Consider the following 115343-nt stretch of genomic DNA (forward strand, 5'->3'; position numbering starts at 1 on the left):
GCTAAGCGATAGCCAACTTGTTGATCTTCGAATTTGGGCCATAAAATACCTGGTGTGTCTAGCAATTCAAAATCCTTCTTTACTTTAATCCATTGCTGACTTGTTGTGACTCCGGGTCTATCACCAGTTTTCGCTATTTTTTTGTTAGCAAGTCGATTTATTAATGTGGATTTACCGACATTAGGAATTCCGATAATCATTGCTCTAGCAGGCCTTGGACGAATTCCCTTTTTTATTAATCTTTCTAATTTTGCTTTCCCCATCTCTTTTGCTAAGGCAATAACTTGTTGGATATCTTGTTTTTGTTGAACATCTACCGCAAGCGATGGGATATCTTGTTTTTTGTACGCAGAAATCCATTTGTCTGTCAAAATAGGATCTGCTAAATCCCTTTTCATTAAAACAACCATTTTGGGTTTGTCATTTAAAACTTGATGCAACATTGGATTCTGAGATGATTCTGGAGCTCGAGCATCTACTAATTCTATGACAAAGTCCACAAGTTTTAATTTTTCTTGAACTTCTCGCTTGGCTTTTGCCATATGTCCTGGAAACCATTGAATGGTCATTTTATCACCTTATTCCTTCATCACGATCACGAATATAAAAATATCGTTATCAATTTACTATTCCTATCTGATTTAGCGGCCAATATCTCAGCCCCGTTTTACCAACTATTTGATCATAGGAAATTAATCCTAAGCTTTGACTTCGGCTATCAGTAGAATTGCCGCGGTTATCACCAAGAACCAAGACATGATCTTCAGGGATCCTTTGATTATCCCCTGGGATATCTTCCATTGTAAAGTCAAAAGTGTATCTTTGATTCTCTACCAGTTGTTGTTTTTTTTCATTTAAAAATGGTTCATCAATCGGTTTATCATTAATATATAAAGTATCGTTTTTAACCGCTACTGTTTCCCCTGGTAATCCTATTACCCGCTTAATGTAATCTTTGTTAGCTGTTGCATGAAAAACGACAATATCAAACCGCTCTGGTTCCCCTATAGTATAACTAAATTTGTTAACAATCATGTGATCCTCGTCTAATAAAGTTGGCATCATCGATGGACCGTCTACAACAATAGGAGCGAAAAAGAACATGCGCACAATAAAAGCGAGTAGACCAGCAATAATGAGTGCTTTTATCCAATCTAACCATTCATTCTTTTGTCTGGCCATTATCAACTATCCTTCCACTTTTGCTGTAAAATTTATGCGTTAATATTTTTTACTCTATCAGAAATATTATGTAGTGTTTTTAATCTATAAATAGTAGAAAAAGGAGCCTGACTAAGCAAGCTCCTTTCACATTTCTGTTTAGCGAATTTCTTTAATACGAGCAGCCTTACCACGAAGGTTACGTAGATAATAAAGCTTAGCACGACGAACTTTACCACGACGGCTTACTTCAATTTTATCAACACGTGGAGAATGTACTGGGAAAGTACGTTCAACGCCTACACCGTAAGAAATCTTACGTACAGTGAATGTTTCACTGATTCCGCCGTTTTGACGTTTAATTACAACGCCTTCGAAAACCTGGATACGTTCGCGGTTACCTTCGACAACCTTAACGTGAACTTTTACAGTATCTCCAGGACGGAAATCAGGATGATCAGCACGAAGCTGTTCTTTTGTAATTTCTTCAATTATGTTTTGCATCCTGTTACACTCCTTCCAAACCAATATTCTTATCCTCGGACTTATAATCCTTCTACCAGACAGCGGAACATCGTTTATACGACTCAAGCAATCTACTTAAGCACAACAAATAATATATCATATTTCCATTTCTAATTCAACTAGAAACAGACAAATTATCATCTAATTAATGTGATTTCAACAGAACTCACTTCTTTAAGTCATTCCATTCATCAATCCATTGTTTTTCTTCTTCAGAGAGAGGGTATTCTTGTAACATATCTTTTCGACGTTCAAAGGTTCTTTTCAATGATTGTTGTTTACGCCATTCATCAATTTTTGCATGGTTACCAGATAGAAGAACTTCAGGTACCTTCATACCACGAAAGTCAGCTGGCCTTGTATAATGGGGATGTTCTAGTAAACCACTTGAGAATGAGTCTTCAGGTGCAGAAGATTCGTTCCCTAACACTCCTGGCAGTAATCGCACAACACTATCAATTACGACCATTGCACCTAATTCCCCACCAGTTAGTACATAATCCCCAATTGAAATTTCATCCGTAACTAAGTGCTCTCGGATCCTTTCATCATACCCTTCATAATGACCACATATAAAAACAAGATGGTCTTCTCGAGATAGCTCTTCAGCTTTCTTCTGTGAATGGGTTTCACCCTGTGGACACATTAAGATAATCCGAGGCCTTTTGTCACTACGCTTTTTAACATCTTCTATAGCATCAAAGATCGGCTGTGGCTTTAAAACCATCCCAGCCCCTCCACCATAAGGATAATCATCTACTTTATTATGTTTGTTTTCTGTATAATCTCGAAAGTTTACATAATTATATTCAAATGTACCTGATTCTTGTGCTTTTTTTAATATAGAAGAGTTAAAAACACCCTCAAACATTTCAGGAAACAAAGATAATATATCTATCCGCATTAATCTAATAGTCCTTCCATCGGTTCAATAATTATAGACTTATTTGTAACATCCACTTCTTTTACGACATCGTCAATGTAAGGGATAAGAACATCCTTATCTCCATTTTGCTTAATAACCCATACATCATTTGCACCAGGTGAAAGTATTTCTTTAACAGTCCCAATTTTGTCACCAGAAACGGTAGCTACTTCACAGCCAATAATTTCATGGTAGTAATAGGAACCATCATCCAATGGCTCTAACTGATCTTCCTTGACCTTAAGCATTCCTTCTTTAAGCTTTTCCGCATCATTTATGGAATCATATTGTTTAAAATGCAATAAATCGAAATTCTTGTGAAGACGGTGTCCATCAACTACTAATTTTATCGGAGTACCATTTTCTTTTCCAACAAAATATAGCTCTTGTCCAACCTGAAATCGTTCTTCAAAATCTGTAATTCGTACAACTTTCACTTCACCTTTTATTCCGTGCGTGTTAACAATTTTTCCAACATTAAATAACCTGTCTGCCATATAAACTCTCCTGCTATTTTATTTGAATAACAATACCATCTCTTATAATAATCGCTTTTTCATTAAATAATTCATTCCAATTAGATCCTTCTTTTACCTCAACAAGAGTTTCAACTTCGCCTTCCACTATTTCACTACCAATCGGTAAAATTTCAAGTTGTTCTATTTGAAATTCTATCCACTTCATTTTGTCTGTTCGTTTGGTAATCTCTGGTTGGAATCGTTTCATAATATCTTGCTTGGAGACTCCTTTTTTATTTTGAAGTTTTTTTTGTTCAAATATAAGTTGTTGACACTCTTGTTCAAGTTGCTGTTTATGTTTGTAAAAATTATCTCTTAGTTGCTTTTTACTATTCTCTGTTAGTATTTGCTTAACAGGTATTTTTTGAATAATTTCCACTAACTCTCAGCCTTTCTGTTGAAGGATTTGGTGACACTACCCGCACATACTTCATAGGGAGTGAGCCAGTCAACCAGATTCTTTCATGAATTGTCCGAGTAGTCTTTTATTTATTTATAAAATAATCAAGTCTTATTTTTAAACTATCAAGATTTAACGAACATATAGACTATTACTAAAATTATACCATGTACTACCACTATCTAGAAAAATATTATAAGTAGTGAAAAGTACCCCATAGTTAGAATAATCCATTGTTCTTAAAGACTTGTATGTATGAGAAAAGGGAAGGTTTCCCCTCCCCTTTACAACATCACATAATATCAAGAAAAATACGTTTCTTAGAATCCGTACCCGCTGCATAAACAACAGTTCGAATCGCTTTAGCAATTCTACCATTCTTGCCAATTACTTTCCCAACATCGTTAGGGTTTACCGTCAAATGATAGACGATTTTATGTTCCTCTTCATTTACCGTTATCTCTATGTCATCAGGGTAATCGACTAAAGGCGTTACTATTGTTTCGATTAAGGCTTTCATGACATCACACTACTTTACTTTTGGTTTTTAAGTTCGTGGAATTTCTTCATGATGCCTTCATTTGAAAATAAGTTACGTACAGTATCGCTTGGTTTTGCTCCTTTAGCCATCCAGTCAAGTGCCTTTTCTTCATCTAATTTCACTTCAACCGGGTTAGCAACCGGATTGTATGTGCCAATTTGCTCGATTAAACGTCCATCACGCGGAGAACGTGAATCTGCAACTACTACACGATAAAAAGGATTTCTTTTTGATCCCATTCTTTTTAGGCGAATTTTTACTGCCATGTTTCGCACCTCCATATAAATGTTTTACACAAGTTTAGATTGTATCAGAAGTTTTTTTGTCTGTAAAGTGTTTTTCCATTACATGAATGGAAAATTAAATCCTTTACCCTTTTTCCCTTTTTTACCCTTCTGCATATTCGTCATCTGTTTCATCATTTTTTTCATCTCTTCAAACTGCTTTAACAGACGATTAACCTCAGAAACAGTTCTTCCAGATCCTTTAGCAATTCTTTTTTTGCGACCAGCATTCATTACACTAGGATCCTGTCTTTCATGTTTCGTCATCGATTGAATGATTGCCTCTACGTGGGATATCTGCTTCTCGTCAAATTGGACGTTCTTTAAGCCCTTCATCTTATTTGCGCCTGGAAGCATCCCAATAAGGTCTTCTAGCGGCCCCATATTACGAACCTGAGACATTTGTTCAAGGAAATCATCAAATGTAAAAGAAGCGGAGCGCATTTTTTCTTCTAGCTCTTTCGCTTTCTTTTCATCCACATTTTCCTGTGCCTTTTCAATAAGTGATAACACATCACCCATACCTAGGATTCTCGAAGCCATTCGTTCAGGGTGAAACGCTTCTATTTCATCCAGCTTTTCACCCATACCTGCAAACTTAATAGGCTTTTGCGTGACCGCTTTAATAGACAGTGCAGCACCACCACGCGTATCACCATCAAGTTTAGTAAGGACAACACCACTTATATCTAATTGCTCATTAAAACTTTCAGCAACATTTACTGCATCTTGACCCGTCATCGCATCAACGACAAGGAAAATTTCATTAGGATTAACATCAGACCTAATTTGCTTTAATTCATCCATAAGATCCGTATCAACATGAAGTCGACCAGCTGTATCAATAATAACGTAATCTAAATGCTCTTCTTTTGCTTTCTCAATAGCCTGATTGGCAATATCGACCGGATTTGCTTCCGTACCCAAAGAAAACACAGGCATATCTAACTGCTTACCCAATGTTTGTAACTGATTAATAGCCGCAGGCCGGTATACATCGGCTGCTACTAGTAATGGTTTACGGTTGTATTTTTTCCTCAAAAGATTTGCAAGTTTACCAGTCGTTGTTGTTTTACCAGCACCTTGTAGTCCTACCATCATAATAACTGTTGGCGGTCGATCAGCAACTGCAATCTTACTTTGTTCCCCACCCATTAGGGCCGTCAGTTCTTCTTTCACCACTTTAATAACCTGCTGCCCTGGTGTTAAGCTTTCCATTACTTCCTGACCGACAGCACGCTCTTTCACTTTTTTTATAAAATCTTTAACTACCTTGAAATTAACGTCTGCTTCTAATAATGCCAGACGAACCTCTCTTGTCATTTCTTTTACATCTTGTTCGGTTACTTTACCTTTGCCTTTGATTTTCTGGATTGTATTCTGTAGGCGGTCGGCTAAACCTTCAAATGCCATACAACTCGCCTCCTAATCTAGTTCTTTTAGAGATTCAATTAACTTAAATAATTCTTCATCATTCTGATTAGTAAATTGTACTTTTATTAATTCTAATAGTTCCTTACGCTTCTCAAACTTCTCATAAAGCTTAAGCTTGGATTCATAATCCTCTAACATAGCTTCCGTTCGTTTAATATTGTCGTAGACCGCTTGTCTTGACACTTCAAACGACTCCGAAATTTCCCCTAAAGATAAGTCCTCTAGATAATACATTTCCATATAATTTTGCTGTTTAGGGGTTAATAGTTCCTGGTAAAAATCGAACAGAAAATTAATTCGAGTTGTTTTTTCTAACAACGCAAGCACCCCTCGTTAAGTAAAATACCTTTACACCAAAAAATATTAACGAACTCAAAGCTATATGTCAAGGATTTACTCTTTATTTTCTTCTATCAAGTCAGCAAACAGGCCATAAACAAACGCACTAGCGTCAAAGGCTTGTAAGTCTGTAACCTTCTCGCCAAGACCAACAAACTTAACTGGTATTTGTAATTCATTTCTTATTGCAAGTACAATACCACCTTTAGCGGTACCATCCAGTTTGGTTAATACAATTCCAGATACATCTGTAGACTCGGAGAATGTTTTAGCTTGACTCATTGCATTTTGACCTGTAGTTGCATCTAAGACAAGTAATACTTCATGAGGTGCTCCAGGGACTTCTCGCTCAATAACCCGTTTTACTTTTGATAATTCGTTCATCAGGTTGACTTTATTTTGAAGACGTCCAGCTGTATCACAAAGTAAAACATCTGCATTTCGTGACTTTGCAGCTTGTACACCATCATAGATAACAGCAGCCGGATCACTTCCCGCACTATGCTTTACTACCTCAACACCAACCCTTTCTCCCCATACCTCTAATTGCTCAATAGCACCAGCACGGAAAGTATCACCTGCAGCAAGTACTACATTTTTGCCTTCAGATTTTAGCTTATGAGCCAATTTCCCAATCGTTGTTGTTTTACCAACGCCATTAACACCAACAAATAATACAATTGATAACTCTCCATCGTTTAATTGTAGTTCCTCAACAGAACTGTCTTCATCACCATAATAGATATCCACTAATTTTTCTGAGATTACTTCTTTAACCTTCGCTGAATCTTTAATGTTTTGTCGCTTAACTTCCATTTTTAATTCATCGATAAGGTCCATAACTGTTGAGACACCAACATCGGCTGAGATTAGGATTTCCTCCAAATCTTCAAAAAAATCTTCATCTACTTTACGGTATTTTGCTACAAGGTCGTTAATTTTACTTGAGAAGGAGCCTCTTGTTTTCGAGAGTCCTTCTTTATACTTATCAGAAACTTCTTCTGTTTCAGTATTACCGGTAAATTTTTCCTTCAACTTTTTAAAAAAGCTCATCTAATCTTCCTCTCTGTCTATGACTTAACTAATTCAGGTGTATCTTCTAGCTTAACTGATACCAGACGTGATACCCCAGATTCTTGCATGGTGACACCATACAGAACATCAGCCTCTTCCATCGTTCCTTTTCTGTGTGTAATAACTATAAATTGGGTATTTTCACTGTATTCTTTCAAATACTTAGCAAAGCGACTAACGTTGGCCTCATCTAAAGCAGCCTCTACTTCATCCAAAATACAGAAAGGTACAGGTCTTATCCGTAAAATAGCGAATAACAAAGCGATGGCTGTTAATGCCCTCTCTCCACCTGACAGTAAGCCTAAATGTTGCAGTTTCTTTCCTGGAGGCTGGGCAATAATATCTACACCTGTTTCCAAAATATTAGTTGGGTCAGTAAGTTTTAGTTCTGCACGGCCTCCCCCAAATAATTGTTGGAATACAATGGTAAACTCTTCTTTGATTTGATGAAAAGTTGATTCGAATCTTCTTTTCATTTCTTCATCCATTTCAGATATAACACCATAGAGGGTATCTTTTGCCTGTACTAAATCTGTTTGTTGTTCTGTTAAGAATTGATATCTCTCTTCTATTCGATCATATTCATCAATTGCCCCAATATTTACTGTACCGAGTTCATCGATCGACCGTTTAATTAACTTCACATCACGCTTAGCCTCTTCGATATTTGAAGCTTTTTCGTAATCCTGCTGCGCTTTCTCGAACGTGATCAAATACTCCATTTGCAAATGATTCAACCGATTCTCTAAATCAACATCTAATCGATTGGCTTTTACTTCTTTATCTTGGAGGGCTTGAATTAATGACTGATATTGACGATTTCTCTCTTTAAGCTCCCTTTCCGCATCATTAATTAACTGGGTACGATTAGCTCTATCTTGTCTTCTTGATTGAATAAGGGTTGTTGTTTTGTTCTTTTGTACTTCTTTTTCTTTTAGTTTCTCCTCAATCTCTTCTTCAGTCTCTCCACTTTTATGGAAGTCTAAAAGCTGCTTTAATTGCTGTGCGTTCTCTTCTGAAGCTTGTCTTGCCTCTACTAACTGCATGTTAATTTGTTGTGTTTTTTCCTTTTGATTCCGAACTTGAGCTTCTTGCTCAGCTAATGTTACTTGTAAACGATGATAGTCATCTTGAAGTTCCTCTTGATTCTGTTTCCATTCTGACTGTTGCAAACTCAAATTGTCTATTGTGGACTGTATTTCAGACAATCTTGTTGTTAATTGACTAAGTTCGACACTGAGTTCCTTGTCACGATCCTGTAAACTTGCAACATCCGCTTCATATTGTGATTTATCTTGATCATATAGCTTTAAATTATCATTCAAATGATTAATACGAATTTCTTTCTCAGATAACTTAGATTGAAGTTGTTGTGTTTTTTGTTGTTGCGTACTTATCGTAACTCGTAAACTCTCTATGTTTGTTTCCTGTTGATCAATTAATTGTTTATGCTGTTTAACCGTTTTTTCGAATTCAAGTGCTCGTTCCTCATATTGAGCAAGCTTCTCTGTGATTTCCTGTAAATCTTTATCCCGTGTAAATAAAGATTGGTTTGTTTTCTTTTGAGCTCCACCAGTCATAGAACCACCAGGATTAACTACATCACCATCTAGTGTTACTATTCGAAAACGCCGCGCGAGGCGATTAGCAATTTCGTTTGCATCTTTTAGTGTTTTTGCAAAAACAACATTACCCAACAAAGACTTAATTATATTTTCGTAGGCATTGTTATAGGTTACTAAATCTGCTCCAACTCCAACAAATCCAGGATGATTGGCAACAGATGACAGTAAATCATTAGGGATAAACTTCGCTTTAATTGCAGTCATAGGTAAAAATGTAGCTCTTCCCTTTTTCATTTGTTTCAACCAATTAATAGCATGTCTTGCAGCAGGTTCATCTTTGACTACAATATGCTGTGCTTGGCCACCTAGAGCCGTTTCGACTGCTGTGATATAGTCAGTTGGAACATTTACAAGTTCAATTACTGCACCATGAATATCTTTAATTTGGTTTTCTTCTCGGGCTTTAAGTATTTCCTTAACCCCTTGGAAAAAGCCTTGAAAGTCCTCTTTCATTTCTTCTAACATTTCTTTTTTAGACTTTAGCTTTTCGATATATTGATAACCCTGATATAACTTTGTTTGAAGTTCCTGATATTTATGTTTATTTTGATCTATTGACTTCTTAAGATCCATTAATTCAGTCTCTGACTTCCTAGTTTCCCCTTGACGCTCATTAAGTCCAACTTTTAATTCTGATATTTCTTGTTCAATTGTATTTCTCTCGTCAATTAAACCTTGAAATTTACCATCTTGAGAGCTCTTTTTGGTTCCTATTTGGTTTACTTGCTTTTCTATTGATTGTCTTTCATTACGCTTTGCTGCTTGTTCATTAAGCAGTTCGATGTACTCACTTTTCATTTCCTCAATTTGTTCTTCAATATTTTCCTTGCTAGTGCTCAGCTGATCAGATAGTTGCTGAACTCGCTTTTTTGTGGAATTTCTAAGATCAACGTACTTCGTCAAATTTTCGATTTCAACCTGATATTCATTATCAAACTTATTAACCTTTGCGTCTAATGTATTACTTTCCATTTCTAGCTTCTCTTTATTGGACTCAAAGTGTGAAAATCGCTCGTTAATAAGTTTTTTATTACCTTCTAGATTTTCTAGTTCTTTTGTTAAAACAAGTAAAGTTTCTTGTAGATCCTCAATTGACTCGTCTATTGCCTGAATCTCGGAACGTTCGTTTTCCAAACTTGCTTCCTTTTGTTGCATTTTTGTTTTTAGCTGCATCTCTTGCTGTTTTTCAACATCTATTTCTTGTAATAGATTATTCCATTGTCCATGTAATTGCTCAATTTCAGCAATTAATAAAGAGATTTCTTTTTCTTTTAATTGATCCTTTTTCACCAAAAATTCTTTAGCAACGGTTGCTTGTTCTTTTAGAGGCTCTAATTGATTCTCAATCTCGTAGATAATATCCTCTACACGGTTCAAGTTTTCTTGTGTTTCGGCCAATTTATATTCAGCTTTTTTCTTACGGTTTTTATATTTCAATACACCTGCAGCTTCCTCAAAAATCGTCCTTCGTTCTTCGGATTTTGAGCTAAGTATTTCTTCAACTTTACCTTGACTAATAATGGAGAAGGCCTCTCTTCCTAAGCCTGAATCCATAAATAATTCTATAATATCTTTTAGTCTGCATGTCTGTTTATTGATTAAGAACTCACTTTCACCTGATCTATATACACGTCTAGTGACACTTACTTCATCGTAATCGATTGGTAATCTATGGTCGGCATTGTCAAGTGTTAAAGTTACTTCTGCGACATTCAAAGCCTTCCTTGAGTCACTTCCTTGAAAGATAATATCCTCCATTTTGGATCCTCTTAAGGATTTAGCTGATTGTTCACCCAACACCCAACGAATCGCATCTGTAATGTTACTCTTCCCACTACCATTTGGTCCAACAACTGCAGTCACACCGGGTACGAACTCCACTGAAATCCGTTCCGCAAACGACTTAAAACCAACTGTATCTATCCTCTTTAGGAACATACTCATTTCTCCTATATATATAGTAAAATACAAAAACCCTTAGTTTCTTGTCCATTAATTACTTACTAACTGGCTTATGTACGCTATAATTAAATTAATTCATTAATAATTTCAACAATATAATTTTGCTTTTCAACTTATTTATTTTATCATAAAGGAAAGGGACATAGAAGGTTTCCTTTACTATAAATTACTGGGAGTGTTAATACATATGAATTTAAACGAACCCTCTAAAGAAAATCTTGCTTTTATAATTAACGAAATGGCAAGCTTGCTTCAAGTAGTTAACAGATCTATTTTAGATCCAGAAGATTATAATATAGAAAAATATGAAGAACTAAAGTCCTTATATGATTTGTTAAAACAAAAAGGACAATTGAGTGTCGCTGAAATTCAAGCATTTGTACAAGAACTAGCTGCCTATCGAATTAAAAAGAATTAACTGGAAGTACTATTTCAGTGAAATTCCAGTTAAGGGATAGGATAAAGGAACCGGGCTGATTAGATTAGTTGTTAACGCATGGAAGACAAAAAAACACCATAGATGTGGTGTTTTTTTCGATCAATCCATTATTTCTTCTCAATATCATCTAAGGCTTTCTTCGCAGCACGTTGCTCAGCTTCCTTTTTAGTTCGTCCGCTGCCAATCCCAACAATTGTTCCATTGATCAATACATGTGCAACAAATTCACGGTTATGCGCCGGCCCTTTTTCTTCTGCAATATGGTAATCCACCATATTATTTTTGTCGCGTTGCACTACTTCTTGCAATTGACTCTTATAATCCATCGCATGGGAAAAAGCACCTACATTAATTTTTGGATAAACATGCTGTTCTAGAAAAGTAATAACCTCTTTATACCCTCTGTCTAAATACAGAGCACCAATAAAGGATTCGAATACATCTGCTAAAAGAGCAGGTCTATTTCTTCCACCAGTCATCTCCTCACCTTTGCCCAAAAGGATATATTCGCTAAATTTTAAATCGTTAGCAAAGTTTACTAAGGAAGGTTCACATACGATTGCTGCTCGAAGCTTCGTTAACTCTCCTTCTGCCATTTTAGGATATTCACGATACAAGTACTGAGAAATGCCTAATTCCAAAACTGCATCCCCTAAAAATTCTAGCCGTTCGTTGTCCTCAAATTCTTTTTTTCGATGCTCATTCACATAAGATGAATGGGTGAATGCTTGCATTAATAACTGCTGATCATTGAAATGGATATTTAATTTTTCTTGTAACAATTGAAAATTCATTGTTTTTCCACCTACTTAATATACAAACTCTAATATATGGAGAAAGTCTCGCAGCTAAGCGAGACTTTCCTCTAATTATACTATTCATTTTGCTTGGTTCATAGTATAAGTCAACTAGGATTTATAAGCAAACATCTAAAAACCCTAGTTATCAAGTAAATTACATGTTTATGAATAATCTATAATTAAAAAATTATTTACTACCTTCTATGTAATTTACCGCATCACCAACAGTTGCAATTTTTTCAGCATCTTCGTCAGCAATTTCCATATCAAACTCATCCTCAAGCTCCATAACAAGCTCTACTACATCTAGTGAGTCTGCTTCTAAATCATCTTTAAAAGAAGCTTCCATCGTTACTTTAGATTCTTCTACATCAAGACGATCAACAACAATCTTCTTTACGCGATCAAAAGTTTCAGCCATGCAATTCACCCCCTTTCAAAGTTTGAGTAATACACCACTCTACTATCTTACCTTAATTAACTTAAGCAATTATCCAGACATTATGCCTGTCAAATATACTAACTTACGAATAGCTATAAGTTACATTACCATTCCACCATCGACATGAATGGTCTGTCCGGTAACATAATTAGCATCTTCAGAAGCAAGGAATCTTACTACTTTAGCTACATCCTCAGCTTTTCCTAGTTTAGCGAGTGGAATCAGGTTTAGCATACCTGCTTTCTGTTCATCTGTTAACTCATCCGTCATATCTGTCTCAATAAACCCAGGAGCAATAGCATTTACTAATATATTTCTAGTCGCAAGTTCCTTTGCTGTCGTTTTGGTTAATCCAATCACACCTGCTTTTGCAGCCACATAGTTAGCTTGACCAGGATTACCACTAACACCCACAACAGAAGCAATATTAATGATTCGACCATTTTTTTGTTTCATCATTTGTCTAGTAACAGCTTTCGTACATAAAAAGACACCTTTTAAATTCGTTTGAATTACTTCATCAAACTCTTCCACTTTCATCCTCATCAATAAGTTATCTCTCGTAATTCCAGCATTATTTACTAAAATATCAAGACTTCCAAACTCTTCGATAACAGATTTCGTCATTTCTTTTACTTCTGACTCCTGTGAGACATTGGCTTTTATTTTAATAGCCTCTGCTCCAAGTCCTTTAATTTCTTCTACTACCTCTTGCGCTTTAGCTTCACTTCCTGAATAGTTAACAGCAACTTTAGCTCCTTGTTTAGCTAACTCTAGCGCAATAGCCTTCCCTATTCCTCGTGAAGCACCTGTAACAAGCGCCACTTTTCCTGCCAACATTAGGATTCCTCCTTATACCACTCTAAAAACGTTTGTAATGACTCTGGGTCCTGGATATTAAAAGTTTTCATTCTACGATTTACTTTCTTTATCAGACCAGCTAATACTTTCCCATTTCCAACTTCCACAATCGCATCTAATTCATGCTCTAGTAGTTGATTAATTGTTTCCTCGAATCGAACCGGAGAATATAACTGTTTAACTAATAAATCTCTAATCTCTTCTTTGGCAATCGCCTGTTCTGCTGTTACGTTTGCATATACAGGTATTGTAGCATCGTCAATAGATATTTCTTGTAACGCTTGTGCAAAATTATCAGCAGCTGGCTTCATCAGTCTAGAATGAAAGGGCCCACTGACGTTCAATGGAATAACACGCTTTGCACCAGCCTCTTTTAATTGTTCAACAGATTGTTCAATCCCACTTTTTGTTCCAGAAATAACTACTTGTCCAGGACAATTCAAATTTGCCACATCAACAACTTGCTCAGCGCTCTCTTCAATTTTAGTTAGTACTTCAGAAATTGTATCACTTGCTAGCCCCAAAACAGCAGCCATTGCCCCTTGCCCTTTCGGGTATGCTTGTTCCATTAATTGTCCTCTTGTTCGAACAAGTGGTAAAGCTTGATCAATTGTCAAGGCTCCCGCTGCTACCAATGCACTATACTCTCCTAAACTATGGCCAGCTGTCATAACAGGATTAATTCCATTGTCTTTTAACAGCTTAGAAAGCGCAGAACTAGAAAGTAGCAATGCTGGTTGGGCATTTTCGGTATTGGTCAGTTCTTCTTCTGGCCCTTCAAACATTAACGTTGACAAAGAATAACCTAGTTGTTGGTCAGCATCATCATACATTTTTTGGACTTCTGGAAATTGATCATATAGTTCTTTCCCCATTCCCACTGACTGAGAACCTTGTCCAGGGAAGACAAAAGCAACTCTCTTCATTTTATTCCTCCTCTGTCTCTAACTCAATTGCTGTCATTGTTTCTTGGATCGTACTAGTCACTTGGTTTTCAACCATATGACATGCTTGTTTTATCGCACTGTATATTGCACGTGAATTAGATGATCCGTGTGCTTTTATAACTGGTGCAGCCAATCCAAATAAACCTGCACCACCATATTCAGAATAGTCTAGTTGATTTTTCAACCCTCTAAGCTCCGTTTTCACAAGGCTTGCAGCAAGCTTTGTTTTAAGATTGGACATAAAAGCGTCTTTCATCATAGAAAACATCGTTAGAGCAGTGCCCTCAATTGTTTTTAACGCAATATTCCCACTAAAACCATCAGTGACAACAACATCCGCGACTCCATCCAATAAATCTCGTGCTTCTACGTTGCCTATAAAGTTGATAGGTGCCTGTTGTAACAGGTTAAAGGCTTTTTTCGTTAAATCATTACCTTTTCCGTCCTCTGTTCCAACGTTCAATAATCCTACTTTTGGAGACGCAACACCACGTACTTTTTCGGTATAAATTGATCCCATAATTCCGTATTGTAATAAGTGTTGTGGTTTTGCATCCACATTTGCTCCTACATCTAATAGTAAGAAACCTTTTCCGTCCTGTGTTGGTAGCGTGGGACTTAATGCGGGACGGTCTATCCCTTTAATTCTCCCTATAATAAAGAGACCAGCACTCATCAAGGCACCTGTGTTTCCAGCTGAAATACAGGCGTCTGCTCGCTGTTCTTTTACTTCGTTTGCCATTAGTACAAGGGATGCATCTTTTTTTCTTCTAACCGCTTTTACTGGCTCATCATTTCCTGTAATAACTTCTGTAGTATGTAAAACCTTAATATTACTTTGATCAGATAAGTATGGCACTATTTTATCTTTATCTCCAATTAAGGTAATTTCTATATTAGGTATATTTTTCGCTGCTTCCACTGCACCAAGCACTATTTCTTTCGGAGCATGATCCCCACCCATAGCATCAATAGCTATTCTCATCAGAAAATCTCCTTTATTTATCATTTGAACGATACATTGTAAATGTACCAGAAAAAACCATTTCATTTTCAACAAAACTATCAACGTGGACAGTTGTTGTACCCTTTATTTCAGCATTATCTACCTTTGCCTTGGCAATTACTCGCTCACCTTGATTGACCTGTCTAGTAAATTTAATTTCTGCTCTTTTAGTTAAAGCAAGCTCTTCATCAATTACTGCGACAGCCAATGAGTTAGCCTGCGCAAATAAATGGTGTCCTCGCGCAATATTATTTCTAGAAAAAACATGTTCTCTTTTAATGTCCAATATCGAAATAGCACGATTATCTAATTCTAAATCAATTATTTCCCCTATTACCTCATCAATTGGCAATGCTTTTACAGTCTCATTCCATTGTGAAGTTGCAACGTACTTTATTCTTTCCCTCAATTCGGGAATAGACATTTCCATACGATCTAAACGAATGGTTTGAATACTTACTTCAAACCTTTTAGCAAGCTCTTCATCCGTTATAAAAGGCATTTTTTCAATTGTTTCTTTTAAAAGTTGTTGCCTATCCTTTTTATTTCTTCTCATTTTTTACACCTTCTACTAAGAACTATCACATTCATTACAACTTATTAAGACTAGGTACTAATAGTAATATATAATACCAATAATAATTATGCAAGTAATTCTAATCTAATGTGTCCGGATTATCAATAACTTCTTCTTTTAAAACTTTATATAAGAATTGATAAGACGGATCTGCCTCTAATGAGTTTGAATAAATAATAGTTTGCGCATCATTTCTAGCTGTTTCCAGTGCACGGTAGTCATGAACCATATCCCCGACTTTAAATTCAGGTAGCCCGCTTTGCTTTTTACCAAAAAAGTCACCTGGACCTCTTAGTTGAAGGTCTTGTTCTGATAGTTCAAAGCCATTTGTAGTTTCAGTCATAATCCGCATTCGCTCTTTTCCTACCTCACCCTTAGGATCTGCTACTAGAATACAATAGCTCTGGGCCTCACCTCTACCTACTCGTCCCCTTAGCTGGTGTAGTTGTGATAAGCCGAAACGTTCCGCATCATATATAACCATAACGGTGGCATTAGGTACATTTACTCCTACTTCCACAACAGTTGTAGACACTAGCACTTGAATTTCATTATCAGAGAATTTCTTCATTACCTCATCTTTTTCAGTTGTATGAAGCCTTCCATGCATAAGTCCAACATGCATTTTATTTTGAAAATGGAATTGAAGTTGGTTGAATAAATCTACTGCATTTTGAATATCTAACTTATCAGATTCTTCGATCAATGGACAAATAACATAAGCTTGATAGCCTGCTTTTACTTCTTTTTCAATAAAGCTAAGTACACGATCGAACATATTATCTTTAACCCAATATGTTTCAATCGCTTTTCTACCCACTGGCATTTCGTCAATCTGTGAAACATCCATATCTCCAAAAGATGTTATTGCTAGTGTTCTTGGAATAGGTGTTGCTGTCATAAAAAGGACATCTGGGTAAATCCCTTTATCTCTTAATGTTTTTCTTTGCTCTACCCCGAAACGGTGTTGTTCGTCGACAATAACTAGTCCAAGGGCACGAAAAACAACTTCATCTTGGATTAATGCATGAGTACCTACAACAATATCAGCTTGTCCAGATTCAATAGTAGCTAATACTTCTTTTCTTTTCTTGCCCTTTATTGACCCAGTCAACAAAACTACATCAAGAGACTCTCCAAACAACTCCGTTAAAGATTGATAATGTTGTTCAGCAAGTATTTCTGTAGGAACCATTAATGCACCTTGTTTGTGAGCAGTTGTAGAGGCTAATAAACTTATGGCAGCAACAGCAGTTTTCCCCGAACCAACATCTCCTTGGAGTAACCGGTTCATACGATACGGGGATTTCATATCCTTTAAAATTTCCGCTAAACTTCTTTGTTGGGCATTAGTCAATTCAAAAGACAGACCCTTTATAAAACTTTCCAAGCGCCCACTATCATAATCTTGACTGTTTCCCATTGTAGATTCCCTGTTCCTTTTTCTTAACAGTTGCATTTTTAACTGAAACAGTAAAAATTCTTCGTAGGTAAACCTTCTTTTTGCATGTTTTAATTGTTTAAAGCTACTCGGGTAATGCATTTGTTTAAGAGCTTCTTTCCGACTAGGTAATTTGTAATTTTGTAAATAGGACTTCGGTAATATTTCCTCTACTTTAGAGCCGAATTCGTTTACTGCATTTAACATCACTTTTTTTAATTGTTTACTAGTTACGTTTCCTTTGGTTGGATAAACTGGTTGAATTGGATCCTCCGACTTGGCACGACCTTTTTTATAATTACTTACTGTAATTTGCAAGCGATGTTGGTCCCACTTTCCAGTTACAGTGATAACGTCCCCACCATGCATTTGTTTTTTAGCAAACGCCCGATTAAACATCACAGCTTTAACCACCATATGTTCTACCTGTAAATTAATGACTAGCCGTGATTTTTTTCGTCCAAAAAAAGTTAAAGAGGGATCTCCAATTACTTCTCCTTCTATGGTGACTTTCTCATCATGTACAAGTTCGCTAAGTGGTTTGATCTCGTAATTGTCATAACGATTTGGGAAATAAAACAGTAAATCGTTGATGGTCTTTATTCCCAAGCCTGTCAAGTCTTCATAGAGCTTATCTCCAACACCCTTCACATTTTTAACCGACTCATTTAACACGTTACTCACTCTTTCTCTACTGGAATTCCATAGATCTTATTAGCTAGCGCCTTACCTGTAGGTGTTGCTGCAAGTCCTCCTTCAGCAGTTTCTCTTAACGCAGAAGGCATTGTTTTCCCTATTCGGTACATGGCACCAATGACCTCATCACATGGTATTCTGCTCGTAACTCCTGCTAAAGCCATATCCGCAGATACAATTGCATTAGAAACCCCCGCAGCATTTCGCTTTACACATGGAACTTCTACTAACCCTGCTACTGGGTCACAAACAAGACCAAGCATATTTTTCAATGTTATAGCGAAAGCTTCCGCACTCTGTTTTGGCGTTCCACCAGCCATCTCAACAACAGCTGCAGATGCCATAGCCGCAGCAGAACCAACTTCCGCTTGACACCCACCTTGAGCTCCAGAAATAAACGCGTTATTTGCAACAACAAAACCAAATGCTCCTGATGTGAACAAGAATCTAACCATCTCTTCTCTCGTAGGGTTCAACTTATTTTTCACTGCAAATAAAGCACCTGGAACACACCCAGCACTTCCTGCTGTTGGTGTAGCACATATGGTACCCATTGCAGCATTTACTTCGTTGGTTGCTACAGCTTTGCTAACTGCGTCGAGTAACAATGTGCCAGAAAGCGATTCTTTTTCTGCTATATATTTTTGAATTAATACGGCATCACCACCAGTTAAACCAGAATGGGACTTTACCCCCTTTAAACCTCGGTCGATAGCTTCCTCCATAACTAGTAGATTCTTTTCCATTTGTTCCATAATTTGTTCTCTAGTTTTGTCATACACTTCCATTTCTTGTCTTATCATCACTTCTGATATAGGTAACTCTAATTCTTCTGTTAAAGAAATTAATTCAGCCACATTTCTAAACATGCTGACTCCCCCTCTAGTTGTATGTTAATCGACAATCTTTGCTATTTGTAAGATATTTTCGGCACGCTCTAATTCCCGTTCAATATAACTATCGATATTCTCATCAAGTTCAATTATCATTATGGCTTCTTTACCAATGTCTTTTCTAGATACTTCCATTCTACCAATATTAATTTCATGCTTAGCCAAAATCTGTGCAACAGACGCAATTGCACCGAAGCGGTCATTGTGCATAACTAAAATAGCAGGATGGTTTCCAGACAGGTGTAATTCGAATCCGTTTAGTTCCGTGATTTCGACCTTCCCACCACCTATTGATATACCTACTAGTTCAAGTTGGTCATTCCCATCTCCCAATTTAATTCTAACTGTATTAGGATGTTCAACAGCGGCTTCGTCTTGGTGAAAATTTATTTTTATTCCCTTGCTTTCTGCAATTTCCAACGAGTCGGGTATTCGCTGGTCATCCGTATTAAAATCTAAAATCCCCCCAACAAGAGCTACGTCGGTTCCATGTCCCCTATATGTCTTGGCGAAAGAACCATACAAAAAAATTTCAATCCAGTTTGGTTCTTTTCCAAATAAAGTTCTAGCAGCCTTCCCAATTTTAGCTGCACCTGCTGTATGAGAACTAGAGGGCCCAATCATAATTGGGCCCATTATATCAAAAACTGATTTATACTTCATCGTTAATCACCCTTAGTTATCGTTTTAGCTTCTCTTGTATTAATTATATCCCTAAAGCGGAGAAAGTGAAACTTACAGATTGTACTTCTCTTCCTATAAAAAGGCGGGTCAAAACAAAAGCTCTATCCATTTGGATAGAGCTTTTCACCTTTTATTCTACAGAAAAGATAAAGGAGTAGATTGGTTGGTTCCCTTTATGTTTTTCTATTTCAAGATCCTCATAATTTTCTTCTAGATACTCCACTAGTGCGTTGACATCTTCATCACTAGCATCTTCTCCTTGAAGGATTGTGATAATTTCATCATCTTCATCAATTAATTCAGCAAGTAAAAGCTTGATTGTTTCAAACCTATCTTTGTCAGTAGCTTTAATTTGACCTTCTGCTAAACCCATAAAGTTACCATTCTCTATAGTCATACCATCAATTTGCGTATCTCTAACGGCATAAGTAACTTGACCAGTTTTTACTTCTTTACTTGCTCCCAACATATTCTGCTTATTTTCTTCCAAATCAACTTCTGGATGGAAAGCCAAAAGTGCACTCATCCCTTGTGGTATAGTTTTAGTTGGAACAACAACCGTGTTAGCTTCAGCTAATTCAGCGGCTTGGTCAGCTGCCATAATAATATTTTTATTATTAGGTAAGATAATTATATTTTTAGCATTAGCCTCTTTTATAGCATTCGTAATATCCTGTGTACTTGGGTTCATGGTTTGTCCGCCCTGAATGACGACTGTAGCTCCTAAACTCTCTAAAAGCTCTTTTAGCCCCTCTCCCATTGCAACAGAAACAATACCATACTCTGATAAAGCTTTCGGCTTCTTATTCACTTTCTTGTCACCAACAATTGACGTATGCTGTTGTCTCATATTCTCAACCTTGAGACTAACAAAACTCCCAAATCGTTGTCCTAAATTTAAAACATCCCCTGGATATTCAGCATGAATATGTACCTTTACAATCTCATCATCAGATACAACAAGTAAGGAATCTCCATACTCACTTAATTCATTTCTGAACGTGTCCTCATCAAATGGATTATCCACTATCTTATCTTCTTCAAATTTAACCATAAATTCTGTACAGTAACCAAATTCAATATCTTCTGTATTCATAAAATCCTGTGCTAGTTTATGGTGTTCTGCATTAACCATGTCACTAATATCAACGGATTGATCACTTGACGGAAGTTCTTCTCCCTTTAATGACGCAAGAAATCCTTCATAGATAGTTACTAAGCCTTGCCCACCACTATCCACTACTCCTACTTCCTTCAATACAGGTAACAATTCAGGTGTATTTTTTAATGAAAGCTTAGCAGCCTTTAAAACATCTTCTAAAAATGTTTCTAGATCCTCATTTGTTTCAGCCAGTTCTACAGCTTTGTTAGCTGTATCCTTTGCTACAGTAAGGATTGTACCCTCAACAGGTTTTATTACTGCTTTATATGCTGTTTTCACTCCAACATCTAACCCGTTCGCAAAGTCCTTTGTAGTAAGTGTATCCTTGCCTTCTACCCCTCTGGCAAAACCACGGAATAACTGAGAAAGGATTACACCCGAGTTACCTCTAGCTCCCATTAACAGTCCTTTAGCTAAGGCCTGTGCGACATTCGTCACCCTTGAGGGATCCGTATTTTTCACTTCACTTGCTCCTGAAGTCATGGATAGGTTCATATTTGTTCCTGTATCACCATCGGGAACAGGGAAAACATTTAACGCATCAATCATCTTGGCGTTATTCGTTAAATGGTTTGCTCCTAAGAGAACCATTTGTGCGAAAGTAGTTCCATCTAACGTACGTAACGTCACTTCCAACTTCCTCCTTCTACTGGTCTTCTAGACCCTGCTATCACTTGTTGTCAAGGAAAGCCTTTTTTCTTTATGTTTTTACAAATGCTTTTATAGTTATTCAGGTAGTACTCTAACACCTTGAATATAAATATTTACGGAACGAATGGACAAGCCCAACGTTTTATCTAATGTATATTTCACTTGGGATTGAACATTATTTGCTACTTCAGAAATTTTCGTACCATAGCTAACAATGATGTACATATCGATATGGATATTCTCGCCTTCTTGACGAACAACAACACCTTTAGAAAAATTTTCTTTACGAAGAATTTCAGCAATTCCATCTCTTAATTGGTTTTTAGATGCCATACCGACAATTCCGTAACATTCAATTGCAGCACCACCCGCAACAGTAGATATTACTTCATTTGTAATGGTTACATGACCATCTTTTGTTTTCAGTTCAATGGACATACAAATCCTCCTTGGCTTCTATCTTTAATTTAAAGTCATTTTACTATAACATTGTCAATTTTGAAAACAGTTTCATTCTAATTATAACGTAAAATGATTTGATTAGAATAATACATTGTCTATATTATCATTATTTCCTAGTCTGCACGTAATTCAAACCCCTTTATACAATGTACGAAAACTTATAATCTGTCAAGTAAGATTTCTTTATATCACTTTTCTGCCATAAAAAACTGAATTTTATTATAACAGCTAAAGATATATTGCAATATAACTCTTCCTATGATAAATTATATTAGTATGTAAAGAGATACATGCTAGGTAGGAGGGAATTTATTATGGGACGCAAATGTGTTGTAACTGGACGTAAAACTACTTCTGGTAACAATCGTTCTCACGCGATGAATGCTAATAAACGTACATTTAAATCAAACGTACAAAAAGTACGTATTATGGTTGATGGTAAACCTAAGCGCGTTTATGTATCAGCTCGTGCATTGAAATCAGGTAAAGTAGAACGAGTATAATAGTACAAAAAAAGCACCCGACATTAGGGTGCTTTTTTTGTGTTTGTTAATCCTTTTTAAAAGATCCCATTATTGCACGAACAAAGCCACCAATGAACCTTGGGAGTTTAAAGGTATAAAATTTCATGAGAACCCCTCCTCTTTTCAAATAACAAAAGATCCTACAACACTATCCTATGATAATAACCTCAAATAAGTACATCTCGGCTCTTTATTACTAATAGTATGCCTTCCTTGAATGAAAAAGTACCTGTTTCTGCATTTAATTGATTTGATATACACCTTGTTGAGCCCCAATAAATATTCTTATTACTTAATTTATAGTAGAAACCTTCGAGAGATATGCCAATAACTTCTTTAGAAAATGGGATAAAAGATATGTATGGGTATTTTTTATCCTTTTCAACACGATGCTCACCCGAAAAAAACAACTCAATAGAGTTGTTTCTATCTACTATGGTTGCCTTTATCGATTTTTTTCTGAGGGTATATAATAATTGGACACTAGCCATTTGATGGTCTAATCTTCCGCCAGTAACACCAAATAGGAAAAGCTGTTTTGGAAAAAGTTCTATTGCTTGTAATAGAGCAAGTTCTAGGTCAGTCTCATCTTTTTCTACGGGAAATGACAAAAATAAATCCGAGTTATTTTTTACTTCTTCTTTTTCTGCTGTTGATAAAGAGTCAAAATCTCCAATTGCAATATCCAAGTGTATTCCCGATCTAATAATGGTAAGAGCGCCTCGATCAGCTCCGATCCATCTGTCAATTTCTTGTTTATAATTATCGAGTGAAGGAATTTGATCTTCTGGACCTGCTGCTACTACTGCTACTTTTTTCATGACACAATATCCCCTTCAAAATTAATTTGTTTATTGTTCACAAGTCTATCTTTATTTGTAAAACAAGATTCATAATAGTAAAAAGGTTGCCGTTAGTATAGGCAACCTTTTTTACTATTACATAACTCAATCAATCACTATCTTAGCATCTATATTACTAGAGTTTGTCTATTAGTTTTTATTTAGAACTATTTTCCGCGAAAAGAACCCTTTTAATCCTTGGCAATCCTATTTAGCATTACGAATTTCTTCTATCGCTTTTTGTCGATCCTCTTTATCATAGATAGCACTTCCGGCAACTAAAACATCTACTCCTGCGTTTATGCATAATGGAGCTGTAGTAGTGTTAACACCACCATCAACCTCGATCTCAAAGTTTAGTTGCTCCTCTTTACGCCAGCCATCTGCAACTTTTACTTTTCTTAATACATCGTGTATAAAGGATTGTCCCCCAAACCCTGGATTAACCGTCATAAATAAAACTAAATCTACCTCATGTAAGATAGGCTTTATCATTTCGACTGGAGTCGCCGGATTTAATACAACACCAGCTTTAACCCCCAACGCTTTAATAGCATGAATCGTACGATGCAAATGTCTGCATGCCTCAACATGCACAGTAATATAATCTGCACCCGCGTCAGCAAAATCCTTTATATATTTATCAGGATCTTCAATCATTAAATGAACATCTAATGGTAGTGTTGTGGTCGGTCTTATAGCTTTTACTACTAAGGGTCCTATCGTAATGTTCGGCACGAAATGCCCATCCATGACATCTACATGAATATAATCAGCTCCACCCTTTTCCACGTCCATTATTTCCTCTTTAAGACGTGAAAAGTCTGCAGATAGAATAGAAGGTGCTATTTTTGTCATATTAATACCTCGGCTTTCTACTTTGTATCTCCTCAAAAAATTGTAGGTAGTGTTCATATCGAAAAGATGGAATTGTTTTATCTTCAACTGCAGCCTTTACTGCACAGTGCGGTTCTTTATTATGCATACAACCTCTAAACTTACAATTTTGTCTTAACGCTTGCATCTCTGGAAAACAATCTGGCAATTCCTCTAACTCGATCTCCGAAAATTCGAGTGAACTAAATCCTGGCGTGTCGGCTACAAGCCCACCATTTATTTCAATTAGCTCCACATGTCTAGTTGTATGCTTCCCCCTCCCTAAGCTTGCTGAGATCTCATTTGTTTCCAAGCTCAGAACAGGATTAATGGCATTTAACATAGAAGATTTTCCAACTCCAGACTGACCCGCAATTACAGATATTTTATCTTTGAAATATTTTTTTGCCTCTGATAATCCTCCTGATTGTTTCGTCGAAAGCATTTGCACAGGATAACCAATTTGTTCATAATCCGTTTTATACTTTTCTATTGCCAGTTCCTGTTGCTCAGGTATAATATCAATTTTTGAAATAAATATCACTGGATCAATCTGCTTGGATTCAATTAATACTAAGAATCTGTCTAACAACAAAGAACTAAAATCTGGTTGTGTCGCAGATACAACAATAATAGCCTGATCAATATTTGCTATCGGGGGCCTTACCAGTTCATTTTTTCTTGGTTTTACATCAAGAATATATCCCTCTCCAGGGTTACTTTCCTCAAATACAACCTCATCTCCGACGAGAGGGTTTACTTTATTTTTCCTAAAAACTCCTCTTCCTCGACATTGGAAAAGGTTTTTATCTGATTGTACATAGTAAAATCCACTTAAAGCTTTTACAATTTTACCTTCAGGCATTCATTCACTCACCCTCCAGATCTTTATAAGATACTGATTTATTTATTATTACTGTATCATCACGCATTACCTTATAGTGTGCTGTTTCTCCAGGAGCTATAGTTAACCGAATTGTAAATTCTTTATCCTTAGCTATCGACTCCACTGGCTGAAACAGCTCTTCTATATCATGATCCTTATCACCAACATAAATTCTAATTTCTTGAGGTTTATGTGTGTCTGTCGCATTGTCATCAGAACCTTCTTCATTCTGTTCCTCCGCTTTATTTCCTGTGTATGGTACATTAAAGGATATCAACTGTGATAAGGGTGGCTTTTCTTTTGGTCCAAGTGAAACTACAATTTGAACATATGACTTTTCTTCGATTTCTGAATTCGCTTTTGGACTTTGACTAATGACTAACCCTTTTTCTACATCCTCCGAATTCGCTTCTGTTTTATCTACTAAAAGATTATTCTCCCTTAAATAGCTCCTCGCATCTTCCTCAGTCATACCAACCAAGTCTTTTATGTTAACTTTTGCCGGTCCAACACTTATTTCAAAAATAACTGTTGTTTGCTTAGGCACAACTTTATCTCCAGGCTGTGGTTGATATTGAGTAATAATTTCCCCAACAGGCTTGTCAGAATGTGTTTCCCTAAATTGAATGTCTTCATATCCTGTCTGCTCTAATAAACGTTCAATTTGGTTATAGTCTCTACCAACATAATCTTCAAATGTAACCTTTTCCTGCCCTTGACTAGTAAAAACAGTAACCGTTCTACCTTCTTTGATTGTATCGTTTGCTTCCGGATTTGTTTTCACAACATACCCTTCAGGAATATCATCTGAATAGATTGGTTCCTCTTCTACTTCTAATTCTAACGCTGTTAATTGTTCCACAGCCTCCTCATACTCCACACCCTCAAGTTCAGGGATAATTACATCCTTTGGCTGAAGCATATTTGGAATAATGAACAAAGCTGCAAATAACGCCATTATTACCATGATAGAAATAATTGAAACCCACATAAATATTTTTCTACCTTTTTTCTTCTTTTTCTTATTTTTTTTCTTGTCTTTTAACTCTTCAGAATTACTGTTATTTTCCTGTATCTTTTGCATATTATTAGTATTATGGATAATTGTATCCTGTGTTGATTTGTTTGCTTTAAACGTCTCATCCGTAATAATTGGAATTGCCTTCGTTTCTTCCCCACTATCTTCAGGAGGTAAAAATAACTCTTCATCGATATTAGCTGGATGTAACGACACTTCTAATGCATCTTCCATTTCATAGACAGCATCATACCGATGAAAGGGGTCTTTTGTTGTTGCTTTTAACACAATATTTTCAAGTGATTGTGGAATTGCTGGGTTCCATCTTCTAATTGACGGGGTATTACTCTGCAAATGTTTTAATGCAATAGACACGGCGGACTGACCTGAAAAGGGTAAACGACCTGTCAGTAATTCAAACAGTACAATCCCTAAAGAATAGATATCCGATTTTTTATTAGCCATTCCGCCACGTGCCTGCTCAGGAGATAAATAGTGAACAGAACCTAACACTGAATTTGTCTGTGTTAAGGAAGTAGCACTTAATGCCACCGCAATCCCAAAATCAGTTACTTTTACACTTCCATAGGGATCAATCAATATATTTTGTGGTTTAATATCACGGTGTACGATATCATTTTCGTGTGCATGAGTAATAGCAGATGTAATCTGCTTCATAATATCTATGGCTTCTTGTACTTCTACAGGACCATACGTTTGTATGTATTTTTTTAATGTCATGCCATCTACATATTCCATTACCATGAAATAAATATTGTCTTCTTCTCCAACATCGTAAATATTAACAATATTCGGATGAGCCAGACTTGTTGCCGCTTGCGCTTCTCGATGAAAACGCGCTATAAACTCATCATCATTGGCATATTCTAATCGTAAAACCTTAATGGCAACGTCTCGATCAAGAATAATATCTCTGGCAAGGTAAACATTGGCCATGCCACCTCCACCTATCATCTTCTTAATCTTATATCTTTCGTTCAACAACCGGCCTTCTAGCACTCAGTTTCACCTTCCTTCGGTGAGTCATAAAACTTAACCAAGGCTACAGAAATATTGTCTTCACCACCACGCTCATTCGCTAAATCAATCAACCGTTGAGCGATATCTTTTAGTTCCATATCTTCTTTTATGTACTCCTCTAACTCATTATCCAATACTTTATTTGTAAGTCCATCGGAACATATTAATATACTATTTCGTACATCCCACCCGATTGTTTGAATATCTGGTTTCGCTCCTACTTCTGTACCCAATGCTCTTAAAAGAACATTTTTCCTAGGATGATACTCTGCATCCTCTTTTGAGATTTGACCTGTTTTAACTAATTCATTAACAAGTGAATGATCTTCCGTTACCTGCTTATACCCTTGATCATTGTACAAATAACATCTACTATCCCCAATGTGAGCAATAGAGATAAAATCAGAAGTACAAATAACAGCCACAACAGTTGTTCCCATTCCACTGCATTCTTCATTTTCTTGCGCATAAGCATATACTTTATTGTTTGTTTCCAGAATGGAATCGGACAGCCATTGTTCTGCATCTCCAGGTGTGGAAAAGGGCTTATCTTCGTCCCATCTTTCACCTAACGACGAAATAACCATCTGGCTGGCTACATCTCCAGCTTTGTGTCCCCCCATACCATCTGCAACTATTGCTAATAATTGGTTATTCGAGTTTACAAAAATGGCGCCAGAATCCTCATTATGCTCCCTAACTTTTCCTGTATCTGTCAAAAAATAACCGTTCATTTTTACACCCCGTCTCCTCAATACTACAAGTGTCTTCAACTAGAATAGTTAAATAATACTAAACTATAAGTACATGGTTTCTATATAGGAAATAAGAGATTGAATCAAGCTTTTCTTTTTAGTCTTGTTAAAAAGAAACCATCTGTATTAAATTCATGTGGAAACAATTGAATTCCCCACTTTGTTTTACCTGATGACTGTTGAAGTTCTGATGGTAACTCATCGAAAAAATCCATATCCACTTCAAATTCTTCATGTATAGATAGAAAGCTTTGGACAACTTTTTCATTTTCTGTCTCGTCTACCGTACATGTACTATACAATAGTTTACCATCTTTTTTTAATAGAGTAGAAACACTTTCCATAAGTTCTAGCTGAATTGTTGATAACTTATGAATATCTGACTCAGTTTTTTGATACTTTATGTCAGGTTTCCCTCTTAGAACACCAAGACCTGAGCATGGAGCGTCTAATAAGATTCGATCAAATGTTTCCTTTGCATGCACGTCAACCAATTTACGTGAATCTGCCTGTTCGGCATTTATAATCGTAAGATCTAAATCTAACGCTTTTCTCTCTACCAGTTTTGCTTTTTTCTGATGCAAATCATACGCGTAAATTTGACCCTCATCTTTCATTTTTTCAGCAATATGGGTTGTTTTCCCACCCGGGGCACTACATGCATCGAGAACTGTTAATCCTTTTTCAAGTTGTAGCATCTCCGCCACAAGCATTGAACTTTGGTCTTGAACCGTAACGAAGTTTTTCTGAAACAAAGAACTTCGCAAAACATTACCACTTTGTACAATAATCCCTTGTTCTGAAAAAGTCGAAGGTACTACTTTGTACCCTTCTTGCTCTAATTGTTCCATTGCATCCTTGCGCGAAATTTTCATCGGTTGGATTCTGATATTCATCGGCTTATGTGTTAAGTTTATTTGACACATTGACTCAGTCTGTTCAAAGCCATACATATCAATCCATCGTTTCACCAACCATTCTGGATGACTAGTAGCAATACTTAACCTTTCAACTGGATCAGATATCGTTTCTATTTCAGGTAGACCATTTCTTTGAACATTTCGTAAAACACCATTTACAAGAGATGCTATTCCTTTGTGGCCTCGTTGTTTAGAAATCTCTACTGATTCGTGGATAATGGCATGATCAGGTACTTTATCTAAAAATTTCATTTGATAAAGTGACATATAGAATAACCACTTAACCCAAGGTTCTATCTTCTTATTACCCTGAAGAAAATGCTGTAAATAAAAGGCTAACGTTAGCTTTCTTTGAATGGTACCATAAACAATCTCCGTTAAGAGACCTTCATCTCGATCATTTAACCCTTTTTTCTTTATCGCCTGATTAATTAATAAGTGACTAAATCCACCACTCTCTCCTACTCTAACTAAAATATCTAATGCTGTGTTACGTAGTAAGTATTTAGCCATAAATTATTCTCCTAACTTTTCTCCAACTTGAAGCTCACTACCGGTACCTCTTAAGTAGTCTCCTGCCGTCATTTTTTTCTTCCCAGATGGTTGGAGGCTAGTAATACGTATCCCTTTTCCATCACCGCAACATACGATAAACCCTTCCTCTTCTATTCTTGTAACTTCTCCTGGTTTTGTTGAAAAGGTTTCCTCTACTTTTTCCCCCCACCAAACTTTTACAGTCTTGCCATGTAATGTCGTGTACGCAACTGGCCAGGGATGAAGTCCTCTTATGTGATTGTAGATCTCAATGTTTGATTTATTCCAATCAATTACTTCTTGTTCCCTTTTTATATTAGAGGCAAATGTTGCTTCATTATCCTCCTGTTCAATCCGCTCTATATCATTCTTGAACAGCTTTGGTAATGTATCATGTAATAGACTGGAGCCAACTCTAGCTAGTTTATCATGTAAAGAACCCACATGATCCTTTTCTTCTATTATTACCTCTTTCTGGGAAATAATATCACCAGCGTCTAATTTTTCTGCCATATACATAATTGTGATACCAGTTTTCGGTTTACCTTGAAGAATAGCGTAGTGTATTGGCGCACCACCTCTTAATTCTGGTAATAATGAAGCGTGAACGTTAATACAACCATATTTTGGTGCTTCTAACAACGCTTTCGGTAGAATTTGACCGAATGCAGCTGTTACAATCAAATCCGGCTCATATTTCAATACCTGTTCATACTCATCCTTAATCTTCTCGGGCTGGAAAACTTCGATATTATGTTTCTCTGCTTCTACCTTTACTGGAGAGGGTGTCAATACCTTTTTTCTACCCTTAGGTCGGTCAGGTTGTGTAACAACAAGAACAACCTCATATTTATCTTCTATTATCTGTTGTAAAACCGGTACAGCAAAATCCGGTGTTCCCATAAAAACTATTTTTTTCATCAAATTCCCCTTTCTACATTAACTGATATGGTTCTAAATCAACTTGTATTAGCAACTCTTTCTTTTGAATTTCCTTTTCATAAAAAGATAAAATTTTTCGAATAACGTCCCTTTGATTTGGCTCGTTTTTGTATTTTATCATGCATTGGAATCGATATCTATCTTTAATCCTAGTAAGTGGTGAGGGAGTAGGACCTAAGATTCTAGCCTGTTCAGATAGGTGTTTATTCAGCAATTGGGCTATTACTTTTGTCACTTCCATAACCTTCGCCTGATTAGGATGGGATACTGTTATTAACGTTAGGAAGTAATACGGTGGATATTGAAATGTCTTTCGCATATCCATCTCTTTTTTAAAAAATTGTTCATAATCATATTGACTTGCAAGTTGCACACTATAATGTTCTGGCGTATAAGTTTGGATAATCACTTCTCCAGGTAAAGTATGTCGTCCTGCGCGCCCACTGACTTGTGTCAAAAGCTGAAATGTTTTTTCTGCAGCACGAAAGTCAGGTAGATTGAGTAAGGAATCAGCAGTTAATACTCCGACTAACGTAACGTTAGCAAAATCTAGACCCTTGGCTATCATTTGTGTTCCAAGTAGAATATCAGCTTCCTGATTCCCAAACTGATTAAGCAGTTTCTCATGAGAACCTTTCCGCCTAGTTGTATCCACATCCATCCTTACTACTCTTGCTTCAGGTATCAATTCCGCCAAGGCTTCTTCTACTTTCTGCGTTCCCGTACCAAAATATCTAATTGTATCACTCTCACACTCTGGACAAAGACTAGGTAATTGCTCTTCATAAGCACAATAATGACACTTCAACTGGTTATTTTTTTTGTGGTAGGTTAGTGCAATATCACAGTGAGGACAGTTCATCACATGTCCACAGTCTCGACACATTACAAAAGTTGAATACCCTCTTCTATTTAAAAACAACACGATTTGCTCACGTCTACTCAGCCTTGCTTCTATTTCCTCTTTTAAGACCGTTGAAAACATTGTCCGGTTGCCAGCATGAAGCTCATCTCTCATATCGACAATATTTACCTTAGGCATTGCGGAATTATTCATCCGATTGGCTAGTGTTAATAGCGTATAAACACCTTTTTTAGCTCTTGCATATGATTCTAACGTAGGTGTCGCACTCCCCAACACTACTGGGCAGTTGTGTTTTACGCCTCGATAAATTGCTACGTCCTTAGCATGGTATCTTGGATGTTCATCCTGTTTATAACTTGACTCATGCTCCTCATCAATTATAATAATCCCGAGATTCTCAAAAGGAGCAAAAATCGCTGAACGTGCACCAACCACTACTTTCACTTGTTTCCGTTGGATTTTACGCCACTCATCAAATTTTTCACCAGCAGATAAGGCACTATGTAATACAGCAACTTCTGAACCGAACCTACCTTTAAATCTTCGTACCATTTGAGGAGTTAGTGCAATTTCTGGAACCAATACAACGGCTTCCTTACCTTGATTAAGCACTTCTTGAATGGATTGTAAGTAAACCTCAGTTTTTCCACTACCAGTAACACCGTGCAACAAAAATACTTCATGAGCTGATTCCACAATAGTTTTTAGTATCGGTTCAATAGCTTGCCTTTGTTGCGCTGTTAAATCCAAGGGTGTTGTCCGAGGATATCTTTCCTCTTTATAGGGGTTTCGGTACACTTCTTGTTTGTATTCCTTTAAAAAACCTTCATCTAATAAAGGCTTAAGGCTTGCTCTTGTTGTTTTTAATTTTCCTAATAACTTGCTTTGACTTATGGCTTCTGGATGTTCAATAAAGTAATTAAGTAACAATTTTTGTTTCTTAGCTTGTTTAGGTAGATTGATTAAGTCTTCTTCCAATCTAAAAGGTTCACGATTAGGTGCAATCATCGTCTCCGTCTTAAAAGTCTCACGTGAAGCAACATGATAATTAATTTCCACCAAATCATTGTGTATCGCCTTTTGTAATAGATTATAAGGACCATTCCGCTCTACAAACTCGTCATAATCCATATAGTCCCTACTAGCAAAAATATTCTCTAGTTGTTCAGGAAGGCTCTCTTCCGTGACTCTCCTTATTTCCTTATGGTATTTAGCCTTTAATACCTGAGGCAACATGGCCTGAAACGACGAAATATAAAAACTTAATGTTTTATCAGACAACCATTTGCCTAATTCAAGTAATTCTTCTGTTAAAACAGGAGTAACATCTAATAAGTCACTTATTTTTTTGAGTCGCCCAAATTCAGAGTGATCAGTTAATTCCAAAACAAACCCCATAATTTTTCTTGGACCAAAAGGAACAATTACCCTCATTCCCTTATGTATTGAGCCTACAAACTTATCTGGTATTTCATAATCAAATACTCGATTCGTTTGACTTGCAGGTACATCAACTACCACTTTAGCAATATTCACACGTCATCAACCCTTAACTCTGCATCAATTAATTCAAGTATTTGCCTCGCTATATCTTTTTTAGTAGCACGCCTCAGATGCTTTTCATTCCCTGTTCTATTTAAGTATATAACTTCATTTGTGTCTGATTGAAATCCAGCACCCTTAGTTTGAATATCGTTGACAACAATTGCATCTAGGTTCTTTTTTTCTATTTTTTTCTTTGCATTATTTAACACATCATTCGTTTCAGCAGCAAATCCAACTAGAAATTGTTTTGCTTTTCGTGCACCTAACTCATACAATACATCCTTTGTTCTTTCTAACTCTATTTGGAGATTTCCATCCTTTTTTTTCATTTTTTCATCATAAGTTAGTACTGGTCGATAATCAGCTACAGCTGCAGCCTTAATAACTACATCTTGTAAAGGGAAAAAAGATAACATTTGCTCATACATTTCAGATGCTGTAGTGACATGAATGACTTTAATGCCAACTGGAGTATTTAATGCAGTTGGACCAGATACCAACGTTACCTCAGCACCAAGATCTGCAGCTGCTTCTGCTAGCGCATAACCCATTTTACCTGATGAATGATTGGTGAAAAAGCGAACAGGATCTATCTTCTCCTTAGTCGGTCCAGCTGAAATTAAAACTTTTTTCCCCTTCCATTTCATATTGAAGTTATCATCACTTTTAATTACCTCAACTATAGTTTCAGGCTCCTCTAAACGACCCTTCCCAACATATCCACACGCTAAATAGCCATCACCTGGTTCAATAAAGCGATAGCCCCAACTTGATAGTGTAGTCATATTTTTTACTACAGCTGGATGTTTGTACATATGAACGTTCATTGCTGGTGCGACATATACTTTTGCTTCTGTTGCTAAGATTGTAGTTGTGAGCATGTCATCCGCAATACCGTTAGCTATTTTCCCAATCACATTAGCTGTCGCAGGTGCAATTAGGATCATATCAGCCCAATCAGCAAGATCAATATGTGCAATTTTTTCAGGATCCTTCTCATCAAAGGTATCTAGATAAACATTATTTCTAGATAACGCCTGAAAAGTCAAAGGCGAGACAAAATTAACGGCACTTTTAGTCATGATGACTTTTACTATAGCACCTTGTTGCGTCAATTTACTTGTCAACGCACAAGCTTTATATGCTGCAATACCGCCCGAAACTCCTAATACTATCCGTTTACCCTCTAACATTTTTTAGCCCCCAATTCGACATATGTATCTAGCAATTTACAAGTTAACATTTACTATAGAAGAAACCCCCGTCTGCATATTACAGACGAGGGGACCTTTTTGAAAGTGTGACTTAACCACATTAACTTTTCAGCAAAAACACTGGGTTTTAAATGTTTTGTTTATTCTTCCTCTGCAGCAATATAAGTTAACTTATCAGCTTGAATCTCTTCTAAGGCGATACCAACAAATTTCGCAGATTTAGGTTTATCTAATTGGTGGTGCTTAGTTTGTTGAATCTGACGAGCACGTCTAGCAGACAAAGTAACTAGCGTGTATTTAGAGTTTATTTTCATTTGTAATTTATCAATAGATGGTTCTAACATCATCCAAGATCCGCCTCCAATATCTTTTTGTACTGTTTTGCAACTCTTTGACGTTTACAATGTTCGCTTTGAACGATAGCTTGCACTTTCTTTACGGCAGTTTCAATTTTATCATTAACCACGACATAATCATAGGCATCCATCATTTCGATTTCTTCCCTAGCAGCTAATAACCTGTTTTTCACTAGTTCTTCTGTTTCAGTCCCACGGTTCACAATCCGGTTCTTAAGTTCGTCTAAGCTCGGTGGGAATAGGAAAATAAATACACCTTCAGGGAAATTTTTCTTTACTTGCAAAGCGCCCTGTACTTCTATTTCAAGAAATACATCCTTACCTGACTCTAACGTTTCCTCGACATAATCACGAGGTGTTCCGTAGTAATTCCCCACATATTGGGCGAATTCAAGTAATTGATTGTTCTCAATCATTGACTCAAATTCGTCTTTCGATCTATAAAAGTAATCGATACCTTCTTGTTCTCCTTGCCTCATTTGACGAGTGGTCATAGATATTGAATATTTAAGTTCAGTATCTTTTTCAAATAGAGCTTTTCGAACAGTACCTTTTCCAACCCCCGATGGACCTGATAATATAAACAAAATACCCTTTTCTTTGATCAACATATATCCTCCTAAAGCCTATTCATCTGAAATCTCATCATGACTAATCACACGTTGTCCAACCGTTTCTGGTTGAACAGCTGATAGCACAACATGATCACTATCTGTAATAATGACCGCCCTCGTACGGCGACCATATGTAGCATCTACTAATTTATTATTGTCTCTGGCAACGGTAATAATTCGTTTTATAGGTGCAGATTCAGGTGAAACAATCGAAATTATTCTATTTGCAGAAACGACATTACCGAATCCTATGTTTATTAACCGTAAACTCAAAATGGTTCCCCCTCTTTATGACAAACTAAAATTCTAATGTTCAGCAATACTAATATAGAAACTATTTTTAAGTACTAATTGTAACTATATTATATGAAATTGTACAAAGGAACAAAATATTCATTCTACATTTTGAATCTGTTCTTTTATCTTCTCAATTTCACTCTTTAAAACAACTACTAATTCACTTATCTTTACGTCGTTTGACTTTGAACCAATAGTGTTTGTTTCCCGGTGCATTTCCTGTAGGATAAAATCTAGCTTCCTTCCTATTGCACCTTTTTGACTTATTGTTTTTAAGAATTGATTAACATGGCTACGAAGACGTGTTACTTCCTCTGTAATGTCACCTTTTTCAGCTAAGATAGCTATGTCTTGGTAAACGTTCGTCTGGAAGCCATCAAGTTGATTTATGTATTCCTCTATTCGAGCCTTGATCCTATCCCGATATTCTATTATAACAATATCTCGCCGTTCACCCAACTTATTTACTGTGTTTTCTACTAATTTCACTCTATCAACCAAATCGTCGATCAGTTTCTTTCCTTCTTTTTGGCGCATTTCTTGTACTTTTTGACAAGCTTCGGTTAACGCCTCCATTATGCCTTCTTTCAGTTCATCTGGTTGCTGTTCGAGTTCCTTAACCGAAAATACATCTTCAAATTTAGCTAACATCTCAAGTGTTATTTCTCCTCCTAGCTGGAAGCGGTCCTTTACCTCTTGAAGTTTACTGATATACTGGTTGGCTAAATCCCAGTTGAGATCAACTGTATGTTCGATAAAGCCTGATCCCTCGATCGTAATGTATATGTCGACCCTTCCCCGGTGAAAAAAGGTCTGTACAATTCTTTTCAGTTTGTCCTCTAATACTAATAAGGATCTAGGTATTTTAGTCGAAATGTCCAAAAAACGATGATTGACACTTCTAACTTCCACTACGATATTTGTTCCTTTTACAGTTATGGCAGTATTGCCAAAACCAGTCATACTACTTACCATTTCATCACATCCAGTTACATTAGTTCATTTTAACACAATGAATACATGTATAATCATCATATCAAAAAAAATATAGTCTGAACACTTTGAACCAAAACAAAAATGGAAAGATGATATTTTTTTGCTAAAAAATAAGAATGATCATCCAATATAATAAATTGTGAATGAATATATGAATGCAGACTTATACCCAATAGTGCTATAATTGCTTGACGAGGTGATTTTAAAATGGCATTCGATGGAATAGTCACACGAGCAGTAGTATACGAGTTAAGCCAAGAATTAGTTTCTGGACGGCTCATGAAAGTTTATCAACCAACAGAGACAGAATTACTTTTTACTATAAGGAGTTTTGGCAAGAATAAAAATCTACTTTTATCTGCCCACCCTAGCTATGCAAGGTTTCATCTAACTAATGATACCTTCGAAAACCCAAAGGAACCTCCAATGTTATGTATGTTATTACGTAAACACTTGGTAGGAAACTTTCTAGAAAGCATTGAACAGCATGAAAATGAGCGAATTGTCTATTTTCATTTTAAAGGAAAGAATGAAATTGGAGATGAAACAACGAAAAGTCTTATCATTGAGGTGATGGGAAAACATAGTAATATTTTATTAATTGATCGTGAAAAAGGACATATTTTGGACAGCATTAAACACATTTCCCCTTCCCAAAATCGTTACCGAACAATAATGCCTGGCCAATCCTATATCCTTCCACCCGATCAGGGGAAATATAATCCATTAACAATAGACTCAGACTCTTTTGTTAAGAAATTAGATTTCAATGCAGGTAAGCTAGATAAACAAATCGTACAGTTACTAATGGGAGTGTCTCCACTCCTTGCAAAAGAACTAGTACATCGGGCAAATCTTGGATCTACTGATACATATAAACAAGTGTTCTCAGAATTTCAAGAGCGCGTAATCGCAAACAAATACTTACCAGAAATCATAACTGGGGAAAAACAAGATTTTTATGTTTTACCTCTATCATCTATAAGAAATGAAAGAGAAAGTTTCTCAAGTATAAATGATATGATTGATCATTTTTATTCAGGTAAAGCAGAAAAAGATCGAGTTAAGCAACGCGCAGGGGATTTATTACGTTTCTTAAAAAATGAGTTAGAAAAAAATAAGCGTAAAATAAATAAACACGAGGAAACATTAACTAAAGCAGAACAGGCTGAACAATACCAACGTTGGGGTGAACTACTAACAGCTAATATGCACACCCTAAAACAAGGAGATGCACTAGCAACTGTTGTAGATTACTATGATCCTGAGCAACAAGAAATAACAATAGAGCTAAACCCTAATAAAAGTCCAAGTGAAAATGCTCAAAGCTATTTTAAAACCTATCAAAAGCTCAAAAAATCTAAACAAATGGTTGAACAGGAAATAGTGAAAACGAAGGAAGAGATTAACTATTTAGATGAACTTATCCAACAGATAAATGGTGCTAGAGAAAAGGATATCGAGGAAATACGGGAAGAATTACAAGAACAAGGTTATCTGAAAGTGAAGAAAACTAAAAATAAAAAGCGGAATAAACCAACGAAGCCTGAACCTGAACAGTTTTACGCAAGCGACGGTACACTAATATTAGTTGGTAAAAATAACAAACAAAATGAATACGTGACAATGAAACTTGCTGCAAGAGACGATCTATGGCTACATACAAAGGATATACCTGGTTCTCACGTTGTTATACGCGACAAGAACCCCAGTGAAACAACATTGCTTGAAGCTGGTCAGTTAGCAGCCTATTATAGTAAATCAAAACAATCATCTTCTGTGCCAGTAGATTATACTTTAATCCGCCATGTAAAAAAACCGAATGGTGCAAAGCCAGGTTTTGTAACATACGATAACCAAAAAACAATATTTGTAACTCCTGATGAAAAGTATATAGATAAATTAAAAAAGAATAATGAAAACTAATTTCCTTAAAACAATAAGCCCTCTTTAGCATTGAACTATAGAGGGCTTATTGTTTTAAGAAAAACTCGAAATTAGTAGAAACAACCAATATTGTGCGCTTGCCCGGGAAATAGTTTATAAATATTAGTTACGGATAATCTGGTCAAAGTTAGAAGGGTAATATTAACAAATTCCATACATAATCAACAGTTAAAAATGTGTTAGTCCTAATAATAAACTCAGAACGTAGCGTACCCTTTTCATATGTGTTTACAACTTGTTGTAGGTACGTACCTTGCATTACATAGATTACCTATCAAAAGAAACATTGAAATTAATTCAATGTTTCTTTTTAATCACTACTCAGTTTATATTGCTAGTATTACGTAAAATGTATAAAGTCTCCAGTAAGTGGAGACGTTGATTTCCGCTCCGGGCAGTTGCTTTCCGTGGGCAACGCCTCAGCCAGGGAACTACTTGAATTAGCTTCTTTGCGCCCTTGCACCGAGGAAGCATGCTGCGAAGCGTTACTAGTAGACACAGGTGCATCAAGTGGGGTCTTCACCTGTTGCTGTTCCCACAGGAGTCAACTGCCCTCCGCTCCAATCAACAACAAAGGTGGAAAAATTATTGGAGTAACAGTCCTTAGAAGAAGCGCTTTAGTTGGACGGTTAGTCGTTAATGTTCTAAAGAGGTAGAAATCTATCATAAGTGTAGGCAGAATACGGAGACTCCTCCAAAATACAACCCGATTTTCTTCGTGCGATGTCAATTCTGTCGAAGCCTTCCTTGTCCTGTGGGAACAGCACGTGTCCGAAGATCCCGGAAGAGCGTTCTTTGCGTCACGGGAAGGCTTGAGGCCGTGCCCACGGAAAGCGGAGTATTCTGCCGGAACGAGTTCAAGCACACATCAAAAGGTTCTGATAAGTTACTAGTGATTTCATCTCAACTACGTAATAAGTTATCGAAAGGTTTATGTGGTTTAAGCTAGGGAACTTCTCCATTCTAGTAAACTAGTTTCTTCTTCAGAGGTGATTTCGCCAACTTTCACTAACTCCTGTAGTAATATATCAAAATTTGTAATAGTTTGTAACGAAAATTTTTGCTGATTAAAGTTTTCCTCTGCCTTAGTCAAACCATAAGTGAATATAGCGATAATTCCTAGTACACTTGCCCCAGCTTCTTGTAAAGCTAGCGCAGAATTAATGGAAGATCCACCAGTTGAAATTAAATCTTCAATAACGACAACCTTTTGACCTTTTGTTACCCTACCTTCTATTTGGTTACCTTTACCGTGTCCCTTCGGTTTAGACCGTACATATACCATAGGTAGATTTAACTTTTCAGCAATCCACGCTGCGTGAGGAATACCTGCAGTAGCACAACCCGCAATAACATCAGGCTTTTCCTCCATATTTTGAATTAGTTCTACAAAGGCATCTGCTATGTTGTTTCGAATATCTGGATACGATAGTGTTAAGCGATTATCGCAATAAATTGGAGAATTAATTCCAGAAGTCCAAACAAATGAACGATCTGGTTTGATTTGTATTGCTTCGATTTCATATAAGGCCTTGGCTACTTCTTGACTTTTAGTCATGTTTTAATTCCTCCAATGCATCGTAATAAGCCTGTTTTGGATTGGTAGATTGTGTAATACTTCTTCCAATCACTAGGATGTCTGAACCATTTTCTTTGGCAAATTTCGGAGTAGCAATTCGCTTCTGGTCGTTGTGCGCAGTATTAGTTAGCCTTATTCCTGGAGTTACTGTTAGAAATTCTGGACTACACGCTTCTTTAATTAAAGCAGCTTCATGCGCGGAACAAACTACCCCATCCCCTCCACTGCTATGAATCAATTTTGCTAAACGTACAGCAGTTTCTTCAAGCGTAGCGTTAACATTCAACTCACCTTGCAGCATTTGTTCATCCATAGAAGTCAGTACAGTTACACCGATAAGTTTAGGAACGTTTTTACCACTTGCTCCTTCGATGAGTCCTTGTTTTGCTGCTTCAATCATATCACTTCCACCTAAAGCATGAACATTTATAATATCAACACCAAGTTGTGCTATATTACGCATGGCTTTTTGAACAGTAGTAGGAATATCGTGAAGTTTAAGATCTAAAAAAATAGAATGATTATCCTTTTTTAACTGTTCAATTACTGATGGACCTTCTTTATAAAAAAGTTCCATTCCAACTTTAACAGGAACTCCTTTTAATTCATTTTCTTGAAGAAATCGCTTTGATTGGCTCCAGTCAGGAAAATCAAGTGCGAGATAAATCCTTGTGTCCATATTCATGCCCCTTTCCCACAGCCTGTTCTACAGAACTAAAACCATATTTCGCTAATACCTCTGGCAATGCTTCTATAATCTCTGGACATACGAATGGATTATGAAAATTTGCGGTACCTACAGCAACAGCATTTGCCCCTGCAAGTAAAAATTCTAGTACATCTTCTGCTGTCATAATGCCACCCATACCAATGATAGGAATCGAAGTCTGTTGCCTTACTTCATAAATCATTCTAATCGCAACTGGTTTGATAGCAGGTCCCGAAAGTCCACCCGTTTTATTTGCTAGTAAAGGTCGCCTAGAATTTAAATTTATCTGCATGCCTGTTAAGGTGTTAATCATTGATAATCCATCAGCACCAGCCGATTCAACAGCTCTTGCCATCGTAGTAATATTCGAAACATTTGGGGAAAGCTTCACATAGACCGGCACTTTGCTTGCTTGTTTTACACTCGCTGTTACTTCTGCTGCTAAAGTGGGATCCGTACCGAATTGAATGCCCCCTTCTTTTACATTGGGACAAGAAATATTCAATTCAATTGCATCTATATTTGCTGTACGGGTAAATGCCTTTGTTACAGCAACATATTCCTCTACTGTACTTCCCGCCACATTAGCAATAATCGGTAGATCATAGTTAGCTAAGAAAGATACCTCATTGTCAATGATTGCTTCCACACCTGGATTTTGTAAGCCAATTGCATTAAGCATACCTGATGAGGTTTCTGCCACTCTCGGTGTCTGATTACCATACCTACTTTCTAGCGTAGCCGCTTTAATAATGATTGCTCCTAGCTTATTCAAATCAAATAATTCACTATATTCTCGACCAAATCCAAAGCATCCTGAAGCTGGCATAATCGGGTTCTTTAACGTCAGACCTGGTATTCTTGTTAGTAATGTCATACTAAAACCACCTCATTTGCTTGGAAAACAGGGCCGTCTTTACATATTTTCTTAAAGCCGTTCGTACCATCGTTCGTTGGAACAACACAAGCGTAACAAGCTCCAACTCCACATCCCATTCGCTGTTCAATTGAAATATACCCGTTTCTATTTTTTAATTGTGTAGAAACCGCTTTTAACATGCCCGTGGGGCCACAAGAAAAGAAATAATCATAATCAATAGGTGTATCGTTTAGTAAATCCGTCACAAAACCCTTGAAGCCATATGATCCATCATCGGTAACAACATGACAATTACCGAGCTCCTTGAACTTCGATTCATAAAAAACATAATCTTTAGACTGAAATCCTATAACAGCAGTAACAGCTACTCCCTGCTTATTTAATTGTTTAGCAAGATAATACAGGGGAGGAACGCCTATTCCGCCCCCTATAATTAAAGCTCTGTCCAATTCAAGTTGATTAATAGGATACCCTGAGCCACAAGGAAGTAGGATATCAAGCTTATCCCCTACTTCAGTTCGACTTAGTTGATCCGTTCCTACACCAACTATTTTAAAAATAATAGTAACGATTTGGCTATCAACATCAACATCTGCTATAGATATAGGTCTTCTTAATAGATTACTAGATCCATTTCCTACATTGATATGAATAAATTGACCTGGACTAATCTGATTTACATATCCTTCAGCATGAAATGTCAATTCTATTGTTTCTTTAGCAATTATTTTTTTTGAAATTATCGTGACAGATGTTTTGTTCATCACAGGACAACAGCCTTTCTCTCAACCACTGGCTTTGCTGTAAACGTAGTGGAATCAATTACATTCAAAATTGCTCCTGCAGTATCTAAGCTCGTTAAACATGCAATTCCATGTTCAACTGCTTCTCGTCTAATTCTAAACCCATCTGAACGTGGTTGTTTGCCAGATGTTAATGTATTAATCACAAATTGTACTTCTCCATTTTCTATAATGGATAACACATTGGTCCCCTCTGAGCCAATTTTCCCAACTTGTTTAACAGGTAGTCCCTGTTCCTTCATATAGCCAGCAGTACCTTCCGTTGCGTATAACTGGAATCCTAATTGATAGAACCTCTTTGCAATTTCTGCAGTTTCTTGTTTGTCTTTATCCGCCACCGTTAATAATACAGAACCCTCCATCGGGATGGATAATCCTGATGCAGTTAAACCCTTATAAAGAGCCTTTTCAAGGGTCTTGTCCCGACCAATTGCTTCACCGGTAGACTTCATCTCAGGCCCAAGCATTGTATCCACACTTCTAAGCTTTTCAAATGAGAACACTGGTACTTTTACGGAAACATGAGGTGGTTCAGGTAATAGTCCATTTTCGTACCCCATGTCAGCAAGAGAATCCCCCAGGATACACCTTGTAGCAAGGTTAGCCATCGTAACCCCAGTTATTTTGCTTAAGAAAGGAATTGTTCTACTCGCTCTTGGATTAACTTCTAATACATAAACTTCATTCTTATGCACAACAAATTGAATATTGATCAGCCCTTTTACTTGAAGCCTAGAAGCTATTTTAATTGTTATATCTACACATTTTTGCTTTACTTCACTGCTAATTCGTTGCGTAGGATAAACAGCTATAGAGTCACCAGAGTGAACTCCAGCTCTTTCTATATGTTCCATCATTCCTGGAATGATCGTTGTATTCCCATCACTGATTGCATCTACTTCAACTTCAATACCCGTTAAATACTTATCAATCAAAACGGGATGCTTATGCTTGATATGATTCGTTTTTGCTAGATAACTAGAAAGTTCATCATCGTTATAAACTATTTCCATTTGACTGCCACCAATTACATACGAAGGTCTTACTAGGACCGGATAGCCAATTTCTTTCGCAGTTTCGAGAGCTTGATTTAGCTGACGAACACTCTTCCCTTTTGGTTGTGCAATATTTAATTCGTTTAATAACTGTTCGAACTTATCTCTATCCTCTGCTGTATCAATCGTTTCAAGTGATGACCCTAATATTCTAACACCTCTACGTTGTAAGCCTTCCGCCAAGTTAATTGCTGTTTGACCGCCAAATTGGACAATTACACCAATCGGATTTTCTAATTCAATAACATGCATGACGTCTTCTAATGTTAGTGGTTCAAAGTAAAGTTTGTCTGAAACGCTAAAGTCAGTAGAAACTGTTTCAGGGTTACTATTCATAATAATTGCTTCATAACCAGCCTCTTTTAGTGCAAGTACAGAGTGCACAGTAGCATAATCAAACTCGATACCTTGCCCAATTCGGATTGGTCCTGAACCGATAACAATAACCTTTTCTCGATTCGTTACGACTGATTCATTTTCTTCCTCATATGTGCTATAGAAATATGGTGTTTCTGATTCAAATTCTGCAGCACATGTGTCCACCATTTTATATACTGGTGTTATTTGATGTTGCTTTCGTAATTCAAAAACCTCATCCACATGTTGACCCCATAATCTTGCAATTTGGGTATCTGAAAATCCTGCTTCTTTTGCAATTCGTAATAATTCTAATGAACCAGAATTGCCAATAAGCTTAACCTCTAAATCAATAATGCCCTTCATCTTAATTAGAAAGTATCGATCTATTTTAGTTAGTTCAAAGATTTCCTCGACAGTTACACCTCGACGAAGTGCTTCTGCTAGTACATAAATACGCTCATCATCTGGTTTGGCAAGTCTTTCTTTTAAGTTTACTGTGTCAACTTTTGTTAGACTTTCTAACCAAAAGTCTTCTGAGCTTATGTCAAGTGATCTAATACCTTTTAGTAAAGATTCTTCAAACGTTCGACCAATGGCCATAACCTCGCCTGTTGCTTTCATTTGCGTTCCTAGTGTCCGATTTCCTGTTGTAAACTTATCAAATGGAAAACGTGGGAACTTTGTCACAACGTAATCAAGTGCTGGCTCATACATAGCGTACGTTATGCCTGTAATTGGATTAATGATCTCATCCAATGTCAAACCAATTGCAATTTTTGCTGCAATCTTAGCAATTGGATAGCCCGTAGCTTTTGATGCAAGTGCAGAGGATCTACTTACCCTTGGATTCACTTCAATAATATAATATTGGAAACTGTCAGGGTCTAGTGCAAGCTGAACATTACATCCACCCTCAATTTGTAATGCACGAATAATCTTTAATGATGCATTTCGAAGCATTTGATACTCGCGATCACTTAGGGTTTGAGACGGAGCAGTTACGATCGAATCTCCAGTATGAATGCCGACAGGGTCAATATTCTCCATATTACAAACAACGATAGCTTGGTCATTTTTGTCACGCATTACTTCATATTCAATTTCCTTAAATCCGGCTATGTTTCTTTCAATCAAACATTGACTAACTGGAGACAATGCCAGCCCATTTCTAGAAATTTCTTTTAATTCCTGTTCGTTGTAACACATTCCGCCACCAGTACCACCTAGTGTATAAGCTGGACGGACAATTAACGGATATCCAATCTCATCAGCAAAATCTAATGCTTGTTGAACCGTATTGACTATTGTTGATTCTGGTACAGGTTCATTTAGTTCATTCATAAGTGTACGGAATTTCTCTCTATCCTCAGCTTGTTGAATGGCATCTAAAGATGTTCCTAGTAATTCGGTATTGTATTCCTCCAATATTCCGGTGGCTTCTAGCTGAACAGCAAGGTTAAGACCTGTTTGCCCACCCAACGTAGGTAAGATGGCATCTGGCTGTTCTTTGCGTATAATTTTTGACAAGAACTCGACCGTCAAAGGCTCCATATAAACTGTATCGGCAATTGTATGATCTGTCATAATGGTGGCTGGATTTGAGTTAGCTAAAATTACTGTGTACCCTTCTTCTTTTAAAGACTGACAAGCCTGCGTACCAGAATAATCAAATTCTGCTGCTTGCCCGATTACTATTGGTCCAGAACCAATCACTAAAATTTTGTTTATATCTGTACGCTTAGGCATGATTCTTCCTCCTTGATCGTTACATGATGTTGGTCAATTTTTGCTAGAAACTTATCAAACAAGTGGTTTGTATCCTCTGGCCCTGGTGAGCTTTCTGGGTGATACTGTACAGAAAAAGCAGGATATTTACTGTGTTCTATGCCTTCAACAGTCTTATCATTTAATGCAATTTGAGTTAGAAGCAATTCTGTTTTCTCAAGAGAGGCTTCATTAACAGCATAACCATGGTTTTGTGATGTAAGATAAGTCTTATTTTCGGTTAAATCTTTAACAGGGTGATTAGATCCACGGTGGCCAAATTTCAACTTCTCTGTATCGGCACCACAGGCTAGTGCAAGAAGTTGGTGACCTAAGCAAATTCCAAATACAGGTATCTCACTCATAATATTATGAATCATTTCAATTGCGACCGGTACGCTCTTCGGATCCCCAGGTCCATTCGTCAGCATTACTCCGTCTGGTCTCAAACGTAAAATACTTTCAGCTGAATAGTGATAAGGAACAACAGTTACATGACAGTTTCTTTTTGTTAATTCTCTTAAAATACCGTGCTTCATGCCAAAATCAACTAATACAATACGATGCCCACGACCTGGAACAACATACGGTTTGACAGTTGATACTCTTTCAACTTGATTGTTCATTTGGGGAGTATTGTTTATTAGTTCAAGTGCACTAGTTACTGATGAACCCACTTCTGTAAACACACCTCGCATCGTACCGTGTTTACGGATGATTTTTGTTAATTTACGCGTATCAATGCCTGCAATTCCTGGTATGCCATTTGCCTTTAAATAACTATCTAAACTTTCTTCATTCCTAAAGTTTGAAGGAGAATCACAAACCTCTTTCACAACTAATCCATGGATGGACGGTGTTATCGTCTCAAAGTCATCACGGTTAATCCCATAATTTCCGATTAGTGGATAAGTCATTGTTACGATCTGACCGCAATAAGATGGATCAGACAATATCTCTTGATAGCCAGTCATCCCAGTATTAAAGACTACCTCTCCCACACTTGCTTGTTCACTTCCAAATGCTTTCCCAGTAAATATGGTGCCATCCTCAAGCACGAGTTGTCGCTTTTCCATAAGAAGCCTCCTCAAAGACGATTTTCCCTTCAACAATGGTCATAACAGGTATTCCATTAACTTTCCAACCATGAAAAGGTGTGTTTTTTCCTTTTGAAATAAAATCATGTTTATTAATTTCTACTTTTCTATTTAAATCAAGCACGGTTATATCTGCAGGTGCTCCAAGCTTTAGTTCTCCGTATGGTAATTTAAATACCTTAGCAGGTTTTACTGTCATCCATTCTAATAATTGGACTAGTGTAACCTTTCCTGTTTCAACGAGATGAGTGTTTAATAGACTGAATGCTGTTTCAAAACCTACAATACCAAATGGAGCAAGTAATAGTCCTTGATTTTTTTCTTCTTCCGTATGTGGCGCATGGTCAGTTGCAATGAAATCAATTGTTCCATCTAATAGTCCCTCTATCAATGCTTGTTGGTCTTCTACCCCTCTAAGTGGTGGATTCATTTTAAAATTTGCATCATCGGAAACAACACTTTCTTCATTTAATAATAGGTGATGGGGAGTAACTTCAGCAGTTACGTTAATCCCTGCACGCTTTGCATCCCTAATCACTCGTACAGATTCTTTCGTACTGACATGACATACATGATAATGACAGCCCGTTGCCTCTGCCAATAGGACGTCTCTGGCGATTTGTACTGATTCACAAATCGATGGAATACCCGGTATATCTAATTGTTTACTAGAAATCCCTTTGTGAATAACCCCTTTATGTATTAGTGAGTTATCTTCACAGTGAGCCACTACAGCCATGTCTAGCCTTGCAGCTTCTTGCATAGCCTTGAGCATCATGTCAGCAGTTTGGACTCCCACACCATCATCAGTAAATGCAAATGCGCCCGCATTTTTCAATTCTTCCATGTTGGTTAACTTTTGTCCTAACAACCTTTCCGTGATCGAGGCATAAGGCAATACCCTTACCTGTGCAGTTTCTTTAATACGTTGAACGATACCATTAAGTGTTTCCGCTGAATCAGGCACTGGTCTAGTATTAGGCATAGAACAGATGGTAGTATAGCCTCCACGAGCAGCTGATTTAGAACCAGTTTCTATTGTTTCCTTTTTTTCTCCACCCGGTTCCCGTAAATGTACGTGTACATCAATAAAACCTGGTGTTACTATATTACCTTGACAATCTACTACATTATCACCATCTAGGATTGTAACCTTTTCGGCAATTTCTTCTATTACCCCATTACTTATGACAATTTCACAGGCGACCTTACTATTATCTACTGCTAACTGCATCGCGTTGATTAAAATTGTTCGCATGATTTAATCCTTCCTTTCCTAGTAGCTTGGACATGACAGCCATTCGAGCTGCAACACCGTTAGACATCTGCTTAAATATTCTAGAACGACCGCACTCAACTAAATCATTGTCTATCTCTACTCCTCGATTAACGGGAGCTGGGTGCATAATTATCGCATGCTTTAACATTTTGCGTTCTCTTTCTTTTGTTAGACCATAGTCTTGTAGGTATTGTGTATCCATGATGACAGACCTACTATCGTGTCTTTCGTGTTGGATACGAAGAAGCATAACAACATCACACTGTTCCATTGCTTCATCCATTGATATATATGGAAAAGGAAGACTTGGATCTTGCCATTCTTTCATGGAAGAGAGGTAGACCTCAGCACCTAGGGTCGTTAACGCATATGCATTTGAACGAGCGACGCGACTATGTTTTATATCTCCAACGATAGCTACTTTTATTCCTTTAAATCTTTTATATTCTTGATAAATGGTTAGTAAGTCTAGTAAACATTGCGTTGGATGTTCTCCTTTACCGTCTCCAGCGTTAATAACGGGAATGGAAATCTGATCGGATAACTCTTTCACAATATTATCTTGTGGATGCCTTACGACTAATAGAGAAGCGCCAAGAGATTCTAATGTCCTTGCCGTATCATAAATACTTTCTCCTTTTTGGACGCTCGAGAAGTCACTTGCAAAATCTAAAACCTCGATTCCTAGTTTTCTCTGCGCAACAATGAAACTCATTTTTGTTCTTGTACTTGGTTCAAAGAAAAGGTTTGCTGCGAACAATTGCTCCCTAAATGGTTCAATACCATGCTCCTTAATTTCATCTGCGGTTTTTATTAACTGTAACAATTCATGTTCAGATAAATTTTTCATGGAAACAAAATCCTTCATTTTTACTCCTCCTCTAACCTATATAAATGATAGTTTCTTAGTTTCTAGCCTCTTGATAAAAAAAACCTCTTTGCGTGGTCGCAAAGAGGTAGACGTGTTCTTGGGTACACGTATCCTAATAGCAACCTTGCAAGCCTCTCGGGACTCGATTAAAGGTTTCATATTTTATTGTTCGTATATACTAACTTGATCCTGTTCGTCTGTTTCACCTAGTTCAACCATAATAACTTCATCATGTGAAGTAGGAATATTTTTTCCGATAAAATCTGCTCTAATCGGTAATTCACGATGACCCCTATCTACTAATACAGCTAATTGAATTTGAGACGGTCTCCCATGATCAACGATTGCGTCCATCGCAGCTCTAACTGTCCTCCCAGTGAAAAGAACATCATCAACAAGAACAATTTTTTTCCCGGATATCCCTTCTATTCTAGTATCTTGAATTTTGGGCTCCTTACTCTCTGCTTGATGGCTTAAATCATCTCGGTATAGTGTAATGTCTATTTCTCCAATTGGTATCTCAACACCTTCAATTTCAGCAATTTTATCCCTGAGCCGATTTGCGAGTGGAATACCTCTAGTTTTGATCCCTACGAGCATTAGATCATCTACACCTTTATTTCTTTCTAGGATCTCATGAGCAATTCTAGTTAAAGCTCTTTTAATTGCTGGTGTATCTAATACAGTTGCTTTTTTGTTCATTGCTCTTATCTCCTTTTTCCCTTAAAAAAATCCCATTTTCCGTGAAGAAAATGGGATTGGACAGACGATTCCTACAATAAATTCGGTCCGTTTCCTTTCCAGCCTCACGGGACTGTCTTTAAAGGGTCATATTGAATTCTTATTTGCTATTATTCCAAATATCTCTACTTCTGTCAACTCATCAAAGCTAAATTTTTTAATAAATCTTGGAATACTTCCGGTGGTTCCACTTCAAATTCAAGCCATTCCTTTGTTCGAGGATGTTCAAATCCTAACACGGATGCATGCAAGGCTTGTCCATCAATATCAAGCGTTTTTCGTGGCCCATACTTTGGATCCCCTACTAGCGGAAAGCCAATATATTGCATGTGAACTCTAATTTGGTGTGTTCTGCCTGTTTCTAACACACATTTTACATGTGTAAATTTTTCACCAAACTTCTCCATCACTTCAAAGTGAGTAACTGCATGTTTCCCACCATCTACTACCGCCATCTTTTGGCGATCTCTAGGGTCTCTTCCTAACGGTGCATCCACAGTTCCATATTCGTGTGTGATTTCTCCATGAACAATTGCTTGATACGAACGCTTCACTGTTTTTTCTTTTAGTTGTTCAACTAAGGAAACGTGTGCCTGATCATTTTTCGCTACCATTAGTAAGCCACTTGTATCCATATCGATACGGTGAACGATTCCTGGTCTAGCAACTCCATTTATCCCTGATAGATCATTGCAATGATAAAGTAAAGCATTTACTAAAGTTCCTGTACCATGACCTGGCGATGGATGTACAACCATACCTCGTGGCTTGTTTACCACTAACACATCTTTATCCTCATAAACGATTTCAATTGGGATATTTTCAGGAATGATATCTAATTCCTGTACCTCAGGGATCTCCCAAATAATTTCAGAACCGACTTGACACTTATAATTACTTTTAATCGTTTCGCCGTCAACTTTAACTAAGTCTGCTTTAATCCAAGATTGAACCTGGGATCGAGAAGCCTCTTTATTTAATTCAGCAAGAACTTTGTCAATTCGCATGCCTTGTTCCTCTGGTTGAATTGTATGATTAAGCAATGTCATGCTTTTATACTTCCTTTCTTTTTCTCATCCAAAAACGTTGCAATTAACACTAAAATAACTCCAGCTACGAGGGCTGAATCTGCCACATTAAAAATCGGATAATCGTAGTTTCCAATATAAATATCTAAGAAATCAACTACTTCTTTGCGGAATAATCTATCGATAAAGTTTCCAATGGCTCCTCCTAAAATAAAAGCAAGTGACCATCCCATAAGCTTACTTTCTTTTGCAAATTTCTGCATGTAATACACTACTGCTATAATGACAATCGTCGTAATAATATAGAAGAAAATCATCTTTCCTGCCAAAATACCCCAAGCAGCCCCAGTATTTCGGTGTGACGTTATGTAGAAAAAATTTTCAATGACAGGAATGCTTTCCCTTAACTCCATGTTTTTAACTACTATCCACTTTGTAAACTGGTCTATAATGATGACGATCAAAGCGATCCAATAGTATCTCACGTTATACGTTCCCCCGTTCTATAATGTTTCTTATCCTTTAGCATTTTATCATAAAATTAGGGAGAATAGGAATTTAGATTACTACAGGTATAAACTCTGCCTACAAAATAAGTTGTAAAACATTTCATCCTCTAGCCCGATTCCTTTTTAATTGAATTAATTTAACATTTGGTTAGTCAACGATCATTTTCCATGATAAACTTTAGTAATTGTTTGCTATTCGCTAAGTAGGAACCCGTTACATAACCTTCCTCCTATGGATCATTACTAACTAGCTTAACCCATTTTCATACGACTAACACAACATAAGGAGGGGTATTATTGACAAAATTCAAAGATTATCATATTAACATTAAAATAAGAATTGTACAAATCTTTCTAGCAGACATGGTTTCAGGAGCCATCTTCCCATTTATGGCTATTTATTTCTCACAATATTTTGGAGCAAAGTTAACAGGCATCTTACTACTATTAAACATTGTTATAGGGATGGTTGCAGGAATGTATGGTGGTTACTATGCTGATCTAATGGGTAGAAAAAAACTAATGGTTATTGCCGGAATTATAAGGATGTTTGCTTTTATTATCATGGCACTTGTAAATTCTCCATTATTGATTTCTCCCAGTATAACTTTTCTAATGGCACTGATTGTTGGAGCATCTTTTGGTTTAGATGGTCCTGCCGCCGACGCCATGCTCATAGATATAACAAAACCGAAGGAACGAAAAGGTGTCTATTCTCTTATTTATTGGAGCTTTAATCTTGCCTTTGCAATCGGTGGTGTAATAGGTGCTTTATCTTTCAAACATCATCTTTTTGAGCTACTAATTGTCTTAGCCATAACGAGTATCTTGTCCAACATTTTAGTTATTTTCTTCATTAAAGAAACGTTTGAAAAAAAAGAACAAGATCTTCAAATGCAACAGAAGAATGTTTTCTTTAATATGGTAGATAGTTATAAAGAGGTTGCAGGCGATAAAGTATTTCTATATTTTGTGCTAGCTGGTCTTCTAATCCAATCGATTGAAAATCAGATGGAGAATTATATTGGCATAAGGTTAAATGAAGATATTCCCGTTCAATCTATTTTATCTTTTCACATTTCTGGGGTCGAAATGTTAGGTTTTTTAAAAACAGAAAATACAATTCTTGTCGTTTTACTCACTGTTTTCATTACAAGGTGGGTATCTAAATTAAAAGAAGACCGGACATATTTACTATCGATATTAATATTTACAGTTGGTTATGTGGCCATCAGTTATTTGAACAATATTTGGCTGTTATTTTTCTTTATGGTAATTGCAACAGTCGGTGAACTGATGAGGGTACCAATCCAACAGGACTTCCTTGCAAGTATCCCTACCGATGATAAGAGAAGCTCCTATATGGCGGTAAATAGTTTAGTTTTTCACGGCTCGATGATGATAAGTTCCGTATTTGTTTCGTTGGGGGCGATCTTTAACAAAGAAACCATGTCTCTGTTAATACTAGTTACCGGACTTTCTGGGATGTTGATTATAAAAAAAATATTACCAGATTTAGAAAAAAGAAGGTCCCAACAAGAAACAACATAAAAAGAATCAACTGCTCTAAAAGAGACAGTTGATTCTTTTTATTCTTTATTCAACATCTACATAATGTTCTTTAACAATATCTGCACAACGATCACAAAGTTCTGGATAATCCTGATTAGACCCTACTGTCTCTGACGCAACCCAACAGCGTTCACATCTCTCAGCATCGTGTTTTTCTACATGAACATATACTTGTTCATATTCCTTAGCACCCTCAGCAGCGTCCACAATATCAGCTTCAGAAACAATTAATAATTGATGTAAATCTTCTATTCCAGCTAAAAGTTCTTTAACATTGTTATCTTTCGCAACAACTTTCAAACTAGCTTCCAAAGATTTACCAATCACTTTATTAGCACGAGCTTCTTCTAGTGCCTTTAGAATATCGTCACGAACATTCATGAACAAATTCCATTTGTCTGTAAGTTCTTTTTCGCCGTCAATTTCTCTTACTTCTGGCATATCTGTCAATTGAACATTCTTAGCCTCTACTCCTGGAATATAACCCCAAATTTCATCAGCAGTATGGGAAAGAATTGGTGACAATAATTTAACTAAATTAGTAACAATTTCATAATAAACCGTTTGGATACTACGACGTCTGCTACTGTCTTTCCCCTCAATATAAAGAATGTCTTTTGCAAAATCTAAATAGAAAGAGCTTAAGTCAATCGAACAGAAATTATGAATAGTATGATAGATCGTAGAGAATTCATAATTGTCATATGCATACCTTACTTTAGCAATAAGACCTTGCAATTGAACTAACATGTAACGATCTACCTCTTGTAAATCTTGATCTGCTACCTTGTTTTGTTTAGGATCAAAGTCGTGTAAATTACCTAACATAAAGCGGAAAGTATTACGAATTTTACGATACCCTTCTGAGGTTTGTTTTATAATATCATCCGAAATTCTAACATCTGCCTGGTAATCCACCGACGCAACCCATAAACGAAGGATATCAGCACCGTATTGCTTCATAATTTTTGAAGGTACAACGACGTTTCCAACTGATTTACTCATTTTTCGGCCTTGGCCATCTAAAGCAAATCCATGACTGATCACATTTTCGTATGGTGCTTTTCCAGTCACAGCTACTGCTGTTGAAATAGAAGAGTTAAACCAACCACGATATTGGTCAGAACCTTCTAAATAAACATCTGCAGGACGTCTTAACTCTGGACGTTCCTCTAGCACACCTTGGTGTGAAGAACCTGAATCAAACCACACATCCATAATATCTGTTTCTTTCGTAAAGGTTCCATTTGGACTGTGTTCTGATTGGAAACCTTCAGGTAATAAATCCTTTGTGTCCCATTCAAACCAAATATTAGACCCATGTTCGCGGAACAAATTGGATACGTGTGTTATTGTTTCATCTGTAATAATTGGTGTTCTGTCTTCTCCATAAAATACCGGAATTGGTACACCCCATGTACGTTGACGAGAAATACACCAATCTTCACGGTCACGAACCATGTTGTATAACCTTGTTTCACCCCATTTTGGATACCAATTAATTCTGTTTACTTCTTTCATGATATCTTCACGGAAGTCCTTAATCGATGCGAACCATTGATTGGTTGCGCGGAAGATAGTTGGTTTCTTCGTTCTCCAGTCGTGTGGATAGGAATGCGTGATAAATTCTAGTTTTAACAATGCACCAACTTCTTCAAGCTTTTGCGTAATTTCTTTATTAGCAGCATCATAAAATAAACCTTCATAGCCCGGCGCTTCTTCAGTGAATACACCTTTTTCATCTACAGGGCACAAAACATCTAGTCCATAACGTTTACCGACGAAGAAGTCATCTTCCCCGTGACCAGGTGCTGTGTGTACAAGACCAGTACCACTCTCAGTTGTTACATGTTCCCCGTTAATAATTAAGGAATCACGATCATAAATTGGATGTTTGGCAACTAAGCGATCTGCTTCCTTACCCTTAAATGTTTTAAGTACCTCAGTAGATTCCCATTCTAATACTTCTGTTACTTTACCTAACATATCGTTAGCAACAATATACTTGTTATCTTGTACTTTAACGACTGCATATTCTAAATCTGGATGTAAAGAGATTGCAAGGTTAGCTGGAATTGTCCATGGAGTTGTCGTCCAAATGATGAACTTCTCGTCTCCATCAAGTAAATCGCGCCCTTCTTTCACATCAAACGCCACGTAAATCGATGCAGAACGTTTATCTTGGTACTCAATCTCAGCTTCTGCTAAAGCAGATTCTGATGAAGGAGACCAGTAAACAGGCTTTAGTCCTTTATAGATATAACCTTTTTTAGCCATTTCTCCAAAAACCTGGATTTGTGCTGCTTCGTAATCTTTCGTTAAAGTAATATAAGGATTTTCCCAATCCCCTCTTACTCCCAACTGCTTAAACTGAGTTCGTTGGTTGTCTACTTGTTTCAATGCATATTCTGCACATTTCCGTCTAAATTCCGCAACAGACATTTTTTTACGGTCAACCTTTTTCTTTGCAAGTGCTGATTCAATCGGTAATCCGTGTGTATCCCAACCTGGTACATATGGAGCGTGAAAGCCTGCCATTGATTTATATCGAACGATAAAGTCCTTCAATACTTTATTCAATGCATGCCCCATATGAATATCACCATTTGCATACGGAGGGCCATCATGTAAAATAAATAAAGGTCTACCTTCTGTTCTTTGTTGTACTTGACCGTAAATGTCTTCTTCATCCCATTTTTCTTGAAGCTTTGGTTCCTTGTTTGGTAGATTTCCTCGCATTGGGAATTCTGTTTCTGGCATCAGTAACGTTTTCTTGTAATCCATTCAACTTCCTCCTTATGATCCTATGTTCATGACTATTTACATACAGGCTGTGTTAATTTTTTAAGTAAACAAAAAGAGCCCTTCTATCCCAAAAGGGACGAGAAGGACTCGCGGTACCACCCTTATAGATTTAACATAATGTAAAATCCACTTGAGATTCGTAACGTGAATAAAACGTCCATGTCTACTGAGAAAAAATCGGTTCAAAATGGATACTTAAGGGTGATTTTCCAATCATAGTTTGCACTAGGCTTACACCGTCCCCAGTTCGCTTGGCCATCTACTCTGATTGTACTGTCCCTCGCCATGTATTTAATCAAATCATTAAATTTTTGGTTAAATTTAACCCGAAATCGAGTTTTACTTATGTTAATGAATTATATGTAAAATTCCGATAAACGTCAAGGTTTAATAATTTTTTTGTACTTCTTTTTCCAAATCGATGTCTGAACCTAACTCTGTATCGAACAAACCATCCCAATCGTCATTTTCAACTAAGTCTAACTGAGCTTCAACCAACATTTTTAAACGCGTACGGAAAACCTTTGCTTGTTTTTTTAATTCTTCGACTTCAATAGAGATTCTTCGAGACTTTTGCAATGCTTCATTAATGATTCTATCTGCATTTTTCTCCGCCTCTTTAATAATTAGCTTAGACTCCTTGGTAGCATTCCCCTTAACTTCTTCTGCTGTTTCCTGTGCAATTAAGATAGATTTATTTAAGGTAGATTCAATATTAGAAAAATGTCCAAGTCTTTCATTTAGTTGTTCTACTTGTTCTTTTAATTCTTTTCTCTCACGTATCACTAATTCATAATCTTTAATGACTTGATCTAAAAATTCATTTACCTCATCTTCATCATAGCCTCTGAATCCTCGTGTAAATTCTTTGTTGTGAATATCTAATGGTGTTAATGGCACTTTGGCCACCTCCTTAAAGATGTGAAATTATTCGGTTACTTCTAGTATATAACCATTTCGACATAAAACAATCAATTCCTCCAAAAAACGTACAAATTATTTTAATTTTTCATAAGTAACCTTCCATTTATCCTTTTTGGATAATCCATGAATCTCTGATAATTTGCTTCTTCCTTTGCCACGCATCGATAATAAGTCACCCGGTTCAATTTTAAAGGAAGGGTTATCTACCAATTGAAAATTCACTTTTACTAACCCTTTTTGGATAGCACTAACTGCATTTTGCCTGGAAATGTTATAAATCTCTTTTAAAACAGCATCTAACCTTAAAGATGAAACAGTAGTATGTTCCGCAATCCAGGCTTCTTTTTTCTCTAATTGTTTATCAAAGGATTGTTCTTCGAATGTAACACTTGCTTTTTTTATATCTGTTAAATTCATTTTAATGTAGGATACAAGCTCAGATGAAACAATAATTTGAATTGTACCATCTGCTACTAGTAAATCCCCCATCTTTTTTCTTTTAATTCCTGTAGATAGAAATGCCCCAAGGACATCACGGTGTTCTAGTGAAATAAATTTAGTAGGGTAAGTGGCTTCCAGCAGTTCCGTTTCAAAGTCATTCACCGTAATCGTTTCGTAAAATGGTGCTAATATTGCACGCTTACGCTCCGTTTCTTCATTACCGCCAAAGAAATGTAATTGCATATCTGAATCTTTGCCAATAATCGTTGCAAAAATTGTCTGTTCTCTTGGATTTAAGAAATCTGTTAATTTAGGTTGAAAATAACGTTCAACCTCATCCTTCCACGAAAGAATTTGATCGATGAAAGGATGTTCTTCTTTTCTAAAATGCTGATAAATATCCATATATATCACCTTTAAGTATAAACTTTAACTATTGGTAGGACTTTCAAAGACATATACTATTCATTACTTCCAATAATATGAAAAAACTTGGCACTGGCCAAGTTTTTATTACAACTATTAGAACATATTAGGTAAAACCCTTATTCCAGTAGTCGCAAACTGAAGAACTAAAAGTCCAACAATTGGCGAAATATCAATCATACCACCAATTGGCGGAATAATTTTACGAAATGGTTCCAAATAAGGCTCACAAATACTTTCTAAAAATCGTCCAATAGATGACTCCCTAGCCCCTGGGAACCAAGACATTAATATATAGATGATTAGTGCAAAGCTATATATTTCAATAACGTTCTCTAAGATTCCAAATACTATATACATGCTGTTTTACCACCCTTTGTCTATGTCTTCCTCTAGCATCTCAGTAATATTACCAGATACATCAACATTATCTGGTGTACATAAAAACGTTTTCGTACCTAGCTTCTGAATAGTACCAGATAAAGCATATACAGTTCCACTCAGGAAATCCACGATATGTCTAGCATCATTATGGTCAACTCGTTGAAGATTAATAACTATGGAACGTCGATTAATGATATGATCTGCAATTTCTTGAGCTTCATTAAAAGAACTAGGTTCACACAAAACAACTTTTGAAGTAGTTTGTACTGATTTGAGACTTACTACATTCTGTTTTTTATCTCGCCTTGATGGTGTTGAGGGAATATCTAATTCTGGCTGTTCTTGCTCATGTTCCTCAATATACTCGTACTCATCTTCTACTGAGAAGAATGTTCTAAATTTGTTTTTCAAACTCACTTTTATCACCTCTATTTTTCAGACCCTACTAAGTTAGATCCGATTCGAATATGTGTCGCACCTTCCTCAATCGCAATTGTATAATCATTACTCATCCCCATTGATAAGTAATCACATGGAGCATGGTCATAGTTTTTGTCACGAATTTCATCACGAAGCCTACGCAATCCGCTGAAAGTATTCCGAATAATTTGTTGCTCCTCTACATGAGGAGCCATTGTCATCAAACCAACAATCTTAATGTTTTCATATCGCTTTAGGTCTTCTACAAAGTTATGTACTTGCTCAACGTTGATACCGTGCTTTGATTCTTCTCCACTCACATTTACTTGGATAAAGCATGAAATAGGATTATCTGAACGTTTATTTATCTCTTTTGCTAAGGATATCCTATCTAAAGAATGAATGTAATCAATACCATGAATAACATCCTTCACCTTTCTTGATTGAAGGGAACCTATGAAATGCCATGTTGCCTGGTTGCTAAGTTCTTGATACTTTTCCAGGAATCCTTCCATACGATTTTCACCAAGATTTGTAATTCCCGATTCGACTGCCTCTTTGGCACGTTCTATCGTAACATACTTTGTTACACCTATAATGGTAATATCTTCTTCATTTCTATTTGCACGGTTGCATGCTTGTTGTATTTTCTGACGGATTAATTGTAAATTAGCTTGTACATTCATTGGAGCTAAAGCCTCCTTTCTAGGACTTAACTGTGTAACCTATAAAGCCGAGCATTCGACCAGTTTTCCCTAAGTCGCCTCGATGGGAGAAAAATTTATCATCCGTATATGTGCAGTAGCTAGATACGGATATATTCTCAGGCAATACCCCAACTTTCTTTAAGTACATTTGATTAAGCGTCTTTAAATCTAGTAAGTAATTGCCATTTTCTTTCTGTCTTACTACTTTCGTTATAAATTCTCTTTCAATATTATCTATCACCTTTTGATCAACTTCATAAACATGTTCTCCGATACAAGGGCCGATAAGTACTTTAATATTATTTAAATTAGCTCCTGATCTCACGAGATTTGCAACCATTTCTTCAGCTATCCCCCCAACTGAACCTCGCCAGCCTGCGTGGGCAATTCCAATCCACATGGAATTTGGATCGTAAAAGAATAAAGGGACACAGTCTGCAAACAATGCTGCACATAACACTTCAGGCTTATTTGTAATTAATCCATCAACACCTTGTATCGTGTTGTCGTGACTCACTGATCCTCTACCTAAATCAGCCTCTTCAATGATTTTAATCGTTGTACTATGGATTTGTTCTCCAATCACCCATCTCTCTATTGGAAAAGAGAGCAACGAAGCTAATTGTTTTCTGTTTGATAAAACCAAAGTTGGATCATCAGGTACATGAAACCCTAAATTAAAGGAATCAAATGGAGGGTTACTCACGCCTCCATTCCGGGTGGTAAATCCCACCGTAACTTTTATTTTTGAATTTTGTTGGTCCCAGTCTCTAACAAGTAATATTGATTCGTGCTCTATTGATTCAAAGGGTTCCAATATCCACCCTCCTAGTATTTTTCACCATTTTACCACATTTCTCCGTTCATTTCTTGTAATTCCCTATCAATTTTGGTCTGAATCTGTAAATAATCGTGGATTATTCCCTTTTCGAACTAAAATGACATCTGATCCAATTGTAACAATATTGTTCCAAGGAACCGTTATTTCCTCCTCTTTCCCAAAAATACCCATTACTTTTCCTTTTGTTCCGATAATAAGAGAAAGTACTTGGCCTTTATCAACATCAATATCCAAGTCTGTGATGTTTCCTAGCTTCCTACCATCTTCAACCATTATAATATCTTTTATTTGTAATTCTGAAAGAGTTATCATAACTAACACCTACCTTTTGTACTAATATATGCACGAAATTAGTTATCTTTCTTTTTCTTAGCAATCCTTTCAAAAAAATTGATTTTATATTTTTTATAAGTAATTTTGCTTACATCATAATGTATAAAATGCATCATTACTATGATTTAGTTTCTGCTATGGCAGAAGAGCATATTAGAGATGAACCCTAACTGAGTTCCTGCCCTTGGAAAATTGAGAATTCTACTGGAAAAGAGTATGAACACATAACCCTATAAGATGGACTAACCTAATCACTATAATTTAGTCATAAATAAACACCCCCAAAGTTAGATTTTCAGTCTAACTTTGGGGGTGCAGTACCATATAGGTCCTTTCTTTATTCAAACATTTCTTTGTTCATTTCTTGGATAGCTGCTTTTTCTAATCGTGATACTTGCGCTTGGGAAATACCAATTTCTTCAGCTACCTCCATTTGCGTCTTACCTTGGAAAAATCGCTTATTAAGGATCATCTTTTCTCGTTCGTTTAACCGATGCATCCCTTCTTTTAACGATAACATATCCAACCAATTGGAATCTTTGTCATTCTCATCACTTAATTGATCCATTACAAATATTGGATCTCCTCCGTCATTATATATTGGTTCAAATAAGGAGACAGGATCCTGAATAGCATCCATTGCAAAAACAATATCTGAATGAGGAATGTCCATTTCTTTTGCTATTTCCATTGGTGTTGGATCCTTAGATGTTTTACTAATTAATTTTTCTCTTACCTGTAATGCTTTGTAAGCAATATCTCTTAATGAACGAGAAACTCTTATAGGATTGTTATCTCTTAAGTACCTTCTAATTTCACCAATAATCATAGGAACAGCGTAGGTTGAAAATTTAACATTTTGACCTAAATCGAAATTATCAATCGATTTCATCAATCCAATACAGCCAACCTGAAATAAATCATCACCATATTCACCGCGATTATTAAAACGTTGAATAACACTTAGAACAAGCCGCAAATTACCATTAACTAACTGTTCCCTAGCTGATATGTCACCTTCTTGCATCTGCCTAAACAACTTTCGCATTTCTTCATTTTTTAATACAGGTAATTTTGATGTATCTACTCCGCAAATTTCTACCTTATGTCTTGTCATGTTCTACCCTCCCGGTTGGAGTTGCTATTCATGGAACAGTATCACCATTTGGGAGAGATTTTATGCAGAGTAAATCTTTACACCTGTATCAAATCATTCGGATAAATCCGTCTATTATTAGGGTTAAACCATTTTATTAAATTCTTTTTTTAATCGACGAATTATCTTTTTTTCCAATCTCGAAATGTAGGATTGGGATATGCCTAACATGTCTGCAACATCTTTTTGTGTTTTTTCTTCATCACCAATTAAACCAAATCGTAACTCCATAATCTGTTTTTCTCGATCATTTAGTTGCTCTAAGGCTTTCATTAATAAATTCTTATCAACGTCTGCTTCAATATCTTTAATAGTCACATCGTCATCGGTACCCAAGACATCTGATAATAACAATTCATTTCCATCCCAATCAATATTCAACGGCTCATCAAATGAGATTTCAGACTTAAGTTTGTTATTTTTTCTTAGATACATTAAAATTTCATTTTCAATACATCTTGATGCATAAGTTGCCAATTTAATTTTCTTTTCAGGGTTAAATGTATTAATTGCCTTAATAAGCCCTATCGTTCCTATGCTTATTAAGTCTTCGATATTAATGCCTGTATTTTCAAATTTTCTTGCTATATATACTACTAAACGTAAATTTCTCTCTATCAACATTGCTCTGGCAGCTTTATCCCCTACTGGTAGTCTTTTTAGAAGTTCAGCTTCCTCATCCTTAGACAATGGAGGAGGCAATGCTTCACTCCCACCTATGTAATAAATCTCCTCTGTTTTGAAACCTAATTTTATTAAGATTTTGTACCACCATAATTGGATTTTCAACTTCCATTTTTTCATCTGTTCATCTCTCCTTCATCTAGTATTAATTTTCTTATGCAGAAGTTGCCACCGAATATTTAAAAATTTGTGGATGTAATAAACAATGATAACTACTATCTGAAGATAGTTCACCAAATTGTAGACCGATTAATATTTTATTAGTAGAAATTTGTTTTCCTTCGTAGTTTACTAGAATAAGATCAGGTTTTAACACAATCATGAAGGTACGGTTCCCATCCACTCCTTGATAAGGAACAATATGAATGTTTTCTTCCCATTTACTTGGTAAAGAATCGAACATTAGATTTTCTTGCGCATCTTTCATCAAGTGCCAATCCTCTTCGGAGAACCAATTACTCATAAATAGTTGATCACATATCACTACTGGTTTTCGTGATAACGGGTCTACTAGCTGATTTCCACTGTCTATATAGCCAGTAGTTACATGTGTTTCACCTAATAGTTGAATACTAACCTCATATAAGTGATCGTACCGGAAATTTTCTAGCATTTGCTTGTCCATCCTTGACTTTGTAAAAAACCATATAATTGGAAATCCTATTCCAACAAATAACCAACTTATCTGATCACCGTATCCTGTTTGGAAGGTTAATATCCCACTATTAGATGCAACCATTTGTTGTCCTAAAAAGAAATGTAAAGCTATTAATCCACCCCCAAGAGCAAATGAAACAAAATAAAAAGATAACAGTTTTTTTAAAAACTGACGTAAGTTCTTAAATCCAAACGCTGTTAATACAATAAAGAGCGAGTACACTCCTTTCCCGAAAGGTGTTGTTATTAATGTTTCTGGAAGAAATAAAGTGATAGGAACCAGTATTGAAGCAATAAAGGCTCCAAAAAAAACTCTCAGATGCCTAGAGTTATCTCTAGTTATAAATTGAGTCAAAAGCAATATCATCCAATCTAATAAAATATTTAATATCCATATTGCATCTAAATAAATAGTCACTTTTTTCTTCCTTTCAAACACTAAGGTAAGGATTTGTTGCTAGTATAGCTAATATAACTTCAGAAGTCTGTCACATTTTGTGACTCAACGACTACTAATTTTCAGAAGTTATTAGTTAATTTGTCATTTAATTTTTCAAGTAATTTACTTGATAGTTTTTTCGACACCTATTAGTGTGCATGTTAAGCAGTGAAATTCCTAATGATATTTTTTGATAAGAAGATATAAATAAAAAACACAAACTCACTGAAACCGCGAGAGGAGTTAACAACACTCGCCACGTAAAGCTTAAGCCTTATTGATAGAGTGAAATTAATGAATTAGTAACGAGAAGTGAAGTATCGTGTAATAAGAATAACTTTTCGAAACCTACAATGAAATTATTAGTTTTAAGTATTATTTGTTCGTTTATTTAATTATCCAAATAAAATTCCATTAAAAAAAGCAGATGATTAATCATCTGCTTTAACTCGAATATTATCTTCTTCTATTTCTATTTCTTAAGAAAGTTGGTATATCCAAAGTATCTTCATCTTTAGATTTTGGTTGAGTAGATGCAACTGTTTCTCTTACACCTTCTTCACGCCTTCTTTCACTTTGTTGAGGTTTACTATTACTTGCATTATTCACTACTGGTCTTTGCTTAGGCTGCGCTTTAGCAAGTTGAGCTTCGTCAAATCCTGTAGCAATTACAGTTACAACTATTTCATCTTTTAAGTCCTCATTTACTACAGAACCGAAAATAACATTAACTTCTTGGTCAGCGGCAGAAGTAACTATATCTGCAGCTTCTTGGACTTCATATAGACTTAAGTTAGTTCCACCAGTAATATTCATTAATACACCATGCGCTCCATCAATAGACGTTTCTAATAGTGGAGAAGAAATTGCTTTCTTAGCGGCTTCTGTTGCTCTATTTTCTCCAGTAGCAATACCGATTCCCATTAATGCAGAACCCTTATCTGACATAATTGTCTTAACATCAGCAAAGTCAACGTTAATTAAACCAGGTGTTGCAATCAAATCAGAAATACCTTGAACACCTTGACGTAATACGTTGTCTGCTTCGCGGAATGCTTCAAGCATTGGCGTGTTTTTATCAACGATTTCTAATAAACGATCATTAGGAATAACAATTAGTGTATCTACGCTGCTCTTTAGACCATCAATACCAGAGACTGCTTGTGTGGAACGTTTGCGGCCTTCAAATGAAAACGGGCGTGTTACGACACCAACTGTTAAAGCGCCAAGTTCTTTTGCTACTTGTGCGATTACTGGTGCAGCACCTGTTCCAGTTCCTCCACCCATACCTGCAGTAACAAAAACCATGTCAGCACCTTTTAACACTTCTTCTAACTGTTCTTTACTTTCTTCAGCAGCCTTGCGTCCAACCTCAGGATTTGCTCCTGCTCCTAATCCTCGAGTTAATTTTGTTCCAATTTGCATTTTCACTTCAGCTTTAGATAAATTCAAAGCTTGAGCATCTGTATTAACAGCAATAAATTCTACGCCTTGAACTCCGTGTTCAATCATTCGATTTACTGCGTTACTACCGCCCCCACCTACACCGATTACCTTAATCGATGCAAGTTGATCCATATTTGTATCAAACTCTAACATTTTCGTTCCTCCTAATTTGCAAGTTTACAAGATTCATTGAAGTTATAGTTAATTTCTGTTAGAGGATGTCCAAAAAGCTACAGAATATCGTTTTAACAGCTACTTAAGTACCATTTCTAGCAGCCTGTACCATTCCTCTATCAACGAAACGAATAGTCATTCATTCCCTATCTATTCTAGATGATATTAATCAAAGAAATATTTAAATAGGTTAGCAATACCAGACTCTTTCTTTTTGGTTGGAGTAGTAGATTCTTTCTGCTTGACTACGCGCTTGGTTTTTGTAGGTTGTGTAGCTTGAGCTTCTCTAATTGTAACAGCATCAGAAATTTCTTTTCCCTGTATTTTCGCATTCCGATAGGCAAATTTCAAGATGCCAACACCTGAAGTAAATTGGGGTTCTCTTACTCCAATATAATCCGGGATAGCGATTCTTACATTGCTATAGAAAAGGTCTTGTGCTAACTCTAAAGCTCCAGGCATACTCATACATCCACCTGTTAAGACATAACCACCTGCTAGCTCTTGATATCCCATCTTTCTAATCTCTCTCTCAGAAAATGCGTAAATTTCTTCTAATCTCGCTTCAATCATATCAGATATTTCCAATTGGTTAAACGTCTGTTTCTTATTACTACCAATTATTGTTGCTTCAAACGTTTCCTCTTCTCTAGCATCATCAAAAAAAGCATGTCCATGATTTAATTTAACATCTTCCGCCTCTTCTGATGTAGTACGAAGACCAATAGATAAATCTTTTGTTATGTTGTCTCCACCAAGTGGGACAACACGTGTAGATACTAAGTGATCATTTTCAAATACAGACACTGTCGTGCTTCCACCACCAACATCAATAAGGGCTACTCCTAGGTTCTTTTCATCTTTAGATAAAGCTACTGAACCTGTTGCTAATGGTTGAAGACAAATATCAAGCACCTCTAAATTTGCTCTTTCAACGCATTTCAATACATTATGTAGCATTGTTTTAGCACAAGTAATAATTGTGCCTTCCATTTCTAAGCGAACACCAATCATTCCTCTTGGGTCATTAATTTCATCTAAACCATCCACAATAAATTGTTTTGGTATTACATCTATTACCTCACGCTCAGGAGGAATTGAAATAACTTGAGCAGCGTCAATAACACGTTTTATATCTTCGTTGCCAATTTCTCTGTTTTCACTGGATACAGCTACCACTCCATGGCAAGGTTGGAGTTGAATGTGATTTCCATTTATCCCAACAATTACGCGGTCTATTTGAATATCAACCATTCTTTCTGCTTGTTCCACAGCTGTTCGGATTGAGTGAACCGTTTGGTCTATATCTACAATGGCACCTTTCTTCATTCCGTTGGACTTTGCAGTACCAACTCCTATAATATTTAAGGAATCATTGAGAACTTCACCTATAATTACTTTTATTTTTGATGTACCTATATCCAGGCTGACTAAAATTTCATTGTTGTTCAAAGAGGCACCTCCTATTTTCGGCATCTGAATAGTACAAATATTATCGAATATTCACCTGAATTACAATCTATTTTCAATAATATCTATCAGTTTCTAAAAATTACTAATTTTCATCATACCAAACTGACTTTAAAACTTATAATAAAAAACCCTCAAATAACAATATTCAACACAAAACGACGATTTCCTTTAATTTGCTCGGATTTTTTTACATTTCCACATTTTTTTGCTTTTTGTCGATTAACACTCTTCTAATTATAGCGATATTTTGAAAGAGTCTCACACCAAAAGCAAATACAGCAGCTAGGTATAAATCAACACCTAACTGGACTCCCAAAAATGCCAAGAGTGCAGCTAAGATTATATTAAAGAAAAAGCCTGTCAGAAATACTTTTTCATTAAACAGCCCTTCTAAGTGAGCTCTAATACCACCGAAGATCGTATCTAAGGCAGCTAATACTGCAATGGATAAATAATTAGAGTATTGATCTGGTACTGTAATATCCGTCATTAATCCTAATGATAAACCAACTATTAAACACAGTGCCGGTAACCACATTATCATTCACCTGCTTCTGCTTGTTCTTTTACTTTAATTCCTTCCAGGTCCACTACTCCTTCATAGCCTGGCAGAACCAACCCATTTTTAATCTCTGCACTTAAACTAAGATCTTCTATTGCAAAGTAGTCCTTTGACTCACTAACTTGCACATAATCTAATAAACGCTTTGGGTTTGGCGACAACACTTTAAGCTTAAGAGGAATTCCTGGAAGTGCATGATTATTAACATATGTTTTTCCATTTACGTATCGAATCGGCGTTAAATTGATTATTCGCTCATTTTCTATTGCAATATCCTCAGCTCCATAGGTATTTAACTCATTGATTAGGCGATTCAGTAAATCCGGGGTTATAGAAGGGTAGGACTCCACTCTTTCAGACTCATTCTCAAAGAGTGGTTCAATAGTTATTAACAGTCCCTTTCCCTTTTTTTCAGTAAGACCTGCTTTTTCCTTCAACACCTCAGTAGACTCTTTTAGTGTATTCAGTTGCTCTTGCTCAGATTTTTCAGAGTACTCTTCTAATATTCTTTCTGATTCCGTAATTTGATTATACAGAAGGAGTTGTTTCTTTTGTTCTGTTTGTAATTGCTTTCTAATTTCCCACACATCTCTAGTCTCTCGAATATCTGGTTTTTGTGTCGATTGAAATTGTATTGCGATCATAAACCCCGTCAATACACAAACAAAGGAAATAAGAGCTTTTCTTTTAAACTTCAATAATATCACCTTTCTAGCTAATCCTTGCTTTCATCTCAATCGTATCTTTTTTTTCCATCTCGACATCAATTTGATCATTCACTAATATATCAATAACTCCATTTGTTAAATTTAAACTGACATTTAAAGTATCTGAATCTCCTATTGCCGCTATGGTAAATGGAGCAGGGTGTTGCACACCATCTACAGAAATAACGGGCCCAACACATGATATGTAGCTATCGTGAAAAATTCTTTGCCCATTAATGGAAATGGCTTTTGCACCTGCACTATATAATTCATTTATCACCAATTGAATATGACGGTCATGAACCATATATTGATTTGCATTTTCCTCGGTAGGAATGTAGGAAGCATCACTTAGAGTTAGCTTTACTCCCTCTCCCTGAATAGGTAATTCACCAACAAGCATTTGAAGCTCTTTTTTATCTTCAACAAACTCTCCAATATTTGTTTGCTGCTGACCAAGCTCTTCTTCTAACTCTTGGACTTGTCGGCGATTCTTATTTAATTGTTGACGTAACTCAATGTTCTTTGCCTCTAAATCGAGCAATTGTTGTCGGTAGTAGTAATCTTTTTCCCATTCTTGATCAGAGATTTGAACTACTCTCGTTTCTGTTTGTGTGTACTGATAACTAAAAGAGATCAGAAACCCAAAGACTAGTAGGACTAAAGACAACACTACATGTCTACCCCTGAATTTCATTTTGACTCTCCTTCGGTTCTGTTACTTCTTTGTCATACGGATCAAAAACTGCTCCTCCATCACCAATCCGGATAATCCCTTCACTTTTAGGGTCTAATTGGGAAACAATAGAAGGATAAGCGCGAATCGCTTTTGCAAAATTCCGAATCGAGGCATCCACCTCAAAACCATCATTCATATATACGCGTATTTTATACGGATTCCCTTCTGTTGGATTCCATTGGATTTCAGAAACAATCGCAACAACGGTTCGTGGCAAACGCTCTAATTCTATGGTTAGTTCCTGAAGATAGGTATCTTTTTCAAAGTTGGTGATCAATGGTGCATCACCCTTTAACGACGTTAATGGCTTGGAGTCTAATCTTGTCCCATTCTCTAATAGTTGGTAGTACTTCCCATCCTGTTTCACATACCCTACAATATGGTATTCTTTTACTGCGACATTAATAGTAGTAGGAAATGTCTTAGATACAGTGACAGACTTGATCTCAGGGTGTTTTTCTATTTGCTTTTTTACTTGTTTAATATTTACGCTCCAAAAATTATCTTCACTCGTTATCTCACTTAAATCTCTAATTGCCTTATCTTCTAAGTAGTAATTTCCAGAAACCTTTACCTCATGTACATGACTTAGGGAAGATTGCAAATAGATAACAATAAAAATTAATGTGAAGAATATGGATAAATAAAAGATCAATCGCCTGTTTGCTTTTTTCTTTCTAGCCTGTTTTAGTTTCGGTATTCTATCTTCTATCGATACAACGTTTTTTTGACTCATCTCCTATTTCTTCCCTTTTACAAAATTAAATTAGGTTTATAAGGTTTTCCAAACCTATTATCTAATAGTATTACTATGAAATAACGAAACGGCATACATGGATGCCGTTAATTGGAACTAATAATAAAATTATATCATATTTTATAGTCACTCGTATTCGATTTCTGTTGAAGTTATGCTAATTTTTTAGAAAAAAATAAAATCAGTTAGTCCACCGAAGTGAATCAACTGATTTATAAATAGTCAATGTAAAAAATATTGTTTTATTAGAGATTTTACAATCTCGCATATCTGCTTATGTTCAGCAAGATACCAATGGAACATAATGTCAATGTTAAGGAAGAACCACCATAACTTAAAAATGGTAACGTAATCCCAGTAACAGGTATTAAACCAATTACGACACTGATGTTAATCATAACTTGGATACATACCATACCAACTATGCCTAGACCTAATAAACTTCCATACGTATCAGGTGCTGCTAGCGATACTCTAATGCCTCTCCAAAGTAAAAGTAAGAACAACATCAATACAAATGTTCCACCAAGAAAACCTAATTCTTCAGAAATAATTGCAAAAATAAAATCATTATGTGGTTCTGGTAAATAGAAAAACTTCTGTAGACTTTGTCCTAATCCCATTCCCATCAGCCCACCAGGACCAATAGCATACAAAGATTGGATAATTTGAAACCCATTCCCTAGTGGATCCTCCCATGGATTTAAGAATGCAGTTATTCTGTTAATTCGATACGGAGCTGAAGCAATCAGTGCTAGAAACCCTAGAATACCAAGAGTGCCTAGCCCGACAAAGTGGCTTATTTTTGCTCCTGATACAAAGATCATCACCATACAAGTTAGAACTAGGACTACACCTGTACCCAAATCTGGCTGTAGCATAATTAAACCAAAAGCAACAAATACTAATAGTAAAGAAGGCATAAATCCTTTCTTAAAAGAAGTAATATACTTTTGATTTGTAGCTAGGTAAGTAGAAAGGAAAATGATTAATCCTAGCTTCATAAACTCAGCTGGTTGGATACTAAATGCTCCAACACCTATCCAACTTCTAGCTCCACCTCTAACCATCCCTACTCCTGGAATCAGTACGGCAATAAGAAGTAGAAAACAAACAAACAAGATAACTTTTGCATACTTCCTCCAAGTTAGATAAGGAATATTTGCGATAACAAACATAGCAATAACCCCAGTTGTAGCGAATAGTAATTGCCTCTTCGCAAAATAAAAGGAGTCATTGAATTTGTAATCCGCCCAGATAGCTGATGCACTATACACCATTACTATTCCGACAAGTAATAGTGAAAAAATCGCGATAACCAATAGCATATCTGGTGCACTCTGTGAAGACTTCTGTTTTGTTCTGAACAAAAAAACACCCCATTTCCAAATACATAGGAACGTGGGGCTGTAGAAGAACTTGTCCAATTCATTCTACGTTAGTAGAAAACAATAGGAAAGTCCTTCTTATCTAATTTATTGCTATATAGATAAAACAAGCCCCTACTTTAATGTATGCACAGCATTCATAAACATGTCTCCTCTTTCCTCAAAAGTGCGATATTGATCCCAACTCGCACAAGCAGGTGACAGTAAAATAACATCATCTTTTTCGGATATGTTATATGCACTTTGCACGGCATGTTTTACATTATCGACGAAATGTATTGAATTTATTCCTGCCATTTGAGCAGTTTTTTCTAACTTAGGTGCTGTTTCACCAAACAAAACCATCGCTTTAACGTTACTCAAATAGGGAATTAATTCATCAAAATCGTTCCCTCTATCCAATCCTCCTGCAAGGAGGATTGTTGGTTGGTTAAAAGCAGCAAGAGCTTTTGAAGTAGCCAGAATGTTTGTAGCTTTTGAATCGTTATAAAATAATCGATCATCAATACTATCAACAAATTGAAGCCTATGCTTTACACCTGTAAAGGTTGTTAACACTTGAGTTATACCTTCTATAGTAGCACCTTGTAACTTTGCTGCCGACACAGCTGCCAAGATATTTTCTAAATTGTGTTTGCCTACTAAAGCAATTTTTCTTAGTTCTATTATTTTTTCAGACATAAAATATAAATTGTCGTCATCACACCACGCCCCGCTTGTTTGCTTTTTCGTACTAAAAGGCACTTTAGTGGCATGAGCAAATTGGACTAGTTCAGAAACATCATCATCATCCGCATTATAGACTAAATAGTCATCCTTCGTTTGATTCCTGAAAATGTTCGCTTTTGCATGACTATAATGTTCAAAAGTTTTATGGTAGTCTAAGTGAGCTTCGAATAGATTGAGCAGGACAGAAATATTCGGCTTAAATTTTTCTATACCGAGCAACTGAAATGATGACAACTCCATTACCATCACTTCATCTTTCTTCAAATTTTCAGCTACTTCTGTAGCTACATTGCCAATATTACCTGCAAGCTGTACTTCTTGACCACTGTGTCTAATCATTTCATAAATAAGTGTTGAAGTAGTTGTTTTTCCATTTGATCCCGTAATACCAACTATAGGACTTTGCACTAACAACCCTGCAAGTTCCACTTCCGTAATAATCGGTATCCCCAGTTTTTCTGCTTCTGCTATCACTATATTTTCATAAGGTATCCCTGGATTTTTCACTACAATCTCAATACCATCCAAAACATTAAGTGGATGGTTACCTACTATCACTTCAATATTAGCATTTTCCAGTTCTTGTACAACTGGATCATTTTGTTTTGTTTTAAAGTCATTAACCCTTACTTTCTTGCCACTTCTTGCTAGTAATTTAGCGGCAACAGTACCACTTTTAGCTAGACCTAAAACTAATACAGAATGGTAAGAAAAATCATCTAATTTATTCAAAGTATCCACACCTCAATATACACGCCAAGCGCTGCAAAAATTAATCCAACTAACCAAAATGTTGTTACAACTCGCCATTCGGACCATCCCATTAGTTCATAATGATGATGTAAAGGGCTCATTTTGAAAACTCTTTTTCCAGTCGTCTTAAATGAAATAACTTGAATAATTACCGATAACGTTTCTAATACAAAAACTCCACCGATAATAATTAAAAGAATTTCTAATTTAGTTAAAATTGCTACTGCAGCTATCGAACCTCCGAGGGCAAGAGAACCTGTATCCCCCATAAAAACCTTTGCAGGATGCGCGTTAAACACCAAGAACCCAAGCAAAGCTCCAACAACAGCTAAACAGAAGATAGTCACCTCAAATTGCGGATAACCATACCAAGCCAATATGCCAAAAGCTCCAAATGCTATTGCAGCAGTTCCAGCTAGAAGGCCATCTAAACCATCTGTTAAATTTACTGCATTCGATGAACCTACTAACATGAAAATAATCAATAATGCGTAACCCCATCCTAAATCCCACTGGATGCTCGTTCCTGGAATTTGAATATATGTTGGAAAGTCTTTTAACCGCAACACAATATAAAAAATAATAGAAATAATGACTTGGCCTATCATCTTTTGTCTAGATGTTAATCCTAAATTACGTTTTAGTACTACTTTTATAAAGTCATCCAAAAATCCCAATAGACCGTACCCTAACAAAACCAACAATAAAAGTAATACTTCAAAGCTTAGTGAGCTATTGTTGAATTTGCTAGTCATTATAAGTGTTGTTACGGCAACACTTAATAAAATCATTATGCCCCCCATTGTTGGAGTACCCATTTTCTTCATATGAGACTTCGGACCTTCTTCTCTTATACTCTGTCCAAACTTAAGTCTTCTCAAAAAAGGAATAAAAATAGGTGATATAAGGACGGTAATCAAAAATGCTATTGCCATAGTAATTGCTAATACGTATTCATTCATTTTACTTCCTCCTTTAGTTCATTTACCCGTCCGTCATTCTTATAAAAGGTGCAAAGGCTCGTTCCCCTAAATTTTATCTATATAGGAAATTATAAATTTGATCTTCTTCTAGTTGAAAGTGGTTCGCTATCTTAATCGCAAAAGCTACTTGCTTAGGCCCATAGCCTTCTGGGATTTTGTATTGTTTCACTCCACTACTCTCTCGCATAAGTAACTTATTTAGATCACATTCAATATGTATCCTATTAACAGGATCGAAACCAATCGACACAATTATGTCATTATAATTCAATCCATTAAATACAACAAGATCTCCGTCAATAATCCCTTTGCCGTTTTGTTTTATATTAGATAATAGCTCAACACTAGTTTGTGCAAATTCATTAACAGCACTATGGTAGTTGTTTTCTATTTGGCCAAAATCTGTCATTACAACTAAATCAATTCCTAACTTAGACAAACTCGACAATTCCAAAAGGTAGTCCACAGCAACATCTAGACAAAATACCTCGGTAGCCTTAGGCATAGTTAAAATGTTTGTTAACAATTCATCGTTACCTGTAATACGAGAAGTGCTATGAACACGATATGTTTCATTTAAAAGCGACACTGTCAATTCTTTAGTTTTTAAGTCATCTTTTCCAACAAAAACAATCGTGATAGGCCTTACTAGGTTAAGAAAATGTATAGCCAAGTCATGTAGCGCTTCTCTTGTATTAGGCACATAATATATAGGAAAGTCTGTAGGAATGAACCTTGGTAATGGATACTCCTTCTCCCAAATAGCTGCTATTGCACCATTATAAAATGCTTCTTCTAATGCTTCTTCTTTACCAGCTTGAGAACGTTCCACAGGTATGAATAATGCTTTATTTGTTGATTCCTTACTATTAATCGTTACTTCTTTGATTGGAAGGTTATCCTTAACTGCTCCTCTTGTATCTGGGAAAATATCAGTCAAAAAATTTGTAGTAAATAACAACCTATCCTCTCCTCATCATGTACTGGAATAGTCGGACATCAAAAAATCAATCTAATATATTTATTATTTTGTATTCTCTATCCAGATAGCTGCAACGGCCTTATCATCAAAATCAAGAACCTTATCACCAATAATTTGGTAGGTTTCATGACCTTTACCAGCAATTAAAACAATATCATCGTCTTTAGCTAACTGAATAGCATATGCGATCGCATCTTCCCTGTTTACTATTTGTTTATAATTACCTTCACTTAAATGACTTGTCATGTCCTTAAGAATAGCTTGAGGGTCTTCAGATCTAGGATTATCTGAAGTGAAAACAGCTTCATCTGCGTATTTTACGGCAATATCTGCCATTAAAGGTCGTTTCTTTTTATCTCGATCACCACCACAACCAACAACTACAAATACATTCCCTTTCGCAAAAGACTTAATTGTCGTAAGGACATTTTCTAATGAGTCTGGAGTATGGGCATAGTCCACCACCACACCGAATGATTGTCCTTTCACAACAGGCTCAAACCTGCCATTCACCCCTGTTGTAGACTCTAAAGCTTGTTTGATGACATTTAAAGGAACCCCGGCACATAAAGCTGCTCCAGTGGCAGCAAGCATATTATATACACTGAATTTTCCCATCAATTTACTGTTGATTGTTACTGTACCTTTATGTGTATGCATGTCAAAGTTAGAGCCATTGGCGTTTAAATGTAAGTTCTCAGCAGTGATATCTGCATCCGAGTTAATCCCATATGTGATAATAGGTTGAGCAGTACTCTTTGTTAATAAATGACTATGTACATCATCTGAATTAATTACAGCAAATTTTGGATTGTTCTTGTTGTAACTGTTTCCGAGTTGAGAAAACAATAAACTTTTTGCTCTTAGATAGTCATCCATGTCTTTATGATAGTCTAAATGATCTTGAGAAAGATTAGTAAATACTGCAATGTCAAAATCGCAACCATAAACCCTTCCCATGTCTAAAGCATGTGACGAAACTTCCATAAACGCTACTTTAACTTGTTCATCAACCATTTTTCTAAAACTACGCTGTAAAAATAGAGCGTCTGGTGTAGTGTTTTTAACCTCATAGCTATCCATCCCAATTTTCATTTGAATGGTTCCAATTAACCCAGTTTTCTGATTGTGAAAACGAAAAATTTCCTCTAGGAGGTAGGAAACGCTTGTTTTTCCGTTTGTTCCAGTAATACCAATTAGTGGAAGATCTTTTGTAGGTTCTTGAAAATAGAAGTTTGCCAACATGGAAATCGCCCTAGAGGAATCCCTCACTAGAATTACCGGAATAGACACATCTACCGGTTTTTCCGCAATAATGGCAACAGCACCTTTTGCTTCCGCTTGTTTGGCAAAGTCATGTCCATCCACAGTAAAACCACTAATACAAATAAACAAATCACCTTTAGATACTTGTCTGGAATCCATTTGCATTCCAGTAATCTCCACGGATCTTATATCTTTCGAAATCGTATAAACCTGTAATGACTCAATCAAATTACTTAGCTTCACTCTCACACATCCTAACATATCTCCGTTTACTTTATACTAATAAATAGAAAGGAACACTTCCCACTTCCATGAGAAAGTGTTCACTCAACCACTCTATTATAACAGATCTACTTTTTAGTGGGCATGACTATTATCATTTTCTTCTCCCACATCTTCTTCTCCAAAAAATAAGCGGATTGACTCACCCTCTTCAATTTTCACCCCTGGTTCAGGCGCTTGATCGATAACATAATCTCCTTCACCACTCGCTTCAATAGATATAGTCATCAAATACTGTTGTATTTCTTGTTTAGATAAACCACGTAAATCAGGTACTTCTACTAATGGTTTATCAGGCCATTGAACATCCTTTTCTAAACCGTCTGTCCTTTTTTCAACACCCAATGCCCGTAAGCTATCACCAATAATATTCCCGACTATAGGAGCCGCAACAACACCACCAAATTGGATTGTGTTTTTTGGATTGTCAATAGCAACGTAAACTACAATTTCCGGATCATCCGCAGGCGCAAAACCTATAAAAGATACAATATGGTTGTTTGCCATATACTTTCCGTCTTTCCCTACTTTTTGAGCAGTCCCCGTTTTACCACCAACTCGGTAGCCATCCACATAAGCTCCCTTACCACTTCCTTTTGCAACTACACTTTCAAGAGCTTTACGGATCTCTGCAGAGGTATCTTCTGAAATAACCCTATCTTTAAGGACTGGTTCCGTCTTTTCTAATACCTTTCCTGTAACAGAATCGACCCATTCATCTGCCACATATGGTTGGTATAAGTAACCACCATTAACTGCTGCAGAAACTGCCATAACTTGCTGGATCGGTGTAACAGAAACCCCTTGCCCAAAAGAAGTTGTTGCTAGTTCAACTGGACCAACTTGTTCTGGTTTAAACAGAATTCCTTTTGCTTCACCTTGTAAGTCAACTCCGGTTTTTGCACCAAAACCAAAATTATGGATATAAGAAAACAATTTATCTTCACCAAGCTCCTGACCTAGAGACACAAATCCTGGGTTACATGAATTTTGTACAACTTCTAAGTATGTTTGGTGCCCGTGCCCTCCACTCTTCCAACAATGAATGGTCGTACCATCGACGTTTATAGAGCCGTCATCATTAAACTCATCTTTTTCCAAATCAACCATACCTTCTTCTAAAGCCGCAGCAAGTGTAATGATCTTAAAGGTTGATCCTGGTTCATAGGTACTCCAGATAGGCAGATTACGATTGTAAATATCAGCATCAACACTTTGATAATTTTCTGGATTAAAGTTTGGGCGTGAAGACATCGCCAGGATTCCTCCAGTATCTGGGTCAACTGCAATTGCTAAAGCACCATCTGGATTATATTTCGACTCTGCAATATCAAGTTCTCTTTCAATAATAGTGTTGACTCTAGAATCAATAGTCAGTTTTAGGTTATTACCATCAACCGGTTCATCATACACATCTGCCATACTAGGCAGTCTTTTTCCCTTAGCATCTGAGAAAAATGAGAGACTCCCTTCTTCACCGCTTAGCTTTTCATCGTAATAAAGTTCTAGTCCCATTAACCCTTGATTATCAATCCCAGCAAAACCAAGTACATGTGATAAATCATCACCATTAGGGTAATGTCGTTTAGAATCCTCTGCAATATAGACGCCATCTAATCCTAATGTTTGAATCGCTTCCGCTTTTTCTTCAGAAATTTTTATCCCCTCAGGACGAATATCCACTATACTTGCAGATTTAGTTATAGTCTGATAAACCTCTTTGACAGGCATGTCCAGAATCTGCGCTAAGGCCTCAGAAACCTTCTGTGGATCCTTTATTTGCCTAGGAACTACTCTGACGGTGGGTGCAGATACGTTTTCCGCAAGAACTTCGCCATTCTTGTCCAAAATTTTACCTCGTTCTGGTTCAAAAATAATGTCTCGGCTCCAAGAAGCCTTAGCTTTTTCCATCAATTCATCGCCAATTACAAATTGTACGTAACCTAGACGAATTGCAATTATCCCAAATACTACAATTGCAAAAAGAAATACAGTGACTAATCGTTTTCTCATTGTTACATTGGATACACGTTTCATAGGACATCTCCTTACTTACAGATATGCTTGTATCCAATATATGTACAAGAGAAAATGATTAGAACACTGCAATAGATTACTCGTTATTTGTATTTTCTTCTTTCGACTTTTCCGACTTTGCATTAGCATTTGTTTTATTAGAAGATGGGGGTGAAAATTCAACCATCAGATAATCATTTGCTTTAATAGTGGTTCCTTTTTTAACATTCTGAGTTTTAGCGTAACCATTGCCCATCACTTCCAGATCAAGCTCTATAAGATCGCTTAGCTTCAGTACATCTCTTAATGACCACCCATTTACATCCGGCATCTTTGGTGCATCGGTTATGAGTAAAATACGCTCATTTGGCAGAACTTCTTCTCCCTCTGAAACACTAGCCTTCACTATTTTCGCTCCATCACCAACGACTGTAACACTTGCACCTAATTGCTCTAGACTCTGTTTAGCATTAGTCACTGTTTTTCCAACCATTTCTGGCACTGTTATGGAATGGATTGGTTCAGATTCTGCGCTATCAGGCTGGATCTTTAAATAGCGTAAACTATTTTCCATTACATTTTTAAATATAAACGAAACAGGGGCAGAACCAGGTTCATATTTCTCTAAATTTAAATCCGGTTGTTTAACAGAAACATACATAATTAATTCCGGCTCTTCTTTAGGAGCCATTCCGAGGAAAGAGAAGATGTAATTTTCTTCCCCTTCTAGATAAGGGCCTGGATAAAGATTCTCTGTATCTGGAATTTGGGCTGTTCCTGTTTTCCCTGCAACAGAATAATCATTTAGTTTGTATGCCTTACCTGTTCCATGTTCAGAAGTGATGACTGTTCCTAATATATCTAATACTTGTTTAGACGTATTCTCCGAGATTGGCGAGCCAACCTCTTCTGTTTTATACTCTTCTTTCACTTTACCTGTTTCCGAATCAACCACTTTGGAAATAACGAAAGGTTTTAACATTTTACCGTTATTGGTAATTGCTGTAGCTGCTTTGACAAGCTGTATTGGTGTTGTAGTAGTACCTTGTCCAAATGCTGTCGTAACTTTTTCAATTGGCCAGTTATATTGGATAACCCCAGTATTTTCACCAGGTAAATTAATGCCTGTAGGTTGGTCAAAATCAAATTTCTTTAGATAATCTAAAAATTTATCTGGACCAATTTTTTCGTAAGCAAGTATGGCGGCAGCTTTATTAGAAGAACGTTGAATACCTTCTAGAAAGGAAATTTCACCCCAACTATCCCAATCATTTATGGAACCACTGCCCATATCTTTATTAGAATATCTACCAGATTGATAGTATTCATTCGGATTCCAAACGCCTTCTTCAATAGCTGAAGCAAGCGTAAAGATCTTCATCGTTGATCCTGGCTCAAATGGAGTAGATATGGCATCATTATACCAGTTTTCTACCTCACCTAAATCATTAGGATTATAACTAGGTCTATTACTCATTGCCAATACTTCACCTGTTTTTGCCTTAACTACAATTGCTGTCATACGTTCTGGTTTATACTGTTTATCTATTTGCGACATCGAATCTTCAAGTAACGTTTGGATTTTCTGGTCAATAGTTAAATAGATTTCGTCGCCATCTTTCGCTTCTTTTATTATCTCATTGGGTTCTAGGAGCTTCACATTATATTTATCCCGTTCGTAAGAAATAGAGCCATTTGTCCCCGTTAATTGATCGTCCAACTGCTTTTCAATTCCTGTCACACCATTTGTCACAGTTAACGTTAATTTTTGTCCGTTATTTTCTTTCGTGACCTCCTGCTTCTGAGCCAGTCCAATTATGTGTGATGCGAACATTCCATTAGGATAGTACCTCTTTGATTCTTCTAGGAAAGTAATTCCTGGCAAGTCAAGCGCTGCTATTTTGTCTTTCTTTTCCTGGCTTAAGTCTTTACCTTTCATTCCAAATTCGACTTGGAATCTATCGTTTTCTATACCATTGTTCAAGGATTTTAATATCTCAGAAGTCTCCATATCTAACAAAGGAGCCAGCACTTCCGCCGTATGTTCCAGGTCGGTAACGTGCTTGGGCTCCTTTTTATCTGTAGTATAACTTTCATCCACAATGGCTTGAATACGATATGTAACCCTATCCTGGGCAAGTGGCATACCCTTCCTATCAAAGATTGTTCCACGCGCAGCATCAATCTGATACGTATTTGTACGTTTATCTTTTGCCCAATCTTTCAAAGATACTCCTGATACCTCTCCTGTTCCCTGGATATACAGAAACCGACCAGACAAAGTTAAAAACATGACCACAAATAGAAGCATTAGCACCGTTGACATGAACTGAGTAGTTTTGTTTTTCTTCAATTGGTATCTCCCGCCCTTTTGAATTTAGTTAGCAATCATGCTAGCTTGTTTCACTTGGGTGTTTTGAATTTGTAATCCATTTTCTTTTGCAATACGGAGGATACGATCTGGATTACTAAGTTCCTTCACCTTAAACTGCAAATTTTCGTTAGCTGATTGTTGTTCTTGAACTTGTTGTTGTAGTTGTTGAACATCTCGGTTTAATGCATCAGCAGATGAGCTAAATGAAACCGCAAAAAACAACGCTACTACAGCAAGTACACTAAAGACAGTATACATCAATTTTTCTCCTGGTGTAACCCATCTTTTATGAACTTTTACTTTCACTTGACGTTTTGGTTCAGCTTGTCCCGTGTGAGTCACATGTTTTTCTTGCCATGCTGATTGTTGCCAATTTTTAGCTTCACTTGCACCCATTATTTATTCCATCCTTCCTGATACATAAATTTTTCATCCCAAGGTTTAATCTTCTCTATAATTCGAAGTTTTGCTGATCTAGATCGTCGATTTTCTTCTAGTTCGTTTTCATTCGCCACGATCGGTTTACGATTAATAAGTTTAAATGGCGCTTTACTATCCTCAGGTATTATTGGGATATTTTTTGGTATTGGTGGAGTTGTACTCCACTTTTTAAATGCTTGCTTACACAATCTATCCTCTAAGGAATGAAAGGTGATAATAGATATTCTCCCACCAACTTCTATTACCTCAGCTGCTTGGTGTAATACATCATAGAATGCATTTAATTCATCATTAACAGCGATTCTTATTGCTTGAAATACCCTTTTACCCGGATGCCCACCTTTTCTTCTTGCAGGGGCCGGTATTGCTTCTTTAATTATCTCCACTAACTCGAAGGTAGTTTTAATTGGGCTAATTTCTCTAGCCGCTTCTATTTTCCGCGCTATTTGTTTTGAAAAGTTTTCTTCACCATAACGAAAGAAAATTTTCACAAGTTCTGCATATGGCCAGTCATTCACTACATCAAAAGCAGTAATTCCCTGAGACTGATCCATCCTCATATCAAGTGGAGCATCATGATGGAAACTGAAACCTCTTTCTGCTTCATCTAATTGTGGAGAAGATACGCCGAGATCGAACAATATACCATCAACACTATCAATACCTTGCTCATCCAACTTTTCTTTTAGATGACGAAAATTAGAATGAATGTATGTAATTCGATCACTATACTTCTCTAATCGTTTTTTAGCAGCATCAATTGCATGTGTATCTTGGTCAAAAGCAACCAACATACCTTCTGAACTAAGCTGCTGCGCAATCATTTCCGAATGTCCTCCACCACCGAGAGTACAATCTACATATGTACCATTTGGCTTAATAGCCAGTCCTTCAACCGCTTCATTTTTTAAAACACTATAATGTTCAAACAAAACCTTTCACCTCTATTACTTGGTATTAAATATCAAAGTCCATCATATTTTCAGCAATTTCAGCAAAAGATTCTTCAGATTCTTCAAAGTAATCTTCCCACTCACTATTTGCCCAGAATTCTATCCTGTTTGATACGCCTATTACTACACATTCCTTTTCAAGATCTGCATATTTACGAAGTGGGGCTGGAATGTTTATTCTTCCCTGTTTATCCACTTCACATTCTACCGCTCCAGAAAAGAAAAAACGTGTGAAAGCACGAGCATCTTTCTTAGTTAGAGGGAGTTTTTTTAATTTTTCTTCGAGAAGACGCCATTCATTCATGGGATAGGCAAACAAACATCGATCTAAACCTCTAGTCAACACAAACATCTCGCCAAGTCCATCTCTGAATTTAGCAGGGACAATAATGCGACCTTTAGTATCAATATTGTGTTGAAATTCACCCATGAACATCTGGACCGCCCCCACTTTCTTTTTCTATAGTACCACATTCCCCCACCTTTCACCACCTATTTTACCTAACAAATCATATATGTATTAAAAACATTGATCTATCTAGGGATAAAGCTCTTACTAAGTATAAATTGAAACAAAAAAAAGTATGATTGAGCAATGCTCAATCATACTAAAACCGTATCATTTATTCGTTTTTAATAATTTGTGGGGGAAAGTGGTGAATTATAAATAAACTAAATAATGCTCTTGTTTGTAATCATATGACACACTTAACAAATCATCAATTAGACCTGGTCCATAATTGTTTAGAAAATAAAATACATTCCACATCCTCTCCTGTAACCCACTTTCAGGAAAGAGATGTACATGGACAGAATCATATTCTTCTAGACTTTTCTTATATTGTTCTTTTAAGTGCTTGATCATTGCTTCTTGTAAAAAAGATACATCCTTGTATAAATAATACAAGTTCTTTTCAGCCAACCGGCTCAAATCAGGACCTAAGTTTTCAGCAAGATTTTTTAAAGGTTGGTGTGCAATAGCGATTGACTCCTTGACCTGATCCGCCAACAACTCAATCGGGGGAGAAGTTTGGGAAGAAAGCCAATTTCCTTTTTCCAAACCCACTCCACGGCTAGCTACCTGTTCTGGGTTTAAAGCATACTTGTGTATTTTTTTATCAATTCCTTGTTCGATTAAACTTAAAGATAAACGTGTGATAACTGGCGGCATTTTCATTTCCATAACTTGAAAAGCAGGTTTTAAAATAGACCAATATGCCACCTCGCCTGGCCCACCCAAAAACGCTAAGCTCGGAAATAGCAATTCTTGCATTAAAGGTCGTGTGACAACATTATTACTTAACAACTCCGGATTATGCCTGGCAATATTGATTAATTCCTCTGTACTAAATATACATTCGTTCTGCTTACCAACCCATTTCCCTTCCTTGGATCTTTCCAATAATACCCTTTCTCCATCTTTATGGTAGAATAGGTGAGCATCGTCTGCTTCAACATCAACAGAAACAGAATAACCCTCTTGTTTTACTTGTTGAAGAGCAGAAAATACTCCCTTACTAATTTCAGCTTGTCTCTCAATTAATTGTATGAAGTACGAACTCTCCATTCGTCTAACCAATGAATTCCCAGAGTCAATTAGAACTAATCCTGTATTTTGAAATAGTACACATAGTAACTTAGCAAAAAAATCGACGTATGTTCTTGAATCTTTTAAAGCGGTTTGAATCATTTGGTACATCGATTTTGTATGTTCTGTTTCCGCGAATGTCTTAAAAAGCTCATTGATCCAATTTTGAGTTTCATTGTAGTCTAACTCACAATCAGACATGGAATTCTTTTTATGTACACGGTGGGTTGTCCGATGCTTTTTCATTCTAGAGCCTTGCGGCATCATGATATGGTTTATCTCATCAAAATCGTGATCTTCTCCAGCAATCCAGAAAACAGGAATAACAGGTACATTTAGTTTTAATTCTTGTTCTCTGGCCAAATGGATAATGGAAATGATTTTATTAATGGTATAAAGCGGTCCTGTCAATAATCCAGCTTGTTGCCCACCTATCACCACGACGCTATCTTCTTCTTGCAATCTATTTATGTTATGTAAAGTCGACTCAGAAGCACCCCATTGCAGATTCAGTTCTAGTAACACACGTACTAACGACTTTCTATCAAAGCTACGCTTTTTTAAATCTTCCACCCTTCTATGAAACGTATTTGGATCATATGGATGATAATCAAATTTATTTAGTATGGTTTGTTTATGATTTATATAGTCAGAAATTAACCGACTCTTATTTGTTAATTTTATTGGGTCGACCCGCATGGATTACCTGCTCCTTTGTCATAGTGTAAATAATTCCATTACTATTCGATTTAGAAAATAATTAATCATAATTCGTATTTTACATAAAGCAAGGTATAAAATCACATATTCTGTTTTAAATTGCCATTATTTTTAAACTTAGCCCCACAATAACCATCAAGAATTGCCCAACAAAAAATAATAAAAAAGTAAACCGCCAAAACAATTTCCACACAATTGGGATGGCTACTTCCCCTTTACTTTTCCATTGAATAATAACGAACAAAGATAATATAAGCAGTAAAATAATAAGAATAATTCCAGTAAAATTTTGGCCGAATAATACGTTTAACATAACTCCTACCGATATTATATAAAAAATAGTAGTAGAGTTGACAGAAAAGTGGATTGCCTTCCATTTATTACGAACGGTCTTTTTTACGATTATATATACAATGCATGTAAGCAAAAAAGGAAAAGTTATACATACTCCGAGCGTATAAGCAATTAAATCAATCATCTACCAGATCACGCCTTTCTAATCGTTCTATTGACTTAATAGCATGATAGGCAAACTGAATGAAGGGAACTTCCCCGTTTGCATGATTAAGTAAATAACCAGATATAGCTTCTATTTCCGTTTCTCTATTTCTTTTCGTGTCCAAATACATGGAAGATTCATTGTTTTTTGTTAGTCTTATCACTCTTCGTACATTGGCCCACTCTTCCTCTGGATCTAGCCCTAACACAGATGAAGCTTCCATGCATGTCTGTTTAGCAATTGCTTCTATATGTGGATTTTCCGTTAACGAACCATTTTTCACACGAAAAATACTTGTTAAAGGATTAATGACTACATTTACAATTAGTTTCTTCGCAAGTATTTCATACCAATCAGGAGCTAAATTAATTGGAAAATCTTCACCAGCAAGCAATTTTGCTACATCATTATACAGAGAAGCGTTACCTTGAAAGAGGGAAAGATTCAGCTTTCCTTTGCCAGTGTGTTTAACAGTTTTATCATCTATTTTCATCGCTCCATGCTCACATGTTGCGACCAAAATAGTTTGGTTAAATTCAATAGATTTAATATCATCAATATGGCCCATCCCATTTTGCATGAATAAAAGAGGCGCCTTTGTTTTTTTCAAAGTTGACAACAAACCAGTAAGTTGGTATTGTTTCGTTGTAATTATAAAAATATCTTCATTATTCAATTCACTAGTTAGTTTTGCATTGATAAAGTATGTATCATCAGGAAGTAAAAGAATCCCATTTTGGTTTATTCTAGCCTTTTGCTCTTCCCTTCTAACATAGATGGTTACAGCACAGCCCTGCTTTACTAACAAACTGGCCGTTAATAAACCTATTGAGCCACCACCAATAATTCCTATCTTCAATTTCATCCACCTCTAACATAGCCTAAAAGTCATAGTTGTCCCAATGAGATATTACCATTAAAAAACGTATAAGTACAAGAATACTAATAAATAAAACCTTAAATGTTAGATTTCAATTCTAAGTTTATGTGGTAATAATTACCTAATTTATTATTATGTTTAGGTTATTTAAGTGAAATAACGGATTAACCTCCAGACTGCTCCTAGCTAATGACAATTAAAAAGGTAAAAACAACCCTAATTATTTACACTGGGTTGCTTTTACCTTTTAGTCTATTATTTCTTAGATTTATCAACACCACTCCATAACTTTTTCATTTCTTCAAAAGTTTTTTCGTAGCGTTGGATCTGTTCTTTCAAGTGTTTATTTTCTTCAGTTAATAATTTTACCTCTTGTTGGATAGAATCAGCCTTCTGTTCATTTGAGTAACTGACTTTCACCTTTTCTAACAAAGAAATCACAGCATCTAGCGTGCCATCTTCTTGCTCAGAATCTAAAGAAAGAAATGTATTTAATGAATCCGATTGTTGTTTTCTATCTTTCTTCGCGATATTTATAGCTTGCTGATATTGTTTACGAATCGAAGCATTCCATCTAAAACCACACGCCGCTGGTGTTCGTGATAGCTTTTTCCCTACTTCTTTGAATGCTTCTAATTGCGTTTTTCCTTCTCTAATATAGCGTAATACAGTTTCTGCTAGTAACACATCTTCATCCTGACTCCATGCATCTTGTCTTGTATTATTCATTACACCCCTCCTCTAAACATTCGTTTGCTATCAATGTATGCAAAAAGTAGGAGTGATAGAATAATTCTTTTCTATTTTTTTATATTTTATTAAAGGGAAACAAGAGTGAAACAACGTTAGAGCACAAAAAAACAAGCCTGGAGTCAGACTTGTTTTTTTATGCTACTCTATTGTAACTAGAAAAAGCATAGTAATTATTGTTCAACAACTTGTTTACCATCGTAATGTCCACAAGATTTGCAAACATGGTGTGGCTTAGTGTATTCACCACAGTTTGAACATTCTACCATACCAGGTACGTGTAACTTTTTATGAGTACGACGTTGATTTTTAACCTTTTTTGAAGTTCTTTGCTTAGGTACTGCCATGTCTTACACCTCCTTCATACAAGAAACAAAATTCATCCATTCTACTTGCAAAAGCAAGTGAAAGCTATTTTGTTCACTTTATCAACGATTTTCATTTTCATCGTTATTATCTAGTAATGATTGCAATTTTTGAAGGCGCGGATCAATCTTTTTCTCTGTCTTTTTATCAGACGAAAGCTCCCAACCTTCTCCTTCTGTCAATGCATTTGCTTGAACTTCCTTATCATCAGAAAACACACGAAAAGGAACTTCCAATAAAACATTTTCCTTGATATAAGGTGTTAAGTCAAGCATTTCTCTATCTACTGGATGTATTTCTGAGTCATCCTCTTCCTTATAGTAGGGAGAAGCAGAAAATACTTCGATAGCATCAACGTGAAAGGGATACGGAACATCGACTAAAGTTCTTGCACAAGGTAACACCATTGTTCCTTCCACAAAGAAATTAACTGTAATCTGATTTCCTTGCATGGTCGCATGACCTTTGACAAGAACGGGGTCAATCTTTCTGATATCATTGTTCATTTCTACTATTTCAGAAATATCTACATGATCTTCAAAATAAAAGGCTTCTGAACCCATCGATTTTAATTTTTGAAGAGAAAATTTCATTTCTACCACCTCAAGGCAACAAAGGTTATTTTAAAAGGAAATTGACGTTTTGTCAATATTTTTTCTTTACAGACGGTCAATAAATCTGGATAGTTACCACTGACAGGTCTATTAAAAGAATACCTTTCCTAATGATAAACAATTCTAGAGATAACTTTCAATAGTATGGATCATCTTTAGTCCAATTATAACCCAACTAAGTAAGTATGTTACTATTATATTTAACAATTAGATCTTTACGTGTACTTTTTTGTTTTTTATGCATCGTTGAGATAAAATCTGCAGTAACTGAATTCTATATTTTTTAAGTGAATGTTAGACAACCGTTCCGGAAATATACTACGCTTTCCGCGGGCTCGCGTCCGAAGACCCCGGAAGAAGCGTTCTTTGCTGATGAGGAGGCTGGGGACGTGCCCACGAAAAGCGGAGTATTCTGCCGAAGCGAGTGATCGCACCCATTATAGGTTCATAGAGAATTACTTAATGCAGAGTCTATAGAAATTATTACATAATAAAAAATTAGTGAAGAAGAGAGCATCATTATATATTAATTATTTTAGATTTGGGGTGTAAATTGTGAGGGCTTGCGGATTAATCGTAGAATATAATCCATTTCATAATGGTCATCAGTTCCACTTAGAAAAATCAAAAATCAAATCTGAGTCTGACTGTATGATTGCTGTTATGAGTGGAAATTTCCTTCAACGTGGAGAACCTGCAATTATAGATAAATTTCACCGTGCAAGAATAGCAATACAGCAAGGGGTTGACATCGTTGTAGAATTACCATTTGCATATGCCGTTCAACATAGCGATCTCTTTGCCAAAGGAGCGATCCTAACATTAGGAGCAATGGGGGTTGAGGCAATCTGTTTTGGAAGCGAGCACGGGGAAACTGACAACTTTACTAAAGCTGTTCATACATATCTGTCAGAACAAGAAACATATAAAGAAGCTTTAAAAGACGCATTATCTAATGGCCTTTCTTTTCCTCAAGCAAGCACAGAAGCCTATAAAAAAATTGGGCTTACCGAAGGACAGATAGATCTAAGCAAACCCAACAATATTCTAGGGTTCAGTTATGTAAAAAGTATAGTAGAGACAAATCAAAAAATAAAACCATACACAATCAAACGTTACAAAAATAATTATCATGACAAATCCATTCGCGATCCTATTGCTAGTGCAACTAGTATTCGTGAAGCATTATTTTCAGATAATGACCTCCCGATGCTAAATCAGACAATGCCGAATGAAACAATTCAGACACTAGCTCATTATCGAAGAGAAGCTGGTATATGGCATCAATGGGAAACATACTTCCCGTTGATTCAATATAGAGTAATGACAATGACTGCTAAGGAACTATCTAGTATTCATGGTATAGGTGAAGGGCTGGAGAATAGGTTGAAGAAAACAGCGACCAAAGCAACCAGTTTCCAATCCTGGGTCGAGGCAATTAAAACCAAACGATACACGTGGACAAGGATCCAAAGAGTGATGACACATATTTTAGTAAATTCAAAAAAAGAAACGATTCAACATATAACGGAATCCCATTCCATATCCCACATAAGATTACTAGGAATGTCCAGACGTGGACAGGAATATTTAAACAGGATAAAAAAACATATTCATGTACCAATTGTAACTAGCCTAGGAAAGGATTCTAGCTTATTGGAAATGGACGAACGAGCGGCAGACGCCTATTATAGTGTATTAGCTCCTCAACAACGGATTAAGTTACGGTCTCAGGAAATTAAAGCACCCTATATGGGACGGTAGGTATTTTTAGAAAATGAAAAAACCAAAGACTAAATTAGTCATTGGTTTTTTTAAATCAATACATAGCCCTTTTTAATATTAAGATTTTGCTTCTAATTGCTGTAAATAATTTAAGGCATCTTGAAATGTATCTACCGGAATTACTTTCATATCAGTACCTATTTCTTCTGCTGTTTCCCTAGCTATCTGATAATTAGAACCGTCTCTTCCACCTTCATTTGGTGCAAAAAAGATATCGCAGCCTTCCTCATCAGCAGCAATTACTTTTTTGTCGATCCCACCTATTCTCCCCACTTCTCCTGCATAACTAATTTCACCGGTACCGGCTATTTGGTACCCTTTTGTTATATCTTCTTTTGTTAATTGATCATATATTTCCAAAGAAAACATCAAGCCTGCACTAGGACCACCTATATTGCCACTAGCAAATTCAACTTTGGGTTCCACTTCAACTTCACGCTCTGTTACTAATTGAATCCCAACCCCAACTTTGTTTTCCATATTAGGAAAAGCTTCTAATTGAATTTCCTTTGTCAGTATTTCTCCCTCACGATCAACCGTTATGGAAATTGTTTCCCCAGCATCTTGTGACGAAACATAATCTATTAGATCATCTGTCTGTTCTATGTCTTTATCGTTAACTTTTGTAATTTTATCACCAGACTTTAGAATCCCTTCAGCAGGCATCCCTTCTATAACAGAAACTACATATACTCCCTTATAATCAATGTCAATTTGCTTGTCAGCTGCTGTATAAGCAACCACCGTGGAGGCCTGTTGAGAACTTTCCATCATTTGAAGCTGTGCTTCAAAGTATGCGTCTTTATCCATTCCTTCAGGAAATACCTCTTCGATTGGTAACACATCATAATGGGATCTGATTTTTCCTAGAAGATAACTGATAGGCGTTGCCTGGCTACCACTAACCGTCACCAAGTGCATATCCCCTTCACTTTTATAACCACTGTTTACACTTACAACAGGATTCAAAGCATCTGCTCCTCCTGGTTGGTAAATATAAAAAGGTAATCTATATAGGGATAGAAATGCTACGAATACAAATATAACCCCTGTAATAATCAGTCTACGTCGATCTATTTTCATGTCTTCTTCTCCTTCCACTTCTGGATGCTATGTATAATGTCTTCTATCTTATTTCTGGCTTCTATTTCTCCATGTTCGATAATTTCCTTTATATTCGTAAAAGCACGAGAACTATAAGAAGATACCCTCGGCTTAAGCATTATATCTGCATCGATTCCTATATGACTTACTAATTCGTCCTGCATGATATCAATACTCTGCATCATTACATCATAGATAGATTGCACTTGATTGTTAGGTGTGAAATGAGAACAATCAACTGCTATGACTATATCAGCCCCCATTTCTTTTGCAACAGACACTGGTACCCTGTCAATAACCCCACCGTCAATATACAAATGTTTACCAATTCTTTCTGGTACAAAAATTCCTGGTATAGATATACTAGCTCTGACAGCATCAGAAGCAATTCCCTTAGAAAAAACTTTTTTCTTACCTGAATACAAATTAGTTGCAACCACACCTGTTGGAATATCAAATTGTTCCAACCGTTTATTAAAAGTAAACAAGCGAATATATTCTTTAATACGGTTACCTTGTATAAATCCCATCCTGGGCACTGTAAAATCCAAAAAGAATTTTCTCCTAAAGCTAAGAGCCAGTTTATATAATTGATCCACATCTTGACCTGCTCCATATAATGACCCAATAAAAGCTCCCATACTACTTCCCGCAATTAAATCAATAGGTATTTTGTGTTCATTTAATACTTTGATAACACCTAAATGAGAAAATCCACGTGCTCCCCCTGCACCTAATGCTAATCCTATTTTTGGTTCTGTCAACTTAAATACGCTCCTTAAGGAAATCTTGTTTTTATCATAATATGGCATAAAAGTTATATCTATGAGCGTATATTGGTAGAGGATTGCTCGTACTAATGGGATTATGCCTATTCTACTATTATCAAAATAATAAGTACAGAAATGTGAGCAAAGCGCTAGGAGGACTCAGTTTGAAATCAAAATTAAAATCAATTAGTTTGGCCGGAATCGTAATCTTTATTGCTGTGGCATTAATAACCTATCCTGGTGAAGTGTTAAGTGCTAGTGAGAGAGGATTGGATATGTGGTGGGGAACTGTTTTTCCATCCTTATTGCCTTTCTTTATAACAGCTGAGCTATTAATCGGTTTTGGTGTTGTTCGTTTTATAGGGGTTTTATTTGAACCCATTATGCGGCCGCTATTTAATGTTCCTGGTGCTGGGGGCTTTGTCTGGGCAATGGGAATGGCAAGCGGTTACCCTTCTGGGGCAAAACTAACTACTCGTCTTCGTCAGGAAAAACAGATTACCAAGATAGAAGCTGAGAGGTTAGTATCCTTTACAAATGCGTCTAACCCTCTGTTTATTGTTGGGGCAATTTCTGTAGGTTTTTTTCACGATGAAACATTAGGAATCCTGTTAGCCGTTTGTCACTATGTAGGAAATGCCTTAGTTGGCATTTGCATGCGGTTTTATGGCAGAGAAAATCGCGGTAAACATTCTAAGCAAAAGCGTAAATTATCTATTTATAAAGCTTTACAAGAATTACACAGAACTCGACTAAAGGAGAATAGACCCTTTGGGAAGATACTAGGCGATGCGGTTGTCAACTCTGTTCAAACATTATTGATGATCGGTGGGTTTATCATCATGTTTTCCGTATTCACCAAACTAATATATATTATCGGAATTGCTGGTATATTTGCTAGTGGGTTCTCTATTATTTTACAGTTGATTGGGATACCATCTGAACTTTCATTACCAATGTTTTCAGGACTATTTGAGATAACCCTTGGCGGAAGCCTAATATCTCAATCCGATGTTTCATCCATCTTACCTCAGGCTGTAGTATTGTCCTTTATTCTAGCTTTTAATGGTTTTTCTGTACAAGCACAGGTTGCAAGTATTATTGCTGATACTGATATAAGATTTGCACCATATTTTTTCGCTAGAATACTGCATGGCTTATTTGCAAGTAGTTTAGCAATCCTTTTATACAAACCTTTATATCTAGATAAACAAGAGGCTTTACCACATGACGTTTCGGTATATTCACCTGTACAAAGCGACCCTTGGTTTACAATATTAGAGCAATTAAACTATTGGGGACCACTTATTACGTTAGCTGCAATTGCCTTGACCATCATCATTGTTACACTAAGAAATAATAAAAGTAAGTACCAGCTTTAATTAGAAAAAAGCTGATGGATATCCATCAGCTTTTTTCTAAACTATATCTAAATTTCGTCGCTAAGGCCTTTTCCACCGCTTCCGGCACTAAATCAGAAACATTTGCGTTATATTTTGCTACTTCTTTTACCATACTTGAACTTAAGAACGAAAACTGATTATTGGTCATCATAAAAAAAGTCTCAATATCTTCATTCAACTTTCGGTTCATTGATGTAATTTGCATCTCATACTCAAAGTCTGATACGGCTCTTAATCCCCTAAGTATAGCTTGTGCACCTTGTTCTTTAGCGTAATCCATTAACAAACCACTGCAAGCATCAACTTTTACGTTTTCCAAATCTTCCGTTGCTACTTCCAATAAATGAACCCTTTCCTCAACTGAAAATAGAGGAGCTTTTGATTGGTTATTAAATACTGCTACAATCACTTCATCAAATACTGTAGCACCTCTTCTAATGATATCTAAATGACCATAGGTAACGGGATCAAAGCTACCTGGACATATAGCAAGTCTAGTCATGCTCAACACTTCCCCTCTTATATATGGTTAAGGCAGTTGTACTTCCGTATACTTCTGATCTTACTACTGAAAATCCACTATATTCATTAGGTAGCTTTTGCTTAGCCTCGTGTTCACAAACTATTGTCCCATCTTTTTTAAGCAGTTTATATGTATCAATGTACTCTAACAAACTTTCATAAGATACCTTTAAGTATGGTGGATCGAGGAAAATTATATCAAAAGACAGTTCACGTTTTGCAGCAGCTTTAATCGCTCGGAATGCATCTGTTTTATATACTTCTGTACTATCTTGAAGCTGTAAAAGTTTTAGGTTTTCGTATATAGTTTGAATTGCTTTTGGTTGTTTATCGACGAAAATAGCCTTTTCTATCCCTCTGCTCATTGCCTCTATGCCTAATCCACCACTCCCAGCAAACAAATCGAAACAACTACCTCCATCAAAGTAAGGACCAATCATTTGAAAGAGCGCCTCCTTAACCTTGTCTGTAGTAGGCCTAGTTTGTCGATTAGATACAGATTTAAGTGGATGACCTTTAAATTTTCCCGATATAACTCGCACTGATTTTACACCTTCTTCAAACGTTTTCGTTTCGCACTTTATCCTATCATAAAACAGCTCGATCTGGAAATAATCAAAAAACCATTATTTTTAAGTATATTTTTTTATATGTAGTCAATAATAACTCCTGAAGCAGCTAACAATCCTATTAGTTGCTTCCGAACACGGAGAAGACTTACGTTTCCCCATAAGTTCTTCCTCCGGTTTCTCCTCTCCCTTTGCCTTTTTGTTTTCTATATAAATTAGAAAGCAAAAGGGGCCTGCAGATTAGTTAATCTGCAGGCTTTTTTTCTAAGAAATGATGTAAAACCTTAGAGCTCTCTATATCTTCTCCGCTCAAGCTAGTCAACTTTCCTCTTTGAATGCTGCACTTAATTTGTTTTTTCTTAGCTTTTTATTTCTAATTTACTCTGTTTATAATGTAAAATATATCGTACTAACAACTCATTTTCTAATAGTGCAATAAATGAAATATCAAGATCCAATTCAACGGCCTTCTGGTACGATTCTATTAAGAGATTGTCGGAAAGATCAGAATAGCGCACATAAACCACCCCTAATTGTTGATATTTAGTGCAAGTAAGTCTTTTTAACCACATTAAAGCGATTACATTTAATAATTCGACATAATATCTCAAGTATCCTTCTTAAATAATAAAAAAATCAGTTTTAATCTAAGAAAAATAGTTATAAGGAACTATTATAGGTGTAATATGATATCTTATATCTATGGAATCTAAACAAAAAAGGAGTTAAGTCTAATGCAAAGATTTATTGAATTAGGTGAAGGATATACAGATATCTATGAGTTGTTTGAACTCATAGAATACATGTCGGAAAGAGTAGAACACTTTGTTGTTCTTGAAGCTACTCACAAGGACGGAGTACTTTATACACTAGCGATAGTTATGAAACCAACAAAAATAGGAAACTTTCAACCAATTTATGTCTGCTTAGAAGGAATACGGAAAAGTAGTGCTAATAAACGGTTAGAATTATTTCAGGAAATGGCGGCCAAACATAATCAACAAATTAAATACATATCAGTTAAAACTTCAGATTCCTTCCATGATCGCTACTTATACTACAATTATTTGTTAGGAATTTTTCAAATTAACCGATTAACAACAAAAGTCTTTTAGGCAACTTGATCAATATAGTAAATTCTAAAAAAATAAAGCACGCTAATTTGCTAGCTGCTTTATTTTTTCTGTTATATTCCCATTTTATAGTCATATTCCTTAGCTTTATCCACTTTTGCGTTTTCATAATCAGTTCGAATAAAAGGCTTATAGGATAAGTCTACTTTAGAGACGAAAGGAAGCCTATCTAGCTTTTCCTGTTTATCTTCTATCTCTTCTTGATGAACGTAAAGAATAGCATATTTGAGTTCGCGGGAAACGTAAATTAAATGACCATATCGTTTAATTTGCTTTATATTTTTCATATGTTGAAACCAGACAATAAGTCCTTGACGCTTAGTTCGCATATTAATTCCTCACTCATCATTTCTTTTTTCTAGTTTATCAGAATATTTTCTATTGAGCAACGTCTTACGATATCAGACATTTCACCCTGTCATAAATGAAGGAGCATTGAAGTGTACTCCCCTATCCTTTATGTACATGTCAGGTTCAAGTATATCGTTTTCTAGTTATAACCCATAAAAAAATCCGCCCTTAAAGGGCGGATTTTTAAGATTAAGAAGAAGTTAGGAAGCTTTACACCCACATCCACCGCCAGATCCACAGCCACAACCACCATCTTTTAGAAGTGCGTTGTCTTTAGGAACTTTCACTTGTTCACTAACACTGAAAGCGACAATTTGGCTTACCTCATCAAGTAGATCTTGAAGATTACGCTCTGCAATTTTGAAAGAAGCAACTTTATCATTCATATCCATTTCTCGCTTAGTTGCTCTCATATCTTTCATAATCGTACTATAATCCGGGTGATATCTTCCGAATCTCTGTACTTCTTCATATTGATCTTTCATCTTGGTGAAAGTAGATATAAGTTGTTGTGCCTCTTTATCTTCTTCTAATATTCTTTTCGCATTATTGTATTCTTGCATGACATCAGACTGCAACACAATCTGACCAATATGTTCTGATTTATCTAATAGTTCAACAATTTCGATTGTTGCTAGCAAAGTGGTCACCTCCACCTTGTTATCATAACAGTAAATGAACGTAATTAAAAGAGGAACGAAATTAATCTTTCATCGTTCCTGCCATTTGGATCAACATAGAAACCATCTGTATTTGATTGGAAACTCTCTCTATTTTTTGCGGAACAGTCTGACCATAGAAATATTTAGCTTCTTTTTCAAGTTCATCTAAACGGTTCGGATTTCGTGTTAGATGACGGTACCACATAGGATTAAGACGTATAAATCTCAATAATTCTGGACGTGTTTGAAGAAATTGGTACACACTTGGTTGCATAGCCCATTCCCCCTTTTTTAATCATTGTTCATAAATGGTGGCCGCCCTGAATTAGAATTATTCGTTGTTTTGTTTTTGACATCCTTAAATTGACCAACTAAAGTTTGGATGTTGGAAAGAGCACCATTTATTTGATTAATATGCCCTTCGACTTTATTAAAGTCAACATTTTCTATATATTTCATAAATTGGTTCATAAACTCTTGTTTATCTTTACTTTTTTTGTTTTTGGTACTCGACTTTTCTTTGGTTTTGGCATTAAGATCATTGTCTTCAAAATCCGCAGATTTATATTTCTCCCACGAAGGATCATCTTCCCCAAGCAGTACATATTTTTCAAAGTAACTCTGCCAGTCCCCTTTACCCCTACGAACATTTTTTATTAGTCCAGGGTGTTGCTTCACAAATTGCTTAAACTCCTTTATTGACGGAGATAATTCCTCTTCCTCTTTTTTAGACATTGATTCTCACCTCGATCTTCTTAATGTTTTCCTTTTATATTTTATGTGAGAATCTGGGCATTGTTACACCATATAAATATTTATCTCACTTGCACTTTTCAAAAATAAAAAAGTCTGAACTTAAGTTCAGACTTTTTTGCTATTCCGTAAATTTAGATTTCGTTAAAAAGTTTTGTGTATAGTAATATTTATAAACACCTACTCCAAGGTGCGTATAATCGTCTTTTAGGAGTGCATCACGATGTCCTTCACTATTTAACCAACCCTCCACAGCGGCTGGACCATCTGTGTACTGTGCTGCTATGTTCTCACCCGCAGCAAAGTAAATTACATCACCCTCTTCTAATCGTTCTTTTAACCCTTCACCTTCTGGCGTATAATGGGAAAAGTAATTTTGTACAGCCATGTCTTTACTGTGACCAAAAGCGACAGATGCTACGGAATCATCCCAAACTAATTGACTACGATCGAACCGATTTCGAATGACATTAGTAATATCAAAAATTTGTTTTTCCATACCACTCTCCACTTTGTCCCACTCCTGATCTGTTAGTAACGGAGCTTCTGGTAGTGATCCGTGATAATAGACTTCATAAGGCCTCTGCATTAATAGTACATCTTTTGATAATATTCTAATCGATGATAGCCGCTTAGAGAAACTATCAAAATAGAACTCAACAAATTTGTTTTCATCTATTTGACTTAGCGGTCTTGTATTTAATTCTGCATCAGATAGAGTAAATCGAAAATTTGAAAAAGATACTTCTCTTCGAAAATCTAACATTTTATCTATTTCCTCATAGGATTGCCCTATTGCTATTGGTTCCGTTGAAAGATTATCGCCAGTTGCAAATATGGTTACAATAACCCCGTCTTGAATACCAAATTGTATATGTTGATTTATTCCATTTGTATAAACCCACCATGTATAGCCATAAGAGCTTAAATCCTTCCTCACAGGGTCTCCAAGCTCTTTTTTTAATTGATTAGTGTCCTTGTCCATCCATTCATACAAATCCCCTTCAAAACCGGTTATAGCATGTATTTGTTCAGGTAGTGATTTTGTTTCTACCGTTGTTTCTTTTACTTCCTTGGTCGGCTTATGACCCATTGTCTGAATCACAGCATTTTCTAAAGATTTATCTATAACAAAATATGTACCCAAGCCTATTAAAATCAATAGAATAAGACTTTTTATTACCTTCATCATTTACGTCCCCTTTATACTCTTCTATCATTATTATAGTAAGGAGCAAATCATATTATGAAGATAATTCAAAAAGTTATATATGAAATTTTCTTTGTTGAAATAAAAAAAGAAATATCCTTTTATAAAAAAGGATATTTCTAATTAGTTTTAATGTAGTTCCGGACGTTCAGAGATCTCTTCAAGCGCACGCCCTGCAGCACGATTAGATTGATTTTCCAAGGCCAAATCCCCAAGCGCTAAAATCCCAACTAATTCTCCACGATCAACAATGGGAAGGCGGCGTATTTGATGTTCTGCCATTATTGTGCTCGCTTCTTGGACAGATGCCTCTGGAGCGACAGAAACTAATTTATCACTCATCACTTCATTTACTTTACTGGAACCTGAGAGCTCTTTAGCGTAGCCACGGACAACCATATCTCTATCAGTTACCATCCCTAATAGCTCTCGATTACTTCCACAAATAGGAATTATTCCAACATTTTTCTCTTTCATTTTAATAGCAGCTTCCATTATACTATCGTCTGCAGTACAATACGTTAGTTCAGTTGACATTATTTCTTTAACAGATTTCATAATTTTATCCTCCCTCATTTCAGTTCAGTCCTATTATGTCCTGAAACTGCATATCCTTGCATGGAATTATTAAAAAGTAGCTTGATTTTAATATGAAATTTTTGTTTTATTACATAATTGAGACAAAATCTGCAGTACACTTTGAATCTTTTACCCTTTAATTAGTCGAGTACAAAAGCTGCGCAGCAGTATTCTGCCTAAGCAAGTTTAGCGCTAATCCGAAGAAGTAGTTATTACTACTGAGTATAGATATTATGACAATAGTTATATTCATAGGAAAGTTAACAGTGAGAGTCCTCGTAACCATTGCAACTTATTAAAATTCATACTATTATAAGTATAGTTACATACTTTTTGTGAGGTGGAAGAATGAAAATTGAAGGTACTGGTATTGAAGGGGTTATTGTAGATCTAAAACCGTTAGACCATTTAATGGGAAACGTAAATTTCGTCCGTGCAGGTCAATGGGATTATGAACGAGTAACATACGATTACAAAGTTGGCTCTGCTGAAAAAAACATTACGTATTACATAAGAGTACAAGGTTATGCAGTAGAAGGTGATGTGGATCGAAAAGATGCAGTTATCAAATTAATGACACCTCTTCTCGGCAAACATTACTATCCACATGGTATTGAATATGGAGAACAAGAAGGGTTTAGTCAAGCATTAATCGATCGAGCAAACAACTTATTAGTACAAGTTAAAGAACAATTAGAGAATTATAAAAAATAGTACAAAGGCGAGGCGACTGAACGAAGTCGTTTCGCTTTTTCTCTTGTTTCCAAACTAAACGGTGAATGAATACCTAAAAATTGGTCCATCATGTAAAATATACCTATATTTTAAAGGTTTCTACTATTCAAAACTATCTCTTCATGCTATATTTTTTATAAAGTCATTACTATCTTAATACATATCTCAGGGATAATTACGTTACCCTGTCTTTATCTAACAATAACATGTATAAAGAGAATGGTTTACTGTTAAAAGCTTGTTGACAAGGAAGGAGTTTCAAAACTAAATTGTTCCGATATATTTCAAAGAGACAATGGATTCTTATACTAGTAGCAATAACATTAATCATCGCAGGTTATTTTATTTTACCTGTTTCTTTACCACTATTATTAGCCTTTTTTACAGCTTTATTCTTAAACCCATCCATACGATGGTTACAATTTAGATTCAAGTTTAGTAGGAAAATTGCCGTTACAATTATATTCCTGGCTTTTTTAGTAATTATTAGTATAATTGGTACCTACTTCGTTACACGCGCTGTAACACATGTGGTTAACTTTTCACAAAATGCACCGACTTATATTGTTCAAATGAATGAACAAGTATTGGAATGGGAATCTGACTTAGCCAATGTCTCGGAGGATTTACCTAAGGAATTCATTGATAAAGTCAAAGCTGGATACAATGAGAGTATTAACTCTTTAGTTGAAGGATTAAATGATAAGTTAAATTTCAATAGGATAACTGAAGCTGTATCAAAGGTTCCGCAATATTTGGTTAGTTTCCTTGTTTATTTGATTGCCCTATTTATGTTCATGTTAGAACTACCTTTATTAAAAACTAAGACATATCAACATTTAACAGTTGAAACGGCTGAAAAAGTTCGGTTTATGAATGCTCGTTTAGCATATGTCGTGTTAGGATTTTTAAAAGCACAGTTTCTCGTGAGTATTATCATTTTTATAGTCTCACTTATCGGTTTGCTTATCATTGCACCAGAATATGCTGTGATAATGTCCTTTATCATCTGGATAATCGACTTTATCCCAATCATAGGATCTATCGTCATTCTTGGTCCATGGTCCTTGTATATGTTTATTACCGGAGATGTTAGAACTGGAACAGAGTTAGCGATATTGGCTGTCATCCTGTTAGCAATTAGGAGAACGGTTGAACCAAAAGTAATGGGCAAACATATTGGCTTATCACCATTAGCTACCTTGATTGCCATGTACTTAGGTCTTCAATTAATAGGAATACTAGGATTTATTGTGGGTCCTTTAGTGGTAATTGCATTTAACTCAGCTAAAGAAGCAGGAATTATTAAATGGAACTTTAAAATTTAATAATAGAAAAAGGTTTAGTTTTTAACTAAACCTTTTTTTACATTTATGCGCCTATATAAGCTAAACCTGAACTTTTCAAACGAGACAGATAACAATTAAAGAAGCCCTCCTCTTGCTATGCCAGTTAGTAATTCACATAGCCACTGTTTAGAAGAAGTCTAACAATGCTGGTTTATTAGGCATTATTAAATTTTCCCAAACAATAAAATCCCCTTCAACCTTTAGCTTGTTGAATTTGATTAGATGTTCAATTGGTTCACTATTAAAAAGTAATGCAGACAAGCTTAGTATATCAGTAGTTATTTTCAACTGAGAGTTTGTTGATGAAACCCTATTCACCTCAGTTACCTTATTATTGGATATCTCAATTTCCCACATCCCTTCGTTCCATGGTGCGAGCTCATCTTTGATTTCCATAACAATAGATATGGGGTCTTCACTATTGAAAAATGGATACTTTCTTATAAATGTTGAAAAATCCACAATTCTTGTCATAAAATAAGCAGATTTTTTTATATTTATTCTAGGATTATGAAAATAAAAAGAGAGTTGATCATTTGGAAGTATTTTCATTTCTATCTCTTTTATCATGGAATCATGATTTTTTAACCATTCTAGTAACCCATAACAAGCATCACCAGTTAGAAAGATAATCTCCTTTACTGTCAATCTGCTCTCACTTAATGATGCGATAAGATATCCTTGTGCATCTCCATTTTCATCGTAATATATTACGATGCTGTCTTCATCAGCTATTACCTTGTTAAGCCACCACCAATCTTCACGATCCAAAAATAGATTATATTGCGAAGAATTCTTATGATAAATAGATTTTAATAATGGTAAGTCCGTGTCCTTTGTTCCCCTTTTGCTATACCCTTTTCCCTTTGTATTTTTCAGGTCTGAGGGTGAAAAGGTATAGTGATAATTATAATGAGTCAGCTCCCAGCCGAAGCGACGATAAAAATCAATAGAGAATGGATGTAACATGGAAATAGATAACCCTTGTATTTTCATCTCATAAAGAGTATGATTCATCAAGTTGGCAACATGACCTTTTCTACGATACTCAGGCCATGTAGAAACACCTGCAATACCACCAAATGGCATTTTTATACCACCTAAACCTAGTGTCATAGGCAATAAGTGCAGTTTGGCTGCTAACTCACCATTTACATAAGAACCATAGATGATATGACTTTCTTCCATTTCCTTACATCTTTTTCTTATCTGTTCTGGTGTAACCGTATATTGAAAAGCATATTCACTTAACTCAATTACTTTTTCATATTCATTTTTATTAACTTTATTAATACCATTCATGTTTAATCTCCTTTTCAAATTGCAGAAAATTATCTTCCTGTGAAACTACAAAGAACATATTGTTAAGAAGTACTCTATGTGATGCTTTATTACCTTGTTCACAAGTTGCATTTATCTTTCCTATTTGTTTAGTTGCGCACCACTTTTCAATTAAAGCGACAGCTTCTTGTGCAATTCCTCTATTACGATACTTTTCACTCACTTCGTATCCTATCTGTATGCAGCTCTGATCGAGTTTAGTGATAAGTAGTTCACCAACTAATGCAGTATTTTGTTTTTCTTCCATTACCCATGGTCCGTAGCCTAATTGACAAGGATCGTTCTCTAACGTTTCTAGGTACACTGGTAAAAAAGCTTTAACTGCATCAGATGGCCGATACGCATGTTTATATTTACTTTTAGGAAGTTCACCTTCGTATATTAGAGATAGAACATCTTCTTTACTTAAAGGGTGAAGTAAAATATGTTTACCTATTAAAACCATCAGATACGTTCCTCCTTTTCAACGTCAAGGTAAATATTGGAATTCAGTGAGCTCTTTTTGTAAATTTTTTACTTATGTAAAAAAAGACTATCACACATGATAGTCTTTTTTAAGTGCCTAATATTGCTTTTATCATACTAGTAGTTTCTCCGCCATCAAAGAAAATATAAAGTAGTAGATAAACAGCTACTCCAGTAATTGCCGTGAAAAACCAAATCACACTAGTTATTGGGCCGATTTTACGGTGCTTATTAATCTTTCTTTTAAATGCTAAAACAAGTGTAACAACCCCAAATATAGCTCCTACAGTGGCCAAAATAATGTGAAAAATCAAGAAAATGGTATAATAAATCTTTAAGTCTTCGGGACCACCAAAACTTGTGTTCCCAACAAATACTGTTCTTGACAAGTAAATAATAAAAAATGCTAAGGCACTCAATGCACCACTTATCATTACTTTTTTATGTGCTTTATATTTTTTTCGAGCAACCAGTACCCAACCGATCGCTACTAAGACAGCACTCAACACAATGAAAAATGTACTAATCGTAGGTAAAATTGGCATAAATCTATTCTCCTCATTCAAATCATCTAATAAAATTTAAGTCTCTGTAGTATTAGTAGACGGTAATGGATCAATTTTTCCACTTTCCTTATTAAACCATGGAAAGAAAATTCTAGCTAGTATTATTCCATAGATTATCTCTTGAGATATTTTCATCATAATACCACCTAATTGTTGATCTTCAATTATTGGTAATGGAGAAAACATCTCTGGTCCACTCAATGAAATTCCATTTAAAACGGAACCTGGCACACATAATGCAAGTGCTTGCACCCATCCACCTGATGCACTGTATGTATGGTAAAGCACATCACTAGAGAATATAATTAACCCACAAGCAGGTGTAATTAGGACACCATTAGCAAATATATACCCTATTTTTAACAAAGGGGATAGCTTGTCCTTTTCTTTTAAAGGAGTAAAGATTGGCCACCATACGAAAAAAGCCGTAATTAATATAACACTTGATATAATAGCATGTGCAACAATATTTGCTTTAGCAAAATCAAATATGACCGGAATATGATACATCGAGAACAGTCCATTGAATAATAATAAAGCAACGATTGGCTTTGTTAGAACATTTAAAAGATACTTTAATATGGGTAAATTATATATAAGTCTCCATATCCAATTAGGAATACCTTTAATTATAAATATAGGAAATACCAGATAATAAAGTGCCATTTGTACCATATGAGAAGTAAACATAATATGGGATAACAGATCTATTGGTGATCCCTTTACTATATAAAGTAACGCTACCCCTGAGTAAAAAAACAAAACCTGATTTCCAGTCGGTTCAGGATCATTTGTAAACTTATGTCTAAACAAAAAGGTTACTAAATAATAAGCTATTGCTAGTCCAATTGTAAACAGTAGAAAAAACGGGCTCCATAATGCACGAAAACCAAAAATTTGTAACTCTAACCACATAGTATTCACTCCATAACTTTCTTTGACTCTAGTGTATATTATAACTCAATTATGAACGAAATTCCTAGTTTGAAGTTAATTCTCTGCATAATTATTTTACTTACTAAATATTTAATTATAAAAAGAGGCCGGAGAGAAACCCCGACCTCTTTTCATTACCACCAAACTAATACTACCATGGTTAATACAGTTAAGAATGCAACTGCTGCACCACCATACATCATTAACGATGGTAATTCATGACCTTTATGACTCATGTGCATAAAGTAGTACAGTTGAAATCCAACTTGGACTACTGCAAGAAGTAACAATATTGGAACAACGAATAGTTTATCTAACCCCGAAGTCACCATACCAAAAGCAATAATAGTAAAAATGATCATTAAAGCAAAGGTAATAACTTGTTGCTTCATCTCATCTTTCTTTTTTTGCTTATGATAATCTAAATGAGAATTTGAGGAATTGGTGTTTTCAGCCATCGCTTAGATCACCCCCATTAGATATACAACTGTAAAGATGAATACCCAAACAACATCAATAAAGTGCCAATAAAGACTTGCAACATAAAACTTTGGCGCATTGTATAAATTTAAACCACGTTTTGCATTCCTTGCCATTAAGGTAACAATCCATAATAGACCAAACAATACGTGACCTCCATGGAACCCTACTAATGTATAAAATGCTGATCCAAATGCAGAGCTACGGAATGTAAAGTCTTCATGTAGAATGTATTCTGTAAACTCATACAGTTCACAACCAAGGAAAGCTAAACCTAAAATCACGGTAATACCTAACCATAGCTGCATCTTTTTAAAATCATTATTTTTCATGTGGTAAATTGCGTAAACACTTGTTAGAGAACTTGTTAACAGAAGCATAGTCATGATAAAAACAAGTTCTAAACCAAATAATTCATCAGCAGTTGGTCCACCATTATTTGATCCTTTAAGAGCCAAATAGGTTCCAAATAAACTAGCGAATAATACTGTTTCTCCACCCAGGAAAAACCAGAATCCTAGGAATTTATTTCTTCCTTCTAAGGTGGCTTTTTCGGGCTCTTCTGGCATTATCTCAGGATTTAAAGTATGTTCATCACTCATTACAACCCAGCCTCCTTATCAAGATCTTCTTTATGAATATGATAGCCATGATCGTCTTTTACGGAACGAATAAACATACAACCAAGAAGAATACCCATACCGATAAATACTAACGATAACCAACTCTTATCACTAGTTTGGTAAATAAAACCAAAACTTGCAATAAACAACCCAAGTGACATAACGAACGGTAAAATAGATGAATTTGGCATATGAATATCACCTAGTGGTTCAGCAGGCGTCATACCTTTTCTACCTTCAGACTTTTCAATCCATAACGGATCTAATCCACGGACTAGTGGTGTTTGTCTAAAGTTATAGTGTGGCGGTGGAGACGGAATAGACCATTCAAGTGTACGACCATCCCACGGATCTCCACTTACCTTTTCACCTTTAACAGAAGTGATAATAACATTATACAAGAATACGATAGTTCCAATAGCCATTAGGAACGCACCCGCAGTACTTACCGCGTTACCTGTATCTAAGCCTTGATTTTCTAAGTAAATCCAATATCTACGTGGCATACCCATTAGACCTAGGAAATGTTGGATAAAGAAAGTTAAATGAAATCCGATAAAGAACGTCCAAAAAGTAAATTTACCGAGACCTTCATTCAAAATTTTACCAAACATTTTTGGCCACCAATAATGTAGACCAGAGAAAATTCCAAATACTACTCCACCGACAATTACGTAGTGGAAGTGTGCCACGACAAAGTAAGTGTCATGAAATTGATAGTCTGCAGCTGCTGCAGCTAACATTACACCAGTCATACCACCAATTGTAAAAGAAGGAATAAATCCTAATGCCCACAACATAGCAGAATTAATTTTTATATTTCCTCCCCAAAGGGTGAATAACCAGTTAAAAATTTTGATACCAGTTGGAACTGCAATCGCCATTGTAGCTACAGCGAATATCGAGTTAGCTGCAGGTCCTAATCCGACAGTAAACATATGGTGTGCCCAAACCATGAAGCCTAGGAAACCAATAAGAACTGTCGCGAATACCATTGCTGTATATCCAAACAGGCGTTTTTTAGAAAAAGTGGAAAAAACATCACTAAATACACCGAACGCAGGTAATATTAGTATGTACACTTCTGGGTGACCAAAGATCCAGAATAAATGTTCCCAAATAACAGAGTTACCACCCATTCCAGCATCGAAGAACCCTGACCCAAACATGCGGTCAAACATTAATAAGAACAATCCTACTGTTAAAGCAGGGAATGCGAATAAAATTAAAGCACTAGTTACAAATGCAGTCCATGTAAACAATGGCATACGCATGTAAGTCATACCTGGAGCACGCATATTAACGATAGTAACGAGGAAATTTATCCCCCCGATTAATGTTCCTGCCCCCGATATTTGTAACCCTAAAACATAAAAGTCGACCCCATGTCCAGGAGAAGTCGTTGATAGTGGAGCATATGCTGTCCAACCTGCATCAGGCGCACCTCCAAGGAACCAACTACAGTTTAATAGAACACCGCCAAATAAAAATAGCCAGAATCCTAATGAATTTAAAAATGGAAATGCGACGTCCCTAGCACCAATTTGTAATGGTACTACTGCGTTCATTAGTGCAAATATTAGTGGCATTGCTGCCAAGAATATCATCGTTGTTCCGTGCATGGTTAATAGTTCGTTATAAAAACCTGCACTCACAAAATCATTTTCAGGTCTTACTAGTTGCCATCGAATGGCCATTGCTTCAAGTCCACCAACTAAGAAGAAGAAACCACCTGCTATCAGATACATGATTCCAATCTTCTTGTGGTCTACAGTTGTTAAATAATCCCACAACGTCGATGCGAAGCCTCTTTTTTGCGCAATTGTACTACTCACGCTTATAAACCTCCCTTAACCTCTTCTTCCATCCCTTTTTTTACTCTAGTATTTATTGTGCACTATCAGGAGTAATTTCTGATGGTTTTAATTGTAAAAGGTAATCTGCAATTTTCTCTGCTTCATCTTCAAATTCTTTCATGTCTTTATGTTCACCAAAGTAAGGAGCATTCACCATCTTATTTCCAGGTTTAATTTCTTCTGGATACAAGATCCAATCGACAAGATTTTCTTTAGAATAGTCCACAACCCCAGCAATCTTTGTACGATCACCAAAGTTAGTTAAGTTTGGTGCAACTGCAACTGGAGAACTTCCAATCGCATGACAAGATAAACAATTTTGTTCAAAAAGCTTCTGACCTTCTTGTGCACTTGTAGCTTCCGGTGTAGCTTCAGGGTCTACATTTTGCATGTCACTAACCCATTGGTCAAACTCTTCTTGACTAACTGCGACTACTTTAAAGTCCATTTTAGAGTGAGATGGTCCACATAGCTCAGCACATTTACCCCAGTAAACCCCTTCTTCATAAGCTTCAATATACATCGTGTTCTCGTTTTCAGGATTTGTGTCCATTTTACCTGAGATTGAAGGAACCCAGAATGAATGAAGCACATCACTTGAAATCATGTTTAAGTAAACTTTTTTTCCAGTAGGAATATATAAATCCTGACTCGTTTGTATTTCTTGATCATCGTAACTAAAATGCCACCAATACTGATTACCAGTAACACTAATATTTAGTGCATCCTTCTGTCCTGACTTATCAGCTAAATCATATGTAGCAGCAATAGTCGGTACAGCAATTATAACTAATAACAAAATCGGAATTACTGTCCAGACAACCTCTAAAGCTTTATTCCCCTCTGTTTGTTTCGGAACAAAATCCTCTTGACCTTTTTTCTGACGGTAACGGACCAACACAAACGTATAAATAATCATAACGACTACAAATACAAAAATCATTACCACTAATGAGGTGATAATAATACCTAATGATACATCTGCCCCATAACCTTTAGGTAAAAAGGCGGTCAAGTTTTCTTTACCACACCCTGAAAGAATTAACGATAGTGAGCTTAACAAAAGCAGGGTACGGATTTTTCCCATCCAACCTTTCATGCAAATACCTCTCTTTCTAATTTGATTCCTACTTTATATTATAAATGAGAATATGCTAAGACATACTCTTATTTAATGAAAAACTGCTGGTACGGTAATGATGATCATCGAAAGGAAAAATATCGTTAGATAAAAAAGCGAATACATAAACATGCCATGCGCCCATTTTAGATCATCTTTGATAAAGAACCCCCTTATCGCCAACACTAACCAACCAACATTTAACAAACATGCTAAGACTAAAAAAACATTACCCAATGTGTACAAATAAAAAGGTAATGGCAATAAGCAGGCAACATATACTACCATCTGTCTTTTGGTTATTGGAAACCCGTGAACAACTGGTAACATCGGAATATTTGCTGCTTTATATTCTTTCGATTTCTTCATGGCTAATGCCAAAAAGTGCGGTGTTTGCCATATAAACATAATTAGAAATAAAATAAGTGCAGCCATGTGTAAGTTAGGATCTACGGCTGCCCACCCTATTAATGGCGGAACTGCCCCAGATAGGCTTCCAATAGCTGTATTAATGGTATATCTTCTCTTTGACCATACCGTATATAAAACAAAATAGAAAAACCAACCCATTGCACCGAAAATAGCCGCTTGTATCGTAGTTAACATTAAAAGGATAATTCCTAATACAGAGAAAGAAATACCTAATAACAAGATATAAGCAAGTGGTATACTTCCTGTTACCGTAGCACGCGCTTTCGTTCTTAACATTAAAGGGTCAATATCTCGGTCATAATAATTGTTTAATACGCATCCTCCGGCAATAACAAATGCTGTACCGACCATTGTTACTAAAAACACGTCCCAATATTCAGTAAAGGAGTTTCCTGTATAATAAAGCGCTAACCAAAACCCTGCAAATGCTGTCATTACATTTGAATTTATTATCCCTGTTTTTATAAGAGCTTTTAAATCAGCCCACACAGTAGAACTGACTTCATGACCAGTATTATTTAAAACTTGAGTCGATGTTGCTTCTACTTTATCCATTAATTTCTTACCCCCTTTCCATAGGGTCTAGTTTTTAAAAAAAATGGTTTATAAAGTAGGTTTACCAAATACACTACTACTAATCCATTCACAACTGATAATGTTGTCAGGAACATTGTATCACGGATTTACTTTTCAATCTATTTTACAAACCAAGATCAATAAAGTGTGAACTTTCTGTGAAGTTTACTTTTAAATGATAATAAGAGGCTTGTTTGCCTTTATTATTATAATCACTAGTATAGATCTGTTTCATAAAACATCTTAGAAAAGTTCAGAATCCCCTTATTTATTTCTAGCAAACTAAGATCGACAATGCAAGCCTTTTTACACTTTTTAGTGAAAATAGTTTCTAAACATGGTAGTATATTTTTTGTCACATTATTATATGCCGTATACTTTTATTACAATATTATTGTTAAAATAATAATTACCAAGATAGAGACTTTTAGTTTACTAGTATGTACCCATATTAATAAATTTAGTCGCTTGGAACTGGGGTGGGTTTATGATTTCATTTTTAAAAAAGTTATCGATTGTTGCAACCATAACAATGATCCTAGTGTTAATAGGGGGTGCACTTGTAACCAAAACCGAATCAGGAATGGGATGTGGTGCAAATTGGCCAGTTTGTGAAGGTGAATTAACCGCAGAATTGATTATTGAGCTTAGTCATCGGCTAGTTTCGGGGTTAGCAGGAATAATTGTTCTTTTATTATCTGTTCTTGCTTGGAAATATATAGGCCATATTAGAGAAGTCAAGTTCTTATCATTCATATCTATCTTTTTCCTCATATTTCAAGGACTGATAGGTGCAGCAGCAGTTTTATGGTCTCAGTCAGATTTTGTTCTAGCTATGCACTTTGGAATCTCGTTAATCTCATTTGCTTCCGTCTTTTTATTGACTTTATTAATTTTTGAAATTGACCAGAAGTTTGATGCACGATCTTTAATTATACATAAACAACTAAGACGGAATATGTATGGTTTAGCGATTTATATTTTAATTGTCGTGTACACTGGAGCATTAGTAAGGCATATTGATTCAAGCTTAGCCTGTACAAGCTGGCCACTCTGTGATAACACTAATCCATTATCACTTTCTTTTCACTTCGGCCAATGGGTTAACATGGGACACCGTTTCTTAGCAGGAATAGCCTTTATATGGACATTACTTTTATTTTTAAAAGTGAAAAGCGAATATAGACAAAGTAGAGTGATGTATTATGGTTGGGCAACTGCATTATTTTTAATGGTTATACAAGTAGTATTTGGCGCATTGATTATCTTTACACTAGGAAATTTATTAGTTGCTCTCTTCCACGCATTAACGATATCTATATACTTTGGATTGCTATGCTATTTCTTGTTACTTTCAAATCGCAGTGTACAAGCTGAAAAATTGCATATAACCGAACCAAAAAAGGCAAACAACTAAGTTGTTTGCCTTTTTTTATATCCCTTGCCTATTTTTTACTGTAAATTGTTTATTCATTAGGGTAGTTTCTTCCATCACTACTTCTTTATTCATTGTTTGCGATTTGACCCGTCTGGCTATATTGTTTAATATCCCAACTGATATTAACAAAACTAATAATGAAGATCCACCGTAACTCACAAATGGCAACGGTACACCTGTAATAGGTAACAAACCACTAATTGCACCTAAGTTAATAAACGTTTGAATACCAATCATTGATGAAATACCGATAGCTAATAATGCTCCAAAATTATCTTCACATAACCTAGATATATAGATTCCCCTTAATACAATAAGTGCTAACATCCCTATTACAAGAATAGCTCCAATAAAACCCAATTCTTCTGCAATAACCGCCATAATAAAGTCTGTATGGGGTTCGCTTAAATAACCTAATTTTTGTACGCCTTGCCCTAGCCCTTGCCCTGTTATTCCACCTGTACCAATTGCGATATAGGATTGAATAAGGTGATAACCATCAGCGTCTGGATCATCAAAAGGCTGATACGCCCCTGTAAAACGCGATATTCTCTCAGGAGTGACCATTTGAGTTGCACCTAAAAGGATGATTACAATCCCTATGATCATTAAAATAGAAAGGTGCTTAAATTTAATTCCTGCACTAAATATAACAGAACAAGCAATTAGGAAAATGATAGATGCTGTACCGATATCTGGCTGTAGTACGATTAAACCTAATAAAAACGCAGTCATAACTAACGGTGGCAGTACTGCTTTACTAAAATCCTCAATATAGTCTTGTTTCTTAGAATAAATAGACGCTAAATACATTATCAATCCTAATTTAACAAATTCAGAAGGTTGTAAAGATACCCCACCAAATTGTAACCAGGATCTTGATCCATTTATACTTTCAGAAAATATTAGTACTGCGATAAGTAGAACAATTAAAGCAAAAATAATGAATTTCATTATTTTTTGATAAAATCGATAGTTAAAAAAACAACAAAACAAAAAACCAATCATACCAATACCGAACCACATTAACTGCTTCATCATGTAAAAAGTAGCAGGTTTATCGTCTAAAACAGATGTTACCATACTAGCACTGTAAATCATGATAATACCGAAACAAACAAGGAGTATTGGAGTAAATACAAGGATAAAATCAAATGTTTTCCATTTTTGTTTCATACATTTTACTCCTTACAAACATAGTAAATTAATAGAATACTAGCCAATTTAATAAAAAAACCTTGCCAAGGGCAAAGCTTTTTTAAAACGTATTGTGGCAAGTCTTTACGAATTTTGTGCAGCTTCATGTAGCACATTCAACTGCTTTTCTAGATTGTCTAGAAGCTGTTTGCCATCAGCTTCACTCACTAGGTTTAATCTAACCGCAAAATCTATCTCCCTCGATAAACCAAACATTTGAGTATCTAAAACCTCTTCATATAAAGGGCATTGAGGCATAGTTAAATTATCCATCTGAACCTTAATAAGTTTCAGAATCTTATCCGCATCAGCCTTTAGAAGGGCATAGGCTTTTTCATGGTTACTAACAGCCACTTCAGGTATCAAAAAAATCCCCTCCGTTAAAACTAACTTCTTTTATTTATATTAGCGTTTATATTGAAAAAAAGCAAGAATAGATAATATTTTCTCTGAAAAATTACAGTGCAAATTAAAAAGAGCTCGTATTCTATTAAAACCTCCCCTACCCTCATTATGCTTTATTAACTTATTTAATGAATTTTATGTTTATGTTTGCTATGCTTATATTAATTATAGAGGGAAGGAGTTATATAATGATTATACAACTCGCAGGAAAAGTAAAGTATCCTATTACATTAGATCCAACAGTTTGGATATTTGATGACAGAAAAATCATATTTGATGATGCATTTGGTAATAATAAGGCACAGATAGATAAAGAAGATTCGGAACTACAGCAGGCTTCAGACCGATTTAATCGTGAATTATATGAAGTAGTAAAGCCACCAGTTAACAAAAGCATCAATCGTTTTGAAAAAGAAAAGATTTTAACAAATACATATGTGATGCCAATTGTTGATTTTATAAATACAGCTGAAATGGAAACAGAGGCAAATAAGGTTATTCTGGAGACAATTAATGGAAGTGCTACCATAACAATTGATGAATTAACAAATTGCCTATTATTATTCGCAAGTAATGGAAAGCCTATTCAAGATCAAGGGCCTGTTCACCTTTACTTTGGGGACGGTTCGAACAAAACAAATCCAATAAAAGGAATCAAGAAAATTATTATTGATTAAGAGCCAATGAGACTAACACTATGTTAAGTGTGTAGTCTCATTTTTTCTCACATTACTCTGTAATTATCCTTTACCCATGTATAAAGTCTTCTAAAAAACGAAAAATACTTATATAAGTAAAGGAGGATTTACATGAAACGATATCTTTTCTCTACGGTCTTTCTAATACCACTGTTATTAATTGGTTGTCAGGAACAACAAGAAGAAGCAGATTTAGCCGAGCAAGGTAACAATCAAAATTCACCTATACAAGTTAAAAATTCCAATCCGACTGAATTAAAAGAGCTTTCTAACCAAGAAATTGCTAAACATCTAGCAAATTTAGCAAGTGAAGTTCCCAACGTAAAAGGAGCTAATGCACTAGTGGCTGGTCCTTATGCAGTTGTTGGTATTGACGTGGATAAAGATCTAGATAGATCCAGAGTTGGAACGATAAAGTATGCAGTTACAGAAGCACTTCAACATGATCCATATGGGCGAACAGCTGTTGTAGTTGCTGATGCAGACGGAACCCAACGCATTAAAGAAATGGCTAGCAAGGTACAAGATGGACATCCAGTACAAGGTTTCGTAGATGAGATAGCTGCAATTGTAGGACGCTATATGCCAGAATTCCCAATTAATGAGGATCAACCGAAAGAGCAGGATGAAAATAAAGGGGTACTCCCTGAAGATTCCGAAAAAGAACTAGAAGATATTGAAGAAGATCAATCTAATCATCAGAAAAACAATTAAACATTTTATGAACAACAGTAACAGTATGTGTAGATACTGTTACTGTTTTATTTTATTATAATAATTAACTCCAAACTGAGATCCTTCTGCCACCATTTTGGAATTCTCCATATTATCCATTTCAGGTCTCCCGGCTTTCTCAATAGCAGATATGTTATCCTGTTTATTAGTTTGTTGGCTTGTCCATTTAGTAATTTTGTTCTTGATTGCCCTCCTACGATCAGAATCCATTGCTAAATAACTCAAAGTACCAATTCCTAATGCACTTATCGAATAAAGAATAGCTTGTTTACTCATTTTAAGTTTTGTCCTCCTTTTTCTTTCCTGTTATTACTCCATTTCCCCACACAACCTTAACTAAAACATCCTATTAGTGGAATAAAGGCTAATTTATGATAGAATAGACAGAAAGCTTATTGATTAAGAGGTGTAATTATGCGTGTGAAGTGTGTTATATGTGATTCAGTGGAAAAAATAAATAGTAATTCTCCAGAGGCAAAACGATTAAGAAATAGAAGGATTCATACGTATTTATGCCCTAGTTGTAACGATCGCATCGGGGAAAGGACAAAAGAGCGACACGCAACTGGTAACTTCAAGTTGTTTAAAGAAAAGAAAAGCAAAGATCAATTAATATAGAAATAATTTAAAAAAACTACTCCTTAAAATAGAGTAGTTTTTTCGTTTAAGCCTTCTTTTTACGTTCTTGATGCAATCTTAACCTATAAACCCCCAGGACAAAAGCAATCACAGCTAAACTTTCCGCTACCGGGAGGTTCAAACCAAATATTAGAGTGATAAAAAACATCCCTACAATTAGTACAACGTAAACTACTGCAGACTTTAAAGGTGGTAATTTCTTCGCAAAACCAAATTTATAGGCCAAAATAGTCAATATAACAATCGTTAAATATAGTAATAAAAACCCTCTAATTAACATGGATATTTCATTATCATTTGTTAAATCAACCTGTCCCCCAAGTCCCTTCATAAAGAAATCAGCTACCGGCCATAGGTTGTCTGGTACATTTAACACATCTTGATTCTGCATCATCGGCTCCCCCTTTTACAGAAAACTTCTTTACTAATAATACTAAAAGAATAAAGTTCATGCTAGTTAAATAATTACTTTACATTTTATCTACAATGCTAAATACTAATAATAGAGAGGTGAAATAAAATGAAAATTCAATATTTCAAACTTTTACTAGCATTATTAGTTATTGCGTCTTTTGCATCAGTTGGTATTTCCATTGCTTATCGAAGTGTAGGCTTTGCCATCTTCTCCTTTGTGTTAGGATTCCTATTTATGGGGTACGGCTTAACTCTAAAAAGAAAGGAAAAAGCCTCGGGCATAGAAAATATACCCAGTTCACATTAACAGCATTCATTGCTACTTAGCTTCTTATTTGTTCTAGAAAGTTGTTAAAGAACAAGTAGTCCTACTAAAACAATCATTTTTGACATTAAACAAGGACTGTCATAAAGTGACAGTCCTTGTTTAATGTTCAGCTATCTCTATATACTACGAAAATTAACTCAACCTTTTAACTCTACATAATCATTAATCACATTTTCGAAAATTTGTTTGTTGCTTGCAAACACTGTAGAATTAGAAATTAAATCAAGTTCTTCTCCATTTGCTTGCGCTACTTCCCCCCCAACTTCTCTATATAAAATAATTCCTGCTGCATAATCCCAAGGGGCTAACTTCATTGTCAAATAACCATCTATTATACCTTCTGAAAGAAAAGCGAATTCTAATGCGGCAGATCCGTAAGATCTCGTCCCACGACAATCTCGTATTAATTGTTGAATAAGCTTTTCATTGACTTTCTTATTCTCACAAGCCCATACACTATTTATAGCAAATATGGATTCTTTTAATTCTAATTTGTTATCTAAATGCGGTAACTTCTTATCATTTTTATAAACGCCTTGTCCTCGTTGTGCACTATACAATACATCTTCCATCACGTTATAAATAAGACCAATTTCTCCGACGCCTTCGTGATAAATACCGATAGAAATAGCAAAATTGCGTTTTTGGTGAACGAAATTCATTGTGCCATCTATTGGATCTATAATCCACACAGTGCCTTCTAAAGAATCGAGATCATCTCCAAATCCCTCTTCACTTAATAACAAATGTTCAGGATAGGTTTCTTTAATTTTTTTCACAAAATATTTTTCCGTGTTTCTATCCATATGTGTAACGAGGTCGTTTGGATTGGATTTTGTATCAATATATAACGGCTCATCGATCACCTCTCTTATATGTTGACCAGCCGCAAGAATCCATTCTTTTGCTTTTGTATAGATATCATGCCTAGTAATTTCCTTCATGCACTTTATCCTCCATCACCTATAGTATTTTTTTACATTTTACCAAATATTAGAATCATTTAAAAATCAAGTCCCTTTTCTATCATAATAATTTATATAAACAAATAATTATGATAAACTAACAGTAGTAAACCTTGGATGATAGGTCATACTATACTCGATATTAATTATAGAAAGGAACACAATCATGTCATTTACTGGTTTTGAAAAACAAGACTTTGATACATTTGAAATTGACGGTTTAGAAGAAAGAATGGACGCAATTAAAAGTAGAATTCAACCTAAATTTAAAGTGATTGGAGATGATCTCACAAATCACTTGGCAGCTGTACTAGGAAACGAAATGTTTTTACATATCGCTAAGCACGCTAGAAGGTCCGTTAATCCTCCTAAAGACACTTGGTTAGCTGTTGCAGAAAATAAAAGAGGCTATAAAAAGCATCCCCATTTTCAAGTAGGATTATTTGATGACCATGTATTTATTTGGTTAGCATTAATTTATGAACTTCCAAACAAAGAAAAAATCGCCGAAAAATTCTTGAACGACTATAGTTCCATAAAAAAATTACCTCAAGATTTTGTTGTTTCCCTTGATCACACAAAGAAAGAATCATTTTCCGTAAAAGATTTAAGTGAACAGAATTTAGAGCGTTTCCGTGATGTAAAAAAAGCTGAATTTCTTGTTGGTCGGCATATAAATGCAACAGATGACCTATTAACAAATGGAGAACAATTTCTCTCTTTTACTAAAGAAACAGTTGATAAACTGATTCCGTTTTATCGAACTGCATTATCTGTTGATTAAGTGTAGTTAGAATCTTTCCCTTCGATCACTAATCTTGATCGAAGGGATATTTTATGTACCGCTACATCTTAACTTTTGAGCCTATGTTTTGTTCCTTCGCTTTTTTTACCGTCTTATAGCAAGAATAACCTGATTCCTTTTCAAACGAATTACATAGTTGCTTCTCTTCACTTTTTGCCGGGACAATTTGTTTAAATCTAGTATAAGCCATCATAATATCATCTGATTTAACACCTTGCTCATAAGCTTTTTCTACTATAGAGAAGAAGTTTACTACATCAATAATCTCTTCTTTAGTCCACGTTTCATCAATCGGATAACTATAACTCATCTTGCTTCTCCTCCCATTTCATTTATTTTCCTTATCTCAAAAAAGATAAAGATAGACAAATTAAATAATATGAAAATATTACAAACTTATTCTATCCTAAGGTTATCATGAAACATACATTTTTGGCTAAAACTAGCTATTAGCGTCATGATTTGCTATAAT

123 protein-coding genes and 1 other annotated feature (1 of these 124 only partly in view) are annotated in these 115343 nt (G+C 35.9%); of the genes, 15 read left to right on the top strand and 108 right to left on the bottom strand.

Annotated features, from left to right (window positions below):
* From ylqF to smc, 12 genes are all read right to left on the bottom strand, one after another.
* Positions 1-569: the 5' portion of a ribosome biogenesis GTPase YlqF gene (gene ylqF, locus H7K77_RS09095; RefSeq protein ID WP_186577489.1), read on the bottom strand. The gene continues 277 nt to the left of window position 1, outside the view; the window shows 569 of its 846 coding nt (coding positions 1-569); the start codon lies at positions 567-569; its stop codon lies beyond the left edge, outside the window.
* 49 nt (positions 570-618) lie between these two features.
* Positions 619-1182, bottom strand: coding sequence for a signal peptidase I (gene lepB / locus H7K77_RS09100; protein ID WP_186577490.1), 564 nt, complete (start codon positions 1180-1182; stop codon positions 619-621).
* 138 nt (positions 1183-1320) lie between these two features.
* Positions 1321-1665, bottom strand: coding sequence for a 50S ribosomal protein L19 (rplS, locus tag H7K77_RS09105; protein WP_186577693.1), 345 nt, complete (start codon positions 1663-1665; stop codon positions 1321-1323).
* A 187-nt stretch (positions 1666-1852) separates the two neighbouring features.
* On the bottom strand, positions 1853-2590 hold the full coding sequence (trmD, locus tag H7K77_RS09110) for a tRNA (guanosine(37)-N1)-methyltransferase TrmD (protein WP_186577491.1): 738 nt from the start codon (positions 2588-2590) through the stop codon (positions 1853-1855).
* The gene (gene rimM, locus H7K77_RS09115; protein WP_186577492.1) at positions 2590-3108 is read right to left on the bottom strand and encodes a ribosome maturation factor RimM; all 519 of its coding nucleotides are present in this window, start codon (positions 3106-3108) and stop codon (positions 2590-2592) included. The genes trmD and rimM overlap by 1 nt, the downstream gene beginning before the upstream one ends.
* Before the next feature lie 13 nt (positions 3109-3121).
* A complete protein-coding gene (locus H7K77_RS09120) occupies positions 3122-3508 on the bottom strand; it encodes a YlqD family protein (protein ID WP_186577493.1) in 387 nt (128 codons plus the stop codon).
* 313 nt (positions 3509-3821) lie between these two features.
* The gene (locus H7K77_RS09125) at positions 3822-4049 is read right to left on the bottom strand and encodes a KH domain-containing protein (RefSeq protein ID WP_186577494.1); all 228 of its coding nucleotides are present in this window, start codon (positions 4047-4049) and stop codon (positions 3822-3824) included.
* A gap of 14 nt (positions 4050-4063) precedes the next feature.
* Positions 4064-4336, bottom strand: a complete 273-nt coding sequence (gene rpsP / locus H7K77_RS09130; protein ID WP_186577495.1) for a 30S ribosomal protein S16 — start codon at positions 4334-4336, stop codon at positions 4064-4066.
* A gap of 78 nt (positions 4337-4414) precedes the next feature.
* On the bottom strand, positions 4415-5767 hold the full coding sequence (gene ffh / locus H7K77_RS09135; protein WP_186577496.1) for a signal recognition particle protein: 1353 nt from the start codon (positions 5765-5767) through the stop codon (positions 4415-4417).
* A 12-nt stretch (positions 5768-5779) separates the two neighbouring features.
* Complete coding sequence (locus H7K77_RS09140; protein ID WP_186577497.1) at positions 5780-6106, bottom strand: putative DNA-binding protein; 327 nt, start codon at positions 6104-6106, stop codon at positions 5780-5782.
* A 75-nt stretch (positions 6107-6181) separates the two neighbouring features.
* Complete coding sequence (gene ftsY, locus H7K77_RS09145) at positions 6182-7180, bottom strand: signal recognition particle-docking protein FtsY (RefSeq protein ID WP_186577498.1); 999 nt, start codon at positions 7178-7180, stop codon at positions 6182-6184.
* 17 nt (positions 7181-7197) lie between these two features.
* Entirely contained in the window at positions 7198-10764 is a 3567-nt protein-coding gene (gene smc / locus H7K77_RS09150) for a chromosome segregation protein SMC (protein ID WP_186577499.1), read from the bottom strand.
* Between the two features lie 211 nt (positions 10765-10975).
* Between smc and H7K77_RS09155 the strand changes: the two genes are divergently transcribed.
* Positions 10976-11206: a DUF1128 domain-containing protein gene (locus H7K77_RS09155; protein ID WP_186577500.1), complete on the top strand. Its 231-nt coding sequence runs from the start codon at positions 10976-10978 to the stop codon at positions 11204-11206.
* 128 nt (positions 11207-11334) lie between these two features.
* Here the strand turns inward: H7K77_RS09155 and rnc are convergent, their stop codons facing one another.
* The 11 genes from rnc to H7K77_RS09210 all read right to left on the bottom strand — a co-directional run bounded on the left by rnc (position 11335) and on the right by H7K77_RS09210 (position 21825).
* Positions 11335-12021, bottom strand: a complete 687-nt coding sequence (rnc, locus tag H7K77_RS09160) for a ribonuclease III (protein WP_186577501.1) — start codon at positions 12019-12021, stop codon at positions 11335-11337.
* A gap of 193 nt (positions 12022-12214) precedes the next feature.
* Positions 12215-12448, bottom strand: a complete 234-nt coding sequence (gene acpP, locus H7K77_RS09165; RefSeq protein ID WP_186577502.1) for an acyl carrier protein — start codon at positions 12446-12448, stop codon at positions 12215-12217.
* A 120-nt stretch (positions 12449-12568) separates the two neighbouring features.
* Positions 12569-13309, bottom strand: a complete 741-nt coding sequence (gene fabG / locus H7K77_RS09170) for a 3-oxoacyl-[acyl-carrier-protein] reductase (protein WP_186577503.1) — start codon at positions 13307-13309, stop codon at positions 12569-12571.
* Entirely contained in the window at positions 13309-14256 is a 948-nt protein-coding gene (fabD, locus tag H7K77_RS09175) for an ACP S-malonyltransferase (RefSeq protein WP_186577504.1), read from the bottom strand. Before fabD ends, fabG begins: the two co-directional genes overlap by 1 nt.
* 1 nt (position 14257) lies before the next feature.
* A complete protein-coding gene (gene plsX, locus H7K77_RS09180) occupies positions 14258-15262 on the bottom strand; it encodes a phosphate acyltransferase PlsX (protein WP_186577505.1) in 1005 nt (334 codons plus the stop codon).
* 13 nt (positions 15263-15275) lie between these two features.
* Positions 15276-15839, bottom strand: a complete 564-nt coding sequence (fapR, locus tag H7K77_RS09185; protein WP_186577506.1) for a transcription factor FapR — start codon at positions 15837-15839, stop codon at positions 15276-15278.
* Positions 15840-15939: 100 nt separating this feature from the next.
* Positions 15940-17976: an ATP-dependent DNA helicase RecG gene (recG, locus tag H7K77_RS09190; RefSeq protein ID WP_186577507.1), complete on the bottom strand. Its 2037-nt coding sequence runs from the start codon at positions 17974-17976 to the stop codon at positions 15940-15942.
* A 5-nt stretch (positions 17977-17981) separates the two neighbouring features.
* Entirely contained in the window at positions 17982-18866 is an 885-nt protein-coding gene (sdaAA, locus tag H7K77_RS09195; RefSeq protein WP_186577508.1) for an L-serine ammonia-lyase, iron-sulfur-dependent, subunit alpha, read from the bottom strand.
* A gap of 24 nt (positions 18867-18890) precedes the next feature.
* Positions 18891-19553: an L-serine ammonia-lyase, iron-sulfur-dependent subunit beta gene (gene sdaAB, locus H7K77_RS09200; RefSeq protein WP_186577509.1), complete on the bottom strand. Its 663-nt coding sequence runs from the start codon at positions 19551-19553 to the stop codon at positions 18891-18893.
* 151 nt (positions 19554-19704) lie between these two features.
* Complete coding sequence (locus H7K77_RS09205; RefSeq protein WP_186577510.1) at positions 19705-21366, bottom strand: DAK2 domain-containing protein; 1662 nt, start codon at positions 21364-21366, stop codon at positions 19705-19707.
* 96 nt (positions 21367-21462) lie between these two features.
* The gene (locus H7K77_RS09210) at positions 21463-21825 is read right to left on the bottom strand and encodes an Asp23/Gls24 family envelope stress response protein (RefSeq protein ID WP_186577511.1); all 363 of its coding nucleotides are present in this window, start codon (positions 21823-21825) and stop codon (positions 21463-21465) included.
* A gap of 338 nt (positions 21826-22163) precedes the next feature.
* Here H7K77_RS09210 and rpmB point away from each other — a divergent pair, with 338 nt between their 5' ends.
* A complete protein-coding gene (gene rpmB / locus H7K77_RS09215) occupies positions 22164-22352 on the top strand; it encodes a 50S ribosomal protein L28 (RefSeq protein WP_186577512.1) in 189 nt (62 codons plus the stop codon).
* A 46-nt stretch (positions 22353-22398) separates the two neighbouring features.
* Here rpmB and spoVM read toward each other — a convergent pair whose 3' ends face one another.
* From spoVM to H7K77_RS09285, 14 genes are all read right to left on the bottom strand, one after another.
* The gene (gene spoVM, locus H7K77_RS09220) at positions 22399-22479 is read right to left on the bottom strand and encodes a stage V sporulation protein SpoVM (protein WP_186577694.1); all 81 of its coding nucleotides are present in this window, start codon (positions 22477-22479) and stop codon (positions 22399-22401) included.
* 61 nt (positions 22480-22540) lie between these two features.
* Positions 22541-23194: a thiamine diphosphokinase gene (locus H7K77_RS09225; RefSeq protein WP_186577513.1), complete on the bottom strand. Its 654-nt coding sequence runs from the start codon at positions 23192-23194 to the stop codon at positions 22541-22543.
* 228 nt (positions 23195-23422) lie between these two features.
* The gene (gene rpe, locus H7K77_RS09230) at positions 23423-24073 is read right to left on the bottom strand and encodes a ribulose-phosphate 3-epimerase (protein ID WP_186577514.1); all 651 of its coding nucleotides are present in this window, start codon (positions 24071-24073) and stop codon (positions 23423-23425) included.
* A gap of 1 nt (position 24074) precedes the next feature.
* Complete coding sequence (gene rsgA / locus H7K77_RS09235; RefSeq protein WP_186577515.1) at positions 24075-24956, bottom strand: ribosome small subunit-dependent GTPase A; 882 nt, start codon at positions 24954-24956, stop codon at positions 24075-24077.
* Between the two features lie 4 nt (positions 24957-24960).
* Entirely contained in the window at positions 24961-27015 is a 2055-nt protein-coding gene (pknB, locus tag H7K77_RS09240) for a Stk1 family PASTA domain-containing Ser/Thr kinase (protein ID WP_186577516.1), read from the bottom strand.
* Entirely contained in the window at positions 27009-27770 is a 762-nt protein-coding gene (locus tag H7K77_RS09245; RefSeq protein WP_186577517.1) for a Stp1/IreP family PP2C-type Ser/Thr phosphatase, read from the bottom strand. Before H7K77_RS09245 ends, pknB begins: the two co-directional genes overlap by 7 nt.
* 104 nt (positions 27771-27874) lie before the next feature.
* A complete protein-coding gene (rsmB, locus tag H7K77_RS09250) occupies positions 27875-29224 on the bottom strand; it encodes a 16S rRNA (cytosine(967)-C(5))-methyltransferase RsmB (protein WP_186577518.1) in 1350 nt (449 codons plus the stop codon).
* 3 nt (positions 29225-29227) lie between these two features.
* Positions 29228-30166 carry a methionyl-tRNA formyltransferase gene (fmt, locus tag H7K77_RS09255; RefSeq protein ID WP_186577519.1) on the bottom strand — a complete coding sequence of 313 codons (939 nt, stop codon included), beginning with the start codon at positions 30164-30166 and terminating at the stop codon, positions 29228-29230.
* Positions 30167-30179: 13 nt separating this feature from the next.
* Positions 30180-32588, bottom strand: a complete 2409-nt coding sequence (gene priA / locus H7K77_RS09260) for a primosomal protein N' (RefSeq protein ID WP_186577520.1) — start codon at positions 32586-32588, stop codon at positions 30180-30182.
* On the bottom strand, positions 32585-33790 hold the full coding sequence (gene coaBC, locus H7K77_RS09265) for a bifunctional phosphopantothenoylcysteine decarboxylase/phosphopantothenate--cysteine ligase CoaBC (protein WP_186577521.1): 1206 nt from the start codon (positions 33788-33790) through the stop codon (positions 32585-32587). Before coaBC ends, priA begins: the two co-directional genes overlap by 4 nt.
* 161 nt (positions 33791-33951) lie before the next feature.
* Positions 33952-34158 (bottom strand): DNA-directed RNA polymerase subunit omega, encoded by a 207-nt coding sequence (rpoZ, locus tag H7K77_RS09270; RefSeq protein ID WP_186577522.1) that lies wholly within the window; start codon positions 34156-34158, stop codon positions 33952-33954.
* Positions 34155-34775 carry a guanylate kinase gene (gmk, locus tag H7K77_RS09275; protein ID WP_186577523.1) on the bottom strand — a complete coding sequence of 207 codons (621 nt, stop codon included), beginning with the start codon at positions 34773-34775 and terminating at the stop codon, positions 34155-34157. Before gmk ends, rpoZ begins: the two co-directional genes overlap by 4 nt.
* A gap of 18 nt (positions 34776-34793) precedes the next feature.
* Positions 34794-35054, bottom strand: coding sequence for an extracellular matrix/biofilm regulator RemA (remA, locus tag H7K77_RS09280; RefSeq protein WP_093210849.1), 261 nt, complete (start codon positions 35052-35054; stop codon positions 34794-34796).
* Positions 35055-35174: 120 nt separating this feature from the next.
* Positions 35175-36053 carry a YicC/YloC family endoribonuclease gene (locus H7K77_RS09285; RefSeq protein WP_186577524.1) on the bottom strand — a complete coding sequence of 293 codons (879 nt, stop codon included), beginning with the start codon at positions 36051-36053 and terminating at the stop codon, positions 35175-35177.
* Between the two features lie 228 nt (positions 36054-36281).
* Between H7K77_RS09285 and H7K77_RS09290 the strand changes: the two genes are divergently transcribed.
* Positions 36282-38000 carry an Rqc2 family fibronectin-binding protein gene (locus H7K77_RS09290; protein WP_186577525.1) on the top strand — a complete coding sequence of 573 codons (1719 nt, stop codon included), beginning with the start codon at positions 36282-36284 and terminating at the stop codon, positions 37998-38000.
* A 361-nt stretch (positions 38001-38361) separates the two neighbouring features.
* On the opposite strand, the gene H7K77_RS21030 is transcribed toward H7K77_RS09290, so the two are convergent.
* From H7K77_RS21030 to lspA, 12 genes are all read right to left on the bottom strand, one after another.
* Complete coding sequence (locus tag H7K77_RS21030) at positions 38362-38544, bottom strand: hypothetical protein (protein ID WP_222599283.1); 183 nt, start codon at positions 38542-38544, stop codon at positions 38362-38364.
* 417 nt (positions 38545-38961) lie between these two features.
* Positions 38962-39579: an orotate phosphoribosyltransferase gene (gene pyrE, locus H7K77_RS09295; RefSeq protein WP_186577526.1), complete on the bottom strand. Its 618-nt coding sequence runs from the start codon at positions 39577-39579 to the stop codon at positions 38962-38964.
* The gene (gene pyrF, locus H7K77_RS09300) at positions 39572-40279 is read right to left on the bottom strand and encodes an orotidine-5'-phosphate decarboxylase (protein WP_186577527.1); all 708 of its coding nucleotides are present in this window, start codon (positions 40277-40279) and stop codon (positions 39572-39574) included. Before pyrF ends, pyrE begins: the two co-directional genes overlap by 8 nt.
* On the bottom strand, positions 40251-41186 hold the full coding sequence (locus H7K77_RS09305; RefSeq protein WP_186577528.1) for a dihydroorotate dehydrogenase: 936 nt from the start codon (positions 41184-41186) through the stop codon (positions 40251-40253). The genes pyrF and H7K77_RS09305 overlap by 29 nt, the downstream gene beginning before the upstream one ends.
* Positions 41183-41953 carry a dihydroorotate dehydrogenase electron transfer subunit gene (locus tag H7K77_RS09310; RefSeq protein ID WP_186577695.1) on the bottom strand — a complete coding sequence of 257 codons (771 nt, stop codon included), beginning with the start codon at positions 41951-41953 and terminating at the stop codon, positions 41183-41185. The genes H7K77_RS09305 and H7K77_RS09310 overlap by 4 nt, the downstream gene beginning before the upstream one ends.
* Positions 41953-45153, bottom strand: coding sequence for a carbamoyl-phosphate synthase large subunit (gene carB, locus H7K77_RS09315; protein WP_186577529.1), 3201 nt, complete (start codon positions 45151-45153; stop codon positions 41953-41955). Before carB ends, H7K77_RS09310 begins: the two co-directional genes overlap by 1 nt.
* Positions 45132-46247 (bottom strand): glutamine-hydrolyzing carbamoyl-phosphate synthase small subunit, encoded by a 1116-nt coding sequence (carA, locus tag H7K77_RS09320; RefSeq protein WP_186577530.1) that lies wholly within the window; start codon positions 46245-46247, stop codon positions 45132-45134. The genes carB and carA overlap by 22 nt, the downstream gene beginning before the upstream one ends.
* Entirely contained in the window at positions 46222-47526 is a 1305-nt protein-coding gene (locus tag H7K77_RS09325; protein ID WP_186577531.1) for a dihydroorotase, read from the bottom strand. Before H7K77_RS09325 ends, carA begins: the two co-directional genes overlap by 26 nt.
* Positions 47483-48415 (bottom strand): aspartate carbamoyltransferase catalytic subunit, encoded by a 933-nt coding sequence (locus H7K77_RS09330; RefSeq protein WP_186577532.1) that lies wholly within the window; start codon positions 48413-48415, stop codon positions 47483-47485. The genes H7K77_RS09325 and H7K77_RS09330 overlap by 44 nt, the downstream gene beginning before the upstream one ends.
* 165 nt (positions 48416-48580) lie before the next feature.
* Positions 48581-49120, bottom strand: coding sequence for a bifunctional pyr operon transcriptional regulator/uracil phosphoribosyltransferase PyrR (gene pyrR, locus H7K77_RS09335; RefSeq protein WP_186577533.1), 540 nt, complete (start codon positions 49118-49120; stop codon positions 48581-48583).
* Between the two features lie 173 nt (positions 49121-49293).
* Positions 49294-50208 carry an RluA family pseudouridine synthase gene (locus H7K77_RS09340; RefSeq protein ID WP_186577534.1) on the bottom strand — a complete coding sequence of 305 codons (915 nt, stop codon included), beginning with the start codon at positions 50206-50208 and terminating at the stop codon, positions 49294-49296.
* Positions 50205-50672: a signal peptidase II gene (lspA, locus tag H7K77_RS09345; RefSeq protein WP_186577535.1), complete on the bottom strand. Its 468-nt coding sequence runs from the start codon at positions 50670-50672 to the stop codon at positions 50205-50207. The genes H7K77_RS09340 and lspA overlap by 4 nt, the downstream gene beginning before the upstream one ends.
* 321 nt (positions 50673-50993) lie before the next feature.
* Here lspA and H7K77_RS09350 point away from each other — a divergent pair, with 321 nt between their 5' ends.
* Complete coding sequence (locus H7K77_RS09350; protein WP_186577536.1) at positions 50994-52247, top strand: MDR family MFS transporter; 1254 nt, start codon at positions 50994-50996, stop codon at positions 52245-52247.
* A 45-nt stretch (positions 52248-52292) separates the two neighbouring features.
* Here H7K77_RS09350 and ileS read toward each other — a convergent pair whose 3' ends face one another.
* The 33 genes from ileS to H7K77_RS09515 all read right to left on the bottom strand — a co-directional run bounded on the left by ileS (position 52293) and on the right by H7K77_RS09515 (position 85906).
* Entirely contained in the window at positions 52293-55052 is a 2760-nt protein-coding gene (gene ileS, locus H7K77_RS09355) for an isoleucine--tRNA ligase (RefSeq protein ID WP_186577537.1), read from the bottom strand.
* A 90-nt stretch (positions 55053-55142) separates the two neighbouring features.
* Positions 55143-55368, bottom strand: a binding site (T-box leader).
* Positions 55369-55460: 92 nt separating this feature from the next.
* The gene (locus tag H7K77_RS09360; protein WP_186577538.1) at positions 55461-55973 is read right to left on the bottom strand and encodes a DivIVA domain-containing protein; all 513 of its coding nucleotides are present in this window, start codon (positions 55971-55973) and stop codon (positions 55461-55463) included.
* A gap of 96 nt (positions 55974-56069) precedes the next feature.
* Positions 56070-56843, bottom strand: coding sequence for a YlmH family RNA-binding protein (locus tag H7K77_RS09365; RefSeq protein WP_186577539.1), 774 nt, complete (start codon positions 56841-56843; stop codon positions 56070-56072).
* Positions 56844-56960: 117 nt separating this feature from the next.
* Positions 56961-57224, bottom strand: a complete 264-nt coding sequence (locus tag H7K77_RS09370; RefSeq protein ID WP_186577540.1) for a YggT family protein — start codon at positions 57222-57224, stop codon at positions 56961-56963.
* A gap of 6 nt (positions 57225-57230) precedes the next feature.
* The gene (locus H7K77_RS09375) at positions 57231-57665 is read right to left on the bottom strand and encodes a cell division protein SepF (RefSeq protein WP_186577541.1); all 435 of its coding nucleotides are present in this window, start codon (positions 57663-57665) and stop codon (positions 57231-57233) included.
* An 11-nt stretch (positions 57666-57676) separates the two neighbouring features.
* Positions 57677-58354, bottom strand: coding sequence for a YggS family pyridoxal phosphate-dependent enzyme (locus tag H7K77_RS09380; protein ID WP_186577542.1), 678 nt, complete (start codon positions 58352-58354; stop codon positions 57677-57679).
* 19 nt (positions 58355-58373) lie between these two features.
* Complete coding sequence (gene pgeF, locus H7K77_RS09385; protein WP_222599285.1) at positions 58374-59192, bottom strand: peptidoglycan editing factor PgeF; 819 nt, start codon at positions 59190-59192, stop codon at positions 58374-58376.
* A gap of 66 nt (positions 59193-59258) precedes the next feature.
* The gene (locus H7K77_RS09390; RefSeq protein ID WP_186577543.1) at positions 59259-59528 is read right to left on the bottom strand and encodes a YlmC/YmxH family sporulation protein; all 270 of its coding nucleotides are present in this window, start codon (positions 59526-59528) and stop codon (positions 59259-59261) included.
* A gap of 358 nt (positions 59529-59886) precedes the next feature.
* Positions 59887-60666, bottom strand: coding sequence for an RNA polymerase sporulation sigma factor SigG (gene sigG, locus H7K77_RS09395; protein WP_186577544.1), 780 nt, complete (start codon positions 60664-60666; stop codon positions 59887-59889).
* Positions 60667-60789: 123 nt separating this feature from the next.
* On the bottom strand, positions 60790-61509 hold the full coding sequence (gene sigE / locus H7K77_RS09400) for an RNA polymerase sporulation sigma factor SigE (RefSeq protein ID WP_186577545.1): 720 nt from the start codon (positions 61507-61509) through the stop codon (positions 60790-60792).
* A 34-nt stretch (positions 61510-61543) separates the two neighbouring features.
* Positions 61544-62464: a sigma-E processing peptidase SpoIIGA gene (gene spoIIGA, locus H7K77_RS09405; RefSeq protein ID WP_186577546.1), complete on the bottom strand. Its 921-nt coding sequence runs from the start codon at positions 62462-62464 to the stop codon at positions 61544-61546.
* A 477-nt stretch (positions 62465-62941) separates the two neighbouring features.
* Positions 62942-64084 carry a cell division protein FtsZ gene (gene ftsZ, locus H7K77_RS09410; RefSeq protein ID WP_186577547.1) on the bottom strand — a complete coding sequence of 381 codons (1143 nt, stop codon included), beginning with the start codon at positions 64082-64084 and terminating at the stop codon, positions 62942-62944.
* Between the two features lie 186 nt (positions 64085-64270).
* Positions 64271-65557: a cell division protein FtsA gene (gene ftsA / locus H7K77_RS09415; RefSeq protein ID WP_186577548.1), complete on the bottom strand. Its 1287-nt coding sequence runs from the start codon at positions 65555-65557 to the stop codon at positions 64271-64273.
* A 208-nt stretch (positions 65558-65765) separates the two neighbouring features.
* Positions 65766-66116: a small basic family protein gene (locus H7K77_RS09420; RefSeq protein WP_186577549.1), complete on the bottom strand. Its 351-nt coding sequence runs from the start codon at positions 66114-66116 to the stop codon at positions 65766-65768.
* Positions 66117-66118: 2 nt separating this feature from the next.
* A complete protein-coding gene (locus H7K77_RS09425) occupies positions 66119-66838 on the bottom strand; it encodes a DUF881 domain-containing protein (protein WP_186577550.1) in 720 nt (239 codons plus the stop codon).
* Between the two features lie 13 nt (positions 66839-66851).
* Positions 66852-67544, bottom strand: coding sequence for a DUF881 domain-containing protein (locus H7K77_RS09430; RefSeq protein ID WP_186577551.1), 693 nt, complete (start codon positions 67542-67544; stop codon positions 66852-66854).
* Entirely contained in the window at positions 67528-68322 is a 795-nt protein-coding gene (locus tag H7K77_RS09435) for a cell division protein FtsQ/DivIB (protein ID WP_186577552.1), read from the bottom strand. The genes H7K77_RS09430 and H7K77_RS09435 overlap by 17 nt, the downstream gene beginning before the upstream one ends.
* A gap of 275 nt (positions 68323-68597) precedes the next feature.
* A complete protein-coding gene (gene spoVE / locus H7K77_RS09440) occupies positions 68598-69671 on the bottom strand; it encodes a stage V sporulation protein E (RefSeq protein ID WP_186577697.1) in 1074 nt (357 codons plus the stop codon).
* Positions 69672-69845: 174 nt separating this feature from the next.
* Positions 69846-71192 carry a UDP-N-acetylmuramoyl-L-alanine--D-glutamate ligase gene (murD, locus tag H7K77_RS09445; protein WP_186577553.1) on the bottom strand — a complete coding sequence of 449 codons (1347 nt, stop codon included), beginning with the start codon at positions 71190-71192 and terminating at the stop codon, positions 69846-69848.
* On the bottom strand, positions 71189-72175 hold the full coding sequence (gene mraY, locus H7K77_RS09450; protein WP_186577554.1) for a phospho-N-acetylmuramoyl-pentapeptide-transferase: 987 nt from the start codon (positions 72173-72175) through the stop codon (positions 71189-71191). Before mraY ends, murD begins: the two co-directional genes overlap by 4 nt.
* Before the next feature lie 73 nt (positions 72176-72248).
* Positions 72249-73136, bottom strand: coding sequence for a UDP-N-acetylmuramoyl-tripeptide--D-alanyl-D-alanine ligase (locus tag H7K77_RS09455; RefSeq protein ID WP_222599286.1), 888 nt, complete (start codon positions 73134-73136; stop codon positions 72249-72251).
* A gap of 84 nt (positions 73137-73220) precedes the next feature.
* Positions 73221-74687, bottom strand: a complete 1467-nt coding sequence (locus H7K77_RS09460) for a UDP-N-acetylmuramoyl-L-alanyl-D-glutamate--2,6-diaminopimelate ligase (RefSeq protein ID WP_328701078.1) — start codon at positions 74685-74687, stop codon at positions 73221-73223.
* A gap of 114 nt (positions 74688-74801) precedes the next feature.
* A complete protein-coding gene (locus H7K77_RS09465) occupies positions 74802-76763 on the bottom strand; it encodes a stage V sporulation protein D (protein WP_186577557.1) in 1962 nt (653 codons plus the stop codon).
* 76 nt (positions 76764-76839) lie between these two features.
* On the bottom strand, positions 76840-79095 hold the full coding sequence (locus H7K77_RS09470) for a penicillin-binding protein (RefSeq protein ID WP_328701079.1): 2256 nt from the start codon (positions 79093-79095) through the stop codon (positions 76840-76842).
* A 24-nt stretch (positions 79096-79119) separates the two neighbouring features.
* The gene (ftsL, locus tag H7K77_RS09475) at positions 79120-79512 is read right to left on the bottom strand and encodes a cell division protein FtsL (protein WP_186577558.1); all 393 of its coding nucleotides are present in this window, start codon (positions 79510-79512) and stop codon (positions 79120-79122) included.
* Positions 79512-80489: a 16S rRNA (cytosine(1402)-N(4))-methyltransferase RsmH gene (gene rsmH, locus H7K77_RS09480; RefSeq protein ID WP_186577559.1), complete on the bottom strand. Its 978-nt coding sequence runs from the start codon at positions 80487-80489 to the stop codon at positions 79512-79514. Before rsmH ends, ftsL begins: the two co-directional genes overlap by 1 nt.
* A gap of 25 nt (positions 80490-80514) precedes the next feature.
* Positions 80515-80946 carry a division/cell wall cluster transcriptional repressor MraZ gene (mraZ, locus tag H7K77_RS09485; RefSeq protein WP_186577560.1) on the bottom strand — a complete coding sequence of 144 codons (432 nt, stop codon included), beginning with the start codon at positions 80944-80946 and terminating at the stop codon, positions 80515-80517.
* Positions 80947-81171: 225 nt separating this feature from the next.
* On the bottom strand, positions 81172-82797 hold the full coding sequence (gene bshC, locus H7K77_RS09490; RefSeq protein ID WP_186577561.1) for a bacillithiol biosynthesis cysteine-adding enzyme BshC: 1626 nt from the start codon (positions 82795-82797) through the stop codon (positions 81172-81174).
* Between the two features lie 115 nt (positions 82798-82912).
* Entirely contained in the window at positions 82913-83296 is a 384-nt protein-coding gene (locus H7K77_RS09495) for a DUF3397 domain-containing protein (RefSeq protein WP_186577562.1), read from the bottom strand.
* Entirely contained in the window at positions 83289-84176 is an 888-nt protein-coding gene (locus H7K77_RS09500) for a 2-dehydropantoate 2-reductase (RefSeq protein ID WP_186577563.1), read from the bottom strand. Before H7K77_RS09500 ends, H7K77_RS09495 begins: the two co-directional genes overlap by 8 nt.
* 276 nt (positions 84177-84452) lie before the next feature.
* Complete coding sequence (locus H7K77_RS09505) at positions 84453-84926, bottom strand: RsfA family transcriptional regulator (protein WP_186577564.1); 474 nt, start codon at positions 84924-84926, stop codon at positions 84453-84455.
* A 194-nt stretch (positions 84927-85120) separates the two neighbouring features.
* Complete coding sequence (gene rpmF, locus H7K77_RS09510; protein WP_186577565.1) at positions 85121-85294, bottom strand: 50S ribosomal protein L32; 174 nt, start codon at positions 85292-85294, stop codon at positions 85121-85123.
* Positions 85295-85375: 81 nt separating this feature from the next.
* Positions 85376-85906, bottom strand: a complete 531-nt coding sequence (locus tag H7K77_RS09515; protein ID WP_186577566.1) for a YceD family protein — start codon at positions 85904-85906, stop codon at positions 85376-85378.
* 576 nt (positions 85907-86482) lie between these two features.
* Between H7K77_RS09515 and H7K77_RS09520 the strand changes: the two genes are divergently transcribed.
* A complete protein-coding gene (locus H7K77_RS09520; protein ID WP_186577567.1) occupies positions 86483-87691 on the top strand; it encodes a nucleotidyltransferase in 1209 nt (402 codons plus the stop codon).
* A 78-nt stretch (positions 87692-87769) separates the two neighbouring features.
* Here H7K77_RS09520 and H7K77_RS09525 read toward each other — a convergent pair whose 3' ends face one another.
* On the bottom strand, positions 87770-88795 hold the full coding sequence (locus H7K77_RS09525) for a SepM family pheromone-processing serine protease (protein ID WP_186577568.1): 1026 nt from the start codon (positions 88793-88795) through the stop codon (positions 87770-87772).
* Entirely contained in the window at positions 88792-89628 is an 837-nt protein-coding gene (locus H7K77_RS09530) for a patatin-like phospholipase family protein (protein ID WP_186577569.1), read from the bottom strand. The genes H7K77_RS09525 and H7K77_RS09530 overlap by 4 nt, the downstream gene beginning before the upstream one ends.
* Before the next feature lie 122 nt (positions 89629-89750).
* Between H7K77_RS09530 and ylbJ the strand changes: the two genes are divergently transcribed.
* Positions 89751-90968 (top strand): sporulation integral membrane protein YlbJ, encoded by a 1218-nt coding sequence (gene ylbJ, locus H7K77_RS09535; protein WP_235988885.1) that lies wholly within the window; start codon positions 89751-89753, stop codon positions 90966-90968.
* Positions 90969-90993: 25 nt separating this feature from the next.
* Here ylbJ and coaD read toward each other — a convergent pair whose 3' ends face one another.
* The 3 genes from coaD to sda all read right to left on the bottom strand — a co-directional run bounded on the left by coaD (position 90994) and on the right by sda (position 92691).
* Positions 90994-91491 (bottom strand): pantetheine-phosphate adenylyltransferase, encoded by a 498-nt coding sequence (coaD, locus tag H7K77_RS09540; protein WP_186577571.1) that lies wholly within the window; start codon positions 91489-91491, stop codon positions 90994-90996.
* On the bottom strand, positions 91484-92116 hold the full coding sequence (rsmD, locus tag H7K77_RS09545; protein WP_328701085.1) for a 16S rRNA (guanine(966)-N(2))-methyltransferase RsmD: 633 nt from the start codon (positions 92114-92116) through the stop codon (positions 91484-91486). The genes coaD and rsmD overlap by 8 nt, the downstream gene beginning before the upstream one ends.
* A 323-nt stretch (positions 92117-92439) precedes the next feature.
* Positions 92440-92691 (bottom strand): sporulation histidine kinase inhibitor Sda, encoded by a 252-nt coding sequence (sda, locus tag H7K77_RS21830; protein ID WP_407926425.1) that lies wholly within the window; start codon positions 92689-92691, stop codon positions 92440-92442.
* A gap of 123 nt (positions 92692-92814) precedes the next feature.
* Between sda and H7K77_RS09555 the strand changes: the two genes are divergently transcribed.
* The gene (locus tag H7K77_RS09555) at positions 92815-93195 is read left to right on the top strand and encodes a DUF7147 family protein (protein WP_186577572.1); all 381 of its coding nucleotides are present in this window, start codon (positions 92815-92817) and stop codon (positions 93193-93195) included.
* A gap of 71 nt (positions 93196-93266) precedes the next feature.
* On the opposite strand, the gene H7K77_RS09560 is transcribed toward H7K77_RS09555, so the two are convergent.
* The 6 genes from H7K77_RS09560 to H7K77_RS09585 form a co-directional block, all read right to left on the bottom strand.
* Entirely contained in the window at positions 93267-93542 is a 276-nt protein-coding gene (locus H7K77_RS09560; RefSeq protein ID WP_186577573.1) for a YlbG family protein, read from the bottom strand.
* Positions 93543-93764: 222 nt separating this feature from the next.
* Entirely contained in the window at positions 93765-94205 is a 441-nt protein-coding gene (locus H7K77_RS09565) for a YlbF family regulator (protein WP_186577574.1), read from the bottom strand.
* A gap of 61 nt (positions 94206-94266) precedes the next feature.
* Positions 94267-94500 carry a YlbE-like family protein gene (locus tag H7K77_RS09570; protein WP_186577575.1) on the bottom strand — a complete coding sequence of 78 codons (234 nt, stop codon included), beginning with the start codon at positions 94498-94500 and terminating at the stop codon, positions 94267-94269.
* A gap of 17 nt (positions 94501-94517) precedes the next feature.
* On the bottom strand, positions 94518-94961 hold the full coding sequence (gene ylbD / locus H7K77_RS09575; RefSeq protein ID WP_186577576.1) for a YlbD family protein: 444 nt from the start codon (positions 94959-94961) through the stop codon (positions 94518-94520).
* A gap of 139 nt (positions 94962-95100) precedes the next feature.
* Positions 95101-96168, bottom strand: a complete 1068-nt coding sequence (locus H7K77_RS09580) for a CAP domain-containing protein (RefSeq protein ID WP_186577701.1) — start codon at positions 96166-96168, stop codon at positions 95101-95103.
* Between the two features lie 150 nt (positions 96169-96318).
* Complete coding sequence (locus tag H7K77_RS09585) at positions 96319-96747, bottom strand: CBS domain-containing protein (RefSeq protein ID WP_186577577.1); 429 nt, start codon at positions 96745-96747, stop codon at positions 96319-96321.
* Positions 96748-97116: 369 nt separating this feature from the next.
* Between H7K77_RS09585 and H7K77_RS09590 the strand changes: the two genes are divergently transcribed.
* Both H7K77_RS09590 and ytvI read left to right on the top strand, forming a co-directional pair.
* On the top strand, positions 97117-97482 hold the full coding sequence (locus H7K77_RS09590) for a YugN family protein (RefSeq protein WP_186577578.1): 366 nt from the start codon (positions 97117-97119) through the stop codon (positions 97480-97482).
* Positions 97483-97772: 290 nt separating this feature from the next.
* The gene (ytvI, locus tag H7K77_RS09595; RefSeq protein WP_186577579.1) at positions 97773-98831 is read left to right on the top strand and encodes a sporulation integral membrane protein YtvI; all 1059 of its coding nucleotides are present in this window, start codon (positions 97773-97775) and stop codon (positions 98829-98831) included.
* A 147-nt stretch (positions 98832-98978) separates the two neighbouring features.
* Here ytvI and H7K77_RS09600 read toward each other — a convergent pair whose 3' ends face one another.
* The 9 genes from H7K77_RS09600 to cyoE form a co-directional block, all read right to left on the bottom strand.
* Positions 98979-100154 (bottom strand): GNAT family N-acetyltransferase, encoded by a 1176-nt coding sequence (locus H7K77_RS09600; protein ID WP_186577580.1) that lies wholly within the window; start codon positions 100152-100154, stop codon positions 98979-98981.
* Positions 100141-100638 (bottom strand): GNAT family N-acetyltransferase, encoded by a 498-nt coding sequence (locus H7K77_RS09605; RefSeq protein WP_186577581.1) that lies wholly within the window; start codon positions 100636-100638, stop codon positions 100141-100143. The genes H7K77_RS09600 and H7K77_RS09605 overlap by 14 nt, the downstream gene beginning before the upstream one ends.
* A 109-nt stretch (positions 100639-100747) precedes the next feature.
* The gene (locus H7K77_RS09610) at positions 100748-101203 is read right to left on the bottom strand and encodes a DUF420 domain-containing protein (protein ID WP_186577582.1); all 456 of its coding nucleotides are present in this window, start codon (positions 101201-101203) and stop codon (positions 100748-100750) included.
* Positions 101204-101239: 36 nt separating this feature from the next.
* Complete coding sequence (ctaG, locus tag H7K77_RS09615) at positions 101240-102139, bottom strand: cytochrome c oxidase assembly factor CtaG (protein WP_186577583.1); 900 nt, start codon at positions 102137-102139, stop codon at positions 101240-101242.
* 155 nt (positions 102140-102294) lie between these two features.
* On the bottom strand, positions 102295-102618 hold the full coding sequence (gene ctaF / locus H7K77_RS09620) for a cytochrome c oxidase subunit IVB (protein WP_186577584.1): 324 nt from the start codon (positions 102616-102618) through the stop codon (positions 102295-102297).
* Between the two features lie 3 nt (positions 102619-102621).
* The gene (locus tag H7K77_RS09625) at positions 102622-103242 is read right to left on the bottom strand and encodes a cytochrome (ubi)quinol oxidase subunit III (RefSeq protein WP_186577585.1); all 621 of its coding nucleotides are present in this window, start codon (positions 103240-103242) and stop codon (positions 102622-102624) included.
* Complete coding sequence (gene ctaD / locus H7K77_RS09630) at positions 103242-105098, bottom strand: cytochrome c oxidase subunit I (RefSeq protein WP_186577586.1); 1857 nt, start codon at positions 105096-105098, stop codon at positions 103242-103244. The genes H7K77_RS09625 and ctaD overlap by 1 nt, the downstream gene beginning before the upstream one ends.
* A 52-nt stretch (positions 105099-105150) precedes the next feature.
* Positions 105151-106218 carry a cytochrome c oxidase subunit II gene (coxB, locus tag H7K77_RS09635; RefSeq protein WP_186577587.1) on the bottom strand — a complete coding sequence of 356 codons (1068 nt, stop codon included), beginning with the start codon at positions 106216-106218 and terminating at the stop codon, positions 105151-105153.
* A 72-nt stretch (positions 106219-106290) separates the two neighbouring features.
* Complete coding sequence (gene cyoE, locus H7K77_RS09640; protein WP_186577588.1) at positions 106291-107226, bottom strand: heme o synthase; 936 nt, start codon at positions 107224-107226, stop codon at positions 106291-106293.
* A 508-nt stretch (positions 107227-107734) separates the two neighbouring features.
* On the opposite strand from cyoE, the gene H7K77_RS09645 reads away from it, so the two are divergent.
* Positions 107735-108664, top strand: a complete 930-nt coding sequence (locus H7K77_RS09645; RefSeq protein WP_186577589.1) for a COX15/CtaA family protein — start codon at positions 107735-107737, stop codon at positions 108662-108664.
* Between the two features lie 15 nt (positions 108665-108679).
* Here the strand turns inward: H7K77_RS09645 and ftsW are convergent, their stop codons facing one another.
* Positions 108680-109861 (bottom strand): putative lipid II flippase FtsW, encoded by a 1182-nt coding sequence (gene ftsW / locus H7K77_RS09650; RefSeq protein WP_186577590.1) that lies wholly within the window; start codon positions 109859-109861, stop codon positions 108680-108682.
* 105 nt (positions 109862-109966) lie between these two features.
* Positions 109967-110248, bottom strand: coding sequence for a YlaN family protein (locus H7K77_RS09655; protein ID WP_186577591.1), 282 nt, complete (start codon positions 110246-110248; stop codon positions 109967-109969).
* A 227-nt stretch (positions 110249-110475) separates the two neighbouring features.
* Between H7K77_RS09655 and H7K77_RS09660 the strand changes: the two genes are divergently transcribed.
* Positions 110476-110964, top strand: a complete 489-nt coding sequence (locus tag H7K77_RS09660) for a hypothetical protein (protein WP_186577592.1) — start codon at positions 110476-110478, stop codon at positions 110962-110964.
* Between the two features lie 132 nt (positions 110965-111096).
* Entirely contained in the window at positions 111097-111699 is a 603-nt protein-coding gene (locus H7K77_RS09665) for a YhcN/YlaJ family sporulation lipoprotein (RefSeq protein ID WP_186577593.1), read from the top strand.
* A 39-nt stretch (positions 111700-111738) separates the two neighbouring features.
* Here H7K77_RS09665 and H7K77_RS09670 read toward each other — a convergent pair whose 3' ends face one another.
* On the bottom strand, positions 111739-111996 hold the full coding sequence (locus tag H7K77_RS09670; protein ID WP_186577594.1) for a hypothetical protein: 258 nt from the start codon (positions 111994-111996) through the stop codon (positions 111739-111741).
* A 138-nt stretch (positions 111997-112134) separates the two neighbouring features.
* On the opposite strand from H7K77_RS09670, the gene H7K77_RS09675 reads away from it, so the two are divergent.
* Positions 112135-112338 (top strand): YlaI family protein, encoded by a 204-nt coding sequence (locus H7K77_RS09675; RefSeq protein ID WP_186577595.1) that lies wholly within the window; start codon positions 112135-112137, stop codon positions 112336-112338.
* Positions 112339-112384: 46 nt separating this feature from the next.
* On the opposite strand, the gene H7K77_RS09680 is transcribed toward H7K77_RS09675, so the two are convergent.
* Positions 112385-112750 (bottom strand): YlaH-like family protein, encoded by a 366-nt coding sequence (locus tag H7K77_RS09680; protein WP_186577702.1) that lies wholly within the window; start codon positions 112748-112750, stop codon positions 112385-112387.
* A 129-nt stretch (positions 112751-112879) separates the two neighbouring features.
* Between H7K77_RS09680 and H7K77_RS09685 the strand changes: the two genes are divergently transcribed.
* A complete protein-coding gene (locus H7K77_RS09685) occupies positions 112880-113080 on the top strand; it encodes a DUF5325 family protein (protein ID WP_186577597.1) in 201 nt (66 codons plus the stop codon).
* Positions 113081-113238: 158 nt separating this feature from the next.
* Here the strand turns inward: H7K77_RS09685 and H7K77_RS09690 are convergent, their stop codons facing one another.
* A complete protein-coding gene (locus tag H7K77_RS09690) occupies positions 113239-114045 on the bottom strand; it encodes an inositol monophosphatase family protein (RefSeq protein ID WP_186577599.1) in 807 nt (268 codons plus the stop codon).
* A 187-nt stretch (positions 114046-114232) separates the two neighbouring features.
* On the opposite strand from H7K77_RS09690, the gene H7K77_RS09695 reads away from it, so the two are divergent.
* Positions 114233-114850, top strand: a complete 618-nt coding sequence (locus tag H7K77_RS09695) for a YktB family protein (protein WP_186577600.1) — start codon at positions 114233-114235, stop codon at positions 114848-114850.
* A gap of 61 nt (positions 114851-114911) precedes the next feature.
* Here H7K77_RS09695 and H7K77_RS09700 read toward each other — a convergent pair whose 3' ends face one another.
* On the bottom strand, positions 114912-115181 hold the full coding sequence (locus tag H7K77_RS09700; protein ID WP_186577601.1) for a UPF0223 family protein: 270 nt from the start codon (positions 115179-115181) through the stop codon (positions 114912-114914).
* Positions 115182-115343: the final 162 nt, after the last annotated feature.

Source organism: Aquibacillus kalidii (assembly GCF_014280935.1).
GTDB classification, from domain to species: domain Bacteria; phylum Bacillota; class Bacilli; order Bacillales; family Amphibacillaceae; genus Aquibacillus_D; species Aquibacillus_D kalidii.

Bases quoted from the DNA above. Each gene is read 5' to 3' on its own strand.
- H7K77_RS09365 (WP_186577539.1), bottom strand. From the start codon at position 56,843: ATGGATATTTATCAGCATTTTAGAAAAGAAGAACATCCTTTCATCGAT.
- pyrF (WP_186577527.1), bottom strand. From the start codon at position 40,279: ATGGACACAAGGATTTATCTCGCACTTGATTTTCCTGACTGGAGCCAA.
- H7K77_RS09505 (WP_186577564.1), bottom strand. From the start codon at position 84,926: ATGAATAATACAAGACAAGATGCATGGAGTCAGGATGAAGATGTGTTA.
- H7K77_RS09125 (WP_186577494.1), bottom strand. From the start codon at position 4,049: ATGAAAGCCTTAATCGAAACAATAGTAACGCCTTTAGTCGATTACCCT.
- sigE (WP_186577545.1), bottom strand. From the start codon at position 61,509: ATGAAAAAATGGAAGTTGAAAATCCAATTATGGTGGTACAAAATCTTA.
- cyoE (WP_186577588.1), bottom strand. From the start codon at position 107,226: ATGGATAAAGTAGAAGCAACATCGACTCAAGTTTTAAATAATACTGGT.
- H7K77_RS09585 (WP_186577577.1), bottom strand. From the start codon at position 96,747: ATGAAATCTGTTAAAGAAATAATGTCAACTGAACTAACGTATTGTACT.
- ylbD (WP_186577576.1), bottom strand. From the start codon at position 94,961: ATGTCTAAAAAAGAGGAAGAGGAATTATCTCCGTCAATAAAGGAGTTT.
- pyrE (WP_186577526.1), bottom strand. From the start codon at position 39,579: ATGACTAAAAGTCAAGAAGTAGCCAAGGCCTTATATGAAATCGAAGCA.
- ctaF (WP_186577584.1), bottom strand. From the start codon at position 102,618: ATGGCTGAAAACACCAATTCCTCAAATTCTCATTTAGATTATCATAAG.
- carA (WP_186577530.1), bottom strand. From the start codon at position 46,247: ATGGAAAAGCGACAACTCGTGCTTGAGGATGGCACCATATTTACTGGG.
- sigG (WP_186577544.1), bottom strand. From the start codon at position 60,666: ATGACAAGACATAAGGTAGAAATTTGCGGAGTAGATACATCAAAATTA.
- H7K77_RS09570 (WP_186577575.1), bottom strand. From the start codon at position 94,500: ATGCAACCAAGTGTGTACCAATTTCTTCAAACACGTCCAGAATTATTG.
- ftsL (WP_186577558.1), bottom strand. From the start codon at position 79,512: ATGGGTGCAAGTGAAGCTAAAAATTGGCAACAATCAGCATGGCAAGAA.
- H7K77_RS09245 (WP_186577517.1), bottom strand. From the start codon at position 27,770: ATGAACGGTTATTTTTTGACAGATACAGGAAAAGTTAGGGAGCATAAT.
- H7K77_RS09225 (WP_186577513.1), bottom strand. From the start codon at position 23,194: ATGAAAAAAGTAGCAGTAGTAGCAGCAGGTCCAGAAGATCAAATTCCT.
- ftsZ (WP_186577547.1), bottom strand. From the start codon at position 64,084: ATGTTAGAGTTTGATACAAATATGGATCAACTTGCATCGATTAAGGTA.
- H7K77_RS09560 (WP_186577573.1), bottom strand. From the start codon at position 93,542: ATGCGAACTAAGCGTCAAGGACTTATTGTCTGGTTTCAACATATGAAA.
- lepB (WP_186577490.1), bottom strand. From the start codon at position 1,182: ATGGCCAGACAAAAGAATGAATGGTTAGATTGGATAAAAGCACTCATT.
- H7K77_RS09340 (WP_186577534.1), bottom strand. From the start codon at position 50,208: ATGACATTGCTTAATCATACAATTCAACCAGAGGAACAAGGCATGCGA.
- plsX (WP_186577505.1), bottom strand. From the start codon at position 15,262: ATGAGAATAGCTATTGATGCTATGGGTGGGGATCATGCTCCGAAAGAA.
- H7K77_RS09310 (WP_186577695.1), bottom strand. From the start codon at position 41,953: ATGAACAAAACATCTGTCACGATAATTTCAAAAAAAATAATTGCTAAA.
- H7K77_RS09660 (WP_186577592.1), top strand. From the start codon at position 110,476: ATGATTATACAACTCGCAGGAAAAGTAAAGTATCCTATTACATTAGAT.
- rpsP (WP_186577495.1), bottom strand. From the start codon at position 4,336: ATGGCAGTAAAAATTCGCCTAAAAAGAATGGGATCAAAAAGAAATCCT.
- fapR (WP_186577506.1), bottom strand. From the start codon at position 15,839: ATGAGAAGAAATAAAAAGGATAGGCAACAACTTTTAAAAGAAACAATT.
- fabD (WP_186577504.1), bottom strand. From the start codon at position 14,256: ATGAAGAGAGTTGCTTTTGTCTTCCCTGGACAAGGTTCTCAGTCAGTG.
- ileS (WP_186577537.1), bottom strand. From the start codon at position 55,052: ATGGATTACAAGAAAACGTTACTGATGCCAGAAACAGAATTCCCAATG.
- H7K77_RS09700 (WP_186577601.1), bottom strand. From the start codon at position 115,181: ATGAGTTATAGTTATCCGATTGATGAAACGTGGACTAAAGAAGAGATT.
- H7K77_RS09610 (WP_186577582.1), bottom strand. From the start codon at position 101,203: ATGCCAATTTTACCTACGATTAGTACATTTTTCATTGTGTTGAGTGCT.
- coaD (WP_186577571.1), bottom strand. From the start codon at position 91,491: ATGACTAGACTTGCTATATGTCCAGGTAGCTTTGATCCCGTTACCTAT.
- H7K77_RS09515 (WP_186577566.1), bottom strand. From the start codon at position 85,906: ATGAAATTTTCTCTTCAAAAATTAAAATCGATGGGTTCAGAAGCCTTT.
- H7K77_RS09675 (WP_186577595.1), top strand. From the start codon at position 112,135: ATGCGTGTGAAGTGTGTTATATGTGATTCAGTGGAAAAAATAAATAGT.
- H7K77_RS09210 (WP_186577511.1), bottom strand. From the start codon at position 21,825: ATGTCCATTGAACTGAAAACAAAAGATGGTCATGTAACCATTACAAAT.
- H7K77_RS09390 (WP_186577543.1), bottom strand. From the start codon at position 59,528: ATGATAACTCTTTCAGAATTACAAATAAAAGATATTATAATGGTTGAA.
- coaBC (WP_186577521.1), bottom strand. From the start codon at position 33,790: ATGTTAGAGGGTAAACGGATAGTATTAGGAGTTTCGGGCGGTATTGCA.
- rpoZ (WP_186577522.1), bottom strand. From the start codon at position 34,158: ATGATGTTAGAACCATCTATTGATAAATTACAAATGAAAATAAACTCT.
- coxB (WP_186577587.1), bottom strand. From the start codon at position 106,218: ATGAAAGGTTGGATGGGAAAAATCCGTACCCTGCTTTTGTTAAGCTCA.
- H7K77_RS09370 (WP_186577540.1), bottom strand. From the start codon at position 57,224: ATGTATATAGTATTTGGAATCTTAGAGAACGTTATTGAAATATATAGC.
- H7K77_RS09380 (WP_186577542.1), bottom strand. From the start codon at position 58,354: ATGAATGTACAAGCTAATTTACAATTAATCCGTCAGAAAATACAACAA.
- H7K77_RS09590 (WP_186577578.1), top strand. From the start codon at position 97,117: ATGAAAATTGAAGGTACTGGTATTGAAGGGGTTATTGTAGATCTAAAA.
- H7K77_RS09325 (WP_186577531.1), bottom strand. From the start codon at position 47,526: ATGCGAACAATTTTAATCAACGCGATGCAGTTAGCAGTAGATAATAGT.
- pyrR (WP_186577533.1), bottom strand. From the start codon at position 49,120: ATGAACAAAAAAGCAACTGTATTAGATACACCAGCAATTAAAAGAGCT.
- rsmB (WP_186577518.1), bottom strand. From the start codon at position 29,224: ATGGCTAAATACTTACTACGTAACACAGCATTAGATATTTTAGTTAGA.
- H7K77_RS09530 (WP_186577569.1), bottom strand. From the start codon at position 89,628: ATGCCATATTATGATAAAAACAAGATTTCCTTAAGGAGCGTATTTAAG.
- H7K77_RS09605 (WP_186577581.1), bottom strand. From the start codon at position 100,638: ATGGTTTTAATAGGTAAACATATTTTACTTCACCCTTTAAGTAAAGAA.
- fmt (WP_186577519.1), bottom strand. From the start codon at position 30,166: ATGAAAAAAATAGTTTTTATGGGAACACCGGATTTTGCTGTACCGGTT.
- H7K77_RS09555 (WP_186577572.1), top strand. From the start codon at position 92,815: ATGCAAAGATTTATTGAATTAGGTGAAGGATATACAGATATCTATGAG.
- sdaAA (WP_186577508.1), bottom strand. From the start codon at position 18,866: ATGTTTAGAAATGTGGCTGAATTAATTTCTTTAACAGAAGAATTAGAG.
- H7K77_RS09430 (WP_186577551.1), bottom strand. From the start codon at position 67,544: ATGAAATTCAGGGGTAGACATGTAGTGTTGTCTTTAGTCCTACTAGTC.
- H7K77_RS09525 (WP_186577568.1), bottom strand. From the start codon at position 88,795: ATGAAAATAGATCGACGTAGACTGATTATTACAGGGGTTATATTTGTA.
- H7K77_RS09670 (WP_186577594.1), bottom strand. From the start codon at position 111,996: ATGAGTAAACAAGCTATTCTTTATTCGATAAGTGCATTAGGAATTGGT.
- smc (WP_186577499.1), bottom strand. From the start codon at position 10,764: ATGTTCCTAAAGAGGATAGATACAGTTGGTTTTAAGTCGTTTGCGGAA.
- trmD (WP_186577491.1), bottom strand. From the start codon at position 2,590: ATGCGGATAGATATATTATCTTTGTTTCCTGAAATGTTTGAGGGTGTT.
- rpmF (WP_186577565.1), bottom strand. From the start codon at position 85,294: ATGGCAGTACCTAAGCAAAGAACTTCAAAAAAGGTTAAAAATCAACGT.
- H7K77_RS09285 (WP_186577524.1), bottom strand. From the start codon at position 36,053: ATGGTAAGTAGTATGACTGGTTTTGGCAATACTGCCATAACTGTAAAA.
- H7K77_RS09685 (WP_186577597.1), top strand. From the start codon at position 112,880: ATGAAAATTCAATATTTCAAACTTTTACTAGCATTATTAGTTATTGCG.
- spoVM (WP_186577694.1), bottom strand. From the start codon at position 22,479: ATGAAATTTTATACCTTTAAACTCCCAAGGTTCATTGGTGGCTTTGTT.
- H7K77_RS09290 (WP_186577525.1), top strand. From the start codon at position 36,282: ATGGCATTCGATGGAATAGTCACACGAGCAGTAGTATACGAGTTAAGC.
- carB (WP_186577529.1), bottom strand. From the start codon at position 45,153: ATGCCTAAGCGTACAGATATAAACAAAATTTTAGTGATTGGTTCTGGA.
- fabG (WP_186577503.1), bottom strand. From the start codon at position 13,309: ATGTTGGCAGGAAAAGTGGCGCTTGTTACAGGTGCTTCACGAGGAATA.
- H7K77_RS09680 (WP_186577702.1), bottom strand. From the start codon at position 112,750: ATGCAGAATCAAGATGTGTTAAATGTACCAGACAACCTATGGCCGGTA.
- rnc (WP_186577501.1), bottom strand. From the start codon at position 12,021: ATGAATTTTCAATTGTTACAAGAAAAATTAAATATCCATTTCAATGAT.
- rimM (WP_186577492.1), bottom strand. From the start codon at position 3,108: ATGGCAGACAGGTTATTTAATGTTGGAAAAATTGTTAACACGCACGGA.
- ftsY (WP_186577498.1), bottom strand. From the start codon at position 7,180: ATGAGCTTTTTTAAAAAGTTGAAGGAAAAATTTACCGGTAATACTGAA.
- H7K77_RS09665 (WP_186577593.1), top strand. From the start codon at position 111,097: ATGAAACGATATCTTTTCTCTACGGTCTTTCTAATACCACTGTTATTA.
- mraZ (WP_186577560.1), bottom strand. From the start codon at position 80,946: ATGTTCATGGGTGAATTTCAACACAATATTGATACTAAAGGTCGCATT.
- rplS (WP_186577693.1), bottom strand. From the start codon at position 1,665: ATGCAAAACATAATTGAAGAAATTACAAAAGAACAGCTTCGTGCTGAT.
- mraY (WP_186577554.1), bottom strand. From the start codon at position 72,175: ATGAATGAATACGTATTAGCAATTACTATGGCAATAGCATTTTTGATT.
- rpe (WP_186577514.1), bottom strand. From the start codon at position 24,073: ATGACAAAAATAGCACCTTCTATTCTATCTGCAGACTTTTCACGTCTT.
- ctaG (WP_186577583.1), bottom strand. From the start codon at position 102,139: ATGTGGTTAGAGTTACAAATTTTTGGTTTTCGTGCATTATGGAGCCCG.
- rpmB (WP_186577512.1), top strand. From the start codon at position 22,164: ATGGGACGCAAATGTGTTGTAACTGGACGTAAAACTACTTCTGGTAAC.
- rsgA (WP_186577515.1), bottom strand. From the start codon at position 24,956: ATGCCTGAAGGTAAAATTGTAAAAGCTTTAAGTGGATTTTACTATGTA.
- H7K77_RS09155 (WP_186577500.1), top strand. From the start codon at position 10,976: ATGAATTTAAACGAACCCTCTAAAGAAAATCTTGCTTTTATAATTAAC.
- H7K77_RS09645 (WP_186577589.1), top strand. From the start codon at position 107,735: ATGATTTCATTTTTAAAAAAGTTATCGATTGTTGCAACCATAACAATG.
- H7K77_RS09580 (WP_186577701.1), bottom strand. From the start codon at position 96,168: ATGAAGGTAATAAAAAGTCTTATTCTATTGATTTTAATAGGCTTGGGT.
- H7K77_RS09330 (WP_186577532.1), bottom strand. From the start codon at position 48,415: ATGAAGGATTTTGTTTCCATGAAAAATTTATCTGAACATGAATTGTTA.
- H7K77_RS09420 (WP_186577549.1), bottom strand. From the start codon at position 66,116: ATGTGGTTACCGGCACTGTGTTTAATAGTTGGTTTATCATTAGGATTA.
- H7K77_RS09600 (WP_186577580.1), bottom strand. From the start codon at position 100,154: ATGAATGGTATTAATAAAGTTAATAAAAATGAATATGAAAAAGTAATT.
- H7K77_RS09695 (WP_186577600.1), top strand. From the start codon at position 114,233: ATGTCATTTACTGGTTTTGAAAAACAAGACTTTGATACATTTGAAATT.
- ftsW (WP_186577590.1), bottom strand. From the start codon at position 109,861: ATGAAACAAAAATGGAAAACATTTGATTTTATCCTTGTATTTACTCCA.
- spoVE (WP_186577697.1), bottom strand. From the start codon at position 69,671: ATGCTATTGGTTATCGCGATTTTTTCACTATTACTTGTCGGAATAGTA.
- H7K77_RS09495 (WP_186577562.1), bottom strand. From the start codon at position 83,296: ATGATTGATTTAATTGCTTATACGCTCGGAGTATGTATAACTTTTCCT.
- H7K77_RS09305 (WP_186577528.1), bottom strand. From the start codon at position 41,186: ATGACATTACTAACAAGAATACCAGGTCTGACGTTAAAGAACCCGATT.
- ffh (WP_186577496.1), bottom strand. From the start codon at position 5,767: ATGGCATTTGAAGGTTTAGCCGACCGCCTACAGAATACAATCCAGAAA.
- H7K77_RS09690 (WP_186577599.1), bottom strand. From the start codon at position 114,045: ATGAAGGAAATTACTAGGCATGATATCTATACAAAAGCAAAAGAATGG.
- H7K77_RS09435 (WP_186577552.1), bottom strand. From the start codon at position 68,322: ATGAGTCAAAAAAACGTTGTATCGATAGAAGATAGAATACCGAAACTA.
- H7K77_RS09465 (WP_186577557.1), bottom strand. From the start codon at position 76,763: ATGAAACGTGTATCCAATGTAACAATGAGAAAACGATTAGTCACTGTA.
- H7K77_RS09625 (WP_186577585.1), bottom strand. From the start codon at position 103,242: ATGAGTGATGAACATACTTTAAATCCTGAGATAATGCCAGAAGAGCCC.
- sdaAB (WP_186577509.1), bottom strand. From the start codon at position 19,553: ATGAAGTATAAATCAGTTTTTGATATAATGGGCCCAATTATGATTGGG.
- bshC (WP_186577561.1), bottom strand. From the start codon at position 82,797: ATGCGGGTCGACCCAATAAAATTAACAAATAAGAGTCGGTTAATTTCT.
- acpP (WP_186577502.1), bottom strand. From the start codon at position 12,448: ATGGCTGAAACTTTTGATCGCGTAAAGAAGATTGTTGTTGATCGTCTT.